The 115,343-nt window shown below is 59.8% G+C and carries 91 protein-coding genes and 5 pseudogenes (1 of these 96 running past the window's edge); 37 read left to right on the forward strand and 59 right to left on the reverse strand.

Annotated features, from left to right (window positions below; translation table 11 throughout):
• From ATI02_RS28500 to ATI02_RS28530, 7 genes are all read right to left on the reverse strand, one after another.
• Positions 1 to 268, reverse strand: the 5' portion of a protein-coding gene (locus ATI02_RS28500; protein WP_100848022.1) for a DUF58 domain-containing protein. The gene continues 668 nt to the left of window position 1, outside the view; the window shows 268 of its 936 coding nt (coding positions 1-268); its start codon is at positions 266 to 268; the stop codon falls past the left edge of the window.
• Complete coding sequence (locus ATI02_RS28505; protein WP_095191684.1) at positions 265 to 1,245, reverse strand: AAA family ATPase; 981 nt, start codon at positions 1,243 to 1,245, stop codon at positions 265 to 267. Before ATI02_RS28505 ends, ATI02_RS28500 begins: the two co-directional genes overlap by 4 nt.
• Positions 1,246 to 1,268: 23 nt before the next feature.
• Entirely contained in the window at positions 1,269 to 2,219 is a 951-nt protein-coding gene (locus ATI02_RS28510) for a SphA family protein (RefSeq protein ID WP_095191685.1), read from the reverse strand.
• Between the two features lie 16 nt (positions 2,220 to 2,235).
• A complete protein-coding gene (locus ATI02_RS28515; RefSeq protein ID WP_100848023.1) occupies positions 2,236 to 3,639 on the reverse strand; it encodes a DUF1254 domain-containing protein in 1,404 nt (467 codons plus the stop codon).
• Positions 3,640 to 3,652: 13 nt separating this feature from the next.
• Complete coding sequence (locus ATI02_RS28520) at positions 3,653 to 5,104, reverse strand: DUF1254 domain-containing protein (RefSeq protein ID WP_100848024.1); 1,452 nt, start codon at positions 5,102 to 5,104, stop codon at positions 3,653 to 3,655.
• A gap of 10 nt (positions 5,105 to 5,114) precedes the next feature.
• Positions 5,115 to 5,903: a hypothetical protein gene (locus ATI02_RS28525; RefSeq protein ID WP_100848518.1), complete on the reverse strand. Its 789-nt coding sequence runs from the start codon at positions 5,901 to 5,903 to the stop codon at positions 5,115 to 5,117.
• 303 nt (positions 5,904 to 6,206) lie between these two features.
• Complete coding sequence (locus ATI02_RS28530; protein WP_100848025.1) at positions 6,207 to 6,635, reverse strand: YciI family protein; 429 nt, start codon at positions 6,633 to 6,635, stop codon at positions 6,207 to 6,209.
• 336 nt (positions 6,636 to 6,971) lie between these two features.
• On the opposite strand from ATI02_RS28530, the gene tpx reads away from it, so the two are divergent.
• The 8 genes and pseudogenes from tpx (at position 6,972) to ATI02_RS28575 (ending at position 20,503) form a co-directional block, all read left to right on the forward strand.
• Positions 6,972 to 7,472: a thiol peroxidase gene (gene tpx, locus ATI02_RS28540; RefSeq protein WP_075945110.1), complete on the forward strand. Its 501-nt coding sequence runs from the start codon at positions 6,972 to 6,974 to the stop codon at positions 7,470 to 7,472.
• Positions 7,473 to 7,647: 175 nt separating this feature from the next.
• Positions 7,648 to 8,955, forward strand: coding sequence for an MdtA/MuxA family multidrug efflux RND transporter periplasmic adaptor subunit (locus tag ATI02_RS28545; protein WP_100848027.1), 1,308 nt, complete (start codon positions 7,648 to 7,650; stop codon positions 8,953 to 8,955).
• Entirely contained in the window at positions 8,952 to 12,053 is a 3,102-nt protein-coding gene (locus ATI02_RS28550) for an MdtB/MuxB family multidrug efflux RND transporter permease subunit (protein ID WP_100848028.1), read from the forward strand. The genes ATI02_RS28545 and ATI02_RS28550 overlap by 4 nt, the downstream gene beginning before the upstream one ends.
• Positions 12,054 to 12,195: 142 nt before the next feature.
• The gene (locus ATI02_RS28555; protein WP_100848029.1) at positions 12,196 to 15,303 is read left to right on the forward strand and encodes an efflux RND transporter permease subunit; all 3,108 of its coding nucleotides are present in this window, start codon (positions 12,196 to 12,198) and stop codon (positions 15,301 to 15,303) included.
• Positions 15,300 to 16,769: an efflux transporter outer membrane subunit gene (locus ATI02_RS28560; RefSeq protein WP_095189053.1), complete on the forward strand. Its 1,470-nt coding sequence runs from the start codon at positions 15,300 to 15,302 to the stop codon at positions 16,767 to 16,769. The genes ATI02_RS28555 and ATI02_RS28560 overlap by 4 nt, the downstream gene beginning before the upstream one ends.
• A 356-nt stretch (positions 16,770 to 17,125) precedes the next feature.
• Positions 17,126 to 19,207, forward strand: a complete 2,082-nt coding sequence (locus ATI02_RS28565) for a putative bifunctional diguanylate cyclase/phosphodiesterase (RefSeq protein ID WP_100848030.1) — start codon at positions 17,126 to 17,128, stop codon at positions 19,205 to 19,207.
• A gap of 60 nt (positions 19,208 to 19,267) precedes the next feature.
• Positions 19,268 to 19,567, forward strand: a pseudogene (locus ATI02_RS28570) (EAL domain-containing protein); the annotation flags it as partial.
• A 189-nt stretch (positions 19,568 to 19,756) separates the two neighbouring features.
• On the forward strand, positions 19,757 to 20,503 hold the full coding sequence (locus ATI02_RS28575; RefSeq protein ID WP_095189051.1) for an SDR family oxidoreductase: 747 nt from the start codon (positions 19,757 to 19,759) through the stop codon (positions 20,501 to 20,503).
• A 122-nt stretch (positions 20,504 to 20,625) separates the two neighbouring features.
• Here the strand turns inward: ATI02_RS28575 and mapR are convergent, their stop codons facing one another.
• The 3 genes from mapR to ATI02_RS28590 form a co-directional block, all read right to left on the reverse strand.
• Entirely contained in the window at positions 20,626 to 22,035 is a 1,410-nt protein-coding gene (gene mapR, locus ATI02_RS28580) for a GntR family transcriptional regulator MpaR (RefSeq protein ID WP_100848031.1), read from the reverse strand.
• A 143-nt stretch (positions 22,036 to 22,178) separates the two neighbouring features.
• On the reverse strand, positions 22,179 to 23,621 hold the full coding sequence (ccoG, locus tag ATI02_RS28585) for a cytochrome c oxidase accessory protein CcoG (protein ID WP_095189064.1): 1,443 nt from the start codon (positions 23,619 to 23,621) through the stop codon (positions 22,179 to 22,181).
• Between the two features lie 195 nt (positions 23,622 to 23,816).
• Positions 23,817 to 24,065 (reverse strand): DUF3203 family protein, encoded by a 249-nt coding sequence (locus tag ATI02_RS28590; RefSeq protein WP_095189049.1) that lies wholly within the window; start codon positions 24,063 to 24,065, stop codon positions 23,817 to 23,819.
• Between the two features lie 122 nt (positions 24,066 to 24,187).
• Here ATI02_RS28590 and ATI02_RS28595 point away from each other — a divergent pair, with 122 nt between their 5' ends.
• Positions 24,188 to 24,700 carry an MgtC/SapB family protein gene (locus ATI02_RS28595; protein WP_095189048.1) on the forward strand — a complete coding sequence of 171 codons (513 nt, stop codon included), beginning with the start codon at positions 24,188 to 24,190 and terminating at the stop codon, positions 24,698 to 24,700.
• Positions 24,701 to 24,826: 126 nt separating this feature from the next.
• Here ATI02_RS28595 and ATI02_RS32330 read toward each other — a convergent pair whose 3' ends face one another.
• Positions 24,827 to 24,985 (reverse strand): hypothetical protein, encoded by a 159-nt coding sequence (locus ATI02_RS32330; RefSeq protein WP_167394898.1) that lies wholly within the window; start codon positions 24,983 to 24,985, stop codon positions 24,827 to 24,829.
• Positions 24,986 to 25,203: 218 nt separating this feature from the next.
• Between ATI02_RS32330 and ATI02_RS28600 the strand changes: the two genes are divergently transcribed.
• The 3 genes from ATI02_RS28600 (at position 25,204) to glgB (ending at position 32,943) form a co-directional block, all read left to right on the forward strand.
• On the forward strand, positions 25,204 to 27,198 hold the full coding sequence (locus ATI02_RS28600; protein WP_100848032.1) for an alpha-1,4-glucan--maltose-1-phosphate maltosyltransferase: 1,995 nt from the start codon (positions 25,204 to 25,206) through the stop codon (positions 27,196 to 27,198).
• Positions 27,199 to 27,367: 169 nt separating this feature from the next.
• Entirely contained in the window at positions 27,368 to 30,709 is a 3,342-nt protein-coding gene (gene treS / locus ATI02_RS28605; protein ID WP_100848033.1) for a maltose alpha-D-glucosyltransferase, read from the forward strand.
• 2 nt (positions 30,710 to 30,711) lie between these two features.
• Positions 30,712 to 32,943, forward strand: a complete 2,232-nt coding sequence (glgB, locus tag ATI02_RS28610) for a 1,4-alpha-glucan branching protein GlgB (protein WP_100848034.1) — start codon at positions 30,712 to 30,714, stop codon at positions 32,941 to 32,943.
• A gap of 124 nt (positions 32,944 to 33,067) precedes the next feature.
• Here glgB and ATI02_RS28620 read toward each other — a convergent pair whose 3' ends face one another.
• The 23 genes and pseudogenes from ATI02_RS28620 to ATI02_RS33420 form a co-directional block, all read right to left on the reverse strand.
• Entirely contained in the window at positions 33,068 to 34,138 is a 1,071-nt protein-coding gene (locus ATI02_RS28620; RefSeq protein WP_095189044.1) for an autotransporter outer membrane beta-barrel domain-containing protein, read from the reverse strand.
• A gap of 395 nt (positions 34,139 to 34,533) precedes the next feature.
• A complete protein-coding gene (locus tag ATI02_RS28625) occupies positions 34,534 to 35,316 on the reverse strand; it encodes an endonuclease/exonuclease/phosphatase family protein (RefSeq protein WP_100848519.1) in 783 nt (260 codons plus the stop codon).
• Between the two features lie 156 nt (positions 35,317 to 35,472).
• Complete coding sequence (locus ATI02_RS28630) at positions 35,473 to 35,832, reverse strand: DUF6124 family protein (RefSeq protein WP_100848036.1); 360 nt, start codon at positions 35,830 to 35,832, stop codon at positions 35,473 to 35,475.
• A 408-nt stretch (positions 35,833 to 36,240) separates the two neighbouring features.
• Entirely contained in the window at positions 36,241 to 38,475 is a 2,235-nt protein-coding gene (locus ATI02_RS32165) for an immunoglobulin-like domain-containing protein (protein ID WP_157815156.1), read from the reverse strand.
• A gap of 318 nt (positions 38,476 to 38,793) precedes the next feature.
• Positions 38,794 to 41,268 carry a hypothetical protein gene (locus ATI02_RS32440; RefSeq protein ID WP_192886592.1) on the reverse strand — a complete coding sequence of 825 codons (2,475 nt, stop codon included), beginning with the start codon at positions 41,266 to 41,268 and terminating at the stop codon, positions 38,794 to 38,796.
• Positions 41,269 to 41,666: 398 nt separating this feature from the next.
• Positions 41,667 to 42,026, reverse strand: a complete 360-nt coding sequence (locus ATI02_RS28645; protein ID WP_100848037.1) for a DUF6124 family protein — start codon at positions 42,024 to 42,026, stop codon at positions 41,667 to 41,669.
• Between the two features lie 778 nt (positions 42,027 to 42,804).
• On the reverse strand, positions 42,805 to 44,733 hold the full coding sequence (locus tag ATI02_RS28650) for a hypothetical protein (protein ID WP_146166119.1): 1,929 nt from the start codon (positions 44,731 to 44,733) through the stop codon (positions 42,805 to 42,807).
• Positions 44,734 to 44,942: 209 nt separating this feature from the next.
• A complete protein-coding gene (locus ATI02_RS28655; protein ID WP_095189041.1) occupies positions 44,943 to 45,701 on the reverse strand; it encodes a PIG-L deacetylase family protein in 759 nt (252 codons plus the stop codon).
• 185 nt (positions 45,702 to 45,886) lie between these two features.
• The gene (locus tag ATI02_RS28660) at positions 45,887 to 46,546 is read right to left on the reverse strand and encodes a glycosyltransferase family 2 protein (RefSeq protein WP_100848039.1); all 660 of its coding nucleotides are present in this window, start codon (positions 46,544 to 46,546) and stop codon (positions 45,887 to 45,889) included.
• The gene (locus ATI02_RS28665; RefSeq protein WP_100848040.1) at positions 46,543 to 47,142 is read right to left on the reverse strand and encodes an SAM-dependent methyltransferase; all 600 of its coding nucleotides are present in this window, start codon (positions 47,140 to 47,142) and stop codon (positions 46,543 to 46,545) included. Before ATI02_RS28665 ends, ATI02_RS28660 begins: the two co-directional genes overlap by 4 nt.
• Positions 47,139 to 47,909: a PIG-L deacetylase family protein gene (locus tag ATI02_RS28670; RefSeq protein WP_100848041.1), complete on the reverse strand. Its 771-nt coding sequence runs from the start codon at positions 47,907 to 47,909 to the stop codon at positions 47,139 to 47,141. Before ATI02_RS28670 ends, ATI02_RS28665 begins: the two co-directional genes overlap by 4 nt.
• Complete coding sequence (locus ATI02_RS28675; RefSeq protein ID WP_100848042.1) at positions 47,906 to 48,904, reverse strand: acyl-CoA dehydrogenase family protein; 999 nt, start codon at positions 48,902 to 48,904, stop codon at positions 47,906 to 47,908. The genes ATI02_RS28670 and ATI02_RS28675 overlap by 4 nt, the downstream gene beginning before the upstream one ends.
• Position 48,905: 1 nt before the next feature.
• Positions 48,906 to 51,065: a glycogen debranching protein GlgX gene (gene glgX, locus ATI02_RS28680; protein ID WP_095189036.1), complete on the reverse strand. Its 2,160-nt coding sequence runs from the start codon at positions 51,063 to 51,065 to the stop codon at positions 48,906 to 48,908.
• 225 nt (positions 51,066 to 51,290) lie between these two features.
• Positions 51,291 to 51,605 (reverse strand): DUF2934 domain-containing protein, encoded by a 315-nt coding sequence (locus ATI02_RS28685; RefSeq protein ID WP_100848043.1) that lies wholly within the window; start codon positions 51,603 to 51,605, stop codon positions 51,291 to 51,293.
• 27 nt (positions 51,606 to 51,632) lie between these two features.
• Complete coding sequence (locus ATI02_RS28690) at positions 51,633 to 54,404, reverse strand: malto-oligosyltrehalose synthase (protein ID WP_100848044.1); 2,772 nt, start codon at positions 54,402 to 54,404, stop codon at positions 51,633 to 51,635.
• A complete protein-coding gene (malQ, locus tag ATI02_RS28695) occupies positions 54,401 to 56,470 on the reverse strand; it encodes a 4-alpha-glucanotransferase (protein WP_100848045.1) in 2,070 nt (689 codons plus the stop codon). The genes ATI02_RS28690 and malQ overlap by 4 nt, the downstream gene beginning before the upstream one ends.
• Positions 56,467 to 58,269 carry a malto-oligosyltrehalose trehalohydrolase gene (gene treZ, locus ATI02_RS28700; protein WP_100848046.1) on the reverse strand — a complete coding sequence of 601 codons (1,803 nt, stop codon included), beginning with the start codon at positions 58,267 to 58,269 and terminating at the stop codon, positions 56,467 to 56,469. The genes malQ and treZ overlap by 4 nt, the downstream gene beginning before the upstream one ends.
• An 18-nt stretch (positions 58,270 to 58,287) precedes the next feature.
• Positions 58,288 to 59,874 (reverse strand): glycogen synthase GlgA, encoded by a 1,587-nt coding sequence (gene glgA / locus ATI02_RS28705; protein ID WP_100848047.1) that lies wholly within the window; start codon positions 59,872 to 59,874, stop codon positions 58,288 to 58,290.
• Positions 59,875 to 60,493: 619 nt separating this feature from the next.
• Complete coding sequence (locus tag ATI02_RS28715) at positions 60,494 to 61,447, reverse strand: D-2-hydroxyacid dehydrogenase family protein (protein WP_100848049.1); 954 nt, start codon at positions 61,445 to 61,447, stop codon at positions 60,494 to 60,496.
• A 13-nt stretch (positions 61,448 to 61,460) separates the two neighbouring features.
• Positions 61,461 to 62,513, reverse strand: coding sequence for an alpha/beta fold hydrolase (locus ATI02_RS28720; protein ID WP_100848050.1), 1,053 nt, complete (start codon positions 62,511 to 62,513; stop codon positions 61,461 to 61,463).
• A gap of 87 nt (positions 62,514 to 62,600) precedes the next feature.
• On the reverse strand, positions 62,601 to 63,035 hold the full coding sequence (locus ATI02_RS28725; RefSeq protein WP_100848051.1) for a YqaA family protein: 435 nt from the start codon (positions 63,033 to 63,035) through the stop codon (positions 62,601 to 62,603).
• Positions 63,035 to 63,481 (reverse strand): DUF411 domain-containing protein, encoded by a 447-nt coding sequence (locus ATI02_RS28730; protein ID WP_100848052.1) that lies wholly within the window; start codon positions 63,479 to 63,481, stop codon positions 63,035 to 63,037. The genes ATI02_RS28725 and ATI02_RS28730 overlap by 1 nt, the downstream gene beginning before the upstream one ends.
• A 311-nt stretch (positions 63,482 to 63,792) precedes the next feature.
• Positions 63,793 to 64,314: pseudogene (locus tag ATI02_RS33420) on the reverse strand (methyl-accepting chemotaxis protein); the annotation flags it as partial.
• Between the two features lie 981 nt (positions 64,315 to 65,295).
• Here ATI02_RS33420 and ATI02_RS28740 point away from each other — a divergent pair.
• Positions 65,296 to 65,823, forward strand: coding sequence for a hypothetical protein (locus tag ATI02_RS28740; RefSeq protein ID WP_095189025.1), 528 nt, complete (start codon positions 65,296 to 65,298; stop codon positions 65,821 to 65,823).
• A 57-nt stretch (positions 65,824 to 65,880) separates the two neighbouring features.
• Here ATI02_RS28740 and ATI02_RS28745 read toward each other — a convergent pair whose 3' ends face one another.
• From ATI02_RS28745 to ATI02_RS32335, 6 genes and pseudogenes are all read right to left on the reverse strand, one after another.
• Positions 65,881 to 66,822, reverse strand: coding sequence for a GNAT family N-acetyltransferase (locus tag ATI02_RS28745; RefSeq protein ID WP_100848053.1), 942 nt, complete (start codon positions 66,820 to 66,822; stop codon positions 65,881 to 65,883).
• Positions 66,810 to 68,111, reverse strand: coding sequence for a phenylacetate--CoA ligase family protein (locus ATI02_RS28750; RefSeq protein WP_100848520.1), 1,302 nt, complete (start codon positions 68,109 to 68,111; stop codon positions 66,810 to 66,812). Before ATI02_RS28750 ends, ATI02_RS28745 begins: the two co-directional genes overlap by 13 nt.
• Before the next feature lie 44 nt (positions 68,112 to 68,155).
• Positions 68,156 to 70,558 (reverse strand): annotated as a pseudogene (locus ATI02_RS28755) (aldehyde dehydrogenase family protein).
• A 1-nt stretch (position 70,559) separates the two neighbouring features.
• A complete protein-coding gene (locus ATI02_RS28760) occupies positions 70,560 to 71,690 on the reverse strand; it encodes a LuxE/PaaK family acyltransferase (RefSeq protein WP_100848521.1) in 1,131 nt (376 codons plus the stop codon).
• A 13-nt stretch (positions 71,691 to 71,703) separates the two neighbouring features.
• The gene (locus ATI02_RS28765) at positions 71,704 to 72,957 is read right to left on the reverse strand and encodes an MdfA family multidrug efflux MFS transporter (protein WP_100848054.1); all 1,254 of its coding nucleotides are present in this window, start codon (positions 72,955 to 72,957) and stop codon (positions 71,704 to 71,706) included.
• A gap of 263 nt (positions 72,958 to 73,220) precedes the next feature.
• Complete coding sequence (locus ATI02_RS32335) at positions 73,221 to 73,358, reverse strand: hypothetical protein (RefSeq protein WP_167394899.1); 138 nt, start codon at positions 73,356 to 73,358, stop codon at positions 73,221 to 73,223.
• A 157-nt stretch (positions 73,359 to 73,515) separates the two neighbouring features.
• On the opposite strand from ATI02_RS32335, the gene ATI02_RS28770 reads away from it, so the two are divergent.
• Positions 73,516 to 73,704: a hypothetical protein gene (locus ATI02_RS28770; protein ID WP_095189021.1), complete on the forward strand. Its 189-nt coding sequence runs from the start codon at positions 73,516 to 73,518 to the stop codon at positions 73,702 to 73,704.
• A gap of 18 nt (positions 73,705 to 73,722) precedes the next feature.
• On the opposite strand, the gene ATI02_RS28775 is transcribed toward ATI02_RS28770, so the two are convergent.
• The gene (locus ATI02_RS28775) at positions 73,723 to 74,100 is read right to left on the reverse strand and encodes a fe2+ zn2+ uptake regulation protein (RefSeq protein ID WP_095189020.1); all 378 of its coding nucleotides are present in this window, start codon (positions 74,098 to 74,100) and stop codon (positions 73,723 to 73,725) included.
• 268 nt (positions 74,101 to 74,368) lie between these two features.
• On the opposite strand from ATI02_RS28775, the gene pvdQ reads away from it, so the two are divergent.
• Positions 74,369 to 76,714, forward strand: a complete 2,346-nt coding sequence (gene pvdQ, locus ATI02_RS28780) for a bifunctional acylase PvdQ (RefSeq protein WP_100848055.1) — start codon at positions 74,369 to 74,371, stop codon at positions 76,712 to 76,714.
• 57 nt (positions 76,715 to 76,771) lie between these two features.
• Here the strand turns inward: pvdQ and ATI02_RS28785 are convergent, their stop codons facing one another.
• Positions 76,772 to 77,779 carry a FecR family protein gene (locus ATI02_RS28785; protein ID WP_100848056.1) on the reverse strand — a complete coding sequence of 336 codons (1,008 nt, stop codon included), beginning with the start codon at positions 77,777 to 77,779 and terminating at the stop codon, positions 76,772 to 76,774.
• A gap of 153 nt (positions 77,780 to 77,932) precedes the next feature.
• On the opposite strand from ATI02_RS28785, the gene ATI02_RS28790 reads away from it, so the two are divergent.
• Positions 77,933 to 78,202: a PepSY domain-containing protein gene (locus tag ATI02_RS28790; protein ID WP_095189017.1), complete on the forward strand. Its 270-nt coding sequence runs from the start codon at positions 77,933 to 77,935 to the stop codon at positions 78,200 to 78,202.
• Positions 78,203 to 78,261: 59 nt separating this feature from the next.
• On the opposite strand, the gene ATI02_RS33160 is transcribed toward ATI02_RS28790, so the two are convergent.
• Both ATI02_RS33160 and ATI02_RS33165 read right to left on the reverse strand, forming a co-directional pair.
• A complete protein-coding gene (locus ATI02_RS33160) occupies positions 78,262 to 80,745 on the reverse strand; it encodes a dermonecrotic toxin domain-containing protein (RefSeq protein WP_338110259.1) in 2,484 nt (827 codons plus the stop codon).
• Between the two features lie 120 nt (positions 80,746 to 80,865).
• On the reverse strand, positions 80,866 to 83,067 hold the full coding sequence (locus ATI02_RS33165) for a hypothetical protein (RefSeq protein ID WP_338110258.1): 2,202 nt from the start codon (positions 83,065 to 83,067) through the stop codon (positions 80,866 to 80,868).
• A 230-nt stretch (positions 83,068 to 83,297) separates the two neighbouring features.
• On the opposite strand from ATI02_RS33165, the gene ATI02_RS28800 reads away from it, so the two are divergent.
• Positions 83,298 to 84,338, forward strand: a complete 1,041-nt coding sequence (locus tag ATI02_RS28800) for an Ldh family oxidoreductase (protein ID WP_100848057.1) — start codon at positions 83,298 to 83,300, stop codon at positions 84,336 to 84,338.
• Positions 84,339 to 84,420: 82 nt separating this feature from the next.
• Here the strand turns inward: ATI02_RS28800 and ATI02_RS28805 are convergent, their stop codons facing one another.
• Positions 84,421 to 84,738, reverse strand: a complete 318-nt coding sequence (locus ATI02_RS28805; RefSeq protein WP_095189014.1) for an ElaB/YgaM/YqjD family protein — start codon at positions 84,736 to 84,738, stop codon at positions 84,421 to 84,423.
• 154 nt (positions 84,739 to 84,892) lie between these two features.
• On the opposite strand from ATI02_RS28805, the gene ATI02_RS28810 reads away from it, so the two are divergent.
• Positions 84,893 to 85,147 (forward strand): hypothetical protein, encoded by a 255-nt coding sequence (locus tag ATI02_RS28810; RefSeq protein WP_095189013.1) that lies wholly within the window; start codon positions 84,893 to 84,895, stop codon positions 85,145 to 85,147.
• A gap of 7 nt (positions 85,148 to 85,154) precedes the next feature.
• On the opposite strand, the gene ATI02_RS28815 is transcribed toward ATI02_RS28810, so the two are convergent.
• Positions 85,155 to 86,069, reverse strand: a complete 915-nt coding sequence (locus ATI02_RS28815; RefSeq protein WP_100848058.1) for a LysR family transcriptional regulator — start codon at positions 86,067 to 86,069, stop codon at positions 85,155 to 85,157.
• An 84-nt stretch (positions 86,070 to 86,153) separates the two neighbouring features.
• On the opposite strand from ATI02_RS28815, the gene ATI02_RS28820 reads away from it, so the two are divergent.
• Positions 86,154 to 87,077 carry a carbon-nitrogen hydrolase family protein gene (locus tag ATI02_RS28820; RefSeq protein WP_100848059.1) on the forward strand — a complete coding sequence of 308 codons (924 nt, stop codon included), beginning with the start codon at positions 86,154 to 86,156 and terminating at the stop codon, positions 87,075 to 87,077.
• Between the two features lie 114 nt (positions 87,078 to 87,191).
• Here ATI02_RS28820 and ATI02_RS28825 read toward each other — a convergent pair whose 3' ends face one another.
• From ATI02_RS28825 to ATI02_RS28845, 5 genes are all read right to left on the reverse strand, one after another.
• Entirely contained in the window at positions 87,192 to 87,737 is a 546-nt protein-coding gene (locus ATI02_RS28825; protein ID WP_100848060.1) for a GNAT family N-acetyltransferase, read from the reverse strand.
• Between the two features lie 53 nt (positions 87,738 to 87,790).
• Positions 87,791 to 88,264: an LEA/WHy family protein gene (locus ATI02_RS28830; protein ID WP_100848061.1), complete on the reverse strand. Its 474-nt coding sequence runs from the start codon at positions 88,262 to 88,264 to the stop codon at positions 87,791 to 87,793.
• A gap of 47 nt (positions 88,265 to 88,311) precedes the next feature.
• Positions 88,312 to 89,534, reverse strand: a protein-coding gene (locus ATI02_RS28835) for an IS3 family transposase (RefSeq protein WP_095190254.1) whose coding sequence is annotated in 2 segments (ribosomal slippage) — positions 88,312 to 89,183 and positions 89,183 to 89,534 — 1,224 coding nt in all. Because the reading frame shifts where the segments join, the coding sequence is not laid out codon by codon here.
• Positions 89,535 to 89,647: 113 nt separating this feature from the next.
• Positions 89,648 to 91,114, reverse strand: coding sequence for a nucleobase:cation symporter-2 family protein (locus ATI02_RS28840; RefSeq protein ID WP_100848062.1), 1,467 nt, complete (start codon positions 91,112 to 91,114; stop codon positions 89,648 to 89,650).
• Between the two features lie 182 nt (positions 91,115 to 91,296).
• A complete protein-coding gene (locus ATI02_RS28845; protein ID WP_100848063.1) occupies positions 91,297 to 92,190 on the reverse strand; it encodes a LysR family transcriptional regulator in 894 nt (297 codons plus the stop codon).
• A 99-nt stretch (positions 92,191 to 92,289) separates the two neighbouring features.
• Between ATI02_RS28845 and ATI02_RS28850 the strand changes: the two genes are divergently transcribed.
• Positions 92,290 to 93,381, forward strand: coding sequence for a polyamine ABC transporter substrate-binding protein (locus ATI02_RS28850; RefSeq protein WP_100848522.1), 1,092 nt, complete (start codon positions 92,290 to 92,292; stop codon positions 93,379 to 93,381).
• Positions 93,382 to 93,399: 18 nt separating this feature from the next.
• Positions 93,400 to 94,353: pseudogene (gene speB, locus ATI02_RS28855) on the forward strand (agmatinase); the annotation flags it as partial.
• Positions 94,354 to 95,119: 766 nt separating this feature from the next.
• On the opposite strand, the gene ATI02_RS33425 reads toward speB, so the two are convergent.
• Positions 95,120 to 96,202 (reverse strand): hypothetical protein, encoded by a 1,083-nt coding sequence (locus tag ATI02_RS33425; RefSeq protein WP_157815157.1) that lies wholly within the window; start codon positions 96,200 to 96,202, stop codon positions 95,120 to 95,122.
• Positions 96,203 to 96,307: 105 nt separating this feature from the next.
• Here ATI02_RS33425 and zapE point away from each other — a divergent pair.
• Both zapE and ATI02_RS28915 read left to right on the forward strand, forming a co-directional pair.
• Positions 96,308 to 97,426, forward strand: a pseudogene (gene zapE, locus ATI02_RS28910) (cell division protein ZapE).
• A 17-nt stretch (positions 97,427 to 97,443) separates the two neighbouring features.
• A complete protein-coding gene (locus tag ATI02_RS28915; RefSeq protein WP_100848064.1) occupies positions 97,444 to 98,025 on the forward strand; it encodes a DinB family protein in 582 nt (193 codons plus the stop codon).
• An 86-nt stretch (positions 98,026 to 98,111) separates the two neighbouring features.
• Here ATI02_RS28915 and ATI02_RS28920 read toward each other — a convergent pair whose 3' ends face one another.
• Positions 98,112 to 98,318: a DUF6124 family protein gene (locus tag ATI02_RS28920; RefSeq protein WP_238156285.1), complete on the reverse strand. Its 207-nt coding sequence runs from the start codon at positions 98,316 to 98,318 to the stop codon at positions 98,112 to 98,114.
• A 79-nt stretch (positions 98,319 to 98,397) separates the two neighbouring features.
• Here ATI02_RS28920 and ATI02_RS28925 point away from each other — a divergent pair.
• Positions 98,398 to 99,560, forward strand: a protein-coding gene (locus ATI02_RS28925; protein WP_095191983.1) for an IS3 family transposase whose coding sequence is annotated in 2 segments (ribosomal slippage) — positions 98,398 to 98,653 and positions 98,653 to 99,560 — 1,164 coding nt in all. Because the reading frame shifts where the segments join, the coding sequence is not laid out codon by codon here.
• 128 nt (positions 99,561 to 99,688) lie between these two features.
• Here ATI02_RS28925 and ATI02_RS28930 read toward each other — a convergent pair.
• The 3 genes from ATI02_RS28930 to ATI02_RS28940 all read right to left on the reverse strand — a co-directional run bounded on the left by ATI02_RS28930 (position 99,689) and on the right by ATI02_RS28940 (position 101,363).
• Positions 99,689 to 100,246, reverse strand: a complete 558-nt coding sequence (locus tag ATI02_RS28930) for a Smr/MutS family protein (RefSeq protein ID WP_100848065.1) — start codon at positions 100,244 to 100,246, stop codon at positions 99,689 to 99,691.
• Between the two features lie 74 nt (positions 100,247 to 100,320).
• Positions 100,321 to 100,641, reverse strand: a complete 321-nt coding sequence (locus tag ATI02_RS28935; RefSeq protein WP_007960009.1) for a hypothetical protein — start codon at positions 100,639 to 100,641, stop codon at positions 100,321 to 100,323.
• A 131-nt stretch (positions 100,642 to 100,772) separates the two neighbouring features.
• The gene (locus ATI02_RS28940; RefSeq protein ID WP_008080919.1) at positions 100,773 to 101,363 is read right to left on the reverse strand and encodes a cysteine hydrolase family protein; all 591 of its coding nucleotides are present in this window, start codon (positions 101,361 to 101,363) and stop codon (positions 100,773 to 100,775) included.
• Positions 101,364 to 101,602: 239 nt separating this feature from the next.
• Here ATI02_RS28940 and prmB point away from each other — a divergent pair, with 239 nt between their 5' ends.
• Positions 101,603 to 102,511: a 50S ribosomal protein L3 N(5)-glutamine methyltransferase gene (prmB, locus tag ATI02_RS28945; RefSeq protein ID WP_095191293.1), complete on the forward strand. Its 909-nt coding sequence runs from the start codon at positions 101,603 to 101,605 to the stop codon at positions 102,509 to 102,511.
• Positions 102,512 to 102,702: 191 nt separating this feature from the next.
• On the opposite strand, the gene ATI02_RS28955 is transcribed toward prmB, so the two are convergent.
• Both ATI02_RS28955 and ATI02_RS28960 read right to left on the reverse strand, forming a co-directional pair.
• A complete protein-coding gene (locus tag ATI02_RS28955; RefSeq protein ID WP_100848067.1) occupies positions 102,703 to 103,494 on the reverse strand; it encodes a hypothetical protein in 792 nt (263 codons plus the stop codon).
• A 99-nt stretch (positions 103,495 to 103,593) separates the two neighbouring features.
• Entirely contained in the window at positions 103,594 to 104,547 is a 954-nt protein-coding gene (locus ATI02_RS28960; protein WP_100848523.1) for an alpha/beta hydrolase, read from the reverse strand.
• A 130-nt stretch (positions 104,548 to 104,677) separates the two neighbouring features.
• Between ATI02_RS28960 and aroC the strand changes: the two genes are divergently transcribed.
• The 5 genes from aroC to mtnC all read left to right on the forward strand — a co-directional run bounded on the left by aroC (position 104,678) and on the right by mtnC (position 108,900).
• On the forward strand, positions 104,678 to 105,769 hold the full coding sequence (aroC, locus tag ATI02_RS28965) for a chorismate synthase (RefSeq protein WP_095191296.1): 1,092 nt from the start codon (positions 104,678 to 104,680) through the stop codon (positions 105,767 to 105,769).
• Between the two features lie 34 nt (positions 105,770 to 105,803).
• Entirely contained in the window at positions 105,804 to 106,949 is a 1,146-nt protein-coding gene (locus tag ATI02_RS28970; RefSeq protein ID WP_100848068.1) for an MFS transporter, read from the forward strand.
• A complete protein-coding gene (locus ATI02_RS28975) occupies positions 106,946 to 107,572 on the forward strand; it encodes a methylthioribulose 1-phosphate dehydratase (protein WP_095191298.1) in 627 nt (208 codons plus the stop codon). The genes ATI02_RS28970 and ATI02_RS28975 overlap by 4 nt, the downstream gene beginning before the upstream one ends.
• Before the next feature lie 94 nt (positions 107,573 to 107,666).
• Entirely contained in the window at positions 107,667 to 108,212 is a 546-nt protein-coding gene (locus ATI02_RS28980; protein ID WP_095191299.1) for a 1,2-dihydroxy-3-keto-5-methylthiopentene dioxygenase, read from the forward strand.
• Positions 108,213 to 108,216: 4 nt separating this feature from the next.
• The gene (gene mtnC, locus ATI02_RS28985) at positions 108,217 to 108,900 is read left to right on the forward strand and encodes an acireductone synthase (RefSeq protein ID WP_095191300.1); all 684 of its coding nucleotides are present in this window, start codon (positions 108,217 to 108,219) and stop codon (positions 108,898 to 108,900) included.
• A 187-nt stretch (positions 108,901 to 109,087) separates the two neighbouring features.
• Here the strand turns inward: mtnC and ATI02_RS28990 are convergent, their stop codons facing one another.
• Positions 109,088 to 109,366, reverse strand: a complete 279-nt coding sequence (locus tag ATI02_RS28990; RefSeq protein ID WP_095191301.1) for a DUF3509 domain-containing protein — start codon at positions 109,364 to 109,366, stop codon at positions 109,088 to 109,090.
• 383 nt (positions 109,367 to 109,749) lie between these two features.
• On the opposite strand from ATI02_RS28990, the gene ATI02_RS29000 reads away from it, so the two are divergent.
• The 7 genes from ATI02_RS29000 (at position 109,750) to ATI02_RS29030 (ending at position 115,301) form a co-directional block, all read left to right on the forward strand.
• Entirely contained in the window at positions 109,750 to 111,588 is a 1,839-nt protein-coding gene (locus ATI02_RS29000; protein ID WP_100848070.1) for a long-chain-acyl-CoA synthetase, read from the forward strand.
• A gap of 98 nt (positions 111,589 to 111,686) precedes the next feature.
• Positions 111,687 to 112,205 (forward strand): ankyrin repeat domain-containing protein, encoded by a 519-nt coding sequence (locus ATI02_RS29005; RefSeq protein WP_095191303.1) that lies wholly within the window; start codon positions 111,687 to 111,689, stop codon positions 112,203 to 112,205.
• A 162-nt stretch (positions 112,206 to 112,367) separates the two neighbouring features.
• The gene (locus ATI02_RS29010; RefSeq protein WP_095191304.1) at positions 112,368 to 112,898 is read left to right on the forward strand and encodes a hypothetical protein; all 531 of its coding nucleotides are present in this window, start codon (positions 112,368 to 112,370) and stop codon (positions 112,896 to 112,898) included.
• Between the two features lie 71 nt (positions 112,899 to 112,969).
• Positions 112,970 to 113,161 (forward strand): PLDc N-terminal domain-containing protein, encoded by a 192-nt coding sequence (locus ATI02_RS29015; protein WP_039763840.1) that lies wholly within the window; start codon positions 112,970 to 112,972, stop codon positions 113,159 to 113,161.
• Positions 113,162 to 113,397: 236 nt separating this feature from the next.
• Positions 113,398 to 114,273: a polyamine aminopropyltransferase gene (gene speE / locus ATI02_RS29020; RefSeq protein ID WP_095191305.1), complete on the forward strand. Its 876-nt coding sequence runs from the start codon at positions 113,398 to 113,400 to the stop codon at positions 114,271 to 114,273.
• Between the two features lie 236 nt (positions 114,274 to 114,509).
• Entirely contained in the window at positions 114,510 to 114,743 is a 234-nt protein-coding gene (locus ATI02_RS29025; RefSeq protein WP_095191306.1) for a hypothetical protein, read from the forward strand.
• A 210-nt stretch (positions 114,744 to 114,953) separates the two neighbouring features.
• The gene (locus ATI02_RS29030; protein ID WP_095191307.1) at positions 114,954 to 115,301 is read left to right on the forward strand and encodes a ribonuclease E inhibitor RraB; all 348 of its coding nucleotides are present in this window, start codon (positions 114,954 to 114,956) and stop codon (positions 115,299 to 115,301) included.
• Positions 115,302 to 115,343: the final 42 nt, after the last annotated feature.

Below are 115,343 nucleotides of genomic sequence, written 5' to 3' on the forward strand. Positions count from 1 at the left end.
CCGGGCGGTCGCGCTCTTCGGTGAAGGTGCGTACCACCGGTTTGCCAATGCGCAGCGACGCGCGCCAGTCGAGATGACGCAAGTCGTCGCCCGGCTGATAGCGGCGCAATTCATCGAAATTCAGACCACGGCCACGCAGGCGCGAGGCATGGTTGCCGGCGAGGATGCTGCCCCGAGGCTGTCGCGCCAGAAAACTCAGATCACGGGCCTTGAACTCCAGCGCCATCAATTGCGCGAGAGAGACGTAGACCAGGCCTTCGTCGTTCACGCCGGAATCGCCACTTTATCGAGAATCCGGTCGAGTACCTCATCGGCACTGACGCCATCGGCTACCGCGTCGTAGCTCAATTGCAGACGATGGCGCAGCACCGGGTGCACCACCGCCCGCACGTTGTCCGGCGAAACAAAGTCCTGACCTTGCAACCAGGCATCGGCGCGCGCGCAACGGTCCAGGCCAATACCGCCACGCGGGCTGGCGCCGATGGCAATCCAGCGCGCGAGATCTTCGTCGTAATCGGCAGGGTGGCGAGTGGCGTTGATCAGGTCGATCAGATAGTTGTCGATGGCCGGCGATACGTGTACCGCGCTGACTTCCTTGCGTGCGGCGAAGATCACCTCCTGCGACAGGCTGAAGCCTTTGGCGGGTGTGGTGCTTGCGCCTATGGCGAATTCTTCGTTGCGCAGCAGGCGCAGCACCTGACTTTCGTTTTCGGCGCTCGGGTAGTCGAGCAGCACCTTCATCAGAAAACGGTCCATCTGCGCTTCCGGCAGCGGATAGGTACCTTCCTGTTCGATCGGGTTTTGCGTCGCCACCACGATGAACAGTTCCGGCAGCGCATGACTGTTACCGGCCACAGTGATCTGGCGTTCCTCCATGGCTTCGAGCAGTGCCGCTTGCACCTTGGCCGGCGCACGGTTGATCTCGTCGGCGAGGATCAGGTTGCCGAACAACGGGCCCGGCTGAAAGCGGATTTCGTTCTTGCCTTCGACCTGATGCAGCACCTCCGCTCCGGTGATGTCCGAGGGCAGCAGATCCGGGGTGAACTGGATGCGGCTCATCTGCGCGTCGAGGTGTTTGGCCAGCGCCTTGACCGTGCGCGTCTTGGCCAGCCCCGGCAGACTTTCCAGCAACAAGTGACCGTTGGCCAACAGGCCGAGAAGGATCTGGCGGATCACCTGATCCTGACCGAGTACGGCTTCGGCGATGCTGGCTTGCAGGGCATTGAGGTCGGTAAGCGCAGTCATGGGGGCAGTCCTTTGTGTCCGGTCTAGAAAAAGGCCAGGGTCAGATTGACGCTGAAGCCGTTGCCTTCAGGGCGGTTCTTGGTGTCGAACTCCGGCACCCAGCGCGCGCTGACATTGGCCTGCGCATCGGCGAATTTTCCGGCCCAGCCGATCACCGGACCGGCACCCACCGCGCGTCCGCGATAGCCGTGCAGGAAATCGGCAGTGTCGCCTTTGTCATCGGTGATCTGCTGGATGTAGCCGGCCGCCAGCCCCGCACTCCAGCCACTGCCAAATCCGTGGGTCCACAGCGCATCGAGGGTGAAAATGTTGCCGTTGCGATAGTCCGTGGCGTGGTTCTCGGTGTAGAACTCGAGCCCGCTGGAAAGGGTGAATTCGCCACCCTTGCCGTCGAGATGAGTGAAAGCCACGGTTGGCATGAACGTGTAATTGTTCTGTCCGGGGTTGGCCAGCCGGTCTTTGTTGTAGGCCCCGGTGGGCACATAAATCGGCAGAGAAAACGCGATGTGGTTGAGTTCGTCGAAGTGATAACCGGCGGCAATCGGCGTGATCAGCGGGTCGGCGAACTGCGTGCCGGAGTCACCGGTGCCGAGGGTTCGCCCGCGAGGGCCGGTAATGGCTGCATCGATGTCGGTGTACTGCAGCGGGATGCCGATGGCAGAGGCGAAATTCCATGGCCCTTTGCCGGTGTCCCACACATGCGTCAGGTTGGTCATGGTGTAGGACACCTTCAGGTCGAGCCCGGTGCTGACTTCACCGGAAATCGGTGCACCACGGCTGCCTTTCAGCGAGCCGTCGTACCAGATGCTGGTCACCGAGACCACCCAGCCCGGCTCCGGTGGGACGATCCCGGCGTTGGAAAACACCTGCTGGCCGGTGATCGGTCGGCCAACACCACCCTCTGCTGCGTAAAGCAGAGGACTGCCAATCATGCACAGCGCCAACAGCGGGCGCACAACGTTGGGCTTGACCATCAATCAATGACTCCGCTTATTGTTTTGAGTTGACTGGATTGAGCAGTGGCATCTTCCATTCACCACTGGCCACTTCCGGTTTTGGCAGATAAAGACGCACGATTGCGTAGAACGGCCCATTCGGGGCTGGCAGCCAGTTGGCCTGTTTGTCCTTGCCCGGGGTCTTGTGCTGCACATACAGGGTCAGGCCGCCGTCGGCATCCAGCGCAAGGTCCGGCAGCATCCGCGAATTGATCAGGTAGCGATCAAGCGGGTTGGCCACCAGCAGCTTGGTCTTGCCGTCATACATCGTCAGCGACCAGAACGCATCGGCCGGTGGCAGGGCGCCCTTGTCGAAATGCAGGGTGTAATCGTGTTTCGAGGCATCGGCGGGCTGGCCATCCTTGTCGACGAAATAGCCGATGTAATTCGCCTCTTCGGCGGAGTTGCCAAAGATGCCCATATTGGCGCCGGCGTAGCGGTACAGGTAATTGCCCTTGAGGTGATCGCGGGTGCCGAAGAAATCCCCACTGGTCACTTGATGGCTGTCGACCTTGTCCTTTTTGAACGCGGCAAATTCGGCTTTGGCATCGCTGATACCGTCTTCGAGCGCCTTGCGCTGCTCTGTGGAGAGTTTCTTCACGTCGAACGGCTGGCCGGCGCCGATGCCGATTTTGCCGAAGCGTGCGAGCAGTTCCTTCTCGACATCCTGTGGCGGCGTGAATGCCAACATGAAATTCAGGTAACGAAACAGCTCCGGGGTTTCGCTCATGCTCGGCGTCGGTTTTGGCCAACTGACCTTGGGTGCCGGGGCCGGGGCTTTTTGTTTGACGTAATGACTGAGGGTTTCGACTTTGTAGCCTTTCTGGATCTGCTTGACCTTGGTCAGGTCCTTTTCATCGAACAACTGCGTGCGGTACAGCGCGTAGGTGATGTTGCTTTCGCTGCGCACCAGGCGGTCGATGTTGACCGGTTGCTGACCTTGCCAGTCAGGCCCGGCGATCATGAAGTGCCCACCGTTGTTACCCGTGCTGCGTGTGCCCAGATAGGCGAAATTCTGCGTGTAGGCGTCGATCAGTTGTACCGAGTAATAACGGTGTTCTTCGATCGGCGGCAGGGTCAGGATCAGCGGTTCTGTGCGCAAGTCCATCCAGACGAAGGAGTAGGGCGTGTCGGCGTTGGGCGTGACAAACGCAGTGTCTTTGGCGGTGAACGCCTTCGCCGTGTTGCCGATCTGGTTCAGCGGGGCCTTGTAGTTGGGGCTTTTGCTGTCGATGGCCTGGGTGTAGAGGGTTTTGTACATCTCCACCACCGGGAAGCCGTACAGATAGGCTTCCTTGGCAATGCCCCGGGCTTCGTCAGGGCTGGCGCTGAAATCGGCCAGGACGCTGGTGCTCAGGGTAAGGGTCAGGCTGGTCAGCAACAGACTGCGTGTGTGCATGGTGCGTCCTTATTTATTGCGCGAGCGTGATGTCGTCGAGTTTCCAGCTCTTGTCGAAATACGCTTCAGTCGGCGCGTACAGACGGAAATAACTGAACCAGTGTTTGCCGGGCAGGGTTTGCACCCAGTTGCTTTCCAGGCCCTTGGGCGCGGTCGGGCCGAAGTACAGGTCCACCGAGCCGTCGGGGTTCTTCTGCAAATCATGACGCGAAGAAAGGTCGGCCTTGCGCTGCGGATTGTCGATCAGGCCGCGGCTGGTGATGTCGTAAACGGTCATCGACCAGAATTGTTTGGCCGGCGGATTGGCGCCAACGTGCAGGCGATAGCTCTTGCCACCGTCGAGCCAGTCACCCTTGGCATCGGTGTAGGCGCCGAGGTAGGTCTGGCCCAGCCCCGGCGTTTTGGAAACCATGCCTTTGGTGTTGGTGACCGCCTCGTAGAACCAGGCACTGCGTTCCCACAACTGGTCGTAATAGGCCACGCGTTGTGATGGCTCGGCGATATTCAGCACCGTGTCCCAGTGCCGGTCGGGCCAATACTGAGCGTCAGGGAAACGCTTGGCGAAGGTGTTGGCCTTGGCAATCAGTTCGCCGACCTGCGCACCTTGCTCAAGGGCCTGACGTTGATGGGTGTTGGGGTTGAACGGTTTGTCCTTCTCGATGCCCAGGCTGGCAAGCATCGCCATGTAAAATCGGTCACGCTCGTTGACCGGTTCTTTCTGGATGATCTGGTACAGGCGTTCCCAGTAGGCGATGCCTTGGGGTTGCGTACCGGACCAAGGTTTGCCTTGCGGCGAGAGCAGGCGAGTATCACCCGGCTTATTGCGTTGGGCGTAGGGGTACATCTTGAACTTCTCGACCAGTGCCTTGCCCTTGGCCGGGTCCGGATCGAGCACACGGAAACCCACCAGCACGTTCATGGTTTCCGATTTCGCCAGGTAGTACCGGCCGGCATCTGCCGGTGGTTCGGCACCGGGTGGCAGAACCAGGTATTTGCCGCCCTGGCCCTTATCGGGGCCGGTCTGTCCCATGTCGATGATCGCCCGCTGCCAGAAATCACCGATGCCGCCGGCGGTCGGCCCCGGCGGCAACTCGATCACCAGTGGCCCGGTTTCACTCAGATCGACGAAGCCGAGAATGTAGGGGGTAGTGGCGTTGGCGGTGATCACCCCGAGCTTGTCTTCGTAGCTGTTGAGTACCATCAGATCGCCGCTGCGCGCGCCGAGCTTGTCGCGAAACTCTTCCTGCCACTGGGCGTAGGACACCAGCGGCAAGGCCCACAGATAACTCTGGGTCGCCTGCTGGAAATCCAGTTCGGCGTACAGTTTGGCAATCGAGTCATGGCTCGGCAGCTCGCCTTCCATAGCGATCTTGCCGATAGGGGTATCGAGGTCCTGGGCGCCGACGCCACAACTGACAAACATCGTCATCAAGCTGAAACCGGCGGCTTTGAGGGTTGCGTGCATAGCGAATTCCTTACTTGCCAAACGTCACGTTGAGACCGGCATAGAGGGTGAACTGCGGGAGACCATCGCCCTTGCGCTCGACCGTCCACTGCGGCTCGACGAAGGCGTTGAGGATGTTGCTGCCGGACTTCCAGGCTTTGCCGACACCCAGGCCGATCGGGACATAGTGAGTGTCGTTTTTCAGGTCGAAAGTCCAGGTGCCGGTGGAGCGCAGGTACCAGCCTTTTTCCAGGTTATGGATGATGAACGGTTGCAGGGTTGCGCTTTCGACATGGGGGCGATCGTTGTCGCCGGCAAACGAGCTTTGGTACTGCACCAGCGCGCCGAGCAGGCCGCGCGGCGAAGCGTCGATGGCCACTGCCGCCAGACCTCCTTGCCATTTGCCGGTGCCGAGTTCGTCCTGTTCGGCGGTCGGCGCGGTGATCAACGGGCCTACGCCCAGTTGCACGCCTTCGGATTTAAGAATGAAAATATCGAACAGGTTCAGATCGCCGATGCCGGTGCTGTAACCGTTGTGCGGATCGGGGCGGGTGCTGATCGGCAGCGTTGCGCGGACCAGTTGCGGCACGCCGATGAAATCGTTGGGCGCAATCGGCAGGGTGCCGCGCAGCAACACGTCATTGGTGTGCGCGTTGCTGTCGTAAAGCTTAGGGGTGTAGTAATCCTGCAGATTGGCGCCCGGTGCGATGTTCAGCGGGTTGTTGCTTTTGTTCGAGTCCTCGGCGTTATCCGCTTGCGCGCAACACGCAGCCGCCAGCGAACTCGCCAGAAAAAGAGTCTTCCCCACTCGATTGAACATCATCCCCGATTCCCTGGTGGCTTATGGACAACTCGGCACTTGGCGGCCGTTACGGCGTAATCCCTTTCTTATCAAGCCTGTAGGACACGTCTGAATGACGCTAGCAGCTAATCGGGAGTTAGCCAGCCGAAGGGATTAATTCTTTGGTTTTGTGTACGGGTTCGCAGGTGATTGTGCACTAACCATTCCATTGCTTACGGTGTAGGAGCTGTCGAGTGAAACGAGGCTGCGATTTGATCTTGTTTTTTAACGGCAAAATCAAAAGATCGCAGCCTGCGGCAGCTCCTACAGATGCGAGTCGGTTCAGCCGTTTTTCTTGGCCTGTTCGCGGACGCGCTCCTCTTGTGCGCGCGCTTCAGGGGTGAACTCGGCTCCGAAGTCTTCGGCAGAGAATATCTGGCGAATTTCGATATCAGAGTCGGTGCCCGGCATCGGGTTAGGGCAGCGCTTGACCCATTCGATGGCTTCTTCTTTTGATTTCACTTCCCAGATCCAGTAACCCGCTACTAATTCTTTGGTCTCGATGAACGGCCCGTCGGTCACGGTGCGCTTTTCACCCGAGAATCGTACGCGAGTACCCTTGCTGCTGGGCTGCAGGCCATCAGCCGAGACCAGAATGCCGGCCTTGGCCAGTTCTTCGTTGAAATTGCCCATGGCAGTAAGCAGTTCTTCGCTGGGCATGACGCCGGCTTCGGAATCGGCGCTGGCTTTGACAAGGATCATGAATCGCATGGCGGTTACTCCGTGGATTGTGGGGATTCGTTGTTTAGTCGAACGAGCCAGCGGTGAATCGACAGGGATCCTGAATAAAAGACCAGTAACACCACACAATCCAATGTGGGAGCGAGCCTGCTCGCGAATAGGTCGTCACATTCAACATTTATACTGATTGATCCAGCGCATTCGCGAGCAGGCTCGCTCCTACATTGGAATGGCGGCAGTTTTGTATACAATTTTTCGCGTAGGCACCCAACAATTTCAAAACAGGGCATAGGTCGTCGGACAATTTCGTGTTTAACTTCGGCCTCTTGCATGCTTTCCAATCAAAACATCAGAAGGACTCAAGTCATGGCTCAAGTCACCCTTAAAGGCAATCCGGTTCAAGTCAACGGCCAGTTGCCACAAGCCGGTTCCAAGGCGCCAGCCTTTTCTCTGGTTGCCGGCAATCTGTCCGACGTCACCCTGAAAGACTTCGCCGGCAAGCGCAAAGTGCTGAACATCTTCCCAAGCGTCGACACCCCGACCTGCGCCACGTCCGTGCGCAAGTTCAACGCTCAGGCCAATGACATCAGCAACACCGTGGTGCTGTGCATCTCGGCTGACCTGCCATTCGCCCAGGCCCGCTTCTGCGGTGCCGAAGGTCTGGAAAACGTCCAGAACCTGTCGACCCTGCGCGGTGCCGAGTTCATCGAGAACTACGGCGTGGCTATCGCTGATGGCCCGCTGAAAGGCCTGACCGCCCGAGCAGTAGTGGTTCTGGACGAAAACGACAACGTCCTGCACAGCGAACTGGTCAAGGAAATCGCCGAAGAGCCTAATTACGAAGCGGCGCTCGCCGTTCTTAAATAAGCGCTTTTACAATTGTTAACGGCCTGGCCCTGTCCAGGCCGTTTTCATTTGTGTATCAGTGTTTTGCCTCACACCTTGAAACGTAAGTTGAAGGTAAATTGCCGGTAAAGCTGCTTTGCTTAATCCCCATCAGTGCTTATCGTTCAGCCTCCCGTAGAAGAAGCCCACGCGCCCAATGGTTAATCACTCCATGCAATCGTCCCCCCGTAATTCCCGTCGCTGGCTGATCAGCCTGCTGGTCTTGTTGGTTATCGCCGTGCTGTGCTGGAAATTCTGGCCGGCCGGTTCAGCCCACAAGGAGGGCGACGAGAAGGGGGCGGCCGGGCATGCCGGCCGTTCGGGGATGATGCGGCCGGGCTTTGGCGGCGGCACCGGGCCGATTCCAGTACGGGTGGCGCCAGTGGTCACGGGGGATTTCCCGTTGTATTACAAGGCGCTGGGCACCGTCACCGCGCTTAACACCATCAACGTGCGCAGCCGGGTGGGCGGCGAACTGGTCAAGATCAATTTCGAAGAGGGCCAGATGGTCAAGGCCGGCGACCTGCTGGCAGAGATTGATCCGCGTCCGTACCAGAACGCCTTGCTCCAGGCTGAAGGCACCTTGTTGCAGAATCAGGCACAACTGAAAAACGCGCAGGTTGATGTCGAGCGCTATCGCGGCCTGTTCAAGGAAGACAGTATCGCCAAGCAGACACTGGACACCGCTGAAGCACTGGTCGGCCAGTATCTGGGTACCGTGAAAACCAATCAGGCGGCGGTCAACGACGCCAAGCTCAATCTCGAGTTCACCAAGATCCGCGCGCCGATCGCCGGTCGTGTCGGCCTGCGCCAGGTCGACGTCGGCAACCTGGTGGCGGCCAACGACACCACGTTCCTGGCAGTGATCACCCAGACGCAACCGATCAGCGTGGCGTTCACCTTGCCGGAAAACAGCCTCGAAACCGTGCTGGCCCGGTATCGCAGTGGCGCTAAACTGCCGGCCGAAGCCTGGGATCGCGGCGATGCCAAACTTCAAGCCACCGGCGTGCTGCAAAGCCTCGATAACCAGATCGACGTGGCCACCGGCACCCTGAAATTCAAGGCCCGTTACGAAAACCGCGATCAGTCGCTGTTCCCTAATCAGTTCGTCAACGTTCATCTGCTGGCCGACACCCTCAAAGGCGTGGTGCTGGCACCGTCTGCGGCCATTCAGTTCGGTACCAATGGCACCTTCGTTTATGCGCTGGACGGCGACAAGAAAGTCACCATCCGCCAGTTGAAGATCGGCGCCAGTGACGGCGAGAACACGGTGATCACCGAAGGCCTTGCCGCCGGCGACCGTGTGGTGCTCGAAGGCACCGATCGCCTCAAAGAAGGCAGCGAAGTGGAAGTGGTCAACGACAGCAACCAGGTGCCGACCACGCCGACTGAACACCTGCAAGGCAAGTCCGCCGCCACCCCGGCTGACGCCGCTGTCACCGACAAGGCCAAGAAGGGCGCATGAACATTTCGCGGCTGTTCATCCTCCGTCCGGTAGCCACCACCCTGAGCATGCTGGCCATTATTCTGGCCGGCCTGATCGCTTATCGCTTGCTGCCGGTGTCGGCATTGCCGCAGGTCGATTACCCGACCATCCGCGTCATGACCCTGTATCCCGGCGCCAGCCCGGACGTAATGACCAGCGCCGTGACCGCGCCGCTCGAGCGCCAGTTCGGGCAAATGCCGGGCCTGACGCAAATGGCTTCGACCAGCTCCGGCGGCGCCTCGGTGCTGACCTTGCGCTTCAGCCTCGACATCAACATGGACGTCGCCGAACAGCAGGTGCAAGCCGCGATCAACGCCGCGACCAATCTGCTGCCAACCGACTTGCCGGCGCCGCCGATATACAACAAGGTCAACCCGGCGGACACCCCGGTGTTGACCCTGGCCATCACCTCGAAAACCATGCTCCTGCCCAAACTCAATGATCTGGTCGATACGCGCATGGCGCAGAAAATCGCCCAGATCAGCGGCGTCGGCATGGTCAGCATTGCCGGCGGCCAGCGTCAGGCGGTACGGATCAAGGTCAACCCGGAGGCCTTGGCCGCCAACAGCCTGAACCTGTCCGACGTGCGCACCTTGATCAGCGCCTCCAACGTCAACCAGCCCAAAGGTAACTTCGACGGCCCGACCCGGGTGTCGATGCTAGACGCCAACGACCAGCTGACGTCGCCCGAAGACTACGCCAACCTGATCCTTGCCTACAAAAACGGCGCGCCGCTGCGGCTCAAGGATGTCGCGCAAATCGTCGACGGCGCCGAGAACGAGCGTCTGGCGGCGTGGGCCAACATGAATCAGGCGGTGCTGCTGAACATCCAGCGTCAGCCCGGCGCCAACGTGATCGAGGTGGTCGACCGGATCAAGGCGTTGCTGCCGAGCATCACCGACAACCTGCCGGCCGGCCTCGAAGTGACCGTGCTGACCGACCGTACCCAGACCATTCGCGCCTCGGTCACCGACGTTCAGCATGAGCTGCTGATCGCCATCGCCCTGGTGGTGATGGTGACGTTCCTGTTCCTGCGCCGGTTCAGCGCGACGATCATTCCATCGGTGGCGGTGCCGCTGTCATTGATTGGCACTTTCGGCGTGATGTACCTCGCCGGTTTTTCGGTCAACAACCTGACCTTGATGGCGCTGACCATTGCCACCGGTTTTGTGGTCGATGATGCCATCGTGATGCTGGAAAACATCGCGCGGTTCATCGAAGAGGGTGACAGCCCGATGCAGGCCGCGCTCAAGGGCGCCAAGCAGATTGGCTTCACCCTGATTTCCCTGACCCTGTCGCTGATCGCGGTGTTGATTCCGCTGCTGTTCATGGCCGATGTGGTCGGGCGGCTGTTCCGTGAATTCGCCATCACTCTGGCGGTGGCGATCCTGATTTCCCTCGTGGTGTCGCTGACCCTGACGCCGATGATGTGCGCCCGTCTGCTCAAACGCGAACCTGAAGAACACGAACAGGGCCGGTTCTATCGGGCCAGCGGTGCGTGCATCGACTGGATGATTGCCAAATATGGTCGCGGATTGCAGTGGGTGCTCAAGCATCAGCCGCTGACGCTGTTGGTGGCCATCGGCACACTGGCACTCACCGTGTTCCTTTATATGGTGGTGCCGAAGGGCTTCTTTCCGGTGCAGGACACCGGGGTGATCCAGGGCATTTCCGAAGCGCCGCAGTCGATTTCCTTCGCCGCCATGGGCGAGCGCCAGCAGCAACTGGCCAAGGTCATTCTTGAAGACCCGGAGGTGCAAAGCCTGTCTTCCTACATCGGTGTCGATGGCGATAACGCCACGCTCAACAGCGGCCGATTGCTGATCAACCTCAAGCCTCACGGCGAGCGTGATCTCACCGCTACCGAGGTCATTGCGCGTCTGCAACCGCAACTGGACAAACTCGTCGGCATTCGACTGTTCATGCAGCCGGTGCAGGACCTGACCATCGAAGACCGCGTCAGCCGTACCCAGTATCAGTTCAGCATGTCCTCGCCGGACTCCGAGTTGCTGAGCCAGTGGAGTGGTCGACTGGTTGAGGCGCTGGCGCAGCGCCCGGAACTGACCGACGTCGCCAGCGACTTGCAGGACAAGGGCTTGCAGGTCTATCTGGTGATCGACCGTGATGCGGCCTCGCGTTTAGGCGTTTCGGTGGCGAACATCACCGATGCGCTGTACGACGCCTTCGGTCAGCGGCAGATCTCGACCATTTACACTCAGGCCAGCCAGTACCGCGTGGTGCTGCAAGCGCAGGCCGGCGAGAAGATCGGCCCGCAGGCGCTGGATCAGATTCACGTCAAGACCACCGATGGCGCGCAAGTGCGCCTGTCGAGTCTGGCCCATGTCGAGGAGCGTCAGGCGCAACTGGCGATCACCCATATCGGCCAGTTCCCGGCGGTGATGATGTCGTTCAACCTCGCGCCAGGCGTCGCGCTGGGGCATGCGGTGGATGTCATCGAGCAGGTGCAGAAAGACATCGGCATGCCGGTCGGCGTGCAGACCCGGTTCCAGGGCGCCGCCGAAGCGTTCCAGGCTTCGCTGTCGAGCACCTTGCTGCTGATTCTGGCGGCGGTGGTGACCATGTACATCGTGCTCGGCGTGCTGTACGAGAGCTACATTCACCCGATCACCATTCTCTCGACCTTGCCGTCTGCGGCGGTGGGCGCCTTGCTGGCGCTGCTGATCAGCGGCAATGACCTGGGCATGATTGCGATCATCGGCATCATTTTGCTGATCGGCATCGTCAAGAAGAACGCGATCATGATGATCGACTTCGCCCTCGACGCCGAACGCAATCAGGGCATGGCGCCGCAGGAAGCGATCTATCAGGCGGCGCTGCTGCGTTTCCGGCCGATCCTGATGACCACGCTGGCCGCGCTGTTCGGCGCGGTGCCGTTGATGCTCGCTACGGGCTCGGGCGCGGAATTGCGCCAGCCGTTGGGTCTGGTGATGGTGGGCGGTTTGCTGGTGAGTCAGGTGCTGACGCTGTTCACTACGCCGGTGATCTACCTGTACTTCGATCGCCTCGGTCGGCGTTTTGGCAAGACCAATGCTGACACTGAAGAGGTGGCGGTATGACTGTCCGGACACATTCCCCTTGTGGGAGCGGGCTTGCTCGCGAAAGCTGCGTGTCAGCCGCTACACATGTTGGATGTGACGGCCTCTTCGCGAGCAGGCTCGCTCCCACAGTGGAGCGGTGTGATGTTGGGGACTGCGTTCGATGAATCTGTCGGGTCCCTTCATCAAGCGCCCGGTCGCAACCATGCTCCTGAGCCTGGCGATCATGCTGCTGGGCGGTGTCAGCTTCGGCCTGTTGCCGGTGTCACCACTGCCGCAAATGGACTTCCCGGTGATCGTCGTGCAGGCGAGTCTGCCCGGTGCCAGTCCGGAGGTCATGGCGTCCACCGTGGCCACGCCGCTGGAGCGCTCGTTCGGCGCGATTGCCGGCGTCAACACCATGAGCAGCCGTTCCAGTCAGGGCTCGACCCGAGTCATTTTGCAGTTCGACCTCGACCGTGACATCAACGGCGCGGCGCGGGAAGTGCAAGCGGCGATCAACGCCTCACGTAATTTGCTGCCGAGCGGGATGCGCAGCATGCCGACCTACAAGAAGGTCAACCCGTCGCAGGCGCCGATCATGGTGCTGTCGCTGACTTCGGATGTGCTGGAAAAAGGTCAGCTCTACGATCTGGCTTCGACCATCCTCTCCCAGAGCCTGTCGCAGGTTCAGGGCGTAGGTGAGGTGCAGATTGGTGGTAGCTCGCTGCCGGCGGTGCGCATCGAGCTCGAACCGCAGGCACTCAACCAATACGGCGTGGCCCTCGACGATGTGCGCAAGACCATCGCCGATGCCAACGTGCGCCGGCCCAAGGGCTCGGTTGAGGACGGTCAGCGTTTGTGGCAGATCCAGGCCAACGACCAACTGGAAAAAGCCAAGGATTACGAATCGCTGATCATCCATTACGCCGACGGGGCTGCGTTGCGTCTGAAGGACGTGGCCAAGGTCAGCGACGGCGTCGAAGATCGCTACAACAGCGGTTTCTTCAACGACGATGCGGCGGTGTTGCTGGTGATCAACCGTCAGGCCGGTGCCAACATCATCGAGACGGTCAACGAAATCAAGGCGCAGTTGCCCGCGCTGCAAGCGGTGCTGCCGGCCAGCGTGAAGCTGAATCTGGCGATGGATCGCTCGCCAGTGATCAAGGCAACGCTGCATGAAGCAGAGATGACCCTGCTGATCGCCGTGGCCCTGGTGATTCTGGTGGTGTTCCTGTTCCTCGGTAACTTCCGCGCTTCGCTCATTCCGACATTGGCGGTGCCGGTATCGCTGGTCGGCACCTTCGCCGTCATGTACCTCTACGGCTTCTCGCTGAACAACCTGTCGCTGATGGCGCTGATTCTCGCCACCGGGCTGGTGGTGGATGACGCGATCGTGGTGCTGGAAAACATTTCCCGACACATCGACGAAGGCGTCAAACCGATGCAGGCCGCGTATCTCGGGGCCAAGGAAGTCGGGTTCACCTTGCTGTCGATGAACGTGTCGCTGGTCGCCGTATTTCTGTCGATCCTGTTCATGGGCGGCATTGTCGAGAGCCTGTTCCGCGAGTTTTCCATCACCCTCGCGGCGGCCATCGTGGTCTCTCTGGTGGTGTCGCTGACCCTGACACCGATGCTTTGCGCACGCTGGCTCAAACCGCACACGCCGGGTCAGGAAAACCGCCTGCAACGCTGGAGCCGCAAGAGCAACGACTGGATGGTCGACAAGTACGCGACCAGCCTCGACTGGGTGTTGCGTCACCGCCGCCTGACGTTGCTCAGCCTGTTGATCACCGTCGGCGTCAACGTCGCGCTCTACGTGGTGGTACCGAAAACCTTCATGCCGCAACAGGACACCGGCCAGTTGATCGGTTTTGTGCGCGGGGACGACGGGCTGTCGTTCAGCGTGATGCAGCCGAAAATGGAAACCTTCCGCCGCGCCGTACTCAGGGACGAAGCGGTGGAGAGTGTCGCCGGGTTCATCGGTGGCTCCAACGGCACCAACAACGCCTTCATGCTGGTGCGTCTGAAGCCGATCAAGGATCGCCAGATGTCGGCGCAGAAAGTCATCGAGCGTCTGCGCAAGGAAATGCCCAAGGTGCCCGGCGCGCAACTGATGCTCATGGCCGATCAGGACCTGCAATTCGGCGGTGGCCGTGAGCAGACCACGTCGCAATACAGCTACATCCTGCAAAGCGGCGATCTGGGTGAGTTGCGCGAGTGGTATCCGAAAGTGGTCGCTGCGCTGCGAGCCTTGCCCGAGCTGACGGCTATCGATGCCCGTGAAGGCAAGGGCGCGCAGCAGGTGACGCTGATTGTCGACCGTGATCAGGCTAAACGCCTGGGCGTGGACATGAATATGGTCACGGCGGTGCTGAATAACGCTTACAGCCAGCGGCAGATTTCAACGATCTACGACAGCCTCAACCAGTATCAAGTGGTGATGGAGGTCAATCAGAAATACGCTCAGGACCCGATTACCCTCAAGCAGGTTCAGGTGATCACGGCCGACGGTGCGCGGATACCGCTGTCGACCATCGCGCACTACGAGAGCAGTCTGGAAGACGACCGCGTCAGCCACGAAGGCCAGTTCGCGTCCGAGGACATTTCCTTCGACATGGCCGAAGGCGTGACCGTGGAGCAGGGCAGTGCGGCTATCGAGCGGGCCATCGCCAAACTCGGCCTGCCGGAAGACGTGATCGCGAAAATGGCCGGTACCGCCGACGCTTTCGCCGCCACCCAGAAGAGCCAGCCGTTCATGATTCTCGGGGCGTTGCTGGCGGTGTATCTGGTGCTGGGTGTGCTGTATGAAAGCTACATTCATCCGCTGACGATTCTGTCGACCTTGCCCTCGGCCGGGGTCGGCGCGTTGCTGTCGATCTACGCGCTGGGCGGCGAGTTCAGCCTGATCTCGCTGCTCGGGCTGTTCCTGCTGATCGGTGTGGTGAAGAAAAACGCGATCCTGATGATCGACCTCGCGCTGCAACTGGAACGCCACCAGGGCATGACACCACTGGAATCGATCCGCAGTGCCTGCCTGCAACGCCTGCGGCCGATTCTGATGACCACCCTGGCGGCGATCCTCGGTGCCTTGCCGTTGCTGCTCGGCCGCGCCGAAGGCGCGGAAATGCGCCAGCCCTTGGGCCTGACCATCATTGGCGGGCTGATCTTCAGCCAGGTGCTGACCCTTTACACCACGCCTGTGGTTTACCTCTATCTCGACAAGCTGCGCCATCGGTTCAACAAATGGCGTGGCGTGCGTACTGACGCCGCTCTGGAAACTCCGCTATGACTGACCGTTCGCTTATCCAACTGGCCACTGTTCGCGGCTCGCGTCTGTTGAGCCTGTCACTGTGCGTGGCGATGCTCAGTGCCTGCGCCGTCGGCCCGGACTACCAGCGCCCGCAAACAGCCGAAATCGCCCAATACAAGGAAGCCGAAGGCTGGCGTCAGGCCAACCCGAGCGACTCGCTGGCCCGTGGCGCCTGGTGGGAGTTGTACGGCGATCAGCAGCTCAACGGCCTGATCGAGAAACTCAACAACGCCAACCAGACGGTCGCGCAATCGGAGGCGCAGTACCGTCAGGCACAAGCCTTGGTGCGCAGCGCGCGCGGCGCGTTCTACCCCAGTGTCGACCTGAGCCTGGGCAAGACCCGCTCCAGCCAGGGCACCGGCAGCAGCAGTTCAAGCCTGAGCAGCTCCTCCAGCGGCATTCGCGATACGTACAACGCGCAACTGGGCGTGAGTTGGGAAGCCGATATCTGGGGCAAGTTGCGTCGCGGACTTGAAGCCAATCAAGCCAGTGCCCAGGCAAGCTTTGCCGATCTGGCGGCGATGCGTCTGAGTCAGCAGTCGGAACTGGTGCAGAACTACCTGCAACTGCGGGTGATCGATCAGCAGAAACGTCTGCTCGAAGCCACAGTCGCGGCATATGAACGCTCATTGAAAATGACCCAGAACCAGTACCGCGCGGGCGTCTCCGGGCGTGATGCAGTGGCGCAGGCGCAGACACAACTGAAAAGCACCCAGGCCGATCTCGTCGATCTGATCTGGCAGCGCGCGCAGTTCGAGAACGCCATTGCCGTGCTGACCGGGCAAGCGCCGGCCAATTTCAACATCGCTGAAATCCAGACCATTCCGAAGCTGCCGCAAGTGCCGTTGAGCCTGCCGTCGCAACTGCTGGAGCGCCGTCCGGACATCGCCTCGGCAGAACGTTCGGTCATCGCCGCCAACGCCAACATTGGTGTGGCGAAGGCGGCGTACTACCCGGACCTGACCCTGAGCCTCAGCGGCGGTTACAGCAGCAGTACTTCAAATGACCTGATCAGTCTGCCCAACCGCTTCTGGTCGGTCGGGCCAAAACTCAACCTGCCGCTGTTCGATGGCGGTATACGCTCGGCAGAGGTTGACCGTAATGAAGCGCTGTACGACCAGACAGTGGCCAAGTACCGACAGACCGTGCTCGACGGATTCCGCGAAGTGGAAAACTATCTGGTGCAGTTGAAGGTGTACGAAGACGAAGCGGCGGTGCGCCAGGAAGCCCTGGACGCAGCGCGTGACTCCTTGCGCCTGACGGAAAACCAGTACAAGGCCGGGTTGATAGCCTATATCGACGTGGTCGTGGTGCAAGCCACGGCGCTGAGTAACGAGCGCAGTGTGCTGAATGTCTTGCAAAGCCGCTTGATCGCCAGCGTCCAGCTCATCGCGGCGTTGGGTGGCGGTTGGGATGGCCAGCTCGACACGACTGATGCCAACTGAACCATAACCTTCGGTAACACTGTAGGAGCTGCCGCAGGCTGCGATCTTTTGATCTTGATGTTCAGCAGACAAGATCAAAAGATCGCAGCCTGCGGCAGCTCCTACAGGGAGTCAATTGATCGTCCCACGCAGAGCGCGGGAATGATCAGGATCAAAAGATCAGGGAGTTAATCGATCTTTGGGGTGGGCTCTGAAAGGCGGGCCAGAGCCATTCAGGACGATCGAACAAGCGTTTCATCGGGATGATGGCAAATTGATCACTTAGTCAGTGCGTTCTTCTGCGCAATCAGTACAATCGCCGCTTTTGCCCGACCGAGAATGGACGCAGTCCGGATTGGGTAGTCACGAGAATCCCCATGCTCATCGGTAGTTATTCCTCCACCCTGGTTTTCATTTCGCTGTGCGTCGCGATCCTGGCGTCGTACACCGCTCTCGACCTCACCGGGCGCATCGCCACGGCAAGGGGCCGCGCGGTGCATTTCTGGACGGCCGGTGGCGGGTTTGCGATGGGCATTGGTGTCTGGTCGATGCACTTCATCGGCATGCTCGCCTTCAAACTGCCGATCGACCTCGGTTACGACATCACCCTTACGGCACTTTCGCTGCTGATCGCGCTGCTGTCCTGTGGGTTTGCCCTGTGGCTGGTCAGTCAGCCAAAACTGCCAATCCTGCAATTGGCGTTTGGCGCACTGATCATGGGCGCCGGCATCAGTGCCATGCATTACACCGGCATGGCGGCGATGCGCATGACCCCCGGTATCGATTACGACCCCACACTGTTCGGCGCCTCATTGCTGATTGCGGTCGGCGCCTCTGCGGCGGCACTGTGGATCGCTTTCCGCCTGCGCCAGCATTCGCCTTACGTGCGTCTGATTCGCGCCGGTGCAGCAGTGATCATGGGCATTGCCATCGTCGGCATGCATTACACCGGGATGGCCGCCGCGCAATTTCCTGACGGCAGTTTCTGCGGCGCCACGCTCAATGGCCTGAAGGGCAACGGCCTCGACAGTCTGGTGCTGATCACCACACTGGCGGTGTTGTCGATTGCTTTGCTGACCTCGATCCTCGACGCGCGACTTGAAGCGCGCACAGCGGATCTGGCGCACTCGTTGACCGTGGCCAATCGCGAACTCACGCAACTGGCCCTGCACGACCCCCTGACCGGTCTGCCCAACCGCATGTTGCTGGATGACCGGATCAATCAGGCGATGAAAAAGGTCAATGAGCAGGGCGGCTGCTTTGCGTTGATGTTCATCGATCTGGACGGCTTCAAACCGGTCAATGACGCCTTCGGCCATCACATGGGCGATCAACTGTTACGCGAGGTCGGCGTGCGTCTGCGCGATGACTTGCGCAGCTTTGACACCCTGGCGCGGATCGGTGGCGATGAGTTCGTCTTGCTGGTGCGCCTGACCGAGCCCGATGACGCCTTGGGGCTGGCCGCACGGCAGGTCAGCCTGATCGGGCAAGCGTTTCGCGTGGCTGAACATGATTTGCAGATATCGGCGAGCGTCGGCATCGCCCTGTACCCGGGCAATGGTCAGAGCCCCCAGGAACTGCTGATGAACGCCGACGCCGCGATGTATCACGCCAAGGGTGGCGGCAAGAACGGTTACAGCTTCTTTGACGCGTCGATGAACACCAACGCACGCAAACAGTTGCAGCTGTTGCAGGACTTGCGCGCAGCCCTGGAACACAGCCAGTTCAGTCTGTATTACCAGCCCAAGTTCGACGCCGCCAGTCGTCGCCCGGTTGGCGCCGAAGCGCTGCTGCGCTGGCAACATCCGGTTCACGGCATGCTGATGCCAGACAAATTCATCGATTTGGCGGAGAAAACCGGCCTGATCATCCCGATCGGTGAATGGGTGCTCAACGAAGCCTGCCGGCAGATGCGCGAATGGTATGTACTGGGTTATACCGACTGGCGCATCGCGGTGAACCTGTCGGCGTTGCAGTTCTGCCATACCGGGCTGGTGCGAAGCGTGGCCAAAGCGCTGGCCACGCATCATTTGCCGGCCAACAGCCTGACCCTGGAAATCACCGAAACCACGGCGATGAGCGACGCCGACGCGAGCATGACGGTATTGCAGGAGTTGTCGGACATGGGCGTCGACCTGTCGATCGACGACTTCGGCACCGGTTACTCAAGCCTCATGTACCTCAAGCGTTTGCCAGCCAACGAGCTGAAAATCGACCGTGGGTTCGTGCGTGATCTGGAGCATGACAGTGATGATGCGGCGATTGTCTCGGCGATTGTTGCACTGGGCCAGGCATTGGGTTTGCGGATTGTGGCGGAAGGTGTGGAGACCGGCTCGCAGCAGGATTTCCTCACGCAGCTGGGTTGTGATGCGTTGCAAGGGTATCTGCTGGGCCATCCGATGCCGGCGGATACGTTCATGCAGGGCATTGTCAGTGCACAGAGCCTGGCGACAGTCTGATAGACCGCGTCAGCGTTCTTCGCGAGCAGGCTCGCTCCCACAGGGGGCTGCGTTGTGCACGGTTACTCAAGCCTCATGTACCTCAAGCGTTTGCCAGCCAATGAGCTGAAAATCGACCGTGGCTTCGTGCGTGATCTGGAGCATGACAGTGATGATGCGGCGATTGTCTCGGCGATTGTTGCACTGGGCCAGGCATTGGGTTTGCGGATTGTGGCGGAAGGTGTGGAGACCGGCTCGCAGCAGGATTTCCTCACGCAGCTGGGTTGTGATGCGTTGCAAGGATATCTGCTGGGCCATCCGATGCCGGCGGATACGTTCATGCAGGGCATTGTACGGGGCGAGAAGCTGACGACAGTCTGATAGACCGCGTCAGCGTTCTTCGCGAGCAGGCTCGCTCCCACAGGGGACTGCGTTGTGCACAGATCCAGTGTGGGAGCGAGCCTGCTCGCGAAGGCGTCCGGCCGGACGAAACACACCTCATGCAAAACCCGTCAATGGCGGTTATTCTTCCCCCCGACTGTTACGTGTGCATTTGGGGGAAAGGCCAGCATGGATAAAGTCATTGTGATCACCGGCGGCGGGCGCGGAATTGGCGCCGCTACGGCGTTATTGGCTGCCGGGCAAGGCTATCGGATCTGCATCAACTATCAGTCGGATGAACAGGCCGCGCAAAGCGTGCTGGAGCAAGTTCGTGCGTTGGGCGCGCAAGCCATTGCGGTGCGCGCCGACGTCAGTATCGAAGACGAAGTGATCGCACTGTTTCAGCGGGTTGACGCCGAGTTGGGTCGGGTCACTGCGCTGGTCAACAACGCCGGCACCGTCGGGCAAAAGTCACGGGTCGACGAAATGTCTGAATTTCGTATCCTCAAAACCATGAAAACCAATGTCCTGGCGCCGATCCTCTGCGCCAAGCACGCGATCCTGCGCATGTCGCCCAAGCACGGTGGGCAGGGCGGCAGTATCGTCAATGTGTCGTCGGTGGCATCACGCCTGGGTTCGCCGAATGAGTACGTTGATTACGCGGCATCCAAAGGTGCGCTCGACTCGTTCACCATCGGCTTGTCCAAGGAAGTGGCGGGCGAGGGGATTCGTGTCAATGCGGTACGCCCGGGTTACATCTATACCGATTTCCATGCCCTGAGCGGCGATCCGGATCGGGTCAGCAAACTTGAATCGGCGATTCCGATGGCCCGTGGCGGGCGCCCGGATGAGGTCGCTGAGGCGATTGTCTGGTTGTTGTCGGACAAGGCTTCGTATGCCACCGGGACATTTGTTGATCTGGGGGGCGGGCGCTGAGCTTCAAAAGCTGTGTTGCCTGACCCGACCCCTTCGCGAGCAGGCTCGCTCCCACATTTGGAATGCGTTTCCTGTGGGAGCGAGCCTGCTCGCGAAAGCAATAGTCAAGGCGACATCGCACTTCAGAACGACCGCACAATCCGCCCCAACGTCTCCATGGCCTTTTCCGAATCCTCGGTCCACGGGCTGCCGTAGTTCAACCGGATGCAGTTGCGAAAGCGCTGGGTCGGCGAAAAGATCGGCCCCGGCGCAATGCTGATGCCTTGGGCCAGCGCCATCTGAAACAACTTCAATGAATCCATCTGCGGCGGCAGTTCCAGCCAGAGGAAGTAACCGCCGGCCGGTTGGCTGACCCGCGTCTGCGCCGGAAAGTAACGGGCAATCGCCGCGAGCATCGCACTCTGTTGCTCTTCCAGCGCATAACGCAGTTTGCGCAGGTGCCGGTCGTAGCCGCCGTGTTGCAAGTAGTCGGCAATCGCGGCTTGCGCCGGCATGGAAGCGCACAGCGAGGTCATGAGTTTCAGGCGTTCGATTTTCTGCGCGTAACGCCCGGCGGCGACCCAGCCGATGCGGTAGCCGGGGGCGAGGCTCTTGGCGAACGAGCCGCAATGCATCACCAACCCTTCGGTGTCGAAGGCCTTGGCCGGTTTCGGCGCCTGCTGGCCGTAATAGAGTTCTGCGTAGACGTCATCCTCGATCAACGGCACCTGATGGAGACGCAGCAGTTCGACCAGCTCCTGTTTTTTCGCTTCAGGCATGGTCGCGCCCATCGGGTTCTGGAAACTGGTCATGCACCAGCAGGCTTTGATCGGATGACGCTCAAGTGTCTGCGCGAGCACACCGAGGTCGATGCCGTCACGCGGGTGTACGGGGATTTCCACGGCTTTGAGTTTCAGCCGTTCCAATACTTGCAGGCTGGCGTAGAACGCCGGCGCCTCGATGGCCACCAGATCGCCCGGTTCGGTTACCGCTTGCAGGCACAGGTTCAGCGCTTCGAGGGCGCCGTTGGTGATCAGCAGTTCTTCCATCGGCAGCATCAATCCGCCGACCATATAGCGCAGGGCGATTTGCCGACGCAGTTGCGGATTACCCGGCGACATGTCGGTGACGACCATGCGCGGATCCATCTCCCGTGCGGCGCTGGCCAGCGAGCGCGACAGGCGTTGCAACGGGAACAGCGTCGGGCTGGGGAAGGCCGAGCCGAACGGTACGGTGCTCGGATCCTTGATTGATTCCAGCACCGAGAACACCAGTTCGCTGACGTCGACTTCAGTGGAATCGTTGACGTGGCTGCTGATCACCGGCTCCGAGAACGGGCTTGGCGCGTGGGTGTTGACGAAATAGCCGGAGCGCGGGCGGGCGCGGATCAGGCCACGGCGTTCGAGCAGGTAGTAAGCCTGGAACACCGTGGACGGGCTGACGCCGTAGGTCTGGCTGGCGTAACGCACCGAGGGCACGCGCTGGCCGGGGCCGAGGACGCCGGAGCGGATCAGTTCAGCGATGTCGTCGGCGAATTTTTCGTAGCGTTTCATCTTGGGTCCGGTTTGATTTCATTCGGGAAGACCGCGTCGCCTTCATTCGCGAGCAGGCTCGCTCCCACATGGGTTTTGTGAACACTGCAGATCCCGTGTGGGAGCGAGCCTGCTCGCGAATGGCTGCGCCGCAGTCTAACGGCTCAGCGATTCATCGGCGCCACAAACCTGCTCTTCGCCACGCTGTAAACCTCAGGCTCATCGCTGTCGGCAATCTTGAAACTCAAGGTCTGCGAGCTGCTGCTCGGCCGATCCGTGGTCATTGCCACCGACACCGGCACATCGACAATCTCCCCCGGCGCCAGGCTCAGTTCGGTCTTGCCCTGCAGCTGGAAGCCATCGCCGTCCACCAGACTCAGGTGGTAATCCTGGCGCTGCTGGGTTTTGTTGATGACTTTGAGGGTGTAGATGTTTTCGATCTGGCCCTGACCGTTTTCGCGGAACAGCCCGCGATCCTTGGTCACGTCCAGCGAGACCATCGGCCGTTCGACCAGCGCCAGGGCCAGCGCACCGATCATCACCAGCAGCACCGCGACGTAACCGATCAGCCGTGGCCGCAGCAGATGCGTCTTGCCGCCCTGCAATTCGCGTTCGGAACTGTAGCGGATCAGCCCGCGTGGGTAGTTCATCTTGTCCATGATCGAGTCACAGGCGTCGATGCACGCCGCGCAACCGATGCACTCCATCTGCAAACCGTCGCGGATGTCGATGCCGGTCGGGCAGACCTGCACGCACAGCTGGCAGTCGATGCAGTCGCCGAGGCCGGCTTCTTTCGGGCTGACGTCACGTTTGCGCGGGCCACGGTTTTCACCGCGAGCCACGTCGTAGGAAATCGCCAGGGTGTCCTTGTCGAACATCACGCTCTGGAACCGCGCATAGGGGCACATGTGCATGCACACCGCTTCGCGCAGCCAACCGGCGTTGATGTAAGTGGCGGCGGTGAAGAACAGCACCCAGAACAGACTGACACCGCCGATTTGCAAGGTCAGCAGTTCTTCGGCCAGTGGTCGGATCGGGGTGAAGTAGCCGACGAAGGTCAGGCCGGTCATCACGCTGATCGCCAGCCACAGCGTGTGCTTGGCTGCACGCCGCGCCAGTTTGTTCAGGCCCCACGGCGCTGCCTGCAGTTTGATCCGCTGGTTACGCTCGCCCTCGGTGATTTTCTCGCACCACATGAAGATCCACGTCCACGAGCTCTGCGGGCAGGTGTAACCGCACCAGACTCGGCCGGCGAACACGGTAATGGCAAACAGGCCGAACGCGGCAATGATCAGCAGGGCCGAGAGCAGGATGAAATCCTGGGGCCAGAAGGTCGCGCCAAAGATGTGGAATTTGCTTTCCGAGAGGTCCCACAACACCGCCTGGCGTCCGCCCCAGTTCAACCACACCGTGCCGAAAAACAGCAAAAACAGACACCCCGCGCCGCTTATACGCAGGTTGCGGAACAGGCCGGTGAAACTGCGGGTGTGGATCTGGTTGTCGCTGGATTTGGCCGTCGCCTTCATTGGGCGTGCGGGCACCTTCTTTATGTGAGGCGCTATTGTCGGCGTTGCTTCTACGGTTCGGACGGGGATTTGTTCGCTCATGGTCAGTCGCTCATCAGCCTCCATCAGGCCGATGCACTATGAGCGCCGATCTGTTTGCATAACAGACTCAGCTATTTCAATAAAAAGCGTATCAGATGGTCTTTGACGCAGGCCCTGCGACAACTTGAAGCAGCCCGCAGACAAGGGCGCAAACGCCTATCCCAGACGTTTGCGCGGGGTGTTGATCAGGGTCAGTCAAATCACCGAATCACTCTCGTCGGCTTTCAGGTGTTTGCGACCGTCCCTGGCGCCGGCAACCGTCAGCGCGTCGGCTTCTGCTTCGGTGATGTAAACGCGCCGGGCTTCAATCTCAACGAATGACATGGCTTTATCGCTATCTGTCTTGACCTCCAGGGTGTCGCAGATACGAATTTCTTCGCCATTCTCCACGGTGAAAAAACACACTTTGCTCTCAGGATTGGATTCATCGATTCGCAGGGCCATGGGGCTGTCCTTTTTTCACGGGGGTATGGAAGGTTAGGGCGCAGGCTTCGCCAATCGTTCTGCGCAACTGATTAATGGTCGCCGCTGTCCATCCTTTATCGACCCCTTTAAAGGACAGCAGGATGAACGCGTGGTGGCATGAAGTGTGGGTGACCCTGCAAGCGGAATTCGCCGACATCGGCGATGCCTCGCAACTGACGCGGATCACCGTACGCCTGCTCATGGCGGCGGTGCTGGGCGGGATTCTGGGATTTGAGCGCGAGCACAAGGGCAAGGCTGCCGGGGTCCGCACGCATATGTTGGTGGCGCTGGGCGCGGCGCTGTTTGTGCTGGTGCCGCAAACCTCGGGGGCCGAATCCGACGCCATGAGCCGGGTGTTGCAGGGAGTGATTGCCGGGATCGGTTTTCTCGGCGCCGGTACGATCCTGAAGAACAAGGAAGGCGATGAAGGCCACGTCAAAGGCCTGACCACCGCTGCCGGGCTGTGGATGACGGCGGCGATTGGCGTGGCGGCGGGGTTGGGCAGGGAAGCAACGGCGTTGCTCAGTACCGTTCTGGCGCTGGGGATTTTCAGCGTGATGCCGCGCATCGTGAAGCTCTTCGAAAAGGACGAGGAAAAGACTGATGAGCACTGATCATTCCTGCGCGGGATTGATCGTTCCCACGCTCTGCGTGGGAATGCCTCAATGGACGCTCCGCGTCCGCTTTGGGACGCGGAGCGTCCCGGGCTGCATTCCCACGCGGAGCGCGGGAACGATCAGTCAGACGATGACAGGCGGCATCGTGCTCGGCGGTTCTTCTTTAGGCGGTGGCGTGGTGCCTGGCGGTTCCTGCTCGGGGATCGGTTGCGGTTCGGTTTCGGGAATCGTCGGGTTGTCGATGTTCGGATCAGGTGTTTCGGCCGGGATCGGGATGTTCATCGGGTAGACCTCCGTGTGGCACATGGCGTGAGAAGTGCTTAAGTGGATTGACCACCTCGTGGCGAATTCGATCCACATTTTCACCCAGGCAAGTTTCGCTGAACTTTTCCCGGCGCGGGCCGCTCGGAACCTAAGTGAGTTCATGACGGGGCCGGTGTCTCGTTGTGAGGACTGATCCGGCACAAGAGCGTCCTTGGGGCGTTAAGGAGAGATGCTCAATGACTGCTGAAAAACCATCCGAACAGAGCTACAACCCGCACATGCCGCTGTCGCAGGCGCTGTTGCTGCCGCGCATCGTTATTGAAGACACCATGCCCACCCTCGATGGCGGCCAGTTCGCCGTCAAGTCGATTGCCGGGCGCGATGTGGTCGTGACCAGCAAGGTGTTTGCCGATGGTCACGACAAACTGGCGGTACGCATTCGCTGGCGCGAAGAAGGCGAGCAGACCTGGCAAAGCGAGGTCATGTCCGATCAGGGCAACAATGGCTGGAAAGGCCAGTTCCGCCCTGAACACCAAGGCCGCTTCCTGTACTGCATCGAAGCATGGATCGACCACTTCGCCAGTTTCCAATATGAACTGGAGAAAAAGCACAACGCCGCCGTACCGGTTTCGCTGGAGTTGCAAGAAGGCCGGACCATGGTGCAACAGGCCGCCGAACGCAGCGAAGGCCAACTCAGCGAACAACTCGCCGCACTCCATCATGAACTGTCCGGGCTGCTCGAAACCGAGCAGGTCGCGTTGTTTCTGCACTCGCGCAGTGCGCAATTGATGGCCCAGGCTGATCACCGCGCCTATTTGAGCGTCAGTGCCGAATTCCCTATGGATGTCGAACGCGAACTCGCCGAGTTCGCCAGTTGGTATGAGTTGTTTCCGCGCTCGATCACCGACGATCCCAACCGTCATGGCACTTTCAATGATGTGCACTCGCGGTTACCGATGATTCAGGACATGGGCTTCGACGTACTTTATTTCACGCCGATCCATCCCATCGGCCGCGCCCACCGCAAGGGCCGCAACAATTCCCTGACAGCCGGGCCCGAGGATCCGGGCAGCCCTTATGCCATCGGTAGCGAGGAGGGCGGGCACGAGGCGATTCACTCGCAACTCGGCACCCGCGAAGACTTCCGGCGGCTGGTGGCGGCTGCCGCTGACCACGGTTTGGAAATCGCCCTCGATTTCGCCATCCAGTGTTCGCAGGATCACCCGTGGCTCAAGCAACACCCGGGCTGGTTCAACTGGCGCCCCGACGGCACGATCAAATACGCGGAAAACCCGCCGAAGAAATACCAGGACATCGTCAACGTCGATTTCTATGCGCCGGATGCGATCCCGAGCCTGTGGGTCGAGCTGCGTGACATCGTTGTCGGCTGGGTCGAAGAGGGCGTGAAGATCTTTCGCGTCGACAATCCACACACCAAGCCGCTGCCCTTCTGGCAATGGCTGATTGCCGATGTGCGGGCGCTGCACCCGGAAGTGATCTTCCTCGCCGAGGCCTTCACCACGCCGGCGATGATGGCGCGCCTGGGCAAGGTCGGTTACACCCAGAGCTATACCTATTTCACCTGGCGCAACACCAAGTCTGAGCTGGCTGCGTACTTCACTGAACTGAATGAATCGCCGTGGCGCGAATGCTACCGGCCGAACTTCTTCGTCAACACCCCGGATATCAACCCGGCGTTTCTGCATGAGTCCGGGCGTCCCGGTTTTCTCATCCGCGCAGCGCTGGCAACCATGGGCTCGGGCCTGTGGGGCATGTATTCCGGTTATGAACTGTGCGAAGCGGCGCCGGTGCCGGGCAAGGAGGAATACCTCGATTCGGAGAAGTACGAGATCCGCGTCCGCGACTTCAACGCGCCCGGCAACATCATTGCCGAGATCGCCCAGCTCAACCGCATCCGCCGGCAGAACCCGGCGCTGCACACGCATCTTGGCCTGAAGATCTACAACGCCTGGAACGACAACATTCTGTATTTCGGCAAGCGCAGCTTTGACGGCAGCAACTTCATTCTGGTGGCGGTCAACCTTGATCCGCATAACGTGCAGGAAGCGAATTTCGAACTGCCGTTGTGGGAAATGGGCCTGCCCGATGATGCCACCACCCACGGTGAAGATTTGATGAACGGGCATCGTTGGGACTGGCACGGCAAGTATCAGTTCATGCGCTTAGACCCGGCTTACCAGCCATTCGGCATTTGGCGAATTACGACCTGAACACAGATCTCCTGTGGGAGCGAGCCTGCTCGCGAAAGCAATTTTGCAGGCGACATTTTTGCTGAATGTTGATCCGCATTCGCGAGCAGGCTCGCTCCCACAGGTTGCTCATTGAGTTGGAGTCAGGTGATCGGCTCACGGCTTTTCTAGAATTGAACAGGAGTTTCACATGGCGAAGAAACCCAAGGCAGCCACCTTCATCAAAGACCCGCTCTGGTACAAGGACGCGGTGATTTATCAGGTTCACGTCAAATCATTTTTCGACTCCAATAACGACGGGATCGGCGACTTTCCCGGTCTGATCGCCAAACTCGATTACATCGCCGAACTCGGCGTCAACACCATCTGGCTGTTGCCGTTCTACCCTTCGCCACGCCGTGATGACGGCTATGACATCGCCGAATACCGTGGCGTCCACAGCGATTACGGCACCATGGCCGACGCCAAGCGTTTCATTGCCGAAGCGCACAAGCGCGGTTTGCGGGTGATCACCGAACTGGTCATCAACCACACCTCCGACCAGCATCCGTGGTTCCAGCGTGCGCGCAAGGCCAAGCCCGGTTCAGCGGCGCGGGACTTTTACGTGTGGTCGGATGACGACCAGAAATACGATGGCACGCGGATCATTTTTCTCGACACCGAAAAGTCCAACTGGACCTGGGACCCGGTCGCCGGCCAGTACTTCTGGCACCGCTTCTATTCGCACCAGCCAGACCTGAACTTCGACAACCCGCAAGTGATGAAAGCCGTGCTGTCGGTGATGCGTTACTGGCTGGACATGGGCATCGACGGCTTGCGCCTCGACGCGATTCCGTACCTGATCGAACGCGACGGCACCAACAACGAAAACCTCCCGGAAACCCACGACGTCCTCAAGCAGATCCGTGCCGAGATCGATGCCAATTATCCCGACCGTATGCTGCTGGCCGAAGCCAACCAATGGCCGGAAGACACTCAGTTGTACTTCGGTGATACCGACGCTCAAGGCCTCAATGGCGACGAATGCCACATGGCGTTCCACTTCCCGTTGATGCCGCGTATGTATATGGCACTGGCCCAGGAAGATCGCTTCCCGATTACCGATATTCTCCGTCAGACCCCGGAAATCCCTGCCAACTGCCAGTGGGCGATCTTCCTGCGTAACCACGATGAACTGACCCTGGAGATGGTCACCGACAAGGAACGCGACTACCTGTGGAATTACTACGCCGCTGATCGCCGCGCGCGGATCAACCTCGGTATTCGCCGACGTCTGGCACCGCTGATGGAACGTGATCGCCGCCGCGTCGAACTGCTCAACAGCCTGCTGTTGTCGATGCCGGGCACGCCGACCCTGTATTACGGCGATGAAATCGGCATGGGCGACAACATCTATCTTGGCGACCGCGATGGCGTGCGTACGCCGATGCAATGGTCGATCGACCGCAACGGTGGCTTCTCCCGCGCCGACCCGGCCAGCCTGGTGCTGCCGCCGATCATGGATCCGCAATACGGCTATCTGTCGGTTAACGTCGAAACCCAGGCCGGCGATCCGCATTCGCTGCTGAACTGGACGCGGCGCATGCTCGCGGTGCGCAAGCAATCCAAGGCGTTTGGCCGTGGCACGCTGAAAATGCTCTCGCCGAGTAACCGACGGATTCTGGCCTACACCCGCGAATTCACCGACGCCGACGGCAAACACGAAATCATTCTGTGCGTGGCCAACGTCTCGCGCAGCGCGCAAGCGGCGGAGCTGGATCTGTCTGCTTACACCGGCATGGTGCCGGTGGAGATGCTTGGCGGTAATGCGTTCCCGCCGATTGGCCAGTTGAATTTCCTTCTGACCCTGGCGCCTTACGGCTTCTACTGGTTCGCCCTCGCGACCGAAAACCAGATGCCGAGCTGGCACGTTGAACCGGCGCAGAGCCTGCCGGACTTCACCACGCTGGTGCTGAAAAAACGCATGGAAGAATTGCTCGAGGCGCCGTCCCGCGCGACCCTGGAGCAGGGCATTCTGCCGAGCTGGTTGCAAAACCGTCGCTGGTTTGCCGGCAAGGACGCCGCCATCGACAAGGTCAATCTGGCGTATGGCGTGCGCTTTGGCGATGCGCAGCATCCGGTGCTGCTCAGCGAAATCGAAGTCACCAGCGCTGGCCAGACCAGCCGTTACCAACTGCCGTTCGGCTTCATTTCCGAAGATCAGGTCGGCGCGGCGCTGCCACAGCAACTGGCCCTGGCCCGTGTGCGCCGGGTGCGTCAGGTCGGTTTGATCACTGACGCCTTCAGTCTTGAAACGTTTGTTCGTGCGGTGTTGCAAGGCATGCAAAACAACACCGTGCTGGAATCGGTCGAGGGCGAAATCCGTTTCGAGCCGACGCCGCACCTGGACAATCTCAACCTCGGCGCCGAGTCCGAAGTGCGTTACCTGTCGGCCGAGCAATCGAACAGTTCGGTGGTGATCGGCAACAGCCTGGTACTTAAGCTGATCCGCAAAGTCGCTTCTGGCGTACACCCGGAACTGGAGATGAGCGCTTACCTGACCGCCGCCGGATTTGCCAATATCTCACCGCTGCTCGGTTCGGTGATTCGCCGCGATGCGCAGGGTCAAGACAATCTGCTGATGATCGCCCAAGGCTATCTGAGCAATCAGGGCGATGCGTGGGAATGGACGCAGAACAACCTCGAACGGGCGCTGCGTGACGAACTGGCCGATGCCATGTCCGAGCAGGAACAGCACTACAACGCGTTGGGCGAACTGAAGGACTTTGCCGCGATGCTCGGTCAGCGTCTGGGCGAGATGCATCAGGTGCTGGCGGCGCCGACCGACAATGCCGACTTTGCGCCGAACGTCAGTACGGCCAAGGACATGCAGGCCACCGGCAAGGACGTCGCCGCGCAGGTCGAGCACGCGTTGAAGCTGCTCAAGCAGCATCAAGGCGAACTCAACAGCGCGGATCAGAAACTGGTCAAACGCCTGCTCGACGAGAAAAAAACCATCCTCGCCCATGTGCAGGATCTGGCGAAAAAAGCCGTCGGCGGTCTGCGCATTCGCGTGCATGGCGACTTGCATCTGGGGCAGGTGCTGGTGATCAAGGGCGATGCCTACCTGATCGACTTCGAGGGTGAACCGGCGCGTCCGCTGAGCGAGCGCCGCGGCAAGCACAGTCCGTACAAGGATGTCAGCGGCGTGCTGCGCTCGTTCGATTACGCGGCGGCGATGACCATCAACGTACACAACGTCGATCACAGCGCCGAGTCCGAAGACGCTCGTCGTCGTGTGGCCGAACGTTATCTGCGTGAAGCGCGCGAGGCATTTGTTCAGGCATATCGCCAAGCGGCAGCTAGTCTTGATCATGCCTGGCAAGATCCTGACGGTGCCGACGCCGCGCTGGCGTTGTTCGGTCTGGAGAAGGCGGCCTATGAAGTGGCCTATGAAGCCGAAAATCGCCCGACGTGGCTGCCCGTGCCGTTGCACGGTTTGTATGGGTTATTGACAGGGCTTAAACCCTTTTCCGATCTTGGTGGAGAGTAGTCATGAGTTTCTCGAACAAGGAACAGGGTCACGCTAAAGAAGCGTTACTGCCGTCGGCGAAAGACATCGATGCGCTGGTACGTGCGGAACACCCGGATCCATTTTCCATTCTTGGCCCACACGGCGATGGCGCCGGCGGGCAATTCATTCGGGTTTATTTGCCCGGTGCGCTGAATGTTTCGGTGCTGGACAAAGACAGCGGTCAAGAGCGCGGCACGCTTGAGCAGACTGAAACGCCGGGGCTGTTTGTCGGCCACTTCGATCAGGCCGGGCCGTATCAGTTGCGTACCCGTTGGGCCGGCGGCGAGCAGGTGGCGGAAGATCCCTACAGCTTCGGTCAATTGCTTGGCGAGATGGATTTGTATCTGTTTGCCGAAGGCAATCATCGCGACCTCAGTTCGTGCCTCGGCGCGCAACTGACCACCGTCGAGGGTGTCGACGGTGTGCGCTTTGCCGTATGGGCGCCGAACGCCCGACGAGTCTCCGTAGTGGGTGATTTCAACGTCTGGGATGGGCGCCGGCATCCGATGCGTCTGCGCCATCCTTCCGGGGTCTGGGAGTTGTTTATCCCGCGCCTGCAAGCCGGGGAGTTGTACAAATACGAAATACTGGGCGCTCAAGGGATTCTGCCGCTCAAGGCTGACCCGATGGCGCTGGCCACCAGCCTGCCACCGGATACCGCCTCGAAAGTCGCCGCGCCGCTGCAAGTCGACTGGCAGGATCACGACTGGATGAACAGCCGCCGTGAACGGCAAAAACATTCGGCGCCGCTGTCGATCTATGAGCTGCATGCCGGCTCGTGGCAATGCGAGCTGGACGATCTGGGTGAAGTCGCGCGCCAATACACTTGGCCGGAGCTGGCCGAGCGCTTGATTCCCTATGTGAAGGAGCTGGGTTTCACCCACATCGAATTGATGCCAATCATGGAACACCCGTTCGGTGGTTCGTGGGGCTATCAACTGCTCTCGCAATTTGCCCCCAGTGCGCGTTACGGCACGCCGGAGCAATTCGGCGAGTTCGTCGACGCCTGCCACCGCGCCGACATCGGCGTGATTCTCGATTGGGTGCCGGCGCATTTCCCTACCGATACCCACGGCCTGGCGCAATTCGACGGCACCGCGCTGTACGAGTACGGCAATCCGCTGGAAGGTTTCCATCAGGATTGGGACACGCTGATCTACAACCTCGGCCGTACCGAAGTGCATGGCTACATGCTCGCGTCGGCGCTGCACTGGTTGAAGCATTTCCACATCGATGGCCTGCGCGTGGATGCAGTGGCTTCGATGCTTTACCGTGACTATTCGCGCAAGGCCGGTGAATGGGTGCCGAACCGTCACGGCGGGCGCGAGAATCTGGAGGCGATCGACTTCCTCCGTCACTTGAACGATGTGATCGAACTGGAAGCGCCGGGCGCGTTGGTGATCGCCGAGGAATCCACGGCATGGCCGGGTGTCAGTCAGAGCACCCAGCAGGGCGGTTTGGGTTTTGCCTACAAGTGGAACATGGGCTGGATGCACGATTCGCTGCACTACATTCAGCAGGACCCGGTGTACCGCGCCCATCATCACAACGAGTTGAGTTTTGGCCTGGTCTACGCCTGGTCCGAGCGCTTTATCCTGCCGATCTCCCACGATGAAGTGGTGCACGGCAAGCATTCGCTGATCGACAAGATGCCCGGTGACCGCTGGCAGAAATTCGCCAACCTGCGCGCCTACCTGAGTTTCATGTGGACGCATCCGGGCAAGAAGCTGCTGTTCATGGGCTGCGAGTTCGGCCAGTGGCGCGAGTGGAATCACGATCAGCAACTGGATTGGTACTTGCTGCAGTATTCCGAGCACAAAGGCGTGCAGAAACTGGTCGGTGACCTCAATCGCCTGTACCGCGAGGTCCCCGCGCTGCACGACCAGGACGACGCGCCGCAGGGGTTCCAGTGGTTGATCGGCGACGATGCGATCAACAGCGTGTATGCGTGGTTGCGCTGGAGCAAGGACGGTCAGCCGGTGCTGGTGGTGGCCAACTTCACGCCGGTGCCGCGTCAGTCGTACCGCGTAGGCGTTCCGTTTGCCGGGCGCTGGACTGAACTGCTCAACAGCGATGCCGATACTTACGCCGGCTCCAACTACGGCAACGGTGGCGGGGCGTTTACCGAAGAAGTGCCAAGCCACGGGCAATCGCTGTCGCTGGAGCTGAACTTGCCGCCGTTGGCGGTGTTGATCCTCAAGCCGGAGGGTTGATCCGAGACCGCGTCGCTGCATTCGCGAGCAGGCTCGCTCCCACATTTGGGATGTATGTCCCCTGTGGGAGCGAGCCTGCTCGCGAAGGCGTCAGTTCAGGCACTTTCAAAATCCGGCCCAGCGCTCACCACCTCATCCGCACACCCAAACTGCCAATCAACCCATTCAGATCATTGTCATCCACATCACTGCTGTAATCGGCACTGACATACAGACTCACCGCCGGCGTCACCCGCGCCACCAGGCCCAATCCCACCTCGACGGTGGATGACTTGCGGCTGCTGCTGATCTTGTCGACCTGATCCAGCGTCACCGTGCTGCCGGTATACACCGTGTGCCAGAGGTTGGTGCGCACGTAAGGTTCGACCGGCAAACCATTCAAGTCATAACTGCCTTTCAAGCGTGCCCCGACGCGGCCGCTCCACGCGGTCAAATCGGTTGAAGACGCATTGCCGGAGCCTGCGTACGGCGTATCGAGGGTGATGCGCTGATTGATCAATTGCGCCTGTGGTTCCACCACCCAGTTTTCGCTCAAGCCAATCGGGTAGCCGCCCTCGACCGAGAAGGTCATGGCGCTGCCTTCGGTGGCCTGCCGGGCGCCTTGTTCATTACGACTGAAACCGCTGACGCGCCCGCCACTGGCCGAAACATCGACATGCCAGCCCTGTGCGCCGGTCAGACTGTAGTAGGCGCCGAGGCTCTGGCCTTGCAGGTTGAGGGTGTCGGTACCCGGATCGGCGAGGGCGCGGCTGGTGAGCGGCCCGTTGCCATTGGCTTGAATCCGGTTCTCGCCGCCGATCAAGCCGATGGTCTGGGTATGGCCGCTGCCGCTTCGCAGGGTCAGGACGGCGGGGCCTTTGAAATCACCGCTAGCGGAGGTCGCGTAGCCCGAGGTCAGTACATCGGTTTGCGCTTGCCGGGCACTGCGACCGTAGAGTTGCTCCCAGGCCCCTGGCGCAAGGTCTTCGGTAATCAGGTCGCCGCCTCGTAGATCCGGCTGTGGGCTCAGGCGCTGCGGGCCGGGAGTGATCACTGTCGCGGGCAAGGTCATGACCGGGACGTTCTCTCGATACCAAGGCGTGGTTTCATCCGCCACAGGGCTGGCCTGCGCCTCCATGGATGAGCACAGCAAGATAGAGCTCGATACTGTGCAGAGAGTGATTTTAATCTCGTTTGAGTGGAATGAAGTTTTCATGGAGGTCTACCTTGCAAGCGCATGCGGTATCTCGATATGGCGTCTCTCCTACCCCGAACGAGGGGCGACCGAATGGAGCGGGGCGAGCCGTGACCGCTCGATTTCGCGAGTGGCCGAAGGCTCGCCCCGGACAGTGTTTCCGGGGGTAGTAAGGTAGAGATAAGAAGAGTCAAGGCTGCGCGTCAAGAAATTGGACGATGAGCGGTAGTGACAAATCGGGACGTGCAAGCGTTTGTTTTTCTGCACATAACTAAGTGTTTGTTTGCATGGAATATCGCTGGGAAAGCCCCGCGCCAGAGGTGTGCTATTACCGACGGAAGGCTTGCCCGTTGACGCGCACGCCACTATCGCCGAGCGCGGTACGCGGGTCGTTGCTGTCAATATTGCGGCTGTGCTTACAGATGCACCTCAACCGCCAGCGGCAGGTGATCGGAAAGGTGGGTCCACGGTCTGTTGCCAAGAATCTGCGGGTCATGGCTGCAGGCGTTGCGCAGGTAGATACGGTCGAGCCGCAGCAACGGAAACCGCGCCGGATAGGTCTTGGCCGGGCGCCCGTGATGACGTTCGAACGCTTCGTGCAGATAGTCGCGACGGGCGAGGGCAGCGTTGCCCTGAAGTTGCCAGTCGTTGAAGTCGCCGGCGATGATCACCGGGGCGTCATCGGGCAGGGATTCGAGCAATTGGCAGAGCAGTTGCAACTGCAATTGCCGATGGCTTTCCAGCAGACTCAAATGCACGCAGATCGCATGGACTTCGGTGTGACCGGGAACATCCAGCACGCAGTGCAACAGACCCCGGCGCTCGGGGCCGGTGATCGACACGTCGAGGTTGCGGTATTCGCGGATCGGGTATTTCGACAGCAGCGCGTTGCCATGGTGGCCATCGGGGTAGACCGCGTTACGCCCATAGGCGAAATCGCTCCACATGCTGTCGGCGAGAAACTCGTACTGCGACGTCTGTGGCCATTCGTTGTAGCGATTGGAATGCCGCTCGTGTTCACCGACCACTTCCTGCAAGAACACCAGATCGGCCGAGGTACTGCGCACCGCTTCGCGCAGCTCTGGCAGGATGAAACGCCGATTGAGGGCGGTGAAGCCTTTGTGGGTATTGACCGTCAACACGCGCAAGCGATGGATGGCTGAATCGTCGACGACATGACGTTTGGGATCGCTGGACACGTTCACTCCTCTGAATCCTGACCTTCCTTTTCATGCGACTGACGCGCAGGCGAGCAGTTCCTTCGGTGTTCGGGCCTGTAGCCGCTGTCGAGTGAAACCAGGCGTCGACCGTTGATCGATCGTTCCCACGCAGAGCGCGGGAACGATCAGCCGATGCTACTGCGGCAACTCCAGGTTATTCAGCACCCGGTTCACCGCCAGTTCCCCCAGCATGATCAGTTGCGCAATCCCCAACACCGTCCGGCGCTGCGGTGCGGGCAACAGGCGGGCGAAGTCGTGGGCGATGGTCTTGGCCGATGCGAGTGTTTCGAAGGCATCGAGCAGCAATTCCTCGTTTTTGGTGTCCGCGGTCGCGGCATACATCCCGCGGGTTTTACGCGGCGGCGGCGTGGAGCCGGGCGGGCAGAGGTAATGGTCGAGGGCGCGGTCGGCGGCTTCGTGGAGTTTTTTTGAGTCGAGGGATTCGTAGGGGGAGGTGGGGTCGATTTCGGGTGGGTTGGGTGTTGGTTTGATCATGGTGAAGCTCCTTTGAGGTGGAGCCGCCAATTCCTGTCGCTAAACGGGAAAGGTGGCGGCTGTACGCGGGTTAGCGAACCGGTCAAAGGTACCCGGTAGACCGCAAAGGTCTCCCGCATACAGCCACCATAGAGACATTGCAGACATACAAATCCGCAACGAGGCCAGGAACGCTGATGCACCTTTGACTTGAGTTCGAGTCGCTAAACCCGATCGCTGATTCGTCAGCGACCGACCCACAATAGAACCCGACCCCAAGGCGCACAAGCCGGCGGATTCTGGCGTAGCTGTAGGCAAAGGCGCAAGGTTTTGTAGCCTGCGAGAGTGTCTGGATTTGTCTGTTAAACATCGCTGTTTAAGGGGGGGCAGATAATTAAATCTGTCCCGGTTGTTGCCGGTTGTTATTGATTATTTGATTAAAGCGTACGCGCTAAATACGTTGTTTGTATATTCAAGAGAAACAAAGTTGTTTGTGAGGTTAATGGCGTGGCAGGCGTTGTCATAATCTGGATGTGTGGTTGATGACCATGTTCGAGCAGCGCTGTTTGGTCCCGATTCATATACTTGGCATAGGCTCTGTAACTCAACTAGTGATGGTAGAGTTCCATCAGTATTACTTGCTTCTGACTTGGCGGTTTTGTGATCTAGTTTTCCTATGTATTTCCACTCGTAGAAAGTCCCGGATGTTGTAAGTTTGAACTTCCTAGTTGTTCCAGTACTGTCTGTCACGCTGATCTCCGTTTCACCGTTTTTATAAGCGTAAACTCTCCCGTCCTTGTTCACAGAAGCAACGTTTGTATTGTCGGATTTATATTGATAGGGCGGTTTGCCGTTTTTGGCTGGGCGATCCAGAAAGGAACCGGCGGAAGGGTTAACGGGCTCAAAAGCTGGATGGTCGGAGAAGATGTGCCGGAAGGCACTGATTGAAGCCGGTTGCTCGTCAAACTCCAAATCAGACCCAGGGCTCTTTACGGTAAAGAACCGAATATTCGAGTCCAGCCCCGTACCATACAGTGCACGAGCCTTGAGTATGTACGTACCTTTACTCAAGTTCGCTAGCGGCTGTACCCAATCACCATTATGGTCGACATTCACCTCGTCTTTGGGTTGCTCATTCTCAAAGATCTGAAGTTTTTGATTGGCCTTCGCCGTGCCACTGAGCACTACAGAAGTGTCTTCAATCACCGCGCCGTTATTGATTTCACCGTCCTGGCCAAACACCGAAACAATTGCCGGCCGCACATCCGCTTGCGCCGCCTCTACCATAAACGTCCGTGCCACAGAGACTTGCCCCGAGCCATACAACGCCTTGGCCGTCAAACTGTGCGCACCTTCCTGCAGCCCAGCTACTTGATGGCTCCACTTGCCGGCCCCATCGGCAGTGGCCTTTCCTTTGGATTCAGTCTGGTTATCGAGCACCTCGATCTGCAATCCCTTGCTCGCTGTACCGGTCAGTGTGCCTGCCGTTTCCTCCGTGGTGCCGCCGTTGGGGATCTCCTTGCCGCTGGGCAGACCGGTCAACAGCGTGATGACCGGTTTTTCGTCCGGGACGCTGCCGCCGATAACACTGGCGATGGCGGGTTGCGAGGTGCCGATGATCTGGTCACCGCGCGTTAGCTCAAACGTCACATTTAATTGGCTGCCTGAAATAACCTGAGCGTTCGGCACTTGCAGAATGCACGGTTGCAGCACGCCGAAACTGGCGGTGATCTTGCCGGGTATTTTCAGCTCGGCGTCGGGCTGGGTAGAGCGGTAAGTTGCTACGACGTCGTCGCCTTCGCGGTAAATCGTCGCGTCGGGGACGATGACCACCAACAGTGGCCGACCCTTGAGCAAGTCGAGGTCGACGACAGACGGGTCGTCGCCATTGTCATTCTGATCTTCGCGCAAAATCGGCTTTTCAAGTTTCATCCGATCCAGATGAATGTCCAGCCGCTTCTCCGGGGATTTGCTGGGGTTGCCCAACTGGTCGGTGACAATGAAGTCGACCACCGCACTCGAATTGTCGCCCGCTGCGCGAAACGCGTCGGTGAACAGCGTGTGGGTGATCGGTGCGTTGCCATCGGCGACATCGAAAGTGACCTCGGTATCGCCTATCCGCAGTCGGATGCGGTCATATGGGCGCCGGTTGTTATAGGTGAACCCGAACACCACGCCTTGCGCTGCGCGCTCGGCGCTGACGCCGTCCTTGATCACGTCTGGGGGGATAACAAGGTCCAGGTTGTCCGGCGTACGCAGGTGATAGAGCACCAGCAGGTCACGGGAGTCTTCACTGGTGTTACCGCCGACGCGGAAGACCTTGTAATGCAGGCGGTTGACACCCTGCCTAAGGTACCCGTGTGGTATGTACAGACGCTGACGCAGCGCTTCTTCGCCCGGCTTGATGGTCACGCCGGCCACGGGGGGCAGGTCGTCGTTGATGTACAGATCCACGCGATCATCGACCGCCATGGTCCAGGATTGCAGTTGTAACTCTGGCCAGGGGTCGATCAGGCACGGCAGGCCTTGGGACTGGCCGTCGTAAAGCACTTGGGGAATGCCACCATGGGCGATGCCTGCCGGCCTCACCGGGGTGATCCAGCCCTGAATAATCACCGGGAAGAGCACGAACAATTGATTGAGTACGGCGGACTGGATATCCATCACTTGCTCCTGGATGCGAAAAGCCCGAATGCGCTCGGGAAGTGGGCTAATCAAACATCAGGCGGGGCAAGCGGGCTACTGTCAAAGTTGACAGGTAGGAGCCATTTCCGGACGAGTGGTTAACTCGGTCGGAGGTGCAGAATGTTTTGCGGTGGGGGGGTGACGGCAAAGGATTGCGGTCTGCGGCGGCACTGGATGTTGTACCGGGCTGGCGCCTGTTTGAATACTGAACCCTGATGACGTGGGCTTGCCGCGAAAACACGCCCCCGGCAGCTCCTACCGATTAAATAAATGCATCCCCTTATCCTACTTGTCCCCCTAAAAAATAAATTTGATTTGATCAATTGGGCGTCCAAGGTACATTACATTTCTCTCTCCGATACTAATGACAAAGTACTTGCAGGGGGTTGGTGATTCAAAAACAATTTCATATATAATATCCCCCGTGTTTTTATTAAAATTCATAGTTGCTAGTCGGTTGTTGTTTTCATCGAAATAGGAAACTAAATCGTTGGCCTCCTGACGTAGGGGTACCACTTGAGTTATAAAGCTAATTTTTTTTGCGGCATGTGGCACTTCTACCCTAACGGTGTTTCCGGTTCCGGTCCACAATGTGAGTTCCCCGAACCTAGGGTCTTGAAAGTTTGGATAACCAATCCAACAGTCTCTTGGCCCTGAAATTTTTTGAACTGTTACTGTCAACATGCTTGGAAAGATTACTGGAGAGTTGAATGGTAAATTTTTACTGCCTACCTTTTCCCAATCCTCCATATACATGTTGGTCACGGTTAGCGCCCGCGGAGGCTTAGATTCTGCACCGGTGCCGTATAACGCCTTGGCGGTAAAGCTGTGGCTGGTCACGGCCAGACCTGTGACGGGACGGGTCCAGACTCCACTGCCATTGACATCGGCGATGCCCTTGGAGCCGGTGCCGTCGAAGATCTCGACTTTTTGGCCTTTGGCGGCGGCACCGGACAGCGTCACGGCGGTTTCAAATGTGGTGCCGTTTTGCGGAATCTCACTGCCGCTCGGCGAGCCCCTTACGGAGGTCAGCGTAGGAACGGTCTCCTCAGTCACGGTCAATGTTCTGACCGCCGACTCGCCACCCGTGCCGTACAAAGCCTTGGCCTTGAAGCTGTGTGCGGCGACAGTCAGACCGGACACCAGCAACGCCCAGATACCTGTCGTGGCATTGGCCGTCGCTGGGCCTTTGGATGTCGCGCCGTCGAACACCTCGACTTTCTGACCTTTGGCGGCGCCTCCTGAGAGGGTGACAGCAGTTTCTACCGTGAATCCTCCGTTGGGAATTTCGACACCGCTCGCAGAACCCTTGACCGAGGTAATGGTGGGAGTCACATCCGCTACCGCCTTGACGGTATAAGTTCGTACGGGGAAGGTCACCGCCTCGTTTTCATTGGCGCTGCCACCAATACTCACCTTAAACTCGAGCTCAAGCTTCGACCCATGCATCAACTTGGCCAACTCCGCTACGGGAGTTCTGGGTTGCATACCATTAAGACCATCAGCAGGAATCGGGTCGCCGTTGTAGGTCTGGTGGGTAAAGATATTGCCGTCGGCCTTGGTACCGGTGTAACGCAGCCACAGTTTCTGCCTAAGTGCGATAAACGGCCATTTGCGTATCCGTGTTCTGGCAGTGTCCGCCAGGGTTGTGACATTCAGCTCGTTGCCCACAGCACCATCAATGGCAGGGGTCGGCAAGTTGGTATCCCCATCCCGAATCGGCAGCACCGTCATGAAAAACTCGTCCGAGTCGTTCTCCGTCACGCCGCGCTTGACCTTGTAGCTCACGGTGACCTTCTGCCCGAGGTTAAACGCCACCACTGTATTCAGCAGCGAGATATCCAGAGTCCCTTGGGTGGTTACCGGGATCCACGCGGTGCTATGGCTCCCTTCTCCGGGCGTACCAGTCCAGGTCACTTTCACGTCCGTGCCGACCATGTCGGTGAAGGCCTGAATCACCGCGGTCAAGGTGTTCCTGGCCGCTAGCGGGTCAAGAACATCGTTCGTCGCCTCTTTGATGGACGGCTTTTCAAGTTTCAGCCGGTCCAGATGAATGTCCAGCCGCTTCTCCGGGGATTTGCTGGGGTTGCCCAACTGGTCGGTGACAATGTATTCGATCACCGCACTCGGGTTGTTGCCCGCTGCGAGAAACGTGTCGGTGAACAGTTTGTAGGTGATCGGTGCGTTGCCATCGGGGACATCGAAATCGACCTGGGTATCGCCTATCAGCAGTCGGATGCGGTCATAGGGGCGCCGGTTGTTATAGAAGAACCTGAACTCCACGCCTTGCGCTGCGCGTTCGGCACTGACGCCTTCCTTGATCACGTCTGGGGGGATGACAAGATCCAGGTTGTCCGGCGTACGCAGGTGATAGAGCACCAGCAGGTCACGGGAGTCTTCACTGGTGTTGCCGCCGACGCGGAAGACCTTGTAATGCAGGCGGTTGACACCCTGCCTAAGGTAGCCGTGTGGTATGTACAGACGCTGACGCAGCGCTTCTTCGCCCGGCTTGATGGTCACGCCGGCCACGGGTGTGGGGTCGTCGTTGATGTACAGATCCACGCGATCATCGACCGCCATGGTCCAGGATTGCAGTTGTAACTCAGTCCAGGGGTCGATCAGGCACCCCAGGCCTTGGGACTGGCCGTCGTAAAGCACTTGGGGAATGCCGCCGTGGGCGATGCCTGCCGGTCTCACCGGGGTGATCCAGCCCTGAATAATCACCGGGAAGAGCACGAACAATTGATTGAGTACGGCGGACTGGATATCCATCACTTGCTCCTGGATGCGAAAAGCCCGAATGCGCTCGGGAAGTGGGCTAATCAAACATCAGGCGGGAGAAGCGGGCTACTGTCAAAGTTGACAGGTAGGCGCCATTTTCGGACGAGTGGTTAACTCGGTCGGAGGTGCAAGAATGTTCTGCGGGTGTGCATTACGGTGGCGGAGGGATGGCAAAGGATTGCGGCCTTCGGCGGGACTTGGACGTTGTACCGGGCTGGCGCCTGCTTGAATACCAAACCCTGTTGACGTGGGCTTACCGCGAAAACTCAGCGCCCCCGGTAGGAGCAGCCGAAGGCTGCGATCTTTTGATCTTGTTTTAAAGATCAACATCTAAAGATCGCAGCCTGCGGCAGCTCCTACAGTGGGGTAATAATCTGTCCCCTTAAGCGTTAGCCCGGCAACTCCAGATTATTCAGCACCCGGTTCACCGCCAGTTCCCCCAGCATGATCAGTTGCGCAATCCCCAACACCGTCCGGCGCTGCGGTGCGGGCAACAGGCGTGCGAAGTCGTGGGCGATGGTCTTGGCCGATGCGAGTGTTTCGAAGGCATCGAGCAGCAATTCCTCGTTTTTGGTATCCGCAGTCGCGGCATACATCCCGCGGGTTTTACGCGGCGGCGGTGTGGAACCGGGCGGGCAGAGGTAATGGTCGAGGGCGCGGTCGGCGGCTTCGTGGAGTTTTTTTGAGTCGAGGGATTCGTAGGGGGAGGCGGGGTCGATTTCGGGTGGGTTCGGTGTTGGTTTGATCATGGGTAAAGCCTCTAGAGTAGTGAAGCTACCACCGTTCGCTGCTAACGAAAGAGGTGGCGGCTGTACGCGGGTTAGCAGACCAGGACTCTAGAACCCGGCGCACCGAAGTGCCCCACGCAAAGCCGCCATAACATGAGCGAAAGCATGCCTGCTCACGGCTACGGACCTTGTGCGTCTAGAGAAAACCCGAGCTGCTAAACCCGATCACTGAACAGTCAGCGACCGACCCACAATAGAACCCGCCCCCAAGGCGCACAAGCCGGCGGATTCTGGCGTAGCTGTAGGCAAAGGCGCAAGGTTTTGTAGCCTGCGAGAGTGTCTGGATTTGTCTGTTAAACATTGATGTTTAATGGGGCAGATAATTAAATTTGTCCAGGTTATGCCCAAGCGAGGGCTTCACTGACGATTAAATAAATACGTCCGCTTTTCGCAGCTATGATATTGAAAAATTGTCTGCATAGAAGGCGCCTGGACTATTAATCTCGAACGATGAAAATGTAAGTGCGGCTGGCGATATGAATGAGATGGTGGTGGAATTATAGTTTCCTGTAATAGGTATGGAGGTGCTGCCAATAATGGCGTTGTTTTTTGTTTTGAATGTCACAGTTCCAAGGTAGTGACTTGTATTGATCGTAAAGCTGATTTTTTGAGCCTCGCGCGGTAGTTCAAATAATGATATGCCATAACCTAAAAGTAACATCCTTTGTCCGAGATCGGTTGGGTAACGTGGGTCGTCTGGCCTAAAAATACGTGCAGTTCCGCTTAGAAGGGTAAAGGTTTATCCGCTGGGGAATTTAACGGGTTCGTTAGGGGAGAAACTTAAGAGAGAACTTCCTTCCCAGTTTTCAATAATGGGAAGGTTGGGTAGCTCCTCGTTCGTGATCGTGTATATTTTTTTAAGAAAAATTACTGGATTTAAATTCGCAATGTTTCCAGGGGATACTTTTGCTTCAAGATAGATTGAGGCGTCGTTCGGGACGTTGTTGAGCCATTCGCGTAATATTGGTTTTTTTAGGCCTGCAATAACTTCCTGGGGTGTGAGAGTGGCATTGTTTATGATATTTAATGGGGTGCTAGTGTCGGTGGAGAGTGTTGCTGGTATTAATTGACCCTTCTCGGCAAAGCTCCATGGAGGAAGATTAAAAGTTGCATCTCCCTCAAAATTATTTAGGTCAAGTTTGTATGTGCTGTTGCTTTCTTGAATTTTAGGCTCTGATAACCGCGCATCTCCATCCGCAATCTTCAGCACGCTCACCTTGATCGACTCTGATTTACCAGCCTGCCCACCGTTGCGATTCAAATTCCAGCGCAGCTCGATAACTTTTCCATGCCGTGCCGCAAGAAACGCCGGGCTCAACACTGTGTTCACCCAATTGTTGGTGTTGAACTCCACCAACGGAAACTGTGCTGAGCCCGCCGGCGGATTGACTTCGACCAGTCGTGCACGGTCTCCTTCCATGGCGCCAAAATACTCAATGCGCACCGTCACCCCGTTTGGATAGGCCAGCACATCGATCGGGTCAACGGCCGGCGCCACCAGAAACGGGGGCAACAACACAATGGTGTTGCCGATGACATCGGCGGTGGTGGTCTTGGAGGTCGCCATAGCGGTGCCGCCGCGCACCAGTTCATATTTCGCCCGCACCACGCTGCCGGCAATCACTTTGGCATTGGGCACCATCAGTTTGTAGGTGAACGGAATGCGCCCGACATCGGCCTCGACGGTGTGCGACACCACGGGAGCGCCAGGTTTGGTGGCGGTGTAGGTCACGCGGATTTTGTCGTTGGGCTGCCACGTCGGGGCGAAGGCGTGTACCAGGACGGTGAGATCCTTGCTGCCGAGTTTGGCCAGACTGATGGTTTTCGGGTCATCGCTCCAATCGTCCGGGTCTTCGGCCAGATCGGGGGCGACCAGTCGGGTTTCCTTCAGGTGCACATCGATCTCGACCCTGCCAGAGTACGGCGAGTCAGTGTCCGGTCCGTTGAGGAGTTGATCGAGAACGGTGTAGGAAAAGACGAACTTCGTGTTGTCCCCCGCCCGCTGGAATACATCTTCCCCGACCATCACGCAAATCGTTGTCGGCTCGTCGGAAGGGGTAGCCGGGGCTTCAGCGGCAGTGACGGTTCGCACGACGTCCTGGCCGTTGCAGTTCAACCGGATCACGTCGTAGGCGCGGCAGTAGGGGTAGGCAAAGCACACCTGCACGCCTTGTTTGGCGCGCTCGGCATCAATGCCGTCGTCGATCACGTCCTGCGGGAGGATCAGTCGCAGTTCGGAATGGGCGCCGTCACCCGGTGTGAGATCCTCGTTGCCGGGGCGGATGGCGTTGTACCGCAAGGTCAATTCCGGCGTCGATCTGCCAATGTTCTGGCTGCCGCGGGCGATGCTGTAAACGAGCGTATTGTCGCGATCGGGTAGCAACAGGCCTTTGGGCAGGTACAGCGTATGTTCGGCGTTTTCCTCGCCAGGCTGGATGGTTTTTGTCGCTTCGATACTGGCGTTGTTCAGGATCAGGCGGATCACATCGCCAGCATTGACGGTACCATCCAGCAGAGGATCGACGACAATGGTCAGGCCCATGGGTTTGAGGTCATATACGTGTTTAGGTACACCATAATGTGCGCCAATTATCGGCGTAGTCGCTTCAGGAGCGCGGGGTGGGTAGAGCGCCAACACCGTGTTGTCGGGTGTCTGGGGTGTGGTCATGGCTGCGACTCCTGCGAGGTAAGGACGGGCAGGGGTTATCAGAGCGCTAAATTGCTGATTGCGCACCTGTCAGATCTGACAGGTGCGGGTGGTTTTCCGACGAATGGTACAAGCCGCGCCTGCACGGCATGGGTCAATGCCGTGACATCACGGTTATAGAAAAACGTGCAGGAGCCCCATGGGCAATTACACCTGTGTTCCGCGCTGCGTCAGACGAAGACGATCTCATACGGCAAACGCATCCGCTCCAGCAGCACCCGCGGCAGCATCGGCGCGATGCCGATCGCCGGTTCGCCATTGAGCTGGCTGGCGTAGGCGTGGATCGCGTGGCTTTTGCGGGCCACGGTCCAGTTGTCCAGACGCAGCTTGCGGGCGCGTTGCCACGGGATCAGCTGCTGGTCGCGCTCCGGCCAGTGCCAGGCCCAGAACGGCACGTCATGGTAGGTCGCACCGACCTGTTGCACGGCTTTGAACGCGGCGCGCCCGACCACTTCATGGTCGTCGCTGCCATCCTCGCGCCAGGTGCTGAACACCACGTCGCCGGGGCGCAGGTAGCGGGCGATGAAGGCGGTCAGCTCCGGCTCGCGGTCAAACAGTGCATTATCGGTGAAGCCGCCGCGTACCCATTTCAGGCTGTGCATCGGCAAGCCGAGGCGACGCAGGGCTTCGACGCTTTCCTGCGGGCGGAAGACGCTCAGACGTTTTTCCGACCATTGCCGTGAACCGGGATGGCTGGCGCTGCCGTCGGTGATGGAGAGTAATTGCAACGGATGGCCGAGGCTGGCGAGTAACTGCAGCAGGCCACCGCTGATGACCACTTCGTCACCCGGATGCGGGGCGATGACCACGACGCGGGCACCGTCGGGTACCAGACTGCGGGTGTTGATGACGGGAATGTTGTCGAGTTGGGGGGCGCTGTTCCATATCTGCGCCGGCAAGCTGCTTTCGCTGAGGGATAACGGTTTCATGGGTGCTACGTCCTTGTTGTGTCTCGCCCTCAGTCGCGCGCGCAGCCTTCAGACATCCGGCGCGGCCGACCCGTGAAGGCTGGTTGATTGCCATGCGACGCTCCGAACCCTGGATTGCCGCGCAGCAGAGTATTGCTCAACAAATGCAGTTCGTCGCGTCGCAGATCAATCTGATCCGGTTTTTTTTACTCGATCTGTGCCAGGTTTCGCAAATAGTCGCCGAATCCTCCGCGTGCACGGCTGTCGAGCCGGGCACTGGTGTGCACCTGCGGACGGTGGCTCCAGGCGATATTGGCGCCGGACAACTCCAGTTGCCGGACCAGGTGCACGTCTTCATCGCAGGCCAGCGGTTTGAAGCCTCCGGCCCAGCGATAAGCGTCGGCGCTGACCCCCAGGTTGGCGCCGTGGATATGCCGATGGCCGTCACACGCCCGGTAGTGGCGGTGATAGCGGATTTGCGCGGCTTTATCGAATGATTCGTGCCAGTGCTCGACGGTGACCGTGCCACACACCGCGTCGGCGCCCAGCCCCAGCTGCGCCACCAGCCAATCGTCAGCCACACGGCTGTCGGCGTCCGAGCAGGAAATCCAGCGTGCGCCGCGCCCCAGCAGCACTTGCGCGCCTGCTGCACGCGCCAGGCCGACATTGCGCGCATTGATGTGCAGGCTCTGCACCGGGTAGCCGCTGACAATCTGCGCCGAACGATCGGTGCAACTGTCGAGCACCACCAGCACTTCGACCCGCTCACCGGCGAGCAGCCCGTGTTTGCTGGCGCGCAGGGCAGCGTTGAGGCATTCGTCGAGCAGGTCTTCTTCGTTGTGCGCCGGAATCAGGATGCCGATCATCGTAAGCCCTCCAGCGCTGCCACTGAGCGCGGTTCGCGACTCCAGACCTCCAGAATGAAGTCCGCTTCCTGATGCAGCACCAGCCGCGGCAGGTGCAATTGTTCGTGTATCAGGTCGTGAACCTGGCGCGCATTCAGCGGGCAGCCCTCGATGGGCGGACGCCAGTGGCAGGCCAGGAGTTGCCCGTCGGCGGTCAGGGAATCACTGATGCGGCGGATCACTTCTGTCAGATCCTGGGTGTCGAGGTAGTAGCCGATTTCGCTAAATACAATCAGGTCGAATTTTTCTTCCGGCCAATCGCCAGGCAGGCGACTTTGCCGCACTTGCGCATGGTCAAACGGACTCAATCGGGTGCGCGCCAGGCTCACCGCAGCGCTCGCTGTGTCGCAGCACAACAGCCGGTCACAGCGACCGGCCAATTCGGCACTCAACTCGCCATTGGCGCAGCCCGGTTCGAAAATCGCCCGATAGTGCGGGCGCGGCAGCGCGGCGAGGGTGATCGCGCGTTTGCGCTGTTCGTACCAGCGCTGACGAAACGCCCAGGGGTCGTCGTTGCCGGCGAACAGGCCGTCGAAGTAACGATCCTCGACACTCATAGAAACACCACTTCGAACGGTTGCAGCAGGCGATCCAGTACGTATGGCGCCAGCACCGGGCCGAGTCCGGCATCAGGGTCGCCGTCCAGTTGGCTGGCGAAGGCGTGAACCGCATGGCGTTTGCGCGCAACGTGTTCCGGCGACAGCAACACCTTGCGCGCTCGTTGCCACGGCACAAAGGCGTCTTCAGGTGTTGCCCAGTGCCACGTCCATACCGGCAGTTCATGGCAGGTTGCACCGACTCTGCGCGCCGCTTCGGCACTGGCGCGGCCGACGGCTTCGTGATCGCAATGGCCGTCGTCGCTCCAAGTGGTGAACAGCACATCGTCGGGACGCAGATGGCGCTCGATGAAGTCGCTCAGTTCGGCTTCTTGAGCCGCCACTTGCGTGTCAGTGAAACCGCCGCGCAGCCACTTCAGCCGATGCATCGGTACACCCAGACGACGCAGCGCTTCGGCGGATTCCTGTGGGCGGATCACGCTCAGGCGTTCCACCGGCCAGCGAGCGGAACCGGGGTGGCTGGCGCTGCCGTCGGTCACCGAGATCAGTTGCAACGGGCGGCCGGCGGCGGCGAGCAGTTGCAGCAAGCCGCCGCAGCCGAGCACTTCATCGTCCGGGTGCGGGGCGACAATCACCGCCCGCGCGCCTGGCGGCACCAGCTCAAGCACATTGATGCTGTCCAGCTCAGCCAGATGCCGTGAGCCCTGCCATTGGTGCAGTGACGTGCCTTGGCCGACGATCGGATTGTCTTTTTTGACAGCGTTCATAACGTCCAGGCCTCCACGGTTTGAGCGGCAACCAGTTGGCCGAGCGCGGCGAGATCGCGTTCGGCGTGGCTTTGCCGCAGGAACACCGGCAGATCGGCGATCAGACGGGCGAAGTGCCGATCCTGGCAATAAGGCCCGGCCCCCAAAGCCCGCACGACTTCGCGGATCACTTGCTCGGCGGATTGCTCCACCACGGCGCGGGCGCGGCGGGCGAGGAGTTCGGCGTTAGCCTCGGGATTAGCATCGATGTGCAAGGCGCTGAAACGCAGGACATCGGCGGCCGCCTGCAAGGCCGTGTCGACCGCGCCGAGATGGGCGAGGGCGTGCGGCTCGTCACGTTGCGCACAGTGCTGGCGCAACGGTTCGGCGAGCTGCCGCGCGGCGCCGTACCAGCAGGCGGCAATGCCGATCCCGCCTTGCCAGAAGCCCGGACGTTGCAGGTAATCACCGGGGTTGCCGATGGCCTGCGCCTCGGCGCCGTCGAACAGCACTTCAACGCTGCCAGTGGCGCCCATGCCCACCGCTTGCCAGCCTTGATCGGTAACGGTCACGCCCGGTTGATCGAGGGCGACGGCGACCAATTGCTGCTGATCATCGGCATCCCACGCCGTGAGCAAGGCATGGCTGAGCACAGAGGCGCCGGAACACCAGGCCTTGCGTCCATCAAGCGTGACCATGTGCCCGGCGGGACGCACGTGCACCCGCGCTTGTGGCGGTTCTGCCGCCCACATGCCCCAGGTGCTGCCCGGCGTTGGCGAGCCACCGAGTTGCTCGATGATGGCCAGCGCGTCGGTGTGGCCCTCGTAGAGTTTGCACAGGCCCAGATCATGCCCGCCGACCCAGGCCAAACGCTGAAATCGCTCCAGCGTATGACCACTGCCCGGCAGTGGCAATCGGTCCAGACCGGCCTCGACCAGCGCCCGCAGACAACCGCCAAGGGCGGCGGTGTCGCGATAATCCGGCGGACGGCGGGCGAGATAGTTTTGCAAGTCCATATCAGTCTTCTTCTTCACGTTGCAGTTCGAACAGCAGCAGCGAGCGTCCGGTGACGGAATATTCGTGGCCGAAATCGAAGCGTTCCTGACCACGAATCGACGGTTGATTGGTGTCGATCATGCACGTCCAGAAACTGCCTTCAGGCACTTCTGGCAAGGTGAAGTTGACGATGTCGTGATGGGCGTTGACCACCAGCAGCAGGGTCGCGTCGCCACCCTTGCGGCGAATCCCGGTTTCCTGCGCGCGGCCATCAAGCAGCATGCCCAGGCAGCGGTTGTGCGCGTCATGCCAATGCTCGGTGGTCATCTCGCTGGCATCCGGCGCCAGCCAGGTCACGTCCTTGACGCCGATGTCCTCGTTGTACTCGCCGACCAGGAACCGCCCACGGCGCAGGATCGGATAGGCCAGACGCAGCTTGATCAGGCGTTTGACGAATTTGAGCAGGGCCTTGCCGTCCTCGCTCAGATCCCAGTTGACCCAACCGATCTCGCTGTCCTGGCAATAGGCGTTGTTGTTGCCGTCCTGGGTGCGGGCGAACTCATCACCGGCGACGATCATCGGCGTGCCTTGGGCCAGCAGCAGAGTGGCGAAGAAGTTGCGCATCTGCCGATGGCGCAGGGCGTTGATTTCCGGATCGTCCGTCGGGCCTTCGACGCCGTGGTTCCACGACAGGTTGTTGTTGCTGCCGTCCTGGTTGTTTTCGTCGTTGGCCTCGTTGTGCTTGTCGTTGTACGACACCAGATCGTTGAGGGTGAAACCGTCGTGGGCGGTGATGAAGTTCACCGACGAATACGGCCGCCGTCCACGCTGATTGAACATCTCACCGGAGGCGGTCATGCGGCTGGCGAAGTCGGCAACCTGGCCGTCGTCACCTTTCCAGAACGCGCGCACGGTGTCGCGGAACTTGTCGTTCCACTCGACCCAACCCGGCGGGAAGTTGCCCACCTGATAGCCGCCGGGGCCGCAGTCCCATGGCTCGGCGATCATTTTCACCTGACGCAGCACCGGGTCCTGACGGCAGGCAACAAGGAAGCTGTGACGCTCATCGAAACCGTCGTGATAGCGACCCAGAATGGTCGCCAGATCGAAGCGGAAGCCATCGACGTGCATCTCGCTGGCCCAGTAGCGCAACGAGTCGGTGACCATTTGCAGCACGCACGGGTGACTCAGATCCAGGGTGTTGCCGGTGCCGGAATCGTTGATGTAGAAGCGCTTGTCATCCGGCATCAGGCGATAGTACGAGGCATTGTCGATACCGCGCATCGACAGGGTCGGGCCTTGCTCGTTGCCCTCGGCGGTGTGGTTGTAGACCACGTCGAGGATCACTTCCAGATTGGCTTCGTGCAGGTGCGCGACCATCTCCTTGAACTCGGCAATCTTGCCGCTGGCGAGATAACGCGGGTCCGGGGCGAAAAACGCGATGCTGTTATAGCCCCAATAGTTGGTCATGCCCTTGTGCAGCAGATGCTGGTCGTTGACGAAGGCGTGGATCGGCAACAGCTCGACGGTCGAAACCCCGACATTGCGAATGTGCTTGAGCACATCGTCGTTCATCAGCCCGGCGAACGTGCCGCGCACGTTTTCCGGTACCGAAGGGTGGCGCATGCTGATGCCGCGAACGTGGGTCTCATAAATAATGGTCTTGTCCCACGGCACGCTGACGCGCTGATCATTACCCCAGGTGTGCGCCGGGTCGATGACTTTGCACTTGGGCACGAAGGGCGCGCTGTCGCGTTCGTCGAAGCTGAGGTCGGCGTCGGGGTGGCCGATGGTGTAGCCGAACAGCGCTTCCGACCATTTCAATTCGCCAACCAGTTGTTTGGCGTACGGGTCGATGAGCAGCTTGTTGTGGTTGAAGCGGTGGCCGTTGGCCGGGTCATAGGCACCGTAGACGCGGTAGCCGTAGATCAGCCCCGGATGGGCGTCGGGCAAATAGCCGTGGTAGATCTCGTCGGTGTATTCCGGCAGTTCGATGCGTTCGAGCTCGACTTCACCGGCATCGTCGAAAATGCACAGTTCGACTTTGGTGGCGTTGGCGGAGAACAGGGCAAAGTTCACCCCCAAACCATCCCAGGTCGCACCCAGCGGGAAGGGCAGACCTTCACGAATTCGCGAGGGCTCGGCGTGCGTGACGGGCTCGGCTTTACTTGGACGGGTCATGATTGCTCCTGCAAAACGGATGAATTCTGGGCTGATACAAAACCCTGTGGGAGCGAGCCTGCTCGCGAAAGCGGTGGCCCAGCTAATAGATATGTCGGATGGACCGACGCCTTCGCGAGCAGGCTCGCTCCCACAGGGGAATTGCATGTTTCTTGAGGGCGAACGCCCCCTCGGTGGCGGGTAAACCCGCCACACAGTCATTCAGTTCAATAATCGGGTAGAGCGTCAGTTCGCCGGGGGCTTACGCGGTGCGCGCGGCTTTTTCTCGGCGGCTTTTTCGCCCGGCGGGACGACTTTTGCGGCGCTGGCGGGCTTGGCTTTGGCCGGCGCTTTTGGCTTGGCTGCCGGCGCTTTCACCTCGGCGCTCTTGCCAGCGGTTTTACTGCCGGCAGCCTTCGGTGATTGCTTCGGTGCCAGTGCTTCGGCCTCGGCCAGTTTGCGCGCCATCTCCCAGTGGCGTGATTCCTCGCCTTCGGGTTTACCTTCCGATTCCCAGATTTGATAGGCGAATTCGCGAATGCGTTTATCGTCGGTGCTCATCGCAATACTCCTGAACTGAACCCATGCTTACGTTAAGTGTTGGATAAAGAGATTGACCGGGACATCCCCCAGCGCGTCGCTGATATTCAGCTCCCTGTTTTTTGTGACTGCGCGGCTTTGAAAAAGTCCCTTCAGGTTTGTTTCGGAGGCGGCGAACGGTAAAACCACCCGTGTATCGCCCCAGCGCAGCGCATCGACCTGAGGTACAGCACTGTTTTCCAGCAACGTCGCGCAGCGGATCGGCACGATCACGATGGCTTGCCGGCCCTGGTGTTCACGGGCGAACGCGAGCACGTTGTGTGCCTGTGCGCCCAGCACCTCGAGGGCCTGATACGTGCCACGCCGGAACAACTCGGCATGCTCGACGCGCAGGTTCAGCACCTCGGCGATCAAGGCTTGCTTGATGCGCCCGTCACGCCAGTGCGCGAGCCAATCGCCGATGGCCGACGGATCCGCCAGAGCCTGCTCGCGAGCGGCGTAATCCACCGGTCGGCGGTTGTCCGGATCGACCAGGCTGAAGTCCCAGAACTCGTTGCCTTGATACAGATCCGGCACCCCCGGCACCGTCATGCGCAGCAAGGTTTGCGCCAAACCGTTGAGGGCGCCTGCCGCTGCGATGCTGTCGACCGTCTTGTTCAGGGCCGCGCGCAGCAGTTCGCCTTCTTCACCGGTGAGCAGCTTTTCGGTGAAGGCCTGCGCCGCCTGTTCATAGGCGTCATTGGGTGCGCTCCAGCTGCTCTGCAGCTTGGCTTCGCGCAACGCCTTCTGCTGCCATTGCCAGATGCGCTTGGCGTAGTCAGCGAAACCTGCCTGATCGCCATCGTGCAAATCCAGCGGCCAACTGCCGATCAGGGCTTGATAGAGAATCAGCTCATCACCGCTCGACGGCATTTGATCATCGCTACGGACCGGGCGGGCGAGGGCGCGCCATAGCTCGATCTGCTCGGCGTACCAATGGCTGCGTTCGCTGAGCACGGCCAGACGCGCGCGGGTGTCTTCGCCGCGTTTGTGATCGTGGGTGGCGGTGGCCAGCAGGTTGTCCGGGAACGTTTCCAGGCGTTGTTGATTGAGGGCGTGAAAGTCGCTGACCGGCGCGCTGAACTGTTCGGTGTTGTAACCGACGTCATTGCGCGACAGCAGCACCGCCGAGCGATACAGCGCGGTGTCTTCCACGGCTTTGGCGGCGGCCGGTGAAGTCAGTTGCTGGAAGCGTACACAGGCATGCTTGAGGATCTTGCGCGAACGCCCGCGCGGTTTTTGCCGCCATGGCGTGCCGCCTAGCCATGCAGCGACGCAGTCAAGCACTGGCCAATCGCCTTCGCCGAGGGTCTGCCGCGCACCGTCCATGGCCTGCTGGAAAAATACCTCGTCCTGCGCCGAGCGGCCCATCGCACTGATGTAGGTGCGATACACCGGGAAGTGCACGATCAGCGCCTGCAACACCCGGCGGATCGCACCGAGGGTCAGGTCACGGGTCATCAGGTCATCGCGGGCCACTTGCAATAAAGCCTGGGCGACGCTTTCGCAGTCGCTGGCCAGCGAGCCGTTGAGGATCTGCTGACGCGCCAACTGAGCCTCTTCGATAAACGCGGCGGGGCGTTCGCTGCGCCGTTGCCACAGGTCACCGAGCACGTATTCGCCGTCCGGGTCATGTTGCAGCAACGACAACTGATTCATGAACTCGTAACCGGTGGTGCCGTCCACCGCCCAGTCGCGGCGCGGCGTTTCGCCGGCACCGAGGATTTTCTCGATGTAGATCGGCAAGTGCCGCCCGGGGGCAAGCAGATCGACGCGGCGCCTCAGTTTTCGGCAGTAACCGCGCGGATCGGCGAGGCCGTCGATATGGTCGATACGCAAACCATCGACCAGCCCTTCGGCGATCAACTGGAAGATTTTGCCGTGGGTCGCTTCGAATACTGCCGGACGTTCTACGCGCAAACCACCGAGTTCATTGATGTCGAAAAAGCGCCGCCAGTTGATATCGTCCGCCGCCGTGCGCCAACTGGCGAGGCGATAGCTCTGGCGTTCGAGCAACTGATGCAGCGCGTGGAAGCCGTGTTCAGTGGTGGAATTGTAGCGCGCCGCCAGACTGTCCTCGATGGCCTGGCGAATCGGTGGTTCGCCGGCCAGTTGCTGCAGTTCTTGCTTCAACGGCCGGGCCAGCGAATGCGCGTCGGTCTGGTAGCTGAGCGCACTGAACCGAGCGGCCAGCGGCTTCAGCGCGTCGACCGCGTTGAGCAACTCGCCATAATCGTTCGGGCAGATCGGGAAGTGATGGTCGTAGTGTTCGACGTAAAAGCTGCCGTTCTGCGCGTTGAACTGCAGCGTCAATGTGCCTTCCTGCAAGGCCACGCCGTAGTCGCCGCCGAGAAATGGCAGGAGCAACTGGCCTTCCATCAACGGGTCCGGCGAGTGCCACTGAATGTCGAAGAACTCGCCATAAGGGCTCAGGCGTCCCCATTCGAGCAGATCCAGCCACCACGGGTTGTCATTGCCACCGACCGCCATGTGGTTGGACACGATGTCGAGGATCAGCCCCATGCGGTGTTCGCGCAGGGTGCTGACCAGCTTGCGCAATGCAGGTTCGCCGCCGAGTTCCGGGTTGACCTGCGTCGGGTCGACCACGTCGTAGCCGTGCATCGAACCGGCGCGCGCGGCGAGCAATGGCGAGGCGTAAATGTGGCTGATGCCCAGGCGGGCGAAATACGGCACCAGCGGCACCGCTTGTTCGAGGGTGAAACCTTTATGAAATTGCAGACGCAGGGTGGCGCGCAATGGCTGAGTGAGCGATGAGTTCATTGGTCACGCTCGGCAGCCTGCAGCCGCGCACAGGCGAGCAATTCAAGACGTCGCGCCGCATCAACCCCGTCAAGCAACGCTTCGCTGCTGCCGGGCAGGCGCCGCGACCAGTTCGGATGGGTATCGATGGTGCCCGGCAGGTTCGCCTGCTCGTCGATGCCCAGCGCATCTTCCAGTGGCAGCAACACCAGCGGCGCGCGGGTATGGCCGAGGAAACGCACGCTGGCATCCACGACCTGATCGGCCTCGTTGGACTCCTCACGGAAGTTCTGCGGATCCTGACTCAACGCCCCGCGCAAGCCTTCGCGTTCGCGCTGACGGTGGCGGCGCCATTCGATTTCACCGTTGGCGTCGACAAACCCCAAACGGGCATTCCAGTCGATATCGCGACCATGCCACCAGCCGTTGAGCGTCGGCAGATCGTGGGTGCTGGTGGTGGCCAGCGCGTTGTCCGGCCAGTCGAGAATCGGTTTGAAGCGGGTGTTGTCCTGCTCGAACAGCAGCACGCGCATGCCGAGCATCGAGCGGGCGATCAGTTTGGCCTGCAGGCCATCGGGCACGGTGCCGAGGTCTTCGCCGAGGACGATGGCCTGGTGACGATGGGATTCGAGGGTCAGCAGGCGCAGCAGATCGTCCACCGGGTAATACAGGTAAGCGCCGTCGGCCGGCGCTGAGCTATTGGGAATCACCCACAGGCGTTGCAGGCCCATCACATGGTCAATGCGCAAGCCGCCAGCGTGGGCGAAATTGGCGCGCAGCATCTCGATGAAGGCGCGAAAGCCATTGCGGATCAGACCTTCCGGGGAGAACGCAGAAATCCCCCAGCCCTGGCCTGCGCGATTGAGGATATCCGGTGGTGCGCCAACGGTGAGCGAGGCGAGCAGTTCGTCTTGAAAGCTCCAGGCCTGGCTGCCGGCGCCATCAGCGCCCACGGCAAGGTCAGCGATCAACCCGATGCCCATGCCGGCGCTGCGCGCGGTGGTTTGCGCACGCTCAAGACAACGATGAATCAGCCATTGGCAGAAGGCGAAATAACCGATGCGCTCGGCGTACTCTTCGGCAAACGCTCCGAGGGCGGCGCCGCGCGGGTCATGCCAATGCTCCGGCCATTCACGCCAGTCGAGGCTTTCACCGCGGGCGGCGCGCATTTCCTGAATGGCTTCGAAGCGACAGTGATTTTCCAGAGCTTCGCCGCCGGCGTGACGGAAACTGGCGAAGTCCGGGTGCAACGGGTGATCACCGGCCACAAACCCTTCGTACAAGGCGTGCAGCAGTTTCTGCTTGGCCTGTGCGGCGGTTGGCCAGTCGACCAGTTTCAGGTTTTCCAGTTGCGCGAACTGCTCAGCCAGCCCGGCGGCATCGATCGCGTCACGCAAGGCGCGCTCGCCCAGAATCGCCCCCGGCGCGGCATACAGTGAATTGAGGAACAAGCGGCTGGACGGCGAATAAGGGCTGTAACGGCCGGTGTCGGCGCTGAACATCGCGTGCAGCGGGCTGATCGCCAGCGCATCGGCGCCGCGCTCACCGGCCACCCGGGCCAGTTCTTCCAGCGCCTGAGTGTCACCGAAGCCGCCGTCGCCGGGGCGGCGCAGACCATACAACTGCACACTCAGCCCCCAGGCGCGGGGGATCGGATTACCCACCGCATCGCCGACGCTGTAGCAGCGTTCGGGCGCCACCGCGAGGGTGAAATATTGATCGTCGATGTGTACCTGCTGATAGCCGACCGGGATCAGGCCGGGCAATACCGCTTCCGAATCCAGCTTGAGGTTCATCCGCGAGCCGTCTTCGAGATGGATTTCGCATGGGGTTTCAGGGGCGAAATAACGTGCCAGATCGACACCGACGCCGACATCGCTGGTCAGCAGGGGCGGCAGGTGACGGTCTTGTTGCAGTTGCAGCAGGCTGGCATCGATTTCCTGCGCGGTGCTGGCCGGGTGGCCGAGGCCGATCAGGACATTGCGCAGTACCGCTGGCGCAACTTTTTGTGCGCGGCCATTGGCGTCGATCCAGTCGACGGCGAGGCCGGCGCGGCTTGCAAGAATTTCCAGTTGCGCATCGCTCATAGGCGCTCTCCAGTCAGAGGTTGCAAAGGGGGGGCGGCCGTGAGGCTGACAAGCGCGCAATACGGGGGCAGCAGGCCCTCGTCCGCCCCCTCGACGGCAGGCGGCTTTTGAAACAGCCACACGGCGCCGGTTCGTGGAGGGTTGACCACCGCCGTATCGCTGAGGTTCAGGTCGATTCGCAGCTCACTGCCATTGCCCAGTCGCCACCGCGCACTGACGGCGCCATGGCCGAGCATTTGCGCCCCCAAGGCCTGAGTGCCAGACAGGTGGGGGATGATGTGTTGATGGCGCAATTGCAGAAGTTGCCGGTACAGCGCGAGGGTTTCCTGCTGATGCGTGGAACCATTGCCGATCAGACGTGGCTGTGAGGCATGGAATGTCTGCTCGGCATTCGGGTCAGGAATCTGCTCGCGCTTGTGCGGGTCGGTGAAGGCACTGAACCCGGCGAATTCGTTGCGCCGACCTTCGCGCACCAGGTCGGCCAGTTCGCCATGGTGACTGGTGAAAAACAGGAACGGCTGCTCGGCTGCGAACTCATCGCCCATGAACATCAATGGAATCATCGGCGACAACAGCAGCAACACCGTTGCCGATTGCACAGCACGCGGATCGGCCAATTGATGCAGACGCTCGCCAAAGGCGCGGTTGCCGATCTGGTCGTGGTTCTGCAAGAACAACACGAACGCGGTCGAAGGCAGATGCTCACTCGGCTCGCCCCGAGGTTCACCGTGGCGGGTGATGTGGCCCTGAAACACAAAGCCCTGGCTCAGGCAGCGGACCAGTTGCTCGGTGGGCTGCATGGCGTAATCGGCGTAATAAGCGTCGGTTTCACCCGTCAGCAACACATGCAGGGCGTTATGGCCGTCATCAAGCCACTGCGCGTCGTAATCCTCTTCAAGCAGACTCGACTGGTTCAGCTCGTTCTCGACGGTCAGCCAGACGTGGCGCTGCGAATTGATCTGCTGACGGATGCGTTGTGCCATTTCCCGTAGAAACTGCGGGTCTTCGATGGCGTGCACGGCGTCCAGACGCAAACCGTCGAAGCGGTATTCGAGCAGCCACATCAGTGCGTTTTCGATGAAAAACTCACGAACCTCGGCACGGCGGAAATCGATCCCGGCGCCCCACGGCGTGTGCTTGTCCTCGCGAAAGAACCCTTTGGCGTAGCGGTCGAGGTAATTGCCGTCCGGGCCGAAGTGGTTGTAGACGACGTCGAGAATCACCGCCAGACCGTGGCCGTGGGCGCTGTCGATCAGATGTTTGAGTTGTTCCGGGGTGCCGTAGGAGGCTTGCGGGGCGTAAGGCAGCACACCGTCGTAACCCCAATTGCGCTCGCCGGGGAATTGCGCCAGCGGCATGAGTTCGATGGCGGTGATGCCCAGTGCCGCCAGCCGCGGTAGATGTTGTTCAACCTCGGCGAAACCGCCGAGTGCACCGACGTGCAGCTCGTAGATCACCGCTTCGTTCCACGGCCGACCCTGCCAGGCCGTGTGCCGCCACTGATAGGCCAGTGGATCGACCACGATGCTGGCGCGGTTCAGATCACCGTCTTGTGCGCGGGAGGCCGGGTCCGGCACCTCCTGCTCGCCATCAATCTTGTAACGGTAGCGGGTGCCCGCCGGGCAGCGGGTCTTGATGACAAACCAGCCATCAGCCTGAGGCAGCATCGGCAGGGACTTGCCGTTTTCCATCTCGACGCTTGCGTAAACCGCGTCGGGTGCCCACAGCGCAAATTGGGTGTGTTCGGCGTCCAGCATGATCGCGCCGTGGGGCCAGTTCTCTTGGGTCCGTAACGGCATCGTGAAGAATCTCCCTGATTATTTGTGGTGAGCTTTACCCAGCGCCTTGGCGACCAGTTGTTCGTAGAGTTCAGCGTAAGGTTCGACCGCTTTGCACCAGTTGAACGGCGCCGCCATGGCCCGGCAACGCATGGCGTTGAGCAGGTCGGGGTAGGCGAACACCTTGAATGCGCGGCTCAGGGCTTCGCGGTAGCTGTCGGCAGTCGACTCGTCGAAGAGAAAACCGGTAACGCCGTTTTCAATGGTGTCAGCCAGGCCACCGGTGTTGCGCGCCACCGGCAACGAACCAAAACGTTGCGCATACATCTGGCTCAGGCCGCAGGGTTCGTAACGCGAAGGCATCAGCAGGAAATCGCTGCCGGCAAACATCCGTCGGGCGTCGGTTTCGTTGAAGCCGATGCGTACACCGATCTGGCCGGGAAAGCGCAGGGCCAGTTCGCGCATGGCTTGCTCTTCTTCCGGCTCGCCGCGACCGATGATCGCGATCTGCCCGCCGTTCTGCACGATGTACTCGGAGACCGCTTCGGTCAGGTCCAGGCCTTTCTGATAGACCAGACGCGAGACCACGGCGAACAGCGGGCCCTCGGAGTCCTTCAGGCCAAACAGCTCACGCACATGCGCAGCGTTGATGGCTTTGCCTTCCCAGTCGCCAATGGCAAACGGCGCAAACAGATGCGGATCGGTCGAGGCATCCCAGCTTTCGTCAATGCCGTTGGGAATGCCGCTGAGCAAGCCTTGCTGGGTCTTGGCGGCGAGAAAGCCGTCGAGACCGCAGCCGAAATCCGGGGTGGTGATTTCCTGGGCGTAGGTGGCGCTGACGGTGGTGATGTGGCTCGAATAGGCCATGCCGGCCTTGAGGAACGACATCTTGCCGTAGAACTCCATGCCTTCCTGTTGCAGGGCATGGTTGGGAATGCCCAGTTCCGGGCACGAGCCGAGGCTGGTCACGCCTTGATAGGCGAGGTTGTGAATGGTGAACAGCGTCGGTGTGCGCTGCCCGCGCCAGTGCATATAAGCGGGCGCCAGGCCAGCGGGCCAGTCATGGGCGTGCACCAGGTCCGGGCACCAGTGGATTTGTGCGAGGTTGGCAGCGATATCGGCAGCGGCCAGACCCAATCGGGCGAAACGAATATGGTTGTCCGGCCAGTCGCGACCGTTATTGGCTCCGTAGGGCGAGCCTTCGCGCTCGTACAGTTCAGGGCAGATCAACACGTAGATCACCAGACCGTCCGGCATGTCCATGCGCCCGATCTTGCACGGCGGCAGCGCGGCATGGCCGCCGAGCTCGCCGATGATATGAATCGGGTTCTCGCTGTGCATCACTTGCGGGTAGCCGGGGATCAACACGCGCACATCGTGCAGATGCGCCATGGCACGGGGCAGGGCGGCGGAAACGTCACCCAGACCGCCGGTCTTGACCAGGTCGGCGATCTCCGAAGTGACGAACAACACTTTTTTCTTGTTGGGATTCTGACTCGCTACCGGCGTCAGCGTCTTGGTGCCGGGGACGTTGATCGATCGGCTGCCGGGAACGCTGACGGTGCTCGCTTCGCCTACTGACTGCTGAACACGTTCTCCCTGAATATCCAATGCCGCACTGATCATATGAATCTCCCGTCTTGTTGATCTGATTCTTGTCTTGAACAAACCCTGTCCATGACCACGTCCTGTGGCCGGGCGCAAACGCGCCACGCATCGGTGAGCAAACGCTACCCAACACGCGCAAGCAGAATGGGTGAAGAGGCCATTGCAAGGAATGAACCAGCCGCGTTCCCCCTGCCTTTCAGATGACCCGCCGCCTTTAGCAAAAGTTTCGATTATTTTGCTGTGGTGTGACCGGCCGGTTTTGACCCGCGAAAGTCAGTCTAGGCCAGATCCTAGAGCGGGCCAGAGCAAATGGGTAAATTGTTCGACAATCGGTTGCGAGGCAAAGAAATCCGCGGCTTGCAGAGGGAATTGCACCGACGAAGTACAGGTTTTTTTGCGAGGGAGGGCCAAAACGGTGACTGGGTGGTCACGATTTTGTGCTAGCGAGAAAGGCGGATGCACTGTTGTGGTGCGGACAGTTTGTTGATGGGGGGACAGTGAGTGCCCCTTCGCGAGCAGGCTCGCTCCCACATTGGATCTGCGCCGGGAACAGATTTTCTGCCCACTGAAGATCCCCTGTGGGAGCGAGCCTGCTCGCGAATGCAATGGTCGCTACACCACCGTATTCATGAAGGTCTCAATTCAACAGGCGAACCGCCTCCCCAGCCGCCCAAGCCTGAATATCCTCGATCATCTGCGAAAAGAACTGTTCATAGTTTTGCCGGCTGACATACCCGACGTGTGGCGTCGCCAGCACATTGTCCAGTGTGCGAAACGGGTGCAGTGCCGGCAGCGGTTCCTGGTCGAACACGTCCAGCGCCGCGCCGGCGATGCGTTGTTTCTGCAAGGCCTTGATCAGCGCGGGCTCATCGACAATCGGTCCGCGTGCGGTGTTGACCAGCAGCGCCGTCGGTTTCATCCAGCCCAATGCCTGAGCATCGACCAGGCCGCGACTGCGCTCGCTCAGCACCAGATGCACCGACAGCACATCCGCTTGTTCAAACAGTTGCTGTTTGCTGACGCGGGTCGCGCCCGCCAGTGCTGCGCGTTCAGCGCTGAGGTTTTCGCTCCAGGCAATCACCCGCATGCCGAACACCTGACCGAACTGCGCCACCCGTTGGCCGATACTGCCCAGACCGAGAATGCCCAGGGTCTTGCCGTGCAGATCGCCGCCCAACCCTTGCTGCCAATTGCCGGCGCGCAGCGAGCTGGCTTCGTTGAGCAGCTTGCGTGTGGCAGCCATGATCAGCGCCCAGGTCAGTTCCGGCGCCGCGTGTTTGTAGCTGTCGGTGCCGCAGACCTTGATCCCCAGCGCCGCTGCTGCCTGCATATCCAATGCCGCGTTGCGCATGCCGCCGGTGACCAGCAACTTGAGATTGGGTAACCGCTTGAGCAGGTCTTCATCGAAACGCGTGCGTTCGCGCATCACGCAGATCACCTGGTACTGGCCCAGACGTTCGGCCAGCGTGGCGTTGTCCGCCGGGTAATCATGTTCGAACGTCACTTCTCCGAGGCTATCAAGAACCGCCCAGTCAACCACGTCGCGAGCCACGCCTTGCCAGTCATCGATCACTGCAATCTGCACCGCCATCAGCGTTACCTCATCAACGAACGGGATTGGTTTTGCTCAGCCAGCCCAGCAGCTCTTTGTGGAACTGCGCCGGTTCTTCCATCTGCGGCGCGTGGCCCATGCCGGGGAACTCCACCAGCGTGGACTGCGGGATCAATTTGGCCACCTGTTTGCCCAGCACCTCGTAGTGGCCGATTTTTGCTTTCACCTGCGGTGGTGCCAGATCCTTGCCGATGGCGGTGGTGTCGGACGTGCCGATCAGCAGCAGGGTCGGCATCTTCAGGTCCTTGAACTCGTAGTACACCGGCTGGGTGAAAATCATGTCGTAGATGAGTGCCGAGTTCCAGGCCACCTGGGTCTTGCCCGGGCCTTTGCTCAAACCGGCAAGCATGTCGACCCAACGGTCGAATTCCGGTTTCCAGCGACCATCGTAGTAGGTCGTGCGCTCGTACTCGCGGATGCCCTGAGCGGTGACTTTCAGTTCGCGCTGATACCACTGATCGACGCTGCGGTACGGTACGCCGAGGGCTTTCCAGTCTTCCAGACCGATCGGATTGACCAGCGCCAGTTGATCAACCTGTTCCGGGAACAGCAGCGCATAGCGGGTGGCGAGCATACCGCCGGTGGAATGACCCAGCAGCGTGGCTTTCTGGATGCCCAGCGCTTTGAGCAGTTGCTGCGTGTTGGTCGCCAGTTGCTGGAAGGAGTATTGGTAACTGTCGGGTTTGCTTGAGGTGCAGAAACCGATCTGATCCGGTGCGACGACCCGGTAACCGGCCTCGCTCAACGCCTTGATCGAACTGTCCCAGGTGGCGGCGCAGAAATTCTTGCCGTGCATCAACACCACAGTGCGACCGTTGGCCTTGCCGTGGGCGGCGACATCCATATACCCCATCTGCAAGGATTTGCCCTGGGACTGGAAGGCAAAGTGTTTAAGCGTGTAAGGGTATTCGAAGCCCTCCAACTGCGGACCGTAAGCCGGGCCTTCGGCGGAGGTGGCTTCGCCGGGTGTGGCAGCCTGCGCGAACAGGGGCAGGGCGGCGGTCAGGAACAGGCCCGGCAGCCAGCGGGAAAACGTGACAGACATGAGGTCAAACTCCGTTCGAGATTGGCCGATGCTGAAGCGGCCGGATTAGCGCGACGTTAAACACAGGCAATGCCAGTGCCGGAACGTTCAACCGGACCAGCCCAGCGTCAGCAGGGCCAGCACGGCATAGCGCGCGCCTTTGGCAACCGTCACGATCAACAGAAAACGCCCGAGTGGCTCGCGCATCACCCCGGCGATCAGCGTCAGTGGATCGCCAATGATCGGCAGCCAACTGAGCAGCAGTGACCAATGACCGTAGCGTTCATAGTGCTTGCGCGCCGTGGCCATGTGTCTGGCGCTGACCGGGAACCAGCGCCGATTCTGAAATCGTTCAAGCCCACGGCCCAGCCACCAGTTGACCAGCGAGCCGAGTACATTGCCCAGGGTGGCGACCGCCAATAAACCCCAGAGCCAGTAACGGTCGCTGACGATCAAGCCAACCAGCAGCGCCTCGGATTGCAACGGCAACAGCGTCGCCGCGCCGAAGGCGGCAAAGAACAAGCCGATGTAAGCGGCGCCCATCAATGGGCCGGATAATCCGCCACTACCACGTCAGTACCGTCCTTTTTCAGGCCGATCACCTGATACGCATCGCTCATGCCGTCCATTTCCATGCCCGGTGAGCCCATCGGCATGCCCGGCGCGGCGACGCCCAGCAGGTCATCGCGTTTGCTCAACGCCAGCACTTGTTCAGCCGGTACATGGCCTTCGACGAATTTGCCGTTGATGATTGCGGTGTGGCACGAGGCAAGACGCGGCGGCACGCCATGTTGCTGCTTGAAGCTGCTCATGTCGGCTTCGACGTGGTCCTGGACTTTGAAGCCGTTGGCTTGGAGGTGGCTGATCCATTTTTTGCAGCAGCCGCAGTTGGCGTCGCGGTGGACTTCGATGGGGATCAAGTCGGCGGCCTGAGCCAGGGAGGAGATGAAAAGGGTGCTCAGGGCGAGCAGGCGCAGGTGGGTTCGCATGACGGGTTCTCGGCTCGGTTGGCGGTCAAAAAAGAACGTATTTTGACCGGTTTTGCTTGCCCGGCATCAACGGAGTGTTTCCAGTTGCTACAAGACAGACTGGCAGGATTATCGTAGATCACGGCTGACAGCCCGATGAGTGCGAAGTGACAAATCTGTCAGGCTGATCGCCGAACCCTGTGGGAGCGAGCCTGCTCGCGAAAGCGTTCTGTCAGTCGATGCATTGGGCGTCTGAAATACCGCATTCGCGAGCAGGCTCGCTCCCACAAGGGTTATCTGTTTTGCAGAAAGCCATTGTGGGAGTTCATGAATCAGCTGACCTTGAACCGCCCCATGATCGCGCTCACCCGGCTGTTGGCTTCCAGCAGTTGTTGCGTGTTGAGTTCGCTGGCCTGGCCGCTTTGCACCAGTTCGTCGACCATGTGGCGGATCTGCACCATGCTGCGGTTGATCTCTTCGGTCACCGCACTTTGCTGCTCGGCGGCGGTGGCGATCTGTGTGCTGAGGCTGTTGATGTGGCTGACCGAACCGGCCATTTCGTCCAGACCCGAGTTGACTCGCGCGGTGGCGTCGGCTGCCGACTGGCAACTGGCCTGGGTGTTTTCCATGGCGCTGACCGAGGAGCTCACGCCTTGGGTCAGGCGGCTGAGCATTTCGTTGATTTCCGACGTGCTGGCCTGGGTGCGTGCGGCGAGGGCGCGAACTTCGTCGGCGACCACGGCGAAGCCGCGACCCTGTTCACCGGCGCGGGCCGCTTCAATGGCCGCGTTGAGGGCCAGCAGGTTGGTCTGGCCGGCAATCGCGCCGATGACGCCGAGGATTTCGGTAATGCGCTGGGCGTCCTGTTGCATGTTTTCAACTTTATGGGTGGCGCTGGCCACTTCGTCGATCAGCGCGACCACGCTGTTGGTCGCTTCACCCACCACCACCCGCGAACGATCGGCGTTTTCGTTGGCGCGTTGGGTGAACGCTGCGGTTTCGGCGGCGTTCTGCGCGACGCTTTCGGCGGTCGAACTCATTTCAGTGATGGCGGTGACGGTCTGGTCGGTTTCCGAAGCGTGGCGCAACAGGATCTGACTGGTGTGCGCCGAGGTGCGTTGCAGGTTGTCCAGGCTCGAGGCCATGGCGCCGGTCGCCTGGGTGACTTCGCCGATCATGTTTTGCAGGTAGGCGATGAAGGTGTTGACCAACACCCTGTCGATGGCGGCGCTGTCGAGCAGCGGGATGGTTTGGGTGATGCTGCGTTGTTGCGCCTGGACCTTGTTCAACTCGCCCTGGATCTGTTCGGCGACCTCGGCGATGCGGTTGAGCACCACCTGTTCTTCGGTATGGCGCAATTTGGGCGCGACCAATTGACTGATGCCGACCACGGTCAGTACCGACAGCAGCAGGATGAACAGAACCAGAAACAACGTGTAGCGAGCCTGTATGGAACGGAATGCGGGCATGGTGACTGGTCCTTGAGCGGCGATCTTATTGTGGGTGTCGAGGTAAACGGCAGGGTTACACCAGCGTATCGTCGGCAAATGTGGAAGCTTTAGGTACTTGCGTCCAAGAATCGACGTCAGTGACCAAAGGCGAGTATCGAGGTTGATACACGCATGGGGCGTCGAGCGATTTGCCGATCAAAAAAACCGTCGAGGAGTTTCAGCGGGGCGGCGGCGAGTCAGTATTTCCGGGCGATTGCTGATTTGTATCGAGATGTACAATAATTGTAACCAAGGGTTGGTGCCATCACTCAGCCGGTAGATACTCCCCGGCATTCATTTGGTTCAACAAGGACATCTCATGTTTATTGCACAGGGAGTTTTCTCATGACGATCGGCATTGTCGGCGGTTGGGAAAGCAAGGCTGGCGTCATGGTGCGCAACACTGGCGCGAAGAAGCAGGTGGCACAAAGTGTCAAGGTGCAGCAGATGCTCACCATGGTCGGCAACGATCCAAATGCGTTGAATACTGCCGAAATGGACAAGCAGGGCCTGCGCAAAAACATCAAGGGCTTTGATCCGGCAAACGTTTCAGTCAAGCAATTGGGCAATCTGAGCGCTTTTCTGCGCACCCGTGGACTGATCTCCGAGATCACTTCCTTTACGTTGATGAATGCCGGTGACAAGTTCGATCGTTTCGGCGTGACCAAAGACGTTGATGCCAAATTCAACGCGCTGGAGTATTTCGCGACCCAGCTCGATGCCATCCAGAACAACGGCCTCAACGGCAATGCTTACGGCAAGAGCCTGATCCCTGAATATAAAAAAGCGATTTACGTCCTGCAGAATCTGAAGACCTACGGCGAAGGCAACGCTGCGAAGCCGGCGGACGAGGGCATCAAGGCCAAGGCTTGAGGCTATAAATGGCCCGCAGCGCAATGCCGCGGGCCTGGTCGATCCGGCGTCGAGTGTTTAATTGCCGGCAGCTGGCGGTTCGCTCAAGTCAGACCTGAATGGCTGTTGCGCCTGATCATGCAAGCGCTGCATGTGCGGGCAATGCAAGGCCAGCTTGCCCGGTCGATAACCACGGTGAAACAGCGCCAGCCATCCTTGGCCCCGATCATCCGGGGCCACGCCGGTAAACATGAAGCCCATCGTCGACAAGCTGCGCATCGCGCTGGTGAAGTCCTGCGCAAGCCTGAGTTTGATGGAAATCATCCAGTGTCGGGGCAATTGGCGCAGTTGTCTGAGCAGGTGGCTGTCGGCGGTTTTCAGAACCACGTCATAGCGCCCTGAAGACTGCTCGAAATGCACCGGTGGTCCCACCCACGGCTTCTGCTTTTCCTGAGTGCCGAACGCCCTGCACAAGTTCAGCATGAAGTCGCGACAGCTTTCCGGCCATACCAGTGCAGGGAGCGGGCGCCGGTAATCGTCGATGGCAATGAAACCGACAACGATCGACTCCTTCTGCGCCCGGTCAAACGGTGACGGAACATAGTCGAGCAACAAACCGGTGCTGACAAAACCCAGGCGTTCAGCCATCCGTTGCGTGTACGGATGTTGAGTGACCTGTTTAATCGTTACACCACGGCAACCCAATGCCTGTGCATGTATCAGCAATCGCTGGCCGAGCTGGGTGGCTACGTTCTGCCCCCGTGTGCTCGGATGCACCAGGCTTAACGCCAGTTCTGCTGTATACGAGTCCTCATTCCTGCATAACGTTGCATGGCCGAGGATCTTTTTACCGGTCACCGCTACCAGTGAATGCCAGCGGCCTTCTACATGGTTCTGGCTGATCATCAAAGGCATGTAAACATGGGGCTGAACGTAATGGTCGCCATAGATTTCCCGAAACAGGCGACTGACCGCTGCCGCATCACCGGGGCGATAACTGCGTAGCGTCACTGTTTCCATAAGGGCTGCTCCGCAGGCGGACTGTCGTAGACGCGAAGATCGACGGTTCGCTGGCGCTTGCCGGACCGGGGGTGGCGGGCCAACGCCTCGCCGGTGCAGCAGGTGACCTGTACATCAAGCAGGCGCTCGGCGATCAGTTGTTCCATCACAGGGTAGTGTTCAATCAATGCGGCACGCAGTTGTGCGCTGGTGTTGGACGTATCAGGCGTTAGCACGGCGGACACCCATTTAATGCCGACAACATCCTGGTCCTGCACATGGTCGATGATCAGTTGCCAGTCTTCGCCGGCAGTGATGCGCTGTACGATCGCGCCGATTTCGTCGATCAGCAGAGTCAGGGTGCTGACCCGCACGCGCTGACTGTTCATGCTGCGCCCCATCAGGGCGAACTTGCGCATGGGCGTCGCAGGCGGCTCTCTCCAGCAGGCCAGATCGCCAACGGGATAACGGATCAACGGCATGAGTCGGCGGCTGAAATTGGTAACCACCAGGCGCCCGATTCGGCCACATTCCTCAATCACTTCGCCGCTGTGTTCATCAACGATCTCCACCAGGCTATGGTGAGCCAGCATACGGTGTTCGCCCAACGCGCAGTCGCGGTCGCTGACGCCAATCAAGCCGGCATCGACGCTGGCGTAGCCAATAGAAGCGACCCGCGCATTGGGAAACACATCGCGCAATACCTGCAATTGCCCGGTAAACAGGCTTTCGCCGCCGTAGAGCAGGGTAGTGACCGCGTTCAGTGTGCGGCCCTGACTGCGCAACCAGCCGGCGAATGTCAGCAGATGGGCCGGTACACCGGCGAGCACATTGATCCGATACTGCACGATCGAGTCGGCCAGCACAGCCGGATCGACATTGCCGGTGAAAGGGAACTCGGTGACGCCGCTCTGGACATGGGCCAAGGCATCGTGAATGAAGATGAAGCTGGCATACAGGTCGCCGACGAAAAACAGGTTGGCGATTCGGTCGCCAGGGTTCAGTTGCACGGTGAGATGATGGCCGAAGTCGCGTACCAGCGTTTGCCATTCCTGGGGGGTGAACACTGATAGTTTGCCGGCGCTGGTGGTGCCTCCTGTTTTGAGCACCAGCGCTTTCTGTACCGACCCCGTCAATACCGGCCATTGATCAAGGTCGTGGCTGGCATGCCAATAGTCCTGCGCATCGGTCAGCGGCAGGTCGCCGGGGTGCGATATCGCTTGTGCAACCTGCTGGAAATGTTTGCGGTAGTAGGGCGAGTGCTGTCGGGCAAAACCGAGCAATGCATTTAATTGAGGTAGTGTGTTCATGCCGATCTCTTCAAATAGGCGCGCATTCAGGCGCAAGCGGCGCATCAACGGCGCGCATCGATTAACAGGGGCGTCTTGCCGCTGTGGCGGTTCCTGAAAAACTGCTCTGGCGCGCATTTTTCAACGTCCACGGTCAGCAGTCCGGTGCGCAGCAGAGTGGCCAGCGTCGAATAGCCTTGCAGGCGTTCATGGATGTCTTGCGGCTCGCACGGGCAGCGCAACAGCAGGCGTTCGATGCCATTGGCGGTGTGATCCACAACCAGTTGAAATGCGCTCTGCAGGTGCTCGGCCAGCGTGCTCAGGCAGATGAAATCAGTGCCGATACGCACCAGCCTGCCGTGTCTTTGCAGCAGCTCGAAACGCGGTGAGGTCAAGCCGCAGGCACAGGGGCCGGGCAGCCATCGCCCGCTGTCGCCGACCTCATAACGCTGGACCCGTTGACCTTCGCGCGCGGTCGAGGTGAACAATAATCTGCCGACCTCGCCGGCCACGACCGGGGTATCGTCATCGAGGGTGACGATTTGCAGATGCTGGATATCGCTCAGCAAGTGAAAGACGCCGTCGCCGCTCGCGGCGCAGGCATGGCCGAGCGGGCCGGCATCGACGCTGCCGTAAACCGCCGAGCGGATACTGCGCACGCCACAACTGTGCAACAGCTCGAGACACTGCTGGCTGAGGTGCTCACCGCCCAGGAAGACTTTTTCGATGGCGCCATAGTCGCGCAAGCGTTGCTGTTCGTTGAGGAACAGGCGCTGCAGGGTGCTCGGCATGCCGATCAGCACGGTCACGTGCTGTTCGACGATCAGTTGGGCGATCTCACTGTAGTCATCATCGGCAGGCGCACCCATCGGCAGGTGCCGGGCGCCTAACTGTTCGAGGACCTTGGCAAAACTGAAAAAGCCGCCGTACAGCCCGCCGCTAAAGAACAGGTTCATCACTTTGTCGCGATGCGGATCAAGACCGGCGGCGAACAAGCCGTCGGCGGTCGCGCGCATTTGGCGCTGGAAGTCGCGATAGCTGAAACCGGATAACGCTGGCGTGCCGCTGCTGCCGCCGGAGCGAAAGTACAACTGAGCAGCGTCTGAAATCGACTGGCTGACAAAAGCCTGTTTGTCCATGATCGGCAGGCCGGCCACGGCAGGTGGCGCCGGCTGCCGGTCGAGGGTGGCGTGCACCGGCAGCTGCATGGCCGGCAGGCTCACCGAGACCCGCCGGCTCAGGCGTTGCAGGGCGTAGACGCCGTCATGGGGTTCGCCGTCATAGCCGTCATGAATCGCATTGATCGGGGCGATGCGCGTCACACCGGCGGCAAGCAATGTCTGCGTCAGTTCGATCACTTGCTGCGCCGGGCACAGCAGCGCGCAACTCTGTAGCACGTTGCGCCAACTCAGCAAATGACGGGTGATGAGCGCGCGTGGCAGCGGTTTGAGCAGCACCGTGCGAAACAGCGGGGAGGGCGCCAGTTGTTGCTCGTGTGTCCAGATCACGCGCCAGCCCGGCGCGCTCCAGACCTCGGCAGTCAGGCCGGAAAAACTTTCACCCAGCCGCACCATGGCGGTATGGCTGGTGATCTCGGCGGCTTCCTGCAGGCTCGGTTGCAGCGCCGGCCAGTGTCCGGCGCGGCGCTCGAAGGCCAGGGCCAGTCTGGCGCCGATGTCACGCAGAACGGCGCGATCGTCACTGTCCACCAACACCCATTGCGGGCTGGAGCAGGCTTGCTGATCGAGGCGACAGACTTCATCGGCGATGGCGTCCAGGGCCTGTTCCGTGGCCGCGTCAGGGCTCAGGTATACGAAACTGATGCGGTGCCCCTAGTCGATCCAGCGACAGCCGGCCGGGATCTGTTGGCGAATGGCTTGCAACGCCGCTTCGCCGCCCCAGGCCGCGACGCCATTGGCCTGTTTGCACAGTTGGCCGATCTGCGTGGTTGCCACGGGCAATACCGCGACGTAGTGGCCGAGCTGGCCGCTGCAGTCGCACTGCGCCAAGGCCTGCAGCAGGCGCGCACTCAGGCCTTGATCACTGCTGCTGGGGCGCAGCCAGTTGAGGTTGCCGGCCAGCAGGCTTTCCAGCACCGCACAGAACCCGAGCAGTGGCGAGTTTGCCGGCGTGATGTGCACCACCAGTCCCAGTGGGCGCCAGGCTTCATAACGGGGTTGTCGATAGTCAAAGCGGCGCAGCGAATCGGCTTGCTCACCCAGCTCACGTTCAACCTTGCTGTGCAGTGCCGCGGTCTGACAGAAATCGATCAGGGCCAGGCGCAGCTCATCATCCAGTGTCACCGGTGGGGTGGCACTGCGCAGTTGTTCGGCGAAGACCGCCGCCGCATTGACAACGGTTGTGCTGTGCAACGGTGTTTCGAGGTACTGCGCCAACCCTTGCTGAAGTTGGGCCAGGGCGTTGTCGAGGGTGTAGTCGGCGTGCAGTTGTCCGTTGATCAAGTACATATCAATGGCCCCCCAGCAGGTCGGCAGCCGCCATCGCACAACTGCGGCTGGCGCTGGTGCCGGCGCGGCCATGCAGTTCGAACCAGTCGCTGGTCAAACCGCAGGCACAGCTTGAACCGGGGTGCAGGGTGGCCAGGTCACTCATGACCACGGCGTGGGCGGGACTGGAGGAAATGTACGGCGAGACGAAGCTCAGCAGGCCGCGCTGGCCATAGGGCAAGACGCTGAAGTCTGCCACGTTACGCACGTAAACCTTCGAATACACCGGTACGTGGAAATGATGGTGGGCACACTCAACGTACGGCACGGCATGTTCGACCGCGCCATAACCATCGCGGCAACGGGAGGTGGCAATGCCCAACTGCTTCTGGATGCGTGCATACAGCTGAGCCTTGGGGACTTCTTCGGCCGCGCGGGTTTTCCAGCCGCCGCCGAAGAACGCCAGCGAATGCTCCGGCAATTGCACATCGTCGACGGCAGTGGCCTGCATTTGCTCAAGGGTCTGCCAGAGAAAAGCCGGGAAACCGAAGATCCGCACGGGCAGGCCCTCCTCGGCGAATGCTTGCAGGGCGGCGATCACGCCGAAGACGTCGAACTGATGGCCGCCGCCGGTATCGCGCAGGGCATAAACGATACGATTGGCAGGGGCGAAACGGCAGAGAAACTGGTCAGTGTAGGAAGTGCCCAGGGTGATGCGGCCGTGTGGCTCGTAGCTCAATAACAGGTAGTTGCACGGGGTGTCCGGGGTATTCCAGCCGTAGTGGTCGAAAACTCGTTCGACCATGAGTTGGGCGCCCGCAATGCTGCGCTCGTCATAACGCATGCGGCTTTTCTGGCTGCTGGTGCCGGAGGAGGTCAGCTCCAGGGCGTTTTCTCCCGTCGGGCTGAGCAACAGTTGTTGCTTGAAGAAGTTGGCAAAAATCGGCGGCAGGCCGGACCAGTCTTCGACATTGTGCAGTGCTTCACTGTCGAAGCCGTTGGCCTTCAACCAGTGCTGGTAGCCCGGCGTGTGTTGGCGGTGGTATTGGCAGATTTCCGCCATGGCCCGGTCAAAAAGACCCGGCGGCATGGAGTCGGCGCAGTAGGGTTTGGGCAATGCGCAAAGGGCATCGCCAAGGGGGAATTCATGCATCATCAATAGTCCATTATCGAGGTGTGACAGGGGTGGGCGCGCGAGCGTTGTTGTGCAGAACGCGCCGCAGAAATGGCAGACACAGCAAACCGCCCATGGCTGCCCAGAGTGCGAACGCCTGCAGGTTTTCGCCGCCACCGAGGGCGGCAATCAGCGAGCCGCCGGTGCCCATGACGGCAATCGACAGCATGCCGATCAGGGCCGAGACCAGGCCTTTGCTGTCGTCACTGGCAAACAGTGCCAGGCGATACAGCGCGGCATTGCTCATGCCAAGACCCACTGCATACAGCGCCAGGGCGGCAACCAGCAGGGTGACGGAGCTGGCCGCGAGCGCCGAGCCGAGCAAGGCCAGAAGTCCCAGGCAGTACGGCCAGAGCGCCAGGCGAATCAGGCGTGGCAGTGGGTACCGCGGCAGCAATCGATCAAGAATCAGGTTGCCGATAATCACGGCAGAAAATACCGGTATCTGCCACAAGCCATACTGCACAGGCGAAAAGCCGTGCCTCTGGATCAGCAACAGCGGCGTAAGACCGATCCAGGCAATCAGCGGCAGACTCATCAAGCCCAGAGCGAGGCTGGCGCACAGCAAACTTCTATTGCGTAGCAGGGCCAGATAGCGTTCGACCATCCGTCTCATGCACAAGGGCACAGGTGCTTGCTGTCCACCGTCCAAACGTACGGCGCCGATGGTTTCCGGCATGTACAGATAGAGCCCGAGCCAGGCTAGCGCCGCCGTCAGCCCAAGGCCGAGAAATAGCTGGCGCCAACTCAACCATTCAAGCAACAGGCCGCCGAGCAACGGCGCGAGCAGGGGTGACAGCAACGCGACATTGCCCAACAGGGCCATGAGCCGTACGGCATCGGCTTCGCAAAAGACTTCCTGCAACGCCGGGTAGCTGACCGCAACGACAAACCCCAGGCCCATGCCCTGGATCAGACGCAAGACATTGAAAACTTCAATGCTCTGGCTGGCATAGGCCGCAGTAATGGCCACGCCAAACATTGCACTGCCGATCAACAACAGGCGACGTCGACCAAATCGGTCGGACAAAGGCCCGATCAGCCATTGCAGGCAAACACCGCCGAGCAAGTAGAGGTTGAACGCGTTGGGCACATGGCGCTGATCAGCGGCGAAGTCTTGAGTGACCGTCAGCATCGCCGGCATGATCATGTCACTGGCCATATAGGTCAGCAGTTCAAATAAGGTGATAGCCAGGCAGAAGCCCAAGACTTGCACCGGGCCAATGGGGATTAAAGTTCTCTGCATAAACGTCCCTGTTTTATCGGTCGAGAAGAAGTTCGCAGAGACTAGGTTGAGTCGTTGGGGGAAATCTAACGCTTTGCTGAGACTTTAAATTTCAAATACTTGCAGGATATTTGTAAGACTTTACGTGAATTGAAAGGTCAGAGCCGTCACCGGTGAGCGGGCAAAAAAATGCCCGTCGCATGACGGGCATTTTCGGCTGGACGATGTCGTGTGAGTCACCTGGCTAACAACTTCAGGTGGTCTGGCGGCCGGGTAGGGTTGCGCTATCGATGGTAGTAGCCGGGTCCGGCCGCGCAGTAGCGGTGGTGGTCGCCATGCCAGCCGCCGTGGGGGAAAATAATGCAGCCACTCAAGGTGAGCACGGCCAGCAAGGGAATCAGCCAGGTGATTCGACGCAGCATTTGAAAATTCCTCATGGTTACGCCGCCATGAAGCCAAAACTCTTCAGCGGCTGTAACATGAGACCCGCCAAATGCCAGCGCATCCCCCTAAAACGGTAAGCGCATGGCATGCAAACCGATACACAGCGGATACATTTCAACGCTTCAGGAACCTTTAATGACTCAGTCGCAACGTTTGAAATACTCGATTCTGATCGCCGTCTCCGTACTGGCGATCATGCTCGGCCTGTCCTGGCTGCAGAACGCCGGGATGATTACTGAAAAGATGTTCCAGTACATCGCCATCGGGGTGGCGGTGATCGTGGTGGTGATCAACGGTGTGATGCGCCGCAAGGTCAAACCTTGACGGCGATCGTCGCGCGCCTCAATCGCTGTTGAGGACCGCAGCAGCCTGCGGATGCAGGCTGTAGCTCTTGTCGGCGTTGAAGGTGATCACGCCTTCGGCGCACAGGCGCTTAAGCACTTCACGCACGCTGAGGAAGGACAGCGGAATGTCCAGATCCAGCAATTGGCTATGCACACCGCGTACGCCGAGGCGGCGCTCACTCTGTGCCGCGACCAGCAAGGCGTCGATGACTTTAAGCCGAATCAGGCTGGTACGCAGGCCGAAACTCTTGAGCAGCAGGCGAATGCGCTCATTGCCGTGTCGTTCGACACGCGCTTGGAAATCGCTCGCGTGAGGGCTCCTGGAAGCTCCTTTTGGCGCCGGGCTACCGTCCGTTGGTAGTTGCGAGTTGTACATGCGGTTACTCCTTTCAGAGCCTGATCAGGAAAGTTTTTTCGTGCTCTCTAAACAAGACGTTTCAGCTCGACAAATCATGAAAGAAAAAATGTAGAAAATTTGTCGCCGATTTGTCCTTTCTCTGTGACACCCCTGCCAAAGCGCAACGCGCAGGCTTAATTTTTTTTCATTGGCTTCGTTTACAGGGAAGGCTCATCGCGCGTGGACGCGTGGGCGTCATAGCGGAGCAGGTGTGCTCCGCACTTCGGCATTTGCATCAGGAGCGAGCGTGATTATTTCCAGGCAGTTAACCGCATTGACCCTTGCCGGCATGTTTCTCGGGCTGAGTCTGTCGGCGCACGCATTGAGCCCTGCGGCGCAAACCGGTGCCGACATTCGCCGCACGACCTTCGGCGTACCGCACATTCGCGCGCAGGACGAGCGTGGTCTGGGCTTTGGTATCGGCTATGCCTACGCGCAGGACAACCTGTGCCTGCTGGCCAACGAGATCGTTACCGTCAATGGTCAGCGTTCGCGCTTTTTCGGCCCGGACCAGTTTACCGTCGAAGAACGGCAGAACCGCGTCAGTGATGTGTTCTTCAACTGGCTCAATACCCCAGAGGCGGTCCAGACGTTCTGGCAGGCGCAACCGGTCGAGGTGCGCAATCTGGTGCAAGGCTACGCCGCCGGTTACAACCAGCAACTGGCCGAGCGTCGTCAGCAGGGCCTGCCTGCGCAGTGCGAGGGCGAATGGGTACGGGATATCACCGCCCAGGACCTGGTGAAACTGACCCGCCGTCTGCTGGTGGAAGGCGGGGTCGGCCAGTTTGCCGAAGCGCTGGCCGGCGCCACGCCGCCGCAAGCCAGTGCTCAGCTGACAGGCGAGTCACGCGCCTATCAACTGGCAGAGAGTCGTCAGCAACGGTTTGCCCTGGATCGCGGCAGCAACGCTGTGGCGGTGGGTAGCGAACGCTCCTTCAATGGCCGTGGGATGCTGCTGGCCAACCCGCATTTCCCTTGGGTCGGCGGCATGCGCTTCTATCAGATGCACCTGACCATCCCTGGCAAACTCGATGTGATGGGGGCGGCGTTGCCGGGTTTGCCAATGATCAACATCGGTTTCAATCAGCACCTGGCCTGGACCCACACCGTCGACTCGTCCAAGCATTTCACGCTGTATCGCCTGCAACTCGATCCGAAGGATCCAACGCGTTATCTGCTCGATGGCAAGTCACTGCCGATGCACAAGCAGACCGTAACGGTGCAGGTGAAACAAGCCGATGGCCAAGTGGTGCCGGTCGCGCGTGATATCTACAGCTCGCAGTTCGGCCCGATCGTGCAGTGGCCGGGCAAGCTCGACTGGAACAATCAATTCGCCTATAGCCTGCGCGACGCCAACCTTGATAACGATCGAGTGCTCAAGCAGTGGTACGCGATGAATCAGGCGACAACGCTCAAGGATTTGCAGGATTCGGTTCACAAGATTCAGGGCATCCCTTGGGTCAACACCCTGGCCGTGGATGCCAAGGGGCAAACCCTGTACATGAACCTGTCGGTGGTACCGAACGTCAACGCTGCGAAGCTGGCCAAGTGCAGCGATCCGCGTGCCGGGCTGCAGATGATCGTTCTGGACGGCTCCAACAGCGATTGTGCCTGGGACATCGACCCGCAAGCGGCGCAGAAGGGCATTTACGCATCGAGCCAGTTGCCGCAGTTGCTGCGCAAGGACTTCGTTCAACACTCCAACGACTCCGCGTGGCTGGCCAACCCGGCGCAACCGTTGACCGGGTTCTCCCCGCTGATCAGTCAGGACGGCCAGCCACTGGGCTTGCGTTCGCGTTTTGCGCTGGATCGGCTGAGCACGCTGAGCGAAAAGGGCACGCTGACGGTAAAAGACTTGCAGCAGATGGTCATGGACGATCAGGTGTATCTGGCGAGCCAGGTGCTGCCGGATCTGTTGAAGTTCTGTGGCGCGGAACAGGGCGCCGAGGCCGCCGCCTTGAAACCGCTGTGTGCCAGCCTGAAGCAGTGGGATGGCCGGGCCAATCTGGATTCCGGACTGGGGCTGGTGCATTTCCAGAACATCATGCAGACCTTGCAGCAATCGCCTGATATCTGGCGCGTGGCGTTTGATCCCAAAGACGCCCAAAACACGCCGCGTGGTCTGGCGATCGAGCAACCGCCAGTGGCCAAGGCCCTGCGCGCGGCGATGCTGGTCTCGCTGGAAACCACCGGGAAAATGGGCCTGAAACCTGAAACCCGCTGGGGCGATATCCAGGTCGTCAGCAGTGGCGGTCAGCAGACGCCGATTCATGGCGGTCCGGGGCCTTTGGGGATCTACAACGCGATCCAGAGTGTGCCGCGCCAAGACGGCAAACTTGAAGTGGTCAGCGGCACCAGTTACCTGCAAGTGGTGACATTCGACGACCAAGGGCCACACGCGCAGGGTTTGTTGGCGTTCTCGCTGTCCAGTGATCCGGCGTCGAAATACGCGGCGGATCAGACCGCGGCCTTCTCGAAGAAACAATGGAGCGTGCTGCCGTTTACCGAACAGCAGATCAAGGCTGACCCGCAGTATCAGGTGCAGACTGTGCATCAGACATTGAAGCGCGATGGGGAAGTGGCGGCGCAATAAACGCAGGCATTTGTCAGGAACAGACGTGAAGGCCGCCCCTCGCAAGAGGCGCGGCCTTCAGTTTTTTGGCGGTTGTTGCGCGATGGCGTTGATCACCGGGTTGCCGTCTTTGTTGCGTGTCAGGTAGACCGGTATCACCTTGGGCAGAGACCCGCCGAGGTTGTTCAACTCTTTGATGTTGTAGACACCACCCACGCGGATCGTACCGGTGCTGCTATCGGCCAGCATCAACGGTTTGTTCAGATAGCGGTTGATCAGCGGCAGCGCTTCATTCAACGCCAGGTTGTCCAGTATCAGCTTGCCGTTGCGCCAGGCCAGGGCGGCGTCATTGGGGTAGGTCTGGCTGATTTGCGGCATGTAATCGCCGTGCTTGTAGCGGGCCTGCATCGACGGCCCCAGGCGCAGACCATCACCTGGTAACGCCGCGTTGCTGGTCACCAGCACAGAACCTTCGACGAGGTTGACCCGCACCTGGTCCTCGTACATCCAGACGTTGAAGCGGGTACCGGTCACGCGAATCCGCCCTTCGCCGGCGCGGACCACGAAGGGGTGGCTCAGGTCATGGCTGACAGTGAAGAACGCCTCACCCTTTTTCAGGGACACGCGGCGCTCGTCCTTGTAATTGCTGAAGGTCAGTTCGGTATTGAGGTTCAGCTCAATCTGACTGCCGTCCTCGAGCGTGACCTGCCGGACAGAATCGGCGGCTTCGAAATGCTGATAGCTGTTGGGCAGCCAGCCGAGGTTCCAGCCTGTGTAGGCCGCCAGCGGTAACGCCAAGGCACAGACTGTTGCCGCGAGCGCGTACTGACGCCAAGGGCGGGACGCTTGGCTGATCGAGGGGCTTGGGGCGGTGGCGGATACGGGACGCGGCAAATGTTCGGCGACGTCCCAGATTTCCAGCATCGCCTCGTACTCGAAGGCGTGCAGCGGATGGGCGTCACGCCATTGTTCGAACTCCAGACGTTCCTGAGCAGAGCAATCGACGGCGTGCAGACGCATGCACCAGTGCGCAGCGGCATCAGTGATCGCATCGTATTCAGCGTCCGAAAGGGTGTCTTGGGTCATGAAGTCGTCCTGATTTCGCGCATTCTAACCTTTGGGGAGAGTCGCCGAGAACTGCCGTCATGGCATTTGCCCATCAAAGTGGAACTTATTTTTCCCGCAGGCGCCCAAAAAGCAGGACGTCATGCGACTACTATCCACAAATGGAGTGAAAAAATGATCAAAAGAACATTCGCCGCGATGATTGCCACTGCGAGCCTGTTGAGTGCTGGCGCGGCACTGGCGGACCGGCCGGGTGCCGGTTGGGTCACCATCGAGAAAGCCATCGAGATCGTTAAAACCAAGGCCGGCTATGTCGAGGTATACGAAATCGAAGCCGACAACGACGGCTACTGGAAAGGTGAGGGGCGCAAAGCCGACGGCGCTGTTTACGAGTTCCGCATCGACGGCGCGTCGGGCAACGTGTTACGCGATCAGAAAGACTGATTCGTCCAAGCAAAAAATGCGCAGTATCGCTACTGCGCATTTTTTTGCCGGCGGTTTGCTTACAGGTCGAGCTTGCGGCCCATCATGCAGATCAGCATGGCCACGGAATCGGCATTGAGCAGGATCGTATTGACGCGCGCATCCGACGCGTTCTGATCGAGAAAGGCGTTACGCGCCTCGGTCAGGGTCGTACTGTTGGTTGCCTTGAGAATGCCTTTGCACGCGGCTGCTTCGGACAACCCGTCGATCTGGTCCAGACCTACCCACGCGTGATCTTCGCTGCTCCACAATCTGAACAACTGCTCACGCGGCGTGGTCAGGGACAACACGTGGTGCTGATGATCCTCCTGCGCCTGCTTGAGCAGTTTGCCAATTGTGGTCTGGGTCGAAATCAGATCGGCGAAGGGCCGCCGGGCTTCGACCATGACGATGTCCTCGGCCTTCGACACCTGGTGCGCAAACTCATGAATCAGTAATGCGGCCTGAGCGTGACCTTCCACGTTGAACGGTTCGGTCATTCCGGTTTTGTACCAATCCAGGCGCTGATCGAAAAAACGCTCGGTGAAATGCACTTTTTTCTCGGCATCATCGTCGAGCACGAAGGCGGTCATGTCGCTATGCGGGTACTTGTTCGAGCCGACGACAAAGCGATCGGTGTTCATCAGATCTTCCGTCGGGTCCACCAGCGCGTTGCAGATCGGTACGATGGTTTCGTGGATTTTGCCGAGCAGATCGGCGTCAATCGTCTTCACACCGAAAAACGATTTGAGGAAGGCTTCAAGCCGGGTGTTGGCCACTTTGTTCTTGAGCTGCGTCAGATTATGCAGGCTGTTGAAGGCGTAATACCGCGCCAGATCGACCGCCTGCACCAGCATCCAGGCTTTGAGCGGGTGTTTGCGGCGAATCTCTTTCATGCCCTGCGCTTCGATGTTCAGCAGCAGGCTGGTGGTGAAGTCGGGTGCTTCACGGCGATTGAGTTTCGACAGCGCCTTGCCGAAACGGATGGTCCGTGCGCTGCGGTCCAGTACCAGTGAAGTGTCTTTTTTACGCAGCGCGTGGCCATAGTTTTTGCCATCGAACAGGCGCCAGGTGGCGCCATCGTTTTTGATGCGCAAGGCTTTGCCATCGATGGCGGCATACGTGGTCTGGCTGGCGCTGTCCAGGTACGTGGCCTTTGCAGCATCGTGGACCAGATCCTTGAGAGCGATCGTTGTTGCTTCATACCGCTGCAAGCTGGTGCGCAACGAAGAGGTCGGCTGGATGTCTTTCCACGCAGGCGCAAAGGTCGGTTCGGCGGCGGCAGGGGGGTTCTCATTCGGGGCGGCTGTCTGAGGCTCGTCCGCGGAATCCGACACGGGTGAGTCTTCCAGGGACAGACGGCCGGCGGTGACCATTTGTACGGCGCCGTCGATAAACGAGCGCAAGGCCCGTCGCCAATGGTGCGCCTGCAGGTTTTCTGCAGAATCCTCGAAGTCTTTGTAGGCTTGCCAGAGAAACGGTAAATAGGCGAGCTTTCCGGGATGCAGGCCGGTAACGCGTTTGAAACCATCGCTGAACAGGTGTTTCACCGTTTCCCAATCCGCCTGTGCGTCGGTCAGGGTCTGGCAACCGAGAAACTGTTTGAGCAGGTTGGTGTTGTCACTGAACAGCTGTTCCAGCAAATGGCCGCTGATCGGCTGAGGGTCGAGGGTCATTTCGCTGGTTTCACCGACGCTCGATTGCAACAGGCTACGAAATACCGCTTGCTGTGCGCCGGGCAGTCGGCGGAGCAGCAGCGACTGCAAGGGCCCCGGCGTATTGAGGGCGCTGATCAGGCTGGCCGGCGTTTCGAACTCTTGAAACACGGTGTCGAAGTAGGGCGCGTAGAGCACCGTCGGACCTTTTTGGCCGCTGCCCGGACTCACGACATACAGGCCCAGCGCTTTTACCGCCGTGGCGCCAACGGTTTTGATCAGCGACAGCGGTGATATCACGGCATGCGCGCCAGTGACGGTCGCCCGTGCGCTGCCATCTGGCATATCGAACACCTGGCTGATGTGTTCGAAGGCGTTATCGGACAGTGCGCCTTGCAGTTTCAGGCTGTGGGCATGCTGCAGCAATTGCCAGGGCAACTGGCGGATGAAGCGTTGTTTGCGCGCCGTGTCGTCGGTCAGGGTCTTGGACACTTTCGCAGCGTAGGTAGACGATACGTCCAGCGAGAGCAGCAACTGCTTGACGGCTTGCTGGTCCAGGGCTGTCGGTATCACCTTCGATGTTTTCGAGGTGATTTTGAAGCCGGTTCCTTGAGCGACATTAACGTGGTTGAGGGCGAACCCGGTGAGGCTGCGCGCCGGGCCGGCCAGTGCCAGGTTGGGTGTGATCTGGATATCTTGCGGATCCAGTTTGCTGTTGGGGAATCGTTCGTCGAGAAGCGTCTTCAGGCGTTGTTTGACGTGGGAGGTCAGGTCGGCAACGTTGTCGAGGTAGTCCTTGTCGTCGCTGGCGCTGTTGTGCCATTGCTGCAGCAGTTCGAGGTGTCGCTGCTGTTCCTTGACGGGGGCCATGCCCAGCCAGGCCGGTAACGTCTGCTGTTGATTGACGGCCTGGCAGACACTGATCGCCTGAACCAGATTGGTGGCGTCGGCTGTTGCACTGAGTTTTTTCAGTGCGGATGCCTGGCGGGTTTAATCCTTGATGCGGCTGCGCAGCTTGTTGCAGCGGGCCAGAAACTGCTCGATCGCAGACGCTACGCGATTGCGCAGCGGGTTGCCTTCAATCAAACGAAACGGGCCAAGCGTGTAATTGAGGTGGAACCGCCACTGCGCCGGTGCCAGGTTCTCCAGTAACAAACCACGCCGGGTAGAGTCTTCAAGCCTGGCTTTGAGTGCCTGGCGTGCCAGACCAAGGTTGGCGAACGGCTCCAGGCCCATGGCCGGTGTCCAGAGAATCACCCGTCCGGAATGCCGATCATCAAGACCGCCGCGTTCGGTCAGCAAAAAACAACTGGCCAGCGGCAATAGTCGGGTTTCTCCAGGCGCCTCAAGGGTGAGGGAGAAAACATCGGGGCGAAAGCCGTTGATGACCTTGCGCTCGTTACGGCTGTGGTCTTCGCTGGCGAATACGCTCACGACCATGGCCAGATCGGTCGCTGACAGACTGCCCTGCACACGTCTGAACCGCGCTTCACCGCGAAGTCCCACCGACAAGGCATTGACCCAATTGGCCTGAATGCTTTCCAGGTAGGTGCGCTGTTCGGCCTCGGTCGCAACAGGCTGGGCACTGAACGTTTCGTTGAGTACGGCCTGGACTGATTCATAGGTCTTGATCGCCGCTACTGCGCTATCGGCCTGTACGCTGGAGGGCTGCTGATTGCCGCTCAATACCGGCCGCGTGCTCCAGCGGCCATTGGCTTCCAGCTCCAGTAAACGCTCATGGATCATCGCGCGGATATCCAGCGCCTTGTCAAACAGGGCATGCACCTGCACGACACCGTCGCTATGACGGAACACTTGCAAGGCGTATTCGATGTTTTGCCGTTGCTTGGTAATGATCGCCTCGAACAACACCGTAAAGATCTCACCGGCGATCGGTTCACCTGAAACATTAGGCTTGTCGAAACCCAGGAAGCGCGCGCGTTCTTCAAGGCTCAACAGGGCGTACATCTCGTCTTCGTGCCCGGCGCTGGCGAATTTCGCCAGTACGGTGCGCTGTAAATCCTGATAGTCCGCCAGCACCTGCAAGCCGGAAGAGGGGGTGTACAAAAATGCGTGGGTGTCGTCGATCATCAAGGAGCCGGCGGGCTCAATGAAATTGGCGGCGTGTTCCCAGACATGCACGGTTTCGAGGGTTGGCCGGCGGCCACCGGCAATCTGCTGAACGATAAAATGCAGGTTGTTGAATTGCTCGGCCGTAATGATATTGGCCTCACGCTTGAGTAACAGCTCTGTGCGCGCCTGACTGGCCAGTGCCTGACTGAAAAATCTGCGCCGCGTGGCGCCATCGGCTGACGCCGTGTTCCAGTAGGTCTCCATTTGTTTGAACAGTAAGGGCTGCAGCATGCTCGCCGCATGACTGACTGCATTCTCCCATTCGGTTTGATCCTCGTTGTCCAGCGCTTGTCCGGGATTGGAAAATTCACGTTTGTGCTCCGCGGGCCAGTGTGGGTGGCGGTAGAACATCAGGACGGCATCGCTCAGGCTCATGGAGTTGTGCCAGTTCCGTGAGGCAGCCTGAGTGGTCTCGTTGTTCTCGCTGGCCGGCGTATAAAAACTGACCTGTGTGGGGCGATGCGAGTGCTTGCCCGAGGGTGGCTTGAGCAAATCATCGAGTACTTGATCAAGCAAGTCGGTCAGCGAAGGCAGCTTGTTCAACTCGTTGAGCATCGCCTGCGCCTCGGTCTGGCGCGCTTGCACAATCACTGCCTTTTGCGACTCGAAGACATCCCCCTCGATGGTCTTGAACGACACGCTGATACCGCCTGCTTCGAGCAGGCTGCGCCGTTGCGACATCGCCATGAAAGCCAGCAGGTTGTCGTCTTCGCTCGCTGCTTTGATCTGCGTTTGCAGTGCGCTTTTGAGGCTGGCGCGGCTGTCGAATTTGCGGATGCCATCGTAGGGCGTGTAAAGGATGTGCGCCTTTTCGTCAGGTGTCGCACTCAGTGTAAAAGCACCGGCCAGCGGTACCGGATCCAGGCCTGCGGCGTTGAGCACAATGCTTTCGGCCAGCATCGAAGGGGTCTGCGCGCTACGCAGTGTGTGAGTGGCAAGCGCAACGTGCGCAAGCCAGCGGAAATCCTTTTCCGTCAGGTCGTGGGTTTTTCCCAGCGCCTTCCACAAACCGGGTGAATTCAGCGTTTCAGCAAATAACAGGGGAGAGGCGGTAGCCATGGTGGAGTCTCGAGCGTGGCGCCTGCGCAGGCGCGGGTGGGTTGAGGCTCAAGACTGACCGCACGCATGGGGTGGCAGGTGGTACATAGTTATCGCACTGACGACGGCCAAGCGTGGCAACGTGCCAATGCCCGACTCCAGGGTTGACAGACGACCGGCAGGCCATGGTTAATCGGTGGGCGGTTGTCCGTACGCTGTTGTTCCCTCCAATAATCATTCTGGAGCTTCAGATGTCTGCGCCACACGATCCTGTTCCTGCTGCTGTTTCGTCCACCTTGTCACTTGAAGCGCTGACCCATCTGCTCGAAACGATTTTTCTCAAGCATGGCACGTCTGCCGAGGTCGCCCGTTCGCTGGCGGCCAATTGCGCCAACGCCGAGCGCGACGGAGCCCACAGTCACGGGGTGTTCCGGATTCCCGGGTACGTCTCGACCCTGAACAGCGGCTGGGTCAACGGCTGCGCTGTGCCGCAGGTTGAAGACGTGGCATCGGGGTTTGTCCGCGTCGATGCCGGCAACGGTTTTGCTCAACCGGCGCTGGCGGCGGCTCGACCGTTGTTGATTGAAAAGGCGCGCAGCGCCGGCATCGCCGTGCTGGCGATTCGTAACTCCCACCACTTTGCGGCGCTCTGGCCGGATGTCGAGCCGTTTGCCGAAGAGGGGCTGGTGGCGCTGAGCGTGGTCAATAGCATGACCTGCGTGGTGCCGCACGGCGCTGATCGACCGTTGTTCGGCACCAACCCGATTGCCTTTGCCGCGCCCCGGGCCGGCGGCGCACCGATAGTCTTCGACCTGGCCACCAGCGCGATCGCCCATGGCGACGTGCAGATCGCCGCGCGCAAGGGTGAGCGCTTGCCCGCCGGAATGGGCGTGGACAGCCTCGGCCAGCCGACTCAGGACCCCAAGGCGATTCTTGAAGGCGGGGCACTGCTGCCATTTGGCGGGCACAAGGGGTCGGCCCTGTCGATGATGGTCGAACTGCTCGCCGCTGCGCTGACCGGCGGCAATTTTTCCTTTGAATTTGACTGGAACAATCATCCCGGAGCGAAAACACCGTGGACCGGGCAGTTATTGATTGTCATCGATCCGGGCAAGGCCGCCGGGCAGAGTTTCGCTGAGCGCAGCCAGGAACTGGTGCGGCAGATGCACGGCGTGGGCCTGAAGCGTTTGCCGGGCGATCGACGGCATTTGCAGCGGGCCAGATCGCTGGCTGGGGGGATTGTGCTGGATGAACAAACGCTGGCGCAATTGCGCGAATTGGCTGCTTCGTGAACCAAGGCAGCTGAAAGCGGGCGGCGAGAGCGCTTGCTCCCTCGCCGCCGTTGTTTCGGTGCGGTGCTTTAAGCCGATGTGCTTAACGACGACCCAGCAACAAGCCGACCACCAGACCGAAGCCGGCCGAGATCGCCACGGTCTGCCAAGGATGGCCGCCGATGTAGCTTTCGGTGGCCTCGACAGCGGGTTTGGTGCGGTCGCGCACGCTGGAAACCGAATCCAGCGCCTGTTGCAGCTTCAGGGCGATTTGCCCGCGCAGGGTTTCCGCTTCCTCGCCGACCAGTGAGGCGCTGCTCTTGAGCAGTTTGTCGGACTCTTCGATCAGGGCCTGAAGTTCGCTGAAGGCTTGATCCTTGATTTGGTCTTCGGCGGCTTGCACGGCGGATTTCCGGGCCATTGGGTGACTCCTTGCAGTTGAATGGACAGTGATCAATGGAGTGTGGCGCTTTGTAAAAAGTTGCACTGAATTTAGGTCAGAAATAAAAACCTGCGCGGGAGATTTCCGTCGAGCGTGTAAGATGTCGCCATTTTACGCAGCAGGATAATTCCCCATGAGTTTCAATCTGGCCGACAAATCCCTCGCCGAGCGCGCCGCTCTGGAAGACGAGAAATCCCGTCTGTTCGAACTCTGGCAGAACAATCTGGGCAAGGCCAAAGGCGAAGCCGCGCGTTTGTTCGGCGAGCGCGCCAAGCGCAAGGGCAAGTGGGCCGAGTGGGTCCGCGCGGAACTCGACGGCATGTCGCCACCGGAGTTCGCCAACATGGTGCGCAGTGAAGTCAATCGCTTGATGGCGGCCAGCAAGTAACAGCGTTTCAGTTCGTGCTCAAGCAAGCGGCGATGGCCTCGCGTACCTTGACCACCACCGGATCGATCTGTGTATTGGTGCGCCAGCCCAGTTCGATCGGGTAGCGCGGCAAGGCCAGCGGGCAGGGTAGCAGCGTCAGTCCGCTGAGCGCGGCAATGCACTCGGCGGCATGCGCTGGAATCGTCGCGACCGCCTGACTGCCCTTGAGCAGCCAGGGCAATGCGGCAAAGTGCGTGGTCGAGGCGCAAACCCGACGGCTCAACCCGACCGCCGCCAGCCCCTCATCGGTAATGCCGATAAAACCGCCGGACGACACCAGAAGGTGCTCGCGGGCGACGAACTCCTCCAGATCCATCTGTTGCTGGCCGGGCGCCAGGCTCGCCGGATCGACCAGGCACGCATAACCGCCTTCACCCAATACCTGACGACTGAGCATGCGTTCGGCAAACCCGCCGGCGGTGATCGCCAGGTCGATGCTGCGCTCCATCAACGCACGGGCGACGATCTGGCTGTGAGTCTGGCGCAAGATCAGCCGCAGCTTCGGCGCGCAGCGGGCGATTTCCTCAATCAGACGGCGACCGTAGGCGATTTCGAAATCATCTGACAGGCCAACAGTGACTGAACGGCCGTCGTACTGATTGGCGGCCGGATCGACCATCGCCAGGCTTTGCCGGCACTTGTTCAGCGCCTCGCTGATCACCGGTTTCAGTTGATTGGCCTTGAGCGTCGGGGCCAGACCGCGTCCGGTACGCACGAATAACTGATCGCCATACACCTCACGCAAACGGCGCAATGCCGCACTGACCGCCGATTGCGTCACGCCCAGGCGCAACGCGGCGCGGCTGGCGCTGGATTCCTCATGCAGGGCTTCGAAGACTTTCAGCAAGTTGAGGTCGACCGTGGCGATATTCATTTGGCTCATATCATTCAGTAGTGAGCGGGGCTTTATTCATGATCCCGTGGCGCCGGAGAATCGGCAACACTTGAATCGGATGGAGTGAACGCGATGCCCAAATCAATTGTTGCCGCCCTGCAAATCGGTGCGTTGCCCGGCGGTAAAGGCGAAACCCTGGAACAGATTCTGAGCTGGGAAGCGGCAATCATCGAGTCCGGCGCGGCGCTGGTGGTGATGCCGGAAGCGCTGCTCGGCGGTTATCCGAAAGGTGAGGGGTTTGGCACGCAGCTGGGTTACCGCTTGCCGCAAGGTCGCGAAGCGTTTGCGCGGTATTTCGCCAATGCCATTGACGTGCCGGGCGCGGAAACCGACGCGCTGGCCGGGCTGTCGGCACGCACCGGCGCCAATCTGGTGATCGGCGTGATCGAGCGCGGCGGCAGCACCTTGTATTGCACGGCGCTTTACTTCGACCCACAGGCCGGTCTGCTCGCCAAGCACCGCAAACTGATGCCCACCGGCACCGAACGGTTGATCTGGGGCATGGGCGATGGCTCGACGTTGCCGGTGCTCGACACGCAGGTCGGCAAGCTGGGCGCGGTGGTGTGCTGGGAAAACATGATGCCGCTGTTGCGCACGGCGATGTACGCCAAGGGTATTGAAGTCTGGTGTGCGCCGACCGTGGATGAGCGTGAAATGTGGCAGGTCAGCATGCGCCACATTGCCCATGAGGGCCGTTGTTTTGTGGTCAGCGCCTGTCAGGTGCAGGCGTCGCCGAAGGAGTTGGGGGTGGAAGTGGCCAACTGGCCGGCGGATCGGCCGTTGATTGCCGGAGGCAGTGTAATCGTCGGGCCGATGGGCGATGTGCTGGCGGGGCCGTTGCGCGGGGAGGCGGGGTTGCTCACGGCTGAAATCGATACCGACGAATTGATCCGCGCTCGCTACGATTACGACGTGGTCGGCCACTATGCGCGCCCGGATGTGTTCGAACTCAGCGTCGACGAACGCGCCAGACCGGGAGTGCGTTTCCACCCATAACCTGTGGGAGCGAGCCTGCTCGCGAAGCGTTGGGTCCGCCAATATCAATGTTGAATGTGCTACCGCATTCGCGAGCAGGCTCGCTCCCACATTGGAATTGTGTTGTGCCAGAGATTAAGGTTTTTGCAGCCATTCTTCGCGGCTGATTTCCCAGATTTCCCGAGGCAGTCGGCCGCTGACGAAATCGGCTTCATCGGTGCGAATCAGGCGCATCCCCGCGCGCTCGGAGAGTTTGCGCGAGCCGATATTCGGCGCCGCTTTCGGCACCCGCATCAGTGGGCGGTCGAGGGTTTTGAACCAGTAATCGGTAACGGCCGTACTGGCCTCGGTCATCAGGCCCTGACCTTGCCACTCGGGCGCCAGCCAGAAGCCCCGGTGGTTGTCCGGTTGATCCATCAGGCTGATATTACCGATCAACTGCTCAGGTGCCGATTGCAGACGAATCGACCAATGCCACTCCTTGCCGGCCGCGACGGCCGGGAGCGCAATGTCTCGCAGATAGGTAAGGGCGCCATCTTCCGGGTACGGCCATGGCACGGCGGCGTTCAGATAACGCACCACTTCCCAGTGCGCAAAGCGTTGCTGTACCGCCTCGGCATCCGCCAGTTCCAAGGGGCGCAGAATCAGCCGTTCGGTGTGCAACGTCGGTGTCTCGTCCATAAACCAGCGTCCTCCATGAGTGTCTTTGGTAGACGTGCGAAGCTAACGCATTTTTACCAGGTCGCGGCGCTGGCCTTGGGCAGGCTGAGTTTGCCGCTGTCGGTGAACCGCAGGGTGCCGAACAGCCCGCCGGCGAGTTTGCCACGCAGCACGTAAGGCAGGTTGTCGAGGGTTTGCGTCTGGCTCAGGCCAAGGGTCTGGCGCAATACCGAGAACGCGGAAACGCTCACCGGCACGCTGACCACGCTTTCGGAGAAACGCCCGATGGTGCCGCTCTGATCGCTGACGCCCGAGGCCAGCGGACGACCATTGACCTCAAGATCCAATGCAATGCCGTTGTAGTCGATGGCGGTTTCGTTGGGGTTCTGCACGCGCAGTTTGATGGCGAAACGCACTTCCAGATCCTGGCTGGTCAACGGCTCGATGCCGACCACATTGATATTCACCGGATCACGATTGGGAAACAGCGCACAGGCACTGAGGGACAACATAAGCAGTGACAGAACGACGGCGTGCAAACGGCGCATAAACACTCTCTGTCTAGTCCTGAAATAGGTTTACACCTGTTTCAACCTCAAAACGCCCGATGCACCGCATCGGGCGTTTTGTATTTCAGCGACAGATGAGGCCGCTCGTTGTTATAGATCTGCACCGACTCGTCCACCATCCGGATGGCATCTGCAAAATCTTTGGGCCGATGCAGCATTAACTCGTTTTTCAAAATTCCATTCACACGCTCAGCCAATGCATTTTGGTAGCAGTCGTAGCCATCGGTCATTGAGCAGGTGATGCCGTACTTGGCATGCAGCCGCTGATAAAGCTCGGAGCAGTATTGAACGCCTCTGTCCGAGTGGTGCACCAAGTGTTGTTCCGTTGTCCGCTGCTTCAGGGCTTTGTTGAACGCCTGGATCACCGATTCGGTGTGCAAGCTTTCATGGACATGGTGACCCACGATTTTTCGAGAGTACGCATCGGTGATCAAACTCAGATAAGCCACACCCGTTTGCGTTGGTAAGTAGGTGATGTCCGCAACCCATACTTGCTCTGGTGCCTTGGCGACTACCTGAATCGGCCCATCTTTGAGCAGGTTTGGATGCCGGCGAAAGCGATGATGACTGTCTGTTGTTTTGTGATAGGCCCGCCTGCGAGGAACCAGTTCGCGCCGATCTCGCAAGATATTGAATAAACGGTCTCGACCAACCTTTACGGACATTTCTGGCTCAGTGCGCATTAGATTGTGAAGTTTTCGGGTGCCAAGGCGCGGTTGCCTGAGTCGCTTTTCCCTCACGAATCCCATCACTTCCTGAGCATGACGGGCCCGGGCATCACACGCCCGGTTGCGCTTGTAATAAGCCTGACGGGAAATCCCCATGAATTGGCAAGCCCGACTAATGCTCAGGCCTTGGATCTGCTCTTGGGAGAGGACTTGCCGGATCGCTTTTTTACGACAGAAACACCGAAGTCGTTCTTCAAAACATCAACGACGGCTTCGAAAAACTGAGCTTTCTGGTTGGCTTGGGCAAGCTTTTCTTCAAGCTCTTTGATTCGCTGTTCGGGTGTCAGCGGTTTATCGGGCTTATCCATGGAACGGGGTCTCTTGGAGCGAATGGACGCGCCTTGACTCCAGTCCTGCCGACCATGCCTGCGTAACCAGTTCAGTACGGTCGTTTTACCCTGAATGCCATAACGCTCTTGAGCCTCTTTATAACTCAACTCACCTTTTTCGACTTGATCGACGACCGACAATTTAAAGGTCAGCGTGTAATCACGCTGACTGCGCCTTTCTCCCGTATTCATTACTCCCTCCTGAGAATGGGTCAGAAGGTGTAAACCTTATTCAGGACGGGACACACTCTCAAAAAAAAGGGCTGAACCGTTGCCGGCTCAGCCCTTTTTCGCAGGCGCAGCGGTTAGCGGTTCAACTGTGCGACCGCTGCCGGCGAGGCAGGTTCAGCTTTGGCCGGCACATCGGGGTTTTCCATGACCTGAAGGATAGAGGCTTCCGGGTCGAAGTCGTCCTCTTCCAGCTCAATGAATTCTTCCGGCAGGAAGATGTTCAGCACGATAGCGCACAACGCGCCGACGGTGATCGGCGATTCGAAGATGTTACGCAGCGTTTGCGGCAGTTCACGCAGCACTTCCGGCACCGCGGCGATGCCCAGGCCCATGCCGAGCGATATCGCCACGATCAGCATGTTGCGCCGATGCAGACCGGCTTCGGCGAGGATCTTGATCCCGGCCACGGCCACGGTGCCGAACATCACCAGTTCGGCGCCACCGAGCACCGGTTTCGGCATCAGTTGCAAGACTGCGCCAATCATCGGGAACAAACCCAATATCACCAGCAGACCGGCGATGAAGAACGCCACGTAGCGGCTGGCCACGCCGGTGAGCTGAATCACGCCGTTGTTCTGCGCGAAGGTCACCATCGGCATGCTGTTGAACACCGCCGCCATCGCCGAGTTGAGGCCGTCAGCGAGCAGTCCGGATTTGATCCGGCGGATATACAGCGGGCCTTTGACCGGTTGTCGGGAGATCATCGAGTTGGCAGTCAGGTCACCGGCGGCTTCCAGTGGCGACACGAGGAAAATCACCGCCACCGGCACGAACGCCACCCAGTCGAAGTTGAAGCCGTATTTGAACGGCACCGGCACACTGAACAGCGGCACCTCTGGCATTGAAGCGAAATCCACCGTGCCCATCAGCCATGCGACGACATAGCCGAGGGTCAGGCCGATGACGATCGCGCCCAGACGCAGAAACGGCACGTCGACGCGGTTCAGCACAACGATGGTGCCGATCACCAACGCGGCGAGGAAAATATGGCTGGCCGCGCCCAGATCCGCCGCGCCGAAACCGCCGGCAATGTCGGTCATCGCCACTTTGATCAGCGACAGGCCCATCAGCGTGATGATCGTGCCGGTGACCACCGGGGTGATCAGCATGCGCAGTTTGCCGATGAACTGGCTGAGCACCACTTCAATGAACGCGGCGAAGAAACACACGCCGAAGATCGTCGAAAGGATTTCGTCGGTGCCGCCACCGCGTGCCTTGACCATGAAACCGGCGCTGAGAATCACGCTGATAAAGGAAAAACTCGTACCTTGCAGGCACAACAACCCTGAACCCACCGGGCCGAAGCGCTTGGCCTGCACGAACGTGCCGAGGCCGGACACAAACAGCGCCATGCTGATCAGGTACGGAATTTCGCTTTGCAGACCAAGAGCGCCGCCCATGATCAGGGTCGGGGTGATGATGCCGACGAAGCTTGCCAACACGTGTTGCAGCGCGGCAAACACGGTGGCGGTCAGGTGCGGACGGTCGTTGAGGCCGTAGATCAGGTCGTTGTTGCGCGGGGCTTTTTCAGAGGCGGTCATGGTGATTTGCGTGCCGTGAGGCGGGGCCGGGTCAGAAAATGGAGGCGCAGAATGCCGCAAGAGGGCGGCGAGGGCAACGCAATAAAACTGCCTGAAAGGTCAGGTTTTACTGGGCGGAGAAGGTTTATCCATCTGTAGGCGCTGGCGAAGGCTCGGGCCGCGTTCGGACGATCTTTTGATCTTCAAGCAAACGCAGCCAGTAAATCCTCTTCAAATGCCTTCTGTGCATCCCCGGGTACCTGCGCCCGGTGCCGGGCCAGGTGAAACGCCACTTCAAAACTCAACTTACCTTCGCGCACGGGCCGTAACAACCCTTTCTCCTGCCAGCCACGCGCATAGTGTTCCGGCAGATAACCGACATGTTTGCCTGACAAAATAAACGCCAGCGTGCCCTCGACCTGCTCCGAACGCGCCGAGCAGTGCTTGCCCTGAAACGGCTCATCAAAACGCAGAAACCGATACGGATGATCGACCCGGTCACAGACTTCTAGCGCCGCATCACTGGGCGCGTCATCGGTAAACAACGGATGGCCCGGCGCGCAGTACAAATGCTGGGTTTCACTGAACAACTGGCGGTAGTCGAACGCGCTCTGCACCTGCGAGAAATAACCGATCGCCAGATCCAGTCGCTGTTGCAACAGCAAACGTTCCATCTCGCCGGGCATGGCGCTGATCAACTCGATACGCACGGACTCGTCACGCTCACGGAAGCGGCGGATCGCCTCGGCTATCCGTTGCAGCACCGATTGGTCAACCGCCTCGGAAATCCCCAGACGCACCTCACCCATCAAACGCCCGACGACACCGTTGGATTGATGGCGGAAGGTTTCAATCGATTCGAACAGCGTGCGAATAGCGATCAACAATTGCTCACCCTTGGGCGTCACGCTGAAACCGCCCTTGCCACGGCTGCACAGGCGATAGCCCAGACGTGTTTCCAGTTTGGCCATTTGCTGGCTGATGCTTGATTGGCTCAGGCCAAGTTCGCCTTGCGCAGCGCTGAAACCGCCGCACTCGACCACCCGCACGAACAGGCGCAGCAGTTGCAGATCGACATCGTGAAGCTGCCCGAGCATCACATTACTCCGCGATAAAGTCAGGTTAATAAACTTGGTATTTTGCCAATGTATCCGAGCGCGCATCTTGCCACCACTTCCTCCGGTCAGGTGTTCGTCATGGCTCCCGTGTTCAAGCTGTGTTTCCCCGCGCTTCTGCTGTCCGTGGTTATCAATGCTCAGGCCGAGGACAAAACCCTCAATCTCTATAGCTGGGCTGATTACGTGCCGCCGCAAACCCTGCAGCGGTTCGAACAGGAAACCGGCATCCACGTGCGCTACGACACCTTCGATACCTCCGAGGTGCTGGAAACCAAGCTGCTCACCGGCGGCAGCGGTTACGACGTGGTTGTGCCGTCTTCCAGCGTGTTGGCCCGAGGCCTGGCGGCGGGCGCGCTGCAAGAAATTCCCCATGACGGGCTCAAGGGCTACGCCAATCTCGACCCGGACCTGCTGGCGAAACTCGCCGCTGTCGATCCGGGCAATCGCTACGGTGTGCCATATACGTGGGGCACGCTCGGTCTGGGCATGAACGTCGAGGCGGTCAAGCAGCGCTTGCCGGACGTGCCGCTGAACAGCCTCGATTTGTTGTTCAAGCCTGAATACGCCAGCCAGCTCAAGGATTGCGGCATCGCCATTCTCGATTCGCCGCAGGAAGTCATCGGTCTGGCGCTGCACTACCTCGGTAAAGATCCCTACAGCAGCGACAAGCAGGATCTGGCCGCCGCCGAGGCGTTGTTGCACAAACTGCAGCCGTCGGTGCTGTATGTCGCCACGGGTCGGCAGATCAATGATCTGGCCAGCGGCAACGTGTGTCTGGCGTTGACCTACAACGGTGATGCGAGCATGGCCGCCGATCAGGCGCGCAAGGCCAGCAAACCGTATGAAGTCGCCTATCGCATTCCCAAGGAAGGCACGCTGATCTGGCAGGACAACCTCGCGATCCCCAAAGATGCACCGCATCCCGAAGCGGCGCGGGCGTTTATCGAGTTCATGCTGCGCCCAGACTCGGTGGCCGAACTGACCAACACGCTGTTTTTCGCCACCGCCAACCAGGCCGCGACACCGCTGGTGGATGAAGCGGTGCGCAGCGATCCCGACATTTTCCCGCCGACCGCGGTGCGCGAGCGGCTTTACGCCGATCGCAGCATGAGCCTCAAGGACATGCGCCAGCGCACGCGTCTGTGGACCACTTTCCGTAGCCATCAATAACATCAAGGGAGCGCACCGATGGATCAGCCCATGCTCAACGACCAGGCCATGACCCGTGACAGCCTGTACGGCACCGCAGCCGAAAGCACCTACGCCGGGATCACCAGTTTCATGCGCCGGCGCTACAGCCGCGACTTGCGCGGTGTCGACGTAGCAGTCAGCGGCGTGCCGTTCGACACCGCCACCAGCAACCGCCCCGGCGCACGCTTCGGGCCGCGGGGGATTCGCGCAGCGTCTTGCGCGATTGCCTGGGAACGCCACTGGCCATGGGCGTTTGATCCGTTCGATCATCTGGCGGTGATCGATTACGGCGATTGCGATTTCGATTACGGCTCGCCCCACACCATCCCGGAAAGCATCGAGGCCCACGCCGAGCACATCCTGAGTTCCGGCAGCGCCATGCTGACTTTCGGTGGCGATCACTTCATCAGCTATCCGCTGCTCAAGGCCCATGCGCGCAAACACGGCACGCTGTCGCTGATCCACTTCGATGCGCACAGCGATACCTGGCCGGACGAGGAGGGTAAACGGGTCGATCATGGCACCATGTTCTGGCATGCGGCGCGCGAAGGGCTGGTCGATCCGGCGCGTTCGGTACAGATCGGTTTACGCACCACCAATGACGATCATCAGGGCTTTGAAGTGCTCGACGCGCGGCAGGTCCATCGGCGCGGCTGCGAGGCGATTATCGAAGCGATTCGCGCACGGGTCGGCGACAACCCGGTGTACCTGACGTTCGACATCGACTGCCTCGACCCGGCTTTCGCTCCTGGCACCGGAACCCCGGTGTGCGGTGGCTTGAGCACGGCGCAGGCGCTGGAGATTCTCAGTGGCTTGCGCGGCATCAATCTGGTGGGCATGGACGTGGTGGAAGTGGCGCCGGCCTACGATCACGCCGAAGTCACCTCCCTGGCCGCAGCGACCCTCGCCATGGAAATGCTTTGCCTTTACGCCGCCCGGCACAAAGTCGACCTCAAAAGCACCGAATCAACCCTGTGGGAGCGGGCTTGCTCGCGAAGGCGTCAGGTCAGCCAACATCATGGTTGAATGACACACTGCCTTCGCGAGCAAGCCCGCTCGCACAGGAGACCTGCATTCCAGGCGGGGTTTTGTGTTGCGACCCTCGCCATGGAAATCCTCTGCCTTTACGCCGCCCGGCACAAAGTCGACCTCAAAAGCACCGAATAAACCCTGTGGGAGCGGGCTTGCTCGCGAAGGCGTCAGGTCAGCCAACATCATGGTTGAATGACACACCGCCTTCGCGAGCAAGCCCGCTCCCACAGGAGATCTGCATTCCAGGCGGGGTTTTGTGTTGCGACCCTCGCCATGGAAATGCTCTGCCTTTACGCCGCCCGGCACAAAGTCGAGCTCAAAAGCACCGAATAAACCTCGTGGGAGCGGGCTTGCTCGCGAAGGCGTCAGGTCAGCCAACATCATGGTTGAATGACACACCGCCTTCGCGAGCAAGCCCGCTCCCACAGGAGATCCGCATTCCAGGCGGGGTTTTGTGTTGCGATCCTCGCCATGGAAATGCTCTGCCTTTACGCGCCCGGCACAAAGTCGACCTCTAAAGCACCGAATAAACCCTGTGGGAGCGGGCTTGCTCGCGAAGGCGTCAGGTCAGCCAACATCATGGTTGAATGACACACCGCCTTCGCGAGCAAGCCCGCTCCCACAGGAGATCCGCATTCCAGGCGGGGTTTTGTGTTGCGATCCTCGCCATGGAAATGCTCTGCCTTTACGCGCCCGGCACAAAGTCGACCTCTAAAGCACCGAATAAGCCCTGTGAGAGCGGGCTTGCTCGCGAAGGCGTCAGGTCAGCCAACATCATGGTTGAATGACACACCGCCTTCGCGAGCAAGCCCTCTCCCACAGGAGACCTGCATTCCAGGCGGGGTTTTGTGTTGCGACCCTCGCCATGGAAATCCTCTGCCTCTACGCCGCCCGGCACAAAGTCGACCTCAAAAGCACCGAATAAACCCTGTGGGAGCGGGCTTGCTCGCGAAGGCGTCAGGTCAGCCAACATCATGGTTGAATGACACACTGCCTTCGCGAGCAAGCCCGCTCCCACAGGAGATCTGCATTCCAGGCGGGGTTTTGTGTTGCGACTCTCGCCATGGAAATGCTCTGCCTTTACGCCGCCCGGCACAAAGTCGACCTCAAAAGCACCGAATAAACCCTGTGGGAGCGGGCTTGCTCGCGAAGGCGTCAGGTCAGCCAACATCATGGTTGAATGACACACTGCCTTCGCGAGCAAGCCCGCTCCCACAGGAGATCTGCATTCCAGGCGGGGTTTTGTGTTGCGACCCTCGCCATGGAAATGCTTTGCCTTTACGCCGCCCGGCATAAAGTCGACCTCAAAAGCACCGAATAAACCCTGTGGGAGCGGGCTTGCTCGCGAAGGCGTCAGGTCAGCCAACATCATGGTTGAACGACACACCGCCTTCGCGAGCAAGCCCGCTCCCACAGGAGATCTGCATTCCAGGCGGGGTTTTGTGTTGCGACTCTCGCCATGGAAATGCTCTGCCTTTACGCCGCCCGGCACAAAGTCGACCTCAAAAGCACCGAATAAACCCTGTGGGAGCGGGCTTGCTCGCGAAGGCGTCAGGTCAGCCAACATCATGGTTGAATGACACACTGCCTTCGCGAGCAAGCCCGCTCCCACAGGAGATCTGCATTCCAGGCGGGGTTTTGTGTTGCGACCCTCGCCATGGAAATGCTTTGCCTTTACGCCGCCCGGCATAAAGTCGACCTCAAAAGCACCGAATAAACCCTGTGGGAGCGGGCTTGCTCGCGAAGGCGTCAGGTCAGCCAACATCATGGTTGAACGACACACCGCCTTCGCGAGCAAGCCCGCTCTCACAGGAGATCTGCATTCCAGGCGAGGTTTTGTGTTGGCCGGGGGGCATCGTGCATACTCCCGCGCATGACTTTCGACTCCCCCCTAAGCGCCTGGCAGCACGCCATCGAGCACAACGGTTTCATCCAGGATGAGGCTCAGGAACACGCCGTCTGGGCGCTGCAAAAATGCCACGAAGCCTTGCACGCCGGTGCCCGTTCAGTCACCGGCGTGTACCTGTGGGGCCCGGTCGGGCGCGGCAAGACCTGGCTGATGGATCAGTTCTATCAGAGCCTGCGGGTGCCGGCACGGCGTCAGCACTTTCACCATTTCATGGGCTGGGTGCATCAGCGTTCGTTCCAGTTGACCGGGATCGCCGATCCGTTGCGTGCGCTGGCCAAAGAGCTGGCGGCCGAGGTGCGGGTGTTGTGCTTCGATGAGTTGTTCGTCAACGACATTGGCGATGCAATCATTCTCGGGCGCTTGTTTCAGGTGATGTTCGACGAAGGCGTGGTGGTGGTCTGCACCTCCAACCTGCCGCCGGACGATCTTTACGCCGACGGCTTCAACCGCGACCGCTTTGTGCCGGCGATTGCCGCGATCAAGGCCCATATGCAGGTGGTGGCGGTGAACGGGGCCGAAGATCACCGTCTGCATCCGGGCACGGCTCTGCAGCGCTACTTTGTCGCCAGTGCCGAACAGGCCTGCGCGCTCGGTGAAGTGTTCGCGGCGCTGACGGCGGGGCAGCCGGCCAGTGCGCAGCCGGTGCCGGTGGGCCATCGGCTGTTGAAGGTGGTGTAGGCCAGTGCGTCGGTGCTGTGGTGTCGTTACGCTGATCTGTGTGAGCAACCGTTTGCCGCCATGGATTTCATCGCGCTGTGCGACACCTACCGGGCTATTCTGATGAGCGAGGTGCCCAACCTCAGCGCCAGGAAACGCGAAGGACGCATTGCCCGTGGCACCGAGGACGGCGCCGAACGGGTGGTGGCCGGTGATCGGGAACTGCCGCAGTTGTCGGTCCACGATGACGGTGTGCGGCGTTTCATAGCCCTGGTCGACGAGTGCTACGACCGCAAGGTGCCACTGTATATCGAGGCGCAAGTACCGATGGACGCGTTGTACACCGAGGGTTATCTGGAATTCCCGTTCCGCCGCACCCTCAGCCGCTTGCAGGAGATGCAGTTACAGCGTTTTGCCCAAGACTGAGCGAAGAGGGCGCGAACATGATTCAACCGCTATCCCGCCACCTGTTGACCATGGCGTATCAGAACGCATGGGCCAATCACCGACTGGCCAAGGCCTGGACGCAACTCGACGGCGCCGAACTGGCAGCGCCGCGCGTGAGCTTTTTTCCGAGCCTCCGACGGACCCTCAACCACATCCTCACCTGCGACTGGTTCTACGTGGATGCGCTCGAGCGCGAGTTGCGCGGTGACGAGCCGCACCCTGACTGCTATGTGTTTTTCCACGCCGATGAGCCGTTCACCGAGGGTGCGCCGTTGCGCGAAGAGCAGGCCCGCGTTGACCGGCGGTTGATTGCCTATTGCGAACACATGCACGATGCCGATCTCGGTCGAGTCGTGACCATCGCCCGCGAGACACCGCAACACGACAGCCGTCTGCGGCTACTCTCGCATCTGTTCGAGCACCAGCTTCATCATCGCGGGCAGGTGCACGCGATGCTCAGCGACACCCGGGTAAAACCACCGCAGCTGGACGAGTTTTTCTGCGTGGGCGAGGCGCAATTACGTGCCGGGGATTTCGCTGAACTGGGCTGGACCGAAGCGCTGATCTGGGGGCATTGAACAGCACAAGATCGTGAGAGCCCGGACAGCAAACGTGCCCGGGCTCTCTATTACCCCGCTCAAATGCATATCAGCGGAGCGTGCGACTACTCAGGCAAACGCAGCTTATCCAACAGTCGATTGGCCAACAGCTCGTTCAACATGATCACCTGTTGCAGCGCCAGCAGCGGCTTGCGCTCCGGGCCGCCCACCGAGTTGGCGATATTGCCGGCCATGGCATGGGCGTACGAAAGCGATTCGCAGGCCTCGACCAGCAGGGTTTCGTCATCCAGCGTGGGGTCGACGAGAAACACAGGGCGAAACCTGGGTGTAGTGGTCTAATGAAACCGGACACCCATTTAGGCGAGAATGCTCGCCAGATAGAGGTGTCTGATGACCAAACAACGTCGTTCTTTTTCCGCTGAATTCAAACGCGAGGCCGCAGGCCTCGTGCTCGATCAAGGCTATAGCCATATCGAAGCCAGCCGCTCGCTTGGTGTGGTTGAGTCCGCGTTGCGCCGCTGGGTTAATCAGCTTCAGCAGGAGCGCACTGGCGTTACTCCGCAGAGTAAAGCGCTGACGCCAGAGCAACAGAAAATCCAGGAATTGGAAGCTCGAATCGCTCGACTTGAGCGGGAGAAATCCATTTTAAAAAAGGCTACCGCGCTCTTGATGTCGGAAGAGCACGAGCGCACGCGCTGATTGATCAACTGAGCCCCCAAGAGCCGGTTGATTGGCTTTGCGCAGTCTTTGACGTCACTCGTTCGTGTTACTACGCCCATCGTCTCAGGCGCCGAACTCCAGACGTTGAGCGGCTTCGGTTGCGCAGCCGGGTTAACGAACTGTTTACGCAAAGTCGAAGCGCCGCCGGTAGCCGCAGCATCGTGTCGATGATGCAGGAAGACGGCGAGCAAATTGGGCGGTTCAAGGTGCGAGGCCTGATGCGGGAACTGGAGTTGGTCAGTAAACAACCTGGATCACATGCCTACAAACAAGCGACGGTTGAGCGGCCTGACATTCCGAACATATTGAATCGAGAGTTTGATGTGCCGGCGCCGAATCAGGTCTGGTGTGGCGACATCACCTACATCTGGGCTCAAGGGAAATGGCATTACCTGGCTGTCGTTATGGATCTTTACGCGCGCCGAGTGGTGGGCTGGGCGCTGTCGAACAAGCCGGATGCGGATCTGGTCATCAAGGCGTTGGACATGGCTTACGAACAGCGTGGCAGGCCTCAAGGGCTTCTGTTTCACTCGGATCAGGGCTCGCAATATGGCAGTCGCCAGTTTCGCCAACGGCTCTGGCGTTACCGCATGCGCCAAAGCATGAGCCGTCGTGGAAACTGCTGGGATAACGCGCCGATGGAGCGTGTGTTTCGCAGCTTGAAAACTGAATGGATACCGACCGTGGGCTACATGACAGCTCAAGAAGCGCACCGCGACATCAGTCATTACCTGATGCATCGGTACAACTGGATTAGACCGCACCAATTCAACAACGGACTGGCCCCAGCTCAGGCCGAGAAAAAACTTAACGTCGTGTCCGGGATTAGTTGACCACTACAGCTTGCTGTATGGGTCTACAGCTGATGCGGGCTCAAGTTTGATACCAGAAGCCAAAGCTGCTTCAACTTTGGCAATTGACCCCTCCATCGACTCAGACAAAAGAGCCTCGAGCAACGGGATTATTCGTCGCGACCTTCCATCATGGTGCGTTTTAGCATCACGTAAACCGCGCCGGCGCCGCCGTGTTTCGCCTGGCACGAGCAAAAACCCAGCACCTGCGCGTGCTGACGTAACCAGGTGTTGACGTGGCTTTTGATCATTGGTCGCTTGCCGTCCAGCCGCACAGCCTTGCCGTGGGTGACGCGCACGCAGCGGATTTCGAATTTGGTCGCTTCGGCGAGGAATGCCCAGAGGGTTTCGCGAGCCTTTTCCACGTTCATGCCGTGCAGGTCGAGGCTGCCTTCGAACGGAATCTGGCCGACCTTGAGTTTGCGCATCTGGCTTTCCTGCACCCCGTCGCGGGCCCACATCAACTCGTCTTCCGGGCCGACGTCGATCACAAACTGATCGGACAGGCCATCAACAGTGGTGGCGTCTGTGCGCACGGTGGCGGACTGGCGCAGCTTTGCAATCTGTGCGCGGTCGGCTTTGGGTTTGCCGGTGTCGGCGCGGTCGTGCTTGATCGGCTTGACGCCTTGGATCGCACTTTTGAACAGGGAAAAATCGTCGTCTTGCATGTCAGCCTCCGCGAAGGCCGGCCAGTTTACCCAAGTCGAAACAAAACGGCCCGGCAAAAAGCCAGGCCATCGCGTCAGTCGTGTTTTTTCATCAGGTGCGGGGACATGTTCAGTTCCCGCGATTGCCGCGCGCGGCGCCGGCAACGCCGCCACAAGGCCACGCCGAAATACAGAAACAGCAAACCGACCGCCAGAATGATCGCCGAGCCCAGCGGCGTGGCATTCAAATCACCGAGCGCCGGCGGGCGCCCCAGCAGGCTGGCGGCACCGGCCATCGCCAGCAGCACGCCGAACGTCGCCAGAATGGCGGCGATCGCAGCGCCGAAGCGAAATCGCCAGTTGCTTTGGCCTTTGGGCCGCAAGCGGCGAGCGTCAAATCCATCGGATAACTTCATTCCGACCTTCCTCAATGGGTATCGGCCCTTCGACCGGGAGTTGACCGGGTTGTTCCTGAGGCTATGGCATTTGCGGCAAATGAGAGGATTTTGTGGATGAGCGGCGATGTGAGCCGCTCATCAGGCTGCGATCAGATCAGATCTTGAGTCAGTGCGAGGGTGGCAAAGTTATCGGCCATGATCGCCATTTCGGCTTCCTGAACCCGCTCGGCGCTCAGCACGCGCCCCTTGAACGGCAGGTCGCGGGTGGCGCAGGCATCTTCAACCAGTGTGCAACGGAAACCCAGGTTCTTCGCCGCGCGCACCGTGGTGCTGACGCTGGAGTGGCTCATGAAACCGCAGACGATCAGATCCAGCGAGCCAAGGTTTTGCAGACGATCCAGCAGTTCAGTGCCATGGAACGCACTCGGCAACAATTTGCCGATAATGGTTTCGTCGCCCTGCGGTTCGAGGCCGGGGATGAATTCGCCGCGTTCGCCTTGCGGGTCGAACAGGCCACCGACGGTGCCGAGATGACGCACGTGCACGATCGGCCGACCGGCTGCACGGGCTGCGGCAACCACTTGCTTGATGTTCGCGACAGCCGCGTCCATGCCGCTCAGGGCCAGCGGGCCGCTGAGGTATTCTTTCTGGGCATCGATGATGACCACGGTGGCATGGCTCAACGTGGCCGCTGCGTAACCGCGACCGCTGAGTTGAAACATCGTCTTTGGAACGGACATTCTGGGGCTCCTTGGGGTGGGGCTTTTGCGACATTGTCCTCTGGCTGAGCGCTTCTGTGAATCGCTACCATCGTAGGCACCGTCGTTACTGGGCTGCAGCCTTGTCAAGTTACACGTTCTGTTCAATAGCTGATGCAAAAAACAGAAAGCTCCTACCGTCGCTCCGGTGTTTTTCCTTCGTCGTCGTAGCGCGTTTTGGCTGGTAGAATCGCCAGTCGTTTTTTCTGGAGTTCTGCCCCGTGATCACTTCCCGACTTCGTACCCTGCGCGACCACATCCGTTGGGCCGTCAGCCGCTTCCATGGGGAGGATCTGTTTTTCGGCCATGGCACCGACAATGCCTGGGACGAAGCCCGGCAACTGGTACTGGGTGCGTTGCATCTGCCGTGGGAAATCGCCGACAGTTATCTTGATTGCGCGCTGGAAGACGACGAGTTGGTTAATCTGCAGCGTATGCTCAAGCGCCGTATCGAAGAGCGCATCCCCACCGCTTATCTGTTGGGTGAAGCGTGGTTTTGCGGCATGTCGTTTATCGTCGATGAGCGCGTGTTGATTCCGCGTTCGCCGATTGGCGAGCTGATCGAAAACCGCTTTGCACCGTGGATCGGCGACGAACCTGCGCGGATTCTCGATCTGTGCACCGGCTCCGGTTGCATCGGCATTGCCTGCGCCTACGAATTTCAGAACGCCGAAGTCGTACTGGCGGACCTGTCGTTCGAAGCGCTGGAAGTGGCCAACCAGAATATCGAGCGTCATGGTGTCGATGAACGTGTGTACACCGTGCAGGGCGATGGTTTCGATGGTTTGCCGGGACAGCGTTTCGACCTGATCGTGTCGAACCCGCCCTACGTCGACGCGGAAGATTTCGCCGACATGCCGGACGAATATCAACACGAACCTGAGCTGGGCCTGGCCTGCGGTGATGATGGCTTGAATCTGGTTCGGCGGATGCTCGCTGAAGCGGCGGATCACCTGACCGAGAAGGGTTTGCTGATTGTCGAGGTGGGCAACAGCCAGGTGCACGTTGGCGCGTTGTACCCGGAAGTCGACTTCGCCTGGCTCGAGTTCGAGCGTGGCGGACATGGCGTGTTCATGTTGACGGCGGAGCAGTGCCGCGATCATCAGGCCTTGTTCGCTTCTCGCGTCTAATCGAGACTGATCGTTCCCACGCTCTGCGTGGGAACGCCTCAATGGACGCTCAGCGTCCGCTGTTGGGACGCGGAGCGTCCCGGGCTGCATTCCCACGCGGAGCGTGGGAACGATCAAGCAGGTCTGGTGTACGACACAAATCCTGTGGGAGCGAGCCTGCTCGCGAATGGAGACGCCACGGTCCTGAATCTTTACCGGTGCGTGGCAATCCAGATCAACAACCCCGCCTGAAACACCGCAAACGCCACCAGACACGTAATGGTGAAACGCAAACCCGCGTCTTCACGCTTGAACTTGCTGACTTTCTCTTCCTGCTTCTTCAGCTTCACTTCCTGCTCGGCCAGGTTCTGCTCGGCCTGCTGAAGCATCTGCGCCGCTTCAAGAATCTCGACGATCTGCAGCTTTTCGCTGTTCCAGTCGCCGAGCAAGTCACCGACCTGAGCGTCCTTGATGCTGCCCTTCAAATGCTGGGCATCGGCGTAGACCACGTCGAAACCATGCACGCGCAAAAAGTGATCACGGCGCAGACGCGTGTCTTCGTTCAGCGCGTCCTTGTTGTTCAAGTCCATACCGTCGACGGTGTAGGCCGGCCAGCGTTTCTTCGCCCAATTGATCCCTTGCGCGGCCATGAAACGGCCGATGCCACGGTTCAACGGTTCGATCTGCAAGCCGCTGTCCGGACCAAAGCTGACGCGCTTGGTGGTGTGATCGACCCACACATCGAGGTGATTCTGCTCTTTGCGTACACGCTGGCTCGGCAGTTTGATCGCCATACGCATCAGGCTTTTTTCTTTGCTGTGGCGCTCGGCGTAACCGAATTCGACAAAGCGCAATGGCCGGCCGCCCGTGTTGCGATCGGTCTGCAGCGGGGCCAGGCGGAGCATCTTGTGGTGCTCGACGTGGACATCCGCCCACGGCAGCTCGACCGCTGGCGGTGCGTCTTTTTCAGCGGTGGTGTCGGGTGAAGTCTGGGTATCAGTCATAACGGCGAGATCCTGTCCAAGCCCTGCTTGCCGCCAGCCAGTGCGCTGGCGACAAAGGCTTATCGGCCGCTTTCTTCAGGACTGGAGGGCAAACACCCGTTAACGGGTGCGAAGTCCGTCAATAAATTCGATGAGCTTCGAACCCAGTTCCGCTGCCAGCGGCAAATTCGGGTCCTTGTAGGAGGCCAATTGCCGCTTCATATCGTTATGCACGATGCGCAACACATGGTTCATGCCTTCGATCACCGCCAGTTCGGCGTCCGGTTTGGCAGCCTTGAGCAGCTTCGCGTCTTCGGTGCCGACCTGGATGTCGTTGCTGCCTTGGACAATCAGCGCCGGCATCTTCAGTTGCGCGAAGGCTTTTGCCGGGTCCTGGCGGAACAGCGAAATCAGATACGGCTGCACGCTCGGGCGGAAAATCACTTGCAACGGCTGCGGAACATTGTCGTCGGTATGACCGGCCTTGAGGCTGTCGAGCAGTTCGTTGCTGCGCAGCATCAAGGGCGGCGGCAGGCTGCGGGCCAGTTGCTCGCGGATCACTTGATCGACCGGTCGGGCGCTGCCGGAAAGGGAAATCACCGCAGCAGCATCGGCACCCGGCGCGGCCAGAGTGGCAATCAGTGCGCCTTCGCTGTGGCCGAGCAGGATCAGTTGGCCGAAACGCGGATCGGCCTTGAGCTTGCGCGCCCAGGCCTGGGCGTCGGCAACATAGGCTTCTATCGACAAATTGCGCTCGTCCGGCGTGGCCGCCAGGCTCGCCGCCACGCCACGCTTGTCGTAACGCACGCTGGCGATGTTGTGTTTGGCCAGCATCCATGCCAGCCGTTTCAGGCTGTCGTTGCGCCCACCGTCGGGGTTGTTTCCGTCACGATCCGTAGGGCCTGAGCCTGAAAGGATCAGGACAATCGGCACCGGGCTGTCGGACTTTGGCAGCAGCAGCGAGCCGAAAAGTTCGCCGCTGCCAGTGTCCAAAGACATCGGGCGCTGTAGGACAGTCGCCTGGGCAAAGCCAGTAAAGAGGGTAAGACTCAAGATCAGAACTCGCAGCATCATCACGCCATCATTCGCCAAGGTGCCGGTTGGACTCGCCAGCACCACTAAGGTTCGAGGATGAACTACTCGGTTAGCCTGCGTATACTGGCGCGCATCACGAATTTGGGTTTGATTTCACGGAGCGTCCTGAATGTCCGGCAATACCTACGGCAAGTTGTTCACTGTCACCACCGCTGGCGAAAGCCATGGTCCGGCGTTGGTCGCCATTGTCGACGGCTGCCCGCCGGGCCTGGAGATTTCCATTGAAGACCTGCAGCGCGACCTCGATCGCCGCAAGCCGGGCACCAGCCGCCACACCACCCAGCGTCAGGAAGCCGACGAAGTCGAAATCCTTTCCGGCGTGTTCGAAGGGCGCACCACCGGCTGCTCCATCGGCCTGCTGATCCGCAACACCGACCAGAAGTCCAAGGACTACTCGGCAATCAAGGATCTGTTCCGCCCGGCCCACGCCGACTACACCTATCACCACAAATACGGCGAGCGCGACTACCGTGGCGGCGGCCGTAGCTCCGCTCGCGAAACGGCGATGCGTGTGGCGGCCGGTGCGATTGCCAAGAAATATCTGGCGAGCCAAGGCATCGTCATTCGCGGCTACATGAGCCAGCTCGGCCCGATCGAAATCCCGTTCAAGACCTGGGATTCGGTAGAAGACAACGCGTTCTTCAGCCCTGATCCAGACAAAGTGCCGGAGCTGGAAGCCTACATGGACCAGTTGCGCCGCGATCAGGACTCGGTCGGCGCGAAGATCACCGTCGTCGCCGAAGGGGTGATGCCGGGTCTGGGCGAGCCGATTTTCGATCGCCTCGACGCTGAACTGGCCCACGCGTTAATGAGCATCAACGCGGTGAAAGGCGTGGAAATCGGCGCCGGTTTCGCCTGCGTTGCCCAGCGCGGCACCGAGCATCGCGATGAGCTGACCCCGGAAGGCTTCCTCAGCAACAACGCCGGCGGCATCCTCGGTGGCATCTCGTCCGGCCAGCCGATCGTTGCGCATCTGGCGCTCAAGCCAACGTCGAGCATCACCACCCCGGGCCGCTCGATTGATGTTGATGGCAACCCAGTCGACGTCATCACCAAGGGCCGCCACGATCCGTGCGTTGGTATCCGCGCCACGCCGATTGCCGAAGCGATGATGGCCATCGTGCTGATGGATCATCTGCTGCGTCACCGTGGCCAGAACGCCGATGTGCGCGTGAGCACGCCGGTGCTGGGTCAGCTTTGATGGCGGGCCTCAAAGCCGTCACGGCGTAACCGGCGTGGCGGCGCTCCCTTACTGGCGACTGTCCAGTTTCTATTTGTTCTATTTCGCCTTGCTCGGCTCGACGGCGCCGTTTCTGGCGCTGTATTTCGATCACCTTGGCTTCAGCGCCGCACGTATCGGCGAGCTGGTGGCGATCCCGATGCTGATGCGCTGCGTGGCGCCAAACATCTGGGGCTGGCTCGGCGATTACACCGGCAAACGCCTGGCCATCGTGCGCTTCGGCGCGGTGTGTACGCTGCTGACGTTCTCGCTGATTTTCGTCAGCAAGACCTACGCCTGGCTGGCGATGGTCATGGCGTTGCACGCGTTCTTCTGGCACGCGGTGTTGCCGCAGTTTGAAGTCATCACGCTGGCGCATTTACAGGGCCAGACCTCCCGTTACAGCCAGATCCGCCTGTGGGGCTCGATCGGTTTCATCATCACCGTGGTCGCGTTGGGTCGGCTGTTCGAATGGCTGAGCCTGGACATCTATCCGGCGGCGCTGGTGCTGATCATGGCCGGCATTGTCCTCAGCAGCTTGTGGGTGCCGAACGCGCAGCCGGCGCAGGGCAATCGACCGAGCGGGGAGGGCTTTCTCAAGCAGTTGCGCAGTCCCGGCGTGCTGGCGTTTTACGGCTGCGTTGCGCTGATGCAGATGAGTCACGGGCCTTATTACACGTTTTTGACCTTGCACCTGGAGCGCCTCGGCTACAGTCGCGGCGTGATCGGCATGCTCTGGGCGGTCGGTGTGGTCGCCGAAGTGCTGATGTTCATGGCCATGAGCCGGATTCTGGCGCGCTTCTCGGTGCGCCGGGTGTTGATGGCGAGTTTTCTGCTGGCGGCGTTGCGCTGGTTGCTGCTAGGTTCGTTCGCCGAGTTTCTCTGGATGCTGCTGTTCGCGCAGATTCTGCACGCGGCGACCTTTGGCAGTTTTCACGCCGCGGCCATCGCGTTCGTGCAACGTAGCTTTGGCCCGCGCCAGCAAGGTCAGGGCCAGGCGTTGTATGCGGCACTGGCCGGCACCGGCGGTGCGCTGGGCGCGTTGTATTCCGGCTACAGCTGGAATGCCCTCGGTGCGACATTGACCTTTAGTATTGCCAGTCTCGCGGCGCTCGCTGCTGCCGTTATCATTGCCACACGTATGCAAGAGGACAGGCCATGAGCCTTACGCGTGAACAACTCGCCCAGCAAATCGTCGACGCCGGGCGTTTTCTTTATGGTCGCGGCTGGTCGCCGGCCACCAGCAGCAACTATTCGACGCGTCTGTCGCCGAGCGAAGCGCTGCTGACTGTATCCGGCAAGCACAAAGGCCAGTTGGGTCTGGACGATGTGCTGGCCACAGACCTTTGCGGCAATAGCCTGGAACCGGGCAAAAAACCCTCCGCCGAAACCCTGCTGCACACTCAGCTCTATAGCTGGCGCGCGGAGATCGGCGCCGTACTGCACACCCATTCGGTGAATGCCACGGTGCTGTCACGGCTTACCCCGGAAGACTTTATCGAGTTCGAAGACTACGAGCTGCAAAAAGCCTTCAGCGGCATCTCGACCCATGAATCGCGGGTGCGCGTGCCGATTTTCGACAACGATCAGGACATTGCGCGCCTCGCCGCCAAGGTGCAGCCTTGGCTCGACGCCCATCCTGATTGCGTCGGTTATCTGATTCGCGGCCACGGCCTCTACACCTGGGGCGCGCAAATGAACGACGCGCTGCGCCAGATCGAGGCCTTTGAATTCCTGTTTGAATGCGAGTTGAAAACCCGCAGCGTCATGAACCGCCAAGGCTGACTTCACCAGAACCAGCCCATTTGCCTGATGAAATGCTGTGCCCGACCGGTCTGCAAGAGCCGGACGGCAAGGCCGATACCGAGGAATTGCCCCAATGAGCAGCCTGTCCGTCTATCACGTTTCCAGCCCCGACATTCCGAACAAGGTGCTGACCCATTTCGAAGACATCGCTTCGACCCTGGCCGAGCAGGGCGTGCGTTTCGACCGCTGGCAAGCCGCCGCGAAGATCCAGCCCGGCGCCACCCAGGAAGAAGTGATCAGCGCTTACCAGGAGCAGATCGACAAGCTGATGACCGAACGCGGTTACATCACCGTCGACGTGATCAGCCTCAACAGCGATCACCCGCAAAAAGCCGAGCTGCGCGCCAAGTTCCTTGAAGAACACCGCCACGGTGAAGACGAAGTCAGATTTTTCGTCGCCGGCCGTGGGCTGTTTACCTTGCACATCGACGATTACGTCTACGCCGTACTGTGCGAAAAGAATGACCTGATCTCAGTGCCAGCCGGCACCAAACACTGGTTCGACATGGGCGAGCATCCGCACTTCGTGGCGATCCGTCTGTTCAACAACCCTGACGGCTGGGTCGCGAATTTCACCGGCGAAGACATCGCCGGCCGCTTCCCGCGTCTGGAGGACTGAGCCGATGTCGATCAAAGTCATCCTCACCGACATCGAAGGCACCACCAGCGCGGTGAGTTTCGTTTTCGACGTGCTGTTCCCGTATGCGGCCAAACATCTGCCGGACTTCGTGCGGCAGAACGCCGAACGGGCCGATGTCGCCGAGCAACTCGACGCCGTGCGCCGTGACAGCAACGAGCCACAGGCTGACGTTGAGCGTGTCGTTGAAATCCTCTTGAACTGGATTGCCGAAGACCGCAAAGCCACGCCGCTCAAGGCATTGCAAGGCATGGTCTGGGAACAGGGCTATCAGGCCGGGCAGTTGAAGGGGCATGTTTACCCGGATGCCGTTGAAGCGCTTAAACGCTGGCAGCCGGCGGGTTATCAACTGTTTGTGTATTCATCGGGATCGATTCAGGCGCAGAAATTGATTTTCGGTTGTTCCGAGGCGGGAGACCTGACGCCGCTGTTCAGCGGTTATTTCGACACCACGTCGGGGCCCAAGCGTGAGGCACAGTCTTACACCAACATTCAGCAGGCGATTGGCGTTGAGCCGGGGGAAATCCTGTTCCTGTCGGACATCGTGCAAGAACTCGATGCTGCGCAGGCTGCCGGGTTGCAAACCTGCGGTCTGGCCCGTGAGGGCGGCGAATTAGCGGGGCATGTGACGGTCGACAGTTTCACCGGCATAGAACCGGAAGCGTTTTAAGCACAACGCACAACCAATGTGGGAGCGGGCTTGCTCGCGAAAGCGGTGTATCAGACGAATGCAGCATGCCTGGCACACCGCTTTCGCGAGCGAGCCCGCTCCCACAGTGTTTTGTGTTAGCCGCAAAATATAAACAGGCCGTGAAGCGCATGCTCCACGGCCTGTTTTGTTTAAAGCGATTTAAAAATTACAGCGAATGATACGTCGGCAGAGCAAAGCGCTGCTGGCTCTGCAGCATTGCAATTTGCGGCAGCTCACTGGCTTGTTCAGCCAAGTCACGGCGAATGGCACTGATCGCCCACGACAGTTGGTCGCCGGCATGCAGTTGCTGATACGTGAGTGCACGTTTGAACACTTTGCCGTCGGCGCTACGCAGGGTCAGCAGAATCCCGCCATCGGGACGCGGCGCAGTGGTGACGTCGAAGTTGGAGAACAGGGAGGTAAATTTTTCTTGGATCAGGCTCATGTTTTTCAGCTCCGTATGCACTTGAATGGCAAGCATGCAGAGGAGGTTGCAGTGATTGTGCCAGCAGTCTAAAATTTAAAAATCTTTATAAATCAATAAGTTAAAAAAAGATAAGTTTAAAGTGGTCGTGCAATCTGCATGAATGGCCATCGTGCATCCTGCATTTTGCGGGATCCTTGTCGATTCTACGGAACCAATTGGTAAAGCCAGGATCATCGCCGACGCCGTTGAGCCTGTGGATACAAAACATTGCAAAAACCGCATGTACAGCCCGAGAAGCGCTAACGTATTTTCGGTCTCGACCCTCGCTCATAAAGCACCGGTCGCATTAGCCCGACAATAAAAACATCGGCCAGCACGCCAAGGTCGAACGGGGAGCTTCCATGAGTCACGCGCCAAGCGACACGATTACCTGGGGCATGATGCTCCGCAAACTGCCGATGATCGCCAAAGCCATCCCGAGGGTGGTCAAAGGCATGAAGGTGGCCAACGTCACGGATCCGACCCAAAGCTGTGGCCTTGGCTGGACGTTCGAACAAGCGACTTTGCGTAATCCCGACGGCCCGGCGTTATTGCAGGGCGATGTCTTGCTGACCTATGCGCAGGTCAACCAGTGGGCCAACCGCATCGCCCACTATCTGAACGGGCAGGGCATCGGCAAGGGCGACGTGGTGGCGGTGTTCATCGAGAACCGCCCGGAATTGCTGGTGACGATTCTGGCGCTGGCCAAGGTCGGTGCGGTCAGCGCACTGCTCAATACTTCGCAGACCCGCGACACGTTGATCCACAGTGTGAATCTGGTGGCACCGGTGGCGATTGTGGTCGGTGAAGAGTTGTTGCCAGCGTTTGCAGCGGTGCGCGACCAGGTGTCGGTTGCAGCGCAACGCACCTGGTTTGTCGCGGATCAGGACACCTACAGCCATCCGGGCATTGCACCCGAAGGCTACGTCAATCTGATCAGCGCCAGTGCCGATGCTTGCAGCGATAATCCGCCGAGCAGCCAGCAAGTATTTTTCGACGATCCCTGTTTCTATATCTACACCTCCGGTACCACCGGCTTGCCCAAGGCCGGCGTATTCAAGCACGGCCGCTGGATGCGCAGCTCCGCCAGCTTCGGCATGATCGCCCTGAACATGCGCCCCGATGACGTCGTCTACTGCACCTTGCCGCTGTACCACGCCACAGGTCTTTGCGTGTGCTGGGGCTCGGCGATCAACGGTGCCTCGGGTTTTGCGATCCGCCGCAAGTTCAGCGCCAGTCAGTTCTGGAGCGACGTGCGTCGCTATCGCGCGACCACCATTGGTTATGTCGGCGAGCTGTGCCGCTATCTGGTCGATCAACCGGCCTGTGCCGACGACAGCCGTCACGACGTACGCAAGATGATCGGCAACGGCCTGCGCCCCGGCGCGTGGGCCGAGTTCAAGACACGCTTTGCGGTGGATCACATCTGCGAGCTCTATGCGGCGAGCGACGGCAATATCGGCTTCACCAATATTCTCAACTTCGACAACACCATCGGTTTTTCCCTGATGGCCTGGGAACTGGTCGCTTACGACCATGACAGTGGCCAGCCGATCCGCGGTGATGACGGTTTCATGCGCAAGGTTGGCAAGGGCGAGCAGGGCCTGCTGCTGGCGCGCATCGACGAGAAGGCGCCGCTGGATGGCTACACCGATCCGCAGAAAACTGCCAAGGTTGTGCTGCACGATGTGTTTACCAAGGGCGACCGGTTCTTCAACACCGGCGATCTGCTGCGCAATATTGGCTTCGGTCATGCACAGTTTGTTGATCGCCTCGGTGACACCTACCGCTGGAATGGCGAAAACGTTTCCACCACGGAAGTTGAAAACCTGTTGTTACAGCATCCGCACATCTGCGAGGCGGTGGCTTATGGGGTCGAGATTCGCAACACCAACGGGCGCGCGGGCATGGCTGCGATCACGCCGGCAGAATCCCTTGCTACGCTGGATTTCGCCGAGTTATTGACCTTCGCCCGGCAACGCATGCCAGCCTACGCCGTGCCGTTGTTCCTGCGGGTCAAGGTGAAAATGGAAACCACCGGTACCTTCAAGTACCAGAAAACGCGCCTGAAAAATGAAGGTTTCGACCCCGCCCAGACTGGCGATGATCCGATCTTTGCGTGGTTGCCCGGCACTCAGACTTACGTGCAAGTGACGGATCAAGTGTTGGCGGAAATTCATCAGGGCAAATACCGTTATTGATTCTGGCTATGGACAGTTTTGAGAAAAAGGGGGTGACAGCGTTCCTCTCGCTCGGGAAACTATCGGCTTTCCGATTGACCGAAAGTGGAGTTGCCCCCATGTCCGACCAAAGCCGCCAGATGACCCCTGAGGAAGCTGCCGAATTCACCGAGCAGGTTTTCAACAAGGCGCGCGACGGTGATGCCGAGATGCTTGATCGCTTGGTCACGGCCGGTCTGCCAGTGAACTTGAAGAACAGCAAAGGCGATACCCTGCTGATGTTAGCCAGTTACTACGGTCATCTGGATGCGGTGCAAGTGTTGCTGAAACACAACGCTGATCCGGAAATGCGCAATGGCAATGGCCAGAGCCCGATTGCCGGTGCTGCGTTCAAAGGTGATTTGCCAGTGGTCAAGGCGCTGGTGGAGGCGGGAGCCGAGATCGAAGGTTCATCGTTTGATGGCCGCACGGCGCTGATGATGGCAGCGATGTTCAACCGCGTTGCAATCGTTGATTACCTGATCAGCAAGGGTGCGGATCCGAAAGCCAAGGATGCCAATGGCGTGACGGCGCTGGACGCCGCGCGGACCATGGGTGCGGTTGATACCACGGCGCAGCTGGAAAAACTGCTGGGCTGATCAGATCAAAAGATCGCAGCCTGCGGCCGCTCCTGCACTGATCGCGTTCGCCCCTTGTTTTGCGGGTGAAGGCTGAACCTGTAGGCGCTGCCACAGGCTGCGATCTTTTGCTTTGTGCGCTATCCTCCGCGCCCTCAAAATCCCCACACAGGACTCGCCCTCATGAAAGCCGCACTCGTCGAACTCATCAGCAAAATCAGCTCCGGCTGCATGGGCGAGGACGAGATCCTGAAGGTCGCTGACGAAGCCGCGCAGGCCTATGCCGACGCCGATGCTTTTCTGACAGCCAATCCAGACATCAACTACGACGACACCTTCCCGATCCCGCTGGGAGAGTGGGTGGTGGTCGGCAGCCTGCCAGAAACCGTACTGTTTCAGGCTGACACCTACGTTGACCTGTTCGCGCAGATCGTTGCCTCGTTCGGCCCCGGCGTTGATTTCAACCTCAAGCCCAAGCAATTGGCCAAGACCGAAGCGCTGACGGCACTCAACCGTATTCAGGTTCAGATGAGCAGCTTGAGCAAGGAAAACGGCGGTTACACGCTGATGAACTTTAGCCAGTTGCTCGACGATGAACTGCAAATGGTGTTGGTCTACGGTAACGACGTGCCACGAGTGTTGGAGCTTTGCGCGCAAGTTGGCATCGCCGCCGCGCCAGCGCTGGAAGCCTTGAAGGTCGCCGTTCACGTCTGAATGCAATAAAAGGGAACCCTGCGCGCGACCGTCTATCCTAAAAGTGCATGCCACTATTCTGGAGCGACACCATGGGTTCCACGTTCAACGGTCTGATTGGCCTGATCATTCTTGCCCTCGACATCTGGGCCATCATCAATGTGCTGAAAAGCGGCACCTCCACCGGAATGAAAATTGTCTGGGTGCTGTTGATCATCCTGCTGCCGGTGCTGGGCCTGATCATCTGGGCGATCGCCGGGCCGCGGGGTAACGTGCGGATCTGATCCGCTCTCACGAACAACACATAACCTGTGGGAGCTGGCTTGCCAGCGATAGGATCACCGCGGTGTCTCTGACAAACCGAGTTGACCCCATCGCTGGCAAGCCAGCTCCCACAGGGTTATGCGTACGCTCGATGACGCGAGGTTCGACCTGTCATCTTCGGCAACGTAGAATGCGCGCCTTTCCCGGGCAATCGTCCCCACGATCGGCGCCCGCGCATTCATCGGAGCACTTGACCATGACCGTCACCAAAACCAGCGAGTACCTGGAAACCCTCTACGAAGGCTACGGCCAGCGTTTTCGCATGGAAAAACTGCTGCACGAAGTGCGCACCGAACACCAGCACCTGGTGATTTTCCAGAACCCGCGCATGGGCCGGGTGATGGCGCTGGACGGCGTGATCCAGACCACCGAAGCCGACGAATTCATCTACCACGAAATGCTCACCCACGTGCCGATCCTCGCCCATGGCTCAGCCAAGCGCGTGCTGATCATCGGCGGCGGTGACGGCGGCATGCTGCGTGAAGTCGCCAAGCACGGCAGTGTCGAGCACATCACCATGGTCGAGATCGACGGCACTGTGGTCGACATGTGCAAGGAATTCCTGCCGAACCACTCCAAAGGCGCCTACGACGATCCACGTCTGAACCTGGTGATCGACGACGGCATGCGTTTCGTCGCAACTACTACCGAAAAATTCGACGTGATCATCTCTGACTCCACCGACCCGATCGGTCCGGGCGAAGTGCTGTTTTCGGAGAACTTCTACCAGGCCTGCCACCGTTGCCTCAACGAAGGCGGCATTCTCGTGACCCAGAACGGCACACCGTTCATGCAGATCGACGAAGTCAAAACCACCGCCGGTCGCCTGCGCAGCCTGTTCCCGGACTGGCATTTCTATCAGGCCGCCGTGCCGACCTACATCGGCGGTTCGATGACCTTCGCCTGGGGCTCGACCAACCCGGCGTACCGCAAGCTGAGCCGCGAAACCCTGCAACAGCGGTTTATCGGCAGCGGTATCGTCACCAAGTACTACAACCCGGAAATCCACATCGGTGCGTTCGCCTTGCCGCAGTACGTGCTGCAGGCGATCAACAAGCCAAGCAACGACTAAAAGAACACTGCAAACCCCTGTGGGAGCGGGCTTGCTCGCGAAAGCGGACTGTCAGCCAACAAATTTGTTGGATGACAAATCGCATTCGCGAGCAAGCCCGCTCCCACATTTGTTTGCGCCGCACGGTAGATGTCGTTTTTTTCATCTTCGTGCGCTGTAATCCTTTTGAACCAACTTTCGGCCCACCAGTCGATTTAGGTGTAAGCCCATTTGCGGGTTTGATCGAGGAGGCACCGATGCAAAAGTGGAAAGTCACTTTCGTGGACGATCATGGTGAAATTGTCGATGAGGTGTTCGAGCGCGCGGAATGCCCTAGCGACGATGAGGCCGCTCAACTGATCAAGGCGAAGCTTCTGCCCGTCGCCGCCGCACTGGATCTGAACGATCTGGAAGGGCGCACTCCCGACGCCGGGGCGAAAAGCCTGAAAACCCAGAACAGCATCGAAATCCGCAGTATTACCCCCATCTGAAATTCTTCCTGTCACTTGAAGCACCAGGCCTTGGCAGCAGCTCTAACTTGGGGCTACTCTGCAAGCGAGATCAGCGAACGGATCGCTAAGGTCTGGTCTTGTCAGCTACATGCTTGTTTCCCGCGTGCAACGACGTTGCCGTAGTACTTTGGCCAAAGGCCCGGGGCGGGAATACGGAAAGTCTATCCATCTATCCGAGGGGGACGATTCATGAGCACAGCCTATCAAGAAGACATCAGCAGCACTGTTCTGCGCCGCATGAAAGAAGGCGGTTTCGATTTTTCCCGGTTCCATCCCATCGAGTTCTACGCCATTTTCCCGGACGAGGAGCGGGCGCGCAGGGCGGCAGGCAAATTTCGTGGTGAATCCATCAATGCCCAGGTCAGCGCGCGCGACGATGGTGCGTGGTCTCTGGAATTGAGCAAAGTGATGTACGCGACCTATGACGATATCGGCGATTTCGAACAGGGCTTTTCCGCCGTGGTCGAGCCGTTGGGCGGCATCATCGAAGGCTGGGGCGTCAAGCAGGAGGTGCGCAACCGCCATCGTTTGAATTGATCTCATGCACATTTAGAGTTGGGCAACGGCTGACCCTCGGGT

Origin of the sequence: Pseudomonas baetica (assembly GCF_002813455.1) — a bacterium.
Lineage (GTDB): Bacteria > Pseudomonadota > Gammaproteobacteria > Pseudomonadales > Pseudomonadaceae > Aquipseudomonas > Aquipseudomonas baetica.

Excerpts from the sequence above, each read along its gene's own strand:
- ATI02_RS28505 (WP_095191684.1), bottom strand. The coding sequence starts at position 1,245 with ATGACTGCGCTTACCGACCTCAATGCCCTGCAAGCCAGCATCGCCGAA.
- ATI02_RS28510 (WP_095191685.1), bottom strand. The coding sequence starts at position 2,219 with ATGGTCAAGCCCAACGTTGTGCGCCCGCTGTTGGCGCTGTGCATGATT.
- ATI02_RS28515 (WP_100848023.1), bottom strand. The coding sequence starts at position 3,639 with ATGCACACACGCAGTCTGTTGCTGACCAGCCTGACCCTTACCCTGAGC.
- ATI02_RS28520 (WP_100848024.1), bottom strand. The coding sequence starts at position 5,104 with ATGCACGCAACCCTCAAAGCCGCCGGTTTCAGCTTGATGACGATGTTT.
- ATI02_RS28525 (WP_100848518.1), bottom strand. The coding sequence starts at position 5,903 with ATGTTCAATCGAGTGGGGAAGACTCTTTTTCTGGCGAGTTCGCTGGCG.
- ATI02_RS28530 (WP_100848025.1), bottom strand. The coding sequence starts at position 6,635 with ATGCGATTCATGATCCTTGTCAAAGCCAGCGCCGATTCCGAAGCCGGC.
- tpx (WP_075945110.1), top strand. The coding sequence starts at position 6,972 with ATGGCTCAAGTCACCCTTAAAGGCAATCCGGTTCAAGTCAACGGCCAG.
- ATI02_RS28545 (WP_100848027.1), top strand. The coding sequence starts at position 7,648 with ATGGTTAATCACTCCATGCAATCGTCCCCCCGTAATTCCCGTCGCTGG.
- ATI02_RS28550 (WP_100848028.1), top strand. The coding sequence starts at position 8,952 with ATGAACATTTCGCGGCTGTTCATCCTCCGTCCGGTAGCCACCACCCTG.
- ATI02_RS28555 (WP_100848029.1), top strand. The coding sequence starts at position 12,196 with ATGAATCTGTCGGGTCCCTTCATCAAGCGCCCGGTCGCAACCATGCTC.
- ATI02_RS28560 (WP_095189053.1), top strand. The coding sequence starts at position 15,300 with ATGACTGACCGTTCGCTTATCCAACTGGCCACTGTTCGCGGCTCGCGT.
- ATI02_RS28565 (WP_100848030.1), top strand. The coding sequence starts at position 17,126 with ATGCTCATCGGTAGTTATTCCTCCACCCTGGTTTTCATTTCGCTGTGC.
- ATI02_RS28575 (WP_095189051.1), top strand. The coding sequence starts at position 19,757 with ATGGATAAAGTCATTGTGATCACCGGCGGCGGGCGCGGAATTGGCGCC.
- mapR (WP_100848031.1), bottom strand. The coding sequence starts at position 22,035 with ATGAAACGCTACGAAAAATTCGCCGACGACATCGCTGAACTGATCCGC.
- ccoG (WP_095189064.1), bottom strand. The coding sequence starts at position 23,621 with ATGAGCGAACAAATCCCCGTCCGAACCGTAGAAGCAACGCCGACAATA.
- ATI02_RS28590 (WP_095189049.1), bottom strand. The coding sequence starts at position 24,065 with ATGGCCCTGCGAATCGATGAATCCAATCCTGAGAGCAAAGTGTGTTTT.
- ATI02_RS28595 (WP_095189048.1), top strand. The coding sequence starts at position 24,188 with ATGAACGCGTGGTGGCATGAAGTGTGGGTGACCCTGCAAGCGGAATTC.
- ATI02_RS32330 (WP_167394898.1), bottom strand. The coding sequence starts at position 24,985 with ATGAACATCCCGATCCCGGCCGAAACACCTGATCCGAACATCGACAAC.
- ATI02_RS28600 (WP_100848032.1), top strand. The coding sequence starts at position 25,204 with ATGACTGCTGAAAAACCATCCGAACAGAGCTACAACCCGCACATGCCG.
- treS (WP_100848033.1), top strand. The coding sequence starts at position 27,368 with ATGGCGAAGAAACCCAAGGCAGCCACCTTCATCAAAGACCCGCTCTGG.
- glgB (WP_100848034.1), top strand. The coding sequence starts at position 30,712 with ATGAGTTTCTCGAACAAGGAACAGGGTCACGCTAAAGAAGCGTTACTG.
- ATI02_RS28620 (WP_095189044.1), bottom strand. The coding sequence starts at position 34,138 with ATGAAAACTTCATTCCACTCAAACGAGATTAAAATCACTCTCTGCACA.
- ATI02_RS28630 (WP_100848036.1), bottom strand. The coding sequence starts at position 35,832 with ATGATCAAACCAACACCCAACCCACCCGAAATCGACCCCACCTCCCCC.
- ATI02_RS32165 (WP_157815156.1), bottom strand. The coding sequence starts at position 38,475 with ATGGATATCCAGTCCGCCGTACTCAATCAATTGTTCGTGCTCTTCCCG.
- ATI02_RS32440 (WP_192886592.1), bottom strand. The coding sequence starts at position 41,268 with ATGGATATCCAGTCCGCCGTACTCAATCAATTGTTCGTGCTCTTCCCG.
- ATI02_RS28645 (WP_100848037.1), bottom strand. The coding sequence starts at position 42,026 with ATGATCAAACCAACACCGAACCCACCCGAAATCGACCCCGCCTCCCCC.
- ATI02_RS28650 (WP_146166119.1), bottom strand. The coding sequence starts at position 44,733 with ATGACCACACCCCAGACACCCGACAACACGGTGTTGGCGCTCTACCCA.
- ATI02_RS28655 (WP_095189041.1), bottom strand. The coding sequence starts at position 45,701 with ATGAAACCGTTATCCCTCAGCGAAAGCAGCTTGCCGGCGCAGATATGG.
- ATI02_RS28660 (WP_100848039.1), bottom strand. The coding sequence starts at position 46,546 with ATGATCGGCATCCTGATTCCGGCGCACAACGAAGAAGACCTGCTCGAC.
- ATI02_RS28665 (WP_100848040.1), bottom strand. The coding sequence starts at position 47,142 with ATGAGTGTCGAGGATCGTTACTTCGACGGCCTGTTCGCCGGCAACGAC.
- ATI02_RS28670 (WP_100848041.1), bottom strand. The coding sequence starts at position 47,909 with ATGAACGCTGTCAAAAAAGACAATCCGATCGTCGGCCAAGGCACGTCA.
- ATI02_RS28675 (WP_100848042.1), bottom strand. The coding sequence starts at position 48,904 with ATGGACTTGCAAAACTATCTCGCCCGCCGTCCGCCGGATTATCGCGAC.
- glgX (WP_095189036.1), bottom strand. The coding sequence starts at position 51,065 with ATGACCCGTCCAAGTAAAGCCGAGCCCGTCACGCACGCCGAGCCCTCG.
- ATI02_RS28685 (WP_100848043.1), bottom strand. The coding sequence starts at position 51,605 with ATGAGCACCGACGATAAACGCATTCGCGAATTCGCCTATCAAATCTGG.
- ATI02_RS28690 (WP_100848044.1), bottom strand. The coding sequence starts at position 54,404 with ATGAACTCATCGCTCACTCAGCCATTGCGCGCCACCCTGCGTCTGCAA.
- malQ (WP_100848045.1), bottom strand. The coding sequence starts at position 56,470 with ATGAGCGATGCGCAACTGGAAATTCTTGCAAGCCGCGCCGGCCTCGCC.
- treZ (WP_100848046.1), bottom strand. The coding sequence starts at position 58,269 with ATGCCGTTACGGACCCAAGAGAACTGGCCCCACGGCGCGATCATGCTG.
- glgA (WP_100848047.1), bottom strand. The coding sequence starts at position 59,874 with ATGATCAGTGCGGCATTGGATATTCAGGGAGAACGTGTTCAGCAGTCA.
- ATI02_RS28715 (WP_100848049.1), bottom strand. The coding sequence starts at position 61,447 with ATGGCGGTGCAGATTGCAGTGATCGATGACTGGCAAGGCGTGGCTCGC.
- ATI02_RS28720 (WP_100848050.1), bottom strand. The coding sequence starts at position 62,513 with ATGTCTGTCACGTTTTCCCGCTGGCTGCCGGGCCTGTTCCTGACCGCC.
- ATI02_RS28725 (WP_100848051.1), bottom strand. The coding sequence starts at position 63,035 with ATGGGCGCCGCTTACATCGGCTTGTTCTTTGCCGCCTTCGGCGCGGCG.
- ATI02_RS28730 (WP_100848052.1), bottom strand. The coding sequence starts at position 63,481 with ATGCGAACCCACCTGCGCCTGCTCGCCCTGAGCACCCTTTTCATCTCC.
- ATI02_RS28740 (WP_095189025.1), top strand. The coding sequence starts at position 65,296 with ATGACGATCGGCATTGTCGGCGGTTGGGAAAGCAAGGCTGGCGTCATG.
- ATI02_RS28745 (WP_100848053.1), bottom strand. The coding sequence starts at position 66,822 with ATGGAAACAGTGACGCTACGCAGTTATCGCCCCGGTGATGCGGCAGCG.
- ATI02_RS28750 (WP_100848520.1), bottom strand. The coding sequence starts at position 68,111 with ATGAACACACTACCTCAATTAAATGCATTGCTCGGTTTTGCCCGACAG.
- ATI02_RS28760 (WP_100848521.1), bottom strand. The coding sequence starts at position 71,690 with ATGCATGAATTCCCCCTTGGCGATGCCCTTTGCGCATTGCCCAAACCC.
- ATI02_RS28765 (WP_100848054.1), bottom strand. The coding sequence starts at position 72,957 with ATGCAGAGAACTTTAATCCCCATTGGCCCGGTGCAAGTCTTGGGCTTC.
- ATI02_RS32335 (WP_167394899.1), bottom strand. The coding sequence starts at position 73,358 with ATGCTGCGTCGAATCACCTGGCTGATTCCCTTGCTGGCCGTGCTCACC.
- ATI02_RS28770 (WP_095189021.1), top strand. The coding sequence starts at position 73,516 with ATGACTCAGTCGCAACGTTTGAAATACTCGATTCTGATCGCCGTCTCC.
- ATI02_RS28775 (WP_095189020.1), bottom strand. The coding sequence starts at position 74,100 with ATGTACAACTCGCAACTACCAACGGACGGTAGCCCGGCGCCAAAAGGA.
- ATI02_RS28785 (WP_100848056.1), bottom strand. The coding sequence starts at position 77,779 with ATGACCCAAGACACCCTTTCGGACGCTGAATACGATGCGATCACTGAT.
- ATI02_RS28790 (WP_095189017.1), top strand. The coding sequence starts at position 77,933 with ATGATCAAAAGAACATTCGCCGCGATGATTGCCACTGCGAGCCTGTTG.
- ATI02_RS33160 (WP_338110259.1), bottom strand. The coding sequence starts at position 80,745 with ATGGCCCCCGTCAAGGAACAGCAGCGACACCTCGAACTGCTGCAGCAA.
- ATI02_RS33165 (WP_338110258.1), bottom strand. The coding sequence starts at position 83,067 with ATGGCTACCGCCTCTCCCCTGTTATTTGCTGAAACGCTGAATTCACCC.
- ATI02_RS28800 (WP_100848057.1), top strand. The coding sequence starts at position 83,298 with ATGTCTGCGCCACACGATCCTGTTCCTGCTGCTGTTTCGTCCACCTTG.
- ATI02_RS28805 (WP_095189014.1), bottom strand. The coding sequence starts at position 84,738 with ATGGCCCGGAAATCCGCCGTGCAAGCCGCCGAAGACCAAATCAAGGAT.
- ATI02_RS28810 (WP_095189013.1), top strand. The coding sequence starts at position 84,893 with ATGAGTTTCAATCTGGCCGACAAATCCCTCGCCGAGCGCGCCGCTCTG.
- ATI02_RS28815 (WP_100848058.1), bottom strand. The coding sequence starts at position 86,069 with ATGAGCCAAATGAATATCGCCACGGTCGACCTCAACTTGCTGAAAGTC.
- ATI02_RS28820 (WP_100848059.1), top strand. The coding sequence starts at position 86,154 with ATGCCCAAATCAATTGTTGCCGCCCTGCAAATCGGTGCGTTGCCCGGC.
- ATI02_RS28825 (WP_100848060.1), bottom strand. The coding sequence starts at position 87,737 with ATGGACGAGACACCGACGTTGCACACCGAACGGCTGATTCTGCGCCCC.
- ATI02_RS28830 (WP_100848061.1), bottom strand. The coding sequence starts at position 88,264 with ATGCGCCGTTTGCACGCCGTCGTTCTGTCACTGCTTATGTTGTCCCTC.
- ATI02_RS28840 (WP_100848062.1), bottom strand. The coding sequence starts at position 91,114 with ATGACCGCCTCTGAAAAAGCCCCGCGCAACAACGACCTGATCTACGGC.
- ATI02_RS28845 (WP_100848063.1), bottom strand. The coding sequence starts at position 92,190 with ATGCTCGGGCAGCTTCACGATGTCGATCTGCAACTGCTGCGCCTGTTC.
- ATI02_RS28850 (WP_100848522.1), top strand. The coding sequence starts at position 92,290 with ATGGCTCCCGTGTTCAAGCTGTGTTTCCCCGCGCTTCTGCTGTCCGTG.
- ATI02_RS33425 (WP_157815157.1), bottom strand. The coding sequence starts at position 96,202 with ATGATGTTGGCTGACCTGACGCCTTCGCGAGCAAGCCCGCTCCCACAG.
- ATI02_RS28915 (WP_100848064.1), top strand. The coding sequence starts at position 97,444 with ATGATTCAACCGCTATCCCGCCACCTGTTGACCATGGCGTATCAGAAC.
- ATI02_RS28930 (WP_100848065.1), bottom strand. The coding sequence starts at position 100,246 with ATGCAAGACGACGATTTTTCCCTGTTCAAAAGTGCGATCCAAGGCGTC.
- ATI02_RS28935 (WP_007960009.1), bottom strand. The coding sequence starts at position 100,641 with ATGAAGTTATCCGATGGATTTGACGCTCGCCGCTTGCGGCCCAAAGGC.
- ATI02_RS28940 (WP_008080919.1), bottom strand. The coding sequence starts at position 101,363 with ATGTCCGTTCCAAAGACGATGTTTCAACTCAGCGGTCGCGGTTACGCA.
- ATI02_RS28955 (WP_100848067.1), bottom strand. The coding sequence starts at position 103,494 with ATGACTGATACCCAGACTTCACCCGACACCACCGCTGAAAAAGACGCA.
- ATI02_RS28960 (WP_100848523.1), bottom strand. The coding sequence starts at position 104,547 with ATGATGCTGCGAGTTCTGATCTTGAGTCTTACCCTCTTTACTGGCTTT.
- aroC (WP_095191296.1), top strand. The coding sequence starts at position 104,678 with ATGTCCGGCAATACCTACGGCAAGTTGTTCACTGTCACCACCGCTGGC.
- ATI02_RS28975 (WP_095191298.1), top strand. The coding sequence starts at position 106,946 with ATGAGCCTTACGCGTGAACAACTCGCCCAGCAAATCGTCGACGCCGGG.
- ATI02_RS28980 (WP_095191299.1), top strand. The coding sequence starts at position 107,667 with ATGAGCAGCCTGTCCGTCTATCACGTTTCCAGCCCCGACATTCCGAAC.
- mtnC (WP_095191300.1), top strand. The coding sequence starts at position 108,217 with ATGTCGATCAAAGTCATCCTCACCGACATCGAAGGCACCACCAGCGCG.
- ATI02_RS28990 (WP_095191301.1), bottom strand. The coding sequence starts at position 109,366 with ATGAGCCTGATCCAAGAAAAATTTACCTCCCTGTTCTCCAACTTCGAC.
- ATI02_RS29000 (WP_100848070.1), top strand. The coding sequence starts at position 109,750 with ATGAGTCACGCGCCAAGCGACACGATTACCTGGGGCATGATGCTCCGC.
- ATI02_RS29005 (WP_095191303.1), top strand. The coding sequence starts at position 111,687 with ATGTCCGACCAAAGCCGCCAGATGACCCCTGAGGAAGCTGCCGAATTC.
- ATI02_RS29010 (WP_095191304.1), top strand. The coding sequence starts at position 112,368 with ATGAAAGCCGCACTCGTCGAACTCATCAGCAAAATCAGCTCCGGCTGC.
- ATI02_RS29015 (WP_039763840.1), top strand. The coding sequence starts at position 112,970 with ATGGGTTCCACGTTCAACGGTCTGATTGGCCTGATCATTCTTGCCCTC.
- speE (WP_095191305.1), top strand. The coding sequence starts at position 113,398 with ATGACCGTCACCAAAACCAGCGAGTACCTGGAAACCCTCTACGAAGGC.
- ATI02_RS29025 (WP_095191306.1), top strand. The coding sequence starts at position 114,510 with ATGCAAAAGTGGAAAGTCACTTTCGTGGACGATCATGGTGAAATTGTC.
- ATI02_RS29030 (WP_095191307.1), top strand. The coding sequence starts at position 114,954 with ATGAGCACAGCCTATCAAGAAGACATCAGCAGCACTGTTCTGCGCCGC.